Source organism: Bradyrhizobium sp. I1.14.4, from assembly GCF_050435825.1.
Classification (GTDB): Bacteria; Pseudomonadota; Alphaproteobacteria; order Rhizobiales; family Xanthobacteraceae; genus Bradyrhizobium.
In genome coordinates this window covers 170,976-278,001 of sequence record NZ_JBNDLA010000010.1, presented here as the reverse complement: position 1 = coordinate 278,001, position 107,026 = coordinate 170,976, and the positions used below count along the sequence as shown (strand labels likewise).

Below are 107,026 nucleotides of genomic sequence, written 5' to 3'. Positions count from 1 at the left end.
ATCCCGGCATGGCCAGGCTCGCCGGCGGTGTCCACCGCCTCGACGGCCAGCTCATGGTCGTCCTCGATGTCGATCGCGTGCTCGAACTGGTGCCCAAAACAGCTGCTGCAGCGTAACGCTCCGCCGCAGAGACGGCGGATTCTACAAGGAGGCCAACCCATGAAGACATGCCTTGTCGTCGACGATTCCGGTGTGGTGCGAAAGATCGCGCGCCGCATCCTCGAAGGAATGGAATTCACCGTCATCGAGGCCGAGGACGGCGCGATCGCGCTCGAAGCCTGCAAGCTCGCGCTGCCGGACGCCGTGCTGCTCGACTGGAATATGCCCGTGATGGACGGCTTCGAATTCCTCGTGCAGCTCCGCCGCATGCCTGGCGGTGACGCGCCGAAAGTGGTGTTCTGCACCACCGAGAACGGCATCGACCACATCTCGCGGGCGCTGCATGCCGGCGCCAACGAATACATCATGAAGCCGTTCGACAAGGACATCGTGATCGCGAAATTCCAGGAAGTGGGCCTGCTGGCGCTCGACGCGTCGGCCGAAGCCTGACATCCAGTTCCACCCCTTAGTCCTTGTGAGGCTCCCGTGACGCCCCCCGACTACGAGTATTTGCGTAAGCTCCTGAAAGACCATTCCGGTCTCGATCTGTCCGCAGACAAGCAATATCTGATCGAGAGCCGCCTGCTGCCGCTGGCGCGCAAATGCGGCCTGTCCGGCATCCCCGACCTGGTCGCCAAGATCAGGGCCGGCTCGTCCACGCATACCGTCCAGGTGGTCGAGGCCATGACCACCAACGAGACGTTCTTCTTCCGCGACAAGGTGCCGTTCGAGCACTTCCGCGACACCATCATGCCTGATGTCCTGAAGGCGCGTGCCGCGCGCCGCAACGTCCGGATCTGGTGCGCCGCCGGCTCGACCGGCCAGGAGCCCTATTCGCTGGCGATGTCGCTGAAGGAGATGGGCGCCGCGCTTGCGGGCTGGCGGGTCGAGATCATCGCGACCGACCTGTCGCAAGAGGTGCTGGAGAAGTCGAAAGCCGGCATCTACAGCCAGTTCGAGGTGCAGCGCGGGCTGCCGATCCAGATGCTGGTCAAGTATTTCAAGCAGTCGGGAGAACTCTGGCAGATCAATCCCGAGTTGCGCTCGATGGTGCAGCACCGCCAGCTCAATTTGCTGCACGATTTCTCCCAGCTCGGCACCTTCGACGTGATCTTCTGTCGCAACGTGCTGATCTACTTCGATCAGGATACCAAGATCAGCATCTTCAACCGTCTCGCCCGGTTGATGGAGCCCGACGGCTTCCTGGTGTTGGGTGCCGCCGAAACGGTGATCGGCTTGACCGACATGTTCAAGCCCATTCCCGAGCGGCGCGGGCTGTACCAGCCGAGCGGGGTGCGTGCCGCGCTTGCCATGCCGAGGCCCGCCATGGCGGTCGGATATTGAGCGATGACCGAAGACGGCAAATCCGTTGAGCGGGTCACCTTCAGCCGGGGCGTCGATGTCTGCATCATGGCCATCGACGGCACCTGGCGGCGCGACTGCCAGCTCAACGCCATCTCCGACACCGATGCGTCGCTGACGGTCGAGGGTTCCATTCAGGGGCTCAACCTGAAGGAGTTTTTTCTCCTGCTGTCCTCGACCGGGCTCGCCTATCGCCGCTGCGAACTGGTTCGCGTCAACGGCACCGAAATGGACATCTGCTTCCTCAAGGGCAAGCCGAGCAAGCGGCGGTCGGCCGCCGACGAAGAGCGGGCCAGAGCTTGACGCCACGACCTGACCCGGCTGGGCGGGCATGGCCTGCCGCCCATCCGAACGATGCGTGGAACGGATCCCCGCCGTGGTGGTTTGATGTCGTCAGGACGATTTGCGCGATGGTGCAAAAGCCGGGCGGCGGTGTGCCGGCGCGGCGGGTCAGTTCAGGACGCGCGCCGGGGCCCCTGAATGGCGCAGCCGATCGAGCGTCATGCCAAAGCCGGTGTCGCAGGTTTTCAGGGCCGTGGACGCTGTGACGTAGCGTGGGGTAACGTCGTTAAGGACGAAGATGTCGGCGGCGGCGTCCTGCTCGGCCAGCAGTGCCTCGCGCGCAATCGCCGCTTCGACGAGCCGCAGGCTCGCCTGGACATGGCCGATCAGCGCGACCAGGTCCGTCACGATCAGGCCGTAGGGATCATTGCCCTCGTCCAGGCACACCGCAACGCCGTCCGCCGCTGCATTTTCCATGCATGTTTCTCCACTGCCCCCCACTTTTAGGGAACGCGGTGCTACTTGTGCGTTAAGCGGACGTCCCGTACAAATACGGGTCCATTGATCGAGATGGTCGAGTTACTTCTTGTGCAGTCTGGGCAGCACGCTTCACCACTGATGGACGGATGCATATGGTTGAGAATAGCGCTCCTCGCGGGGAAATCTTTGTAGTCGACGACGATCCTGCCGTTCGCGAGACGCTTTCCGTGGTCCTGTCGACGGCTGGTTACAAGGTGATCTGCTTTGCGGACGGCGCCGCGCTGCTCGCGGTGGCGCGCAGCAGGACGCCGGCCTGCATCCTGCTCGACGTGCATATTCCCGGCAAATCCGGCCTCGATATCCTCAGAGAGCTGCACGGCGAGGACTACCCCGCGCCGATCTTCATGATCTCCGGTCAGGGCGACATCGCCATGGCGGTCAGCGCCATCAAGAACGGCGCGCTCGACTTCATCGAGAAGCCGTTCCGCGGCAACGAGATCGTCAGCCGCCTCAATGAGGCGATCGACGCCTACACGAGGCGCCAGGCCGAGACCTCGGCATCGCGCATCGCCGCGCTGCACTTCCCGGGCCGCGAGCCGCTGACCCGCCGCGAGCGCGAGGTGCTCGAGCAATTCACCGCGGGCGCCTCCAACAAGGAGGCCGGGCGTCACCTCGGCATCAGCCCGCGCACGATCGAGGACCACCGCGCCAATATCATGAAGAAGCTCGGCGCGCGCAACGCCGCCGATCTGGTCCGCATCGTGATGACTGCGCAGCAAAAGTAAGCCAAGGCCGGCCAAGGCTGGTTTACGCGCCGATTTCCACATCGCGGAGCTTGTGCGGCGCAGGCCCGACCGATCAGCCTGTCCGCACCGGGCTTCGCGACCGGCGCGAGCGAGCGGCACCTCTGCGTCGCGCGCGGGACGAAACGTCCGGAAATCCTGTATATGCGTGGCGGAGGGCATGCACGCTGAGACCGCGCGCGTGCGAGCAATGTCGAGACCCGCAATATCAAGACACCGCAATATCAAGACGCACGGCATCGAAACATTTGGCGCATCCAAGATGACGAAGAAGTCCAAGACCCCGGATCAATTGCGCAGCGCGCGCTGGTTCGCACCCGACGATCTGCGCGCCTTCGGCCATCGCTCGCGCGCGATGCAGATGGGCTACGCGCCGGAAGAATGGCGCGACCGGCCGGTGATCGCGATCATCAACACCTGGTCGGACGCGCAGCCCTGCCACATGCACTTCAAGAGCAGGGTCGACGACGTCAAGCGCGGCGTGCTGATGGCCGGCGGCTTTCCGCTGGAGCTGCCGGCGCTGTCGCTGTCGGAATCGCTGTTGAAGCCGACCACGATGCTTTACCGCAACATGCTGGCGATGGACGCCGAGGAGCTGCTGCGCGGCCATCCGGTCGACGGCGTGGTGCTGATGGGCGGCTGCGACAAGACCACGCCCGGCCTGCTGCTCGGGGCCACCAGCATGAACCTGCCGGCGATCTATCTGCCCGCGGGACCGATGCTGCGCGGCAACTGGAAGGGCCGCACGCTTGGTTCCGGCTCGGACGCCTGGAAATACTGGGACGAGCGCCGCGCCGGCAAGATTTCCGACAAGGACTGGGTCGACATGGAGGCGGGCATCGCCCGCAGCTACGGCACCTGCATGACCATGGGCACGGCCTCGACCATGACCGCGATTGCCGAAGCCATCGGCATGACGCTGCCCGGCGCCTCGTCGATCCCCGCGGCCGACGCCAACCATATCCGGATGAGCTCGGAGGCCGGCCGCCGCATCGTCGAGATGGTGTGGGAGGATCTGACCCCGCAGCAGATCCAGACCCGTAAGGCGTTCGAGAACGCGATCACCGTCGCGATGGCGATGGGCTGCTCGACCAACGCCATTATTCACCTCATTGCGCAGGCACGCCGCGCCGGCCAGGACATTTCGCTTGATGACTTCGAAACGGCGAGCCGCAAGGTGCCCGTGATCGCGAATGTGCGGCCGAGCGGCGACCTCTATCTGATGGAGGATTTCTTCTATGCCGGCGGGCTGCCCGGGTTGATGAACCGGATCAAGCAGCATCTGCATCTCGACTGCATGACTGTGTCCGGCAAGACGCTCGGCGAGAATATCGAAGGCGCTGAGGTCCATAATGACGACGTCATCCGCACCGTCGAGAACCCGATCTACAAGGAGGGCGCGCTCGCGGTGCTGAAGGGAAATCTCGCGCCCGACGGCTGTGTGATCAAGCCGTCCGCCTGCGATCCGCGCTTCCTCAAGCATTCCGGACCGGCGTTGGTGTTCGACGACTATCCGTCGATGAAGAAGGCGGTCGACAATCCCGACCTCGACGTGTCGGCCGATCACGTGCTGATCCTGCGCAATGCCGGCCCGCAGGGCGGCCCGGGCATGCCGGAATGGGGCATGCTGCCGATCCCGACCAAGCTCGTGAAGCAGGGCGTGCGCGACATGGTACGGCTGTCGGACGCGCGGATGAGCGGCACCAGCTACGGCGCCTGCATCCTGCACGTCTCGCCGGAATCCTATATCGGCGGCCCGCTGGCGCTGGTTCGGAACGGCGATCGGATCACGCTCGACGTTGCCGGGCGCACCATCAATCTCGATGTGTCCGAGGCGGAGCTGGCCAGGCGCCGCGCTGACTGGAATCAGCCCGAGCAACGCTTCGAACGCGGCTATGGCTGGATGTTCTCGAAGCACATCAAGCAGGCCAATGAGGGCTGCGACTTCGATTTCCTCGAAACCGGCTTCGGCAAGCCGGTGGGCGAGCCGTCGATCTACTAACCGTTGTTCCGGGGCACGCGAAGCGTGAACCCGGAACCCATTCCTCCACGGCGCATGCGGCCCGATGGATTCCGGGCCTGGCCCTTCGGGCCATCCCGGAATGACGGCCGATCAGAGAGCTACGCACCATGTCAAAACTCGGCGACGCCACCCGCAACAAGCTGAAATCCGTCTCCACCGCGACGGTCGCGACCGCGCTGTTCAAGCGCGGCTTCCGTATCCAGATGATCCAGGATGTTCATGCCCTGAGCCCGGATCAGCCGACCATGGTCGGCGAGGCCTTCACGCTGCGCTATATGCCGGCGCGCGAGGATCTCAACAGGATCGAGGTGTTCCGCGATCGCTCGCATCCGCAGCGCAAGGCGATCGAGGATTGTCCCGCGGGCAGCGTGCTGGTGATGGACAGCCGCAAGGATGCGCGCGCGGCGTCGGCCGGCGCGATCCTGGTGACGCGGTTGATGAAGCGCGGCTGCGCCGGCGTCGTCACCGACGGCGGCTTCCGCGACTCGGTCGAGATCGGGCGGCTCGGCTTCCCGGCCTTTCATCACCGCCCGAGCGCGCCGACCAATCTCACGCTGCATCAGGCGATCGAGATCAATGTTCCGATCGGCTGCGGCGATGCGCCGGTGTTTCCCGGCGACGTGATCCTCGGCGACAGCGACGGGGTCATCGTCATCCCGGCGCATCTCGCCGACGAGATCGCCGACGAGACTTTCGAGATGACGGCGTTTGAGGATTTCGTCACCGAGGAAGTGCAGAAGGGGCGCGGCATCTTCGGCCTCTATCCCGCGACCGACGAGCAGACGCTGAAAGATTTTGCGGCCTGGCGGAAGGCGAAGGGACGGTAGTCCGCTTCTTACCTCGCCCCGCTTGCGGGGAGAGGTCGGATTGCATGCAGCTTAGCGGAATGCAATCCGGGTGAGGGGGTACAGGTCTTACCGCGCACTCGATTCGTGGAAGCAGCCCCTCACCCCAACCCTCTCCCCGCAAGAGCGGGGCGAGGGAGAAGTTACACCTCCGCCTTTTCCGCCATGCCAACCGCCCACAGTGCGAACGCATAGACGATCGCGACCTCGTCCAGCCGATTGAAGCGGCCGGACGCGCCGCCGTGGCCGGCGCCCATGTTGGTGCGCAGCAGCACCGGGCCGCCGCCGCTCATGGTGGCGCGCAGCCGCGCGATCCATTTCGCCGGCTCCCAATAGGTGACGCGCGGATCGGTCAACCCGCCCATCGCGAGGATCGCCGGATAATCCTTTGCCGCGACATTGTCGTAGGGCGAATAAGACAGGATGGTGCGGAAATCCTTCTCGCTCTCGATCGGGTTGCCCCATTCCGGCCACTCGGGCGGCGTCAGCGGCAGCGTGTCGTCGAGCATGGTGTTGAGCACGTCCACGAACGGCACTTCGGCGACGATACCGGCGAACAACTCGCCGGCGCGGTTTGCTGCCGCGCCCATCAGCATGCCGCCCGCCGAGCCGCCATGGCCGACGATGCGCCTGGCGCTGGTGTATTTCGCGTCACACAGCGCGCGCCCGGCGGCGGCGAAGTCGTCGAACGTGTTGGTCTTCTTCTCGCGCTTGCCGTCGAGATACCAGCCCCAGCCCTTGTCGGCGCCGCCGCGGATATGCGCGATCGCATAGACGAAGCCGCGGTCGACCAGCGACAGCCGGTTCGCCGCAAACGACGCCGGCATCGCCATGCCATAGGAGCCGTAGCCATAGAGCAGCAATGGTGCCTTGCCGTCGCGATCGAAATCCTTGCGATGCAGGATCGACACCGGCACCTGCGCGCCGTCATGCGACGTTGCCATGATGCGCGTGGTGACGTAATCCGCCGGGTTGTGGCCGGACGGAATCTCCTGACGCTTGCGCAGCAGGCGCGTCCGCGTCGCCATGTCGTAGTCATAGACCTCCGACGGCGTCGTCATCGACGAATAGGCGAAGCGCAGATTGGTGGTCTCGAACTCGTAGCTGCCCATGGTGTCGAGCGAATAGGCCGCCTCGTCGAAGGCGATCGCGTGCTCTTCGCCGCTTCTGAGATCGCGGATGATGATCGCCGGTAGCGCGTTGGCGCGCTCCAGCCGCACCATGTGGCCGGCATAGAGCTCGACGTCGAGCACATAGACGCCCGCACGATACGGGATCAGGTCGCGCCAGTTGGCGCGCTCGGGCGAGGCGAGCGGCGCGGTGACGACCTTGAAGTCGATGGCGTCGCCGGCATTGGTCAGGATGTAGAGCTCGTCGCCGCGATCGGCGATCGAATATTGCACGCCATCCTCGCGCGCCGCGACGAGGCGCGGCGGTGCGTCGGGATTGGCGAGATTGATCAGCCGCTGCTCGGAGGTCTCGTGGTCGCCGCCCGCGATCACGCAGAAGCGACCGCTGGCGCTCTCGTGCAGATGGGTGAACCAGCCGGAATCCTGTTCCTCATAGATCAGGATGTCGTCGGCCTGCCTGGTGCCGAGCTTGTGCCGCCACACCTGCATCGGCCGGTGATTGTCGTCGAGCTTGACGTAGAAGAAGCTTTTGGAATCCGCGGCCCAGACCACGCCGCCGTCGGTTTCCTCGACGAGCTCGTCGAGATCGCCGCCGGTTGCCCAGTCGCGCACCCGGATCGAGAAATACTCCGAGCCCTTGGTGTCGGCGCTCCAGGCGTGCAGCCGGTGATCATTGGAATGCCGGCTGCCGCCGAACTTGAAATATTTGTGGTCCTTCGCCAGCGCGTCGCCGTCGAGCACGACGTGCGCGTCGCCGCCGTCGCGCGGCGCGCGGCAGAACAGCTCGTGCTGGCCGCCCTCGCGGAACTTGCGGAAATAGGCGAACGGGCCGTCCGGTGACGGCACGCTGGAATCGTCCTCCTTGATCCGCCCGCGCATCTCCTTGACCAGCCGCTTCTGCAACGTGTCGGTATGGCCGAGCAGGCTGTCGGTGTAGCCGTTCTCGGCTTCGAGATAGGTCCGGATATCGGGATCGAGGATCGAGGGATCGCGCAGCACTTCCTGCCATTTCGGATCCTTGATCCACGCATAGTCGTCCGTCACCGTGATGCCGTGGGTGGTGAAGGAATGCGGCCGGCGCGGCGCGACAGGGGGCGATGTCTTGGTGGCGGATTTGGTCACGCGATCCTCATGGTGCGGGGGTCCGCTCTATATCGGGATGAATGTGGCAATTGCCAGATGGGAGGTGCCAGTTGGACGCCGTCACCGTCCCCGTCATTGCGAGGAGCCAACGGGTCGCGCGAACGCGCGCCCGATGACAGGCTCCGCGACGAAGCAATCCATTTTATCCCTTCGGAGAGAGATGGATTGCTTCGCGGAGCCTGTCATCCGGCGGCGCTTCGCCCCGACCGGGTGGCTCGCAATGACGACGGAAAAGGCTAGCCGTTCCGCAGCTTCGCGCCTGCATTGCCGCCGGTCATCGGGATCTGGTTCACCGCCAGCACCACGGCGAATGTGATCACCAGCATCGCGATGCCGAGCACCGCGATCGCGGCGAGGTCGCCGCCTTCGTTGAGATCGTAGATCAAGACCGACAGCACCTTGGTCTGCGAGGTGAACAGCACGATCGCGGCCGACAGTTCCCGCATCACGCCGATGAAGATGAAGCACCAGGTCGCGATCACGCCGGTGCGCAGCAACGGCGCGGTGATCTGGCGCAGCGCCTGCAGCCGCGTCGCGCCGAGGATGCGGCTCGCCTCCTCGAGCTCGGGATGGATGGTCGCGAACGCGGCCTGCAATTGCTGATAGGCCGAGGGCAGGTTGATGGTGAGGAACGCCAGCAGCAGGATCCACAGCGTGCCGTAGAGCACGAAGGGCGGCCGCGTATAGCTTAAGAACAGGCCAACGCCGAGCACGATGCCGGGGACCGCCACTGGCGCGGTAGCGAGGAAGCCGAGCACGCGATGACCCGCGATCGCCTTGCGTGTCGTGACATAGGCGATGACGAGTGCGAGAATGGTACCGATGGTCGCGGTCGCGGTGCCGAGGATCACGGTGTTCTTCAGCGCGAGCTGGGTCGACGACAGCTCGGTGAACACGAAGACGATGTTGTGCAGCGTCAGCGTCGACGGCGTCACCAGCGTGGTAGCGTTCGGCGAGAATGCGGCGTTCAGGAGCGCGAGGTAGGGCAGGAACACCGGGTTGAGCAGCACCAGCAGGCAGAAGCCGAGCGCGGCCCAGCGCCATCCCTTCAGCTCCACCCGGCGCGGCGCGCCATATTTGCCGCCGATCACCGAATAGCCGCGGCGGCCGAGCAGGGCCTTCTGGCCCTGCAGCAGCAGGATAGTCAGCACCAGCAGCGGCACCGCGGCGGCGGCCGCGAGTTCGAGCTTTGGCGGATACTGGAACAGGCTCCAGATCTTGGTCGTCATGGTGTGGAAGCCCGCCGGCAGCGCCAGGATCGCGGGCGAGCCGAACAGCGTCATCGCCTGCAGGAAGGCGATCAGTGCGCCGGCGACCAGCGCGGGCAGCGCGAGCGGGATCGTCACCCGCCGCGCCGTGGTCCAGGCGTTGCCGCCGAGGATCGCGGACGCGTCCTCGAGTTCGCCCGGCATGGTGTCGAGGGCATTGGCCACGAGCACGAACACGAACGGGAAGGTGTAGCAGGAGATCACGAAGATGATCCCGGTCATCGAGTAGATGTTGAACAGCGCGTCCGCATCCTCGCCCGCGACCAGCCGGTAGAGCTGGTTCAACAGCCCAGAATTCGGCGCCGCGAGCAACTCCCAGGCGACCGCGCCGAGGAACGGTGGCGTCACGAAGGAGGCTGTCACCAGCGCGCGGATGGTCTGCCGGCCCGGCATGTCGGTGCGCGACACCAGCCAGCTGATCGGCGCCGCGACGATGCAGCAGATCAGCGCCGATGTGGTGGCAATGATTGCGGTCGTCAGCAGCGGATCGAGGAAATCGGGATTGCTGAACAGCGTGACGAAGTTTAGCAGCGTCGGATGACGATTTTTGTCGGTGAAGGCAAACACCGCGAGCCACGACAGCGGCAGCAGGATCAGCAGGATGAGCACAGCCGCGAACAGCCACAGGACGGGGCGCGTCCAGTCGATGCGGGGTTTTGGGCCGGGGGAGGTGGTTGTTGCTGTCATGTTGACCCGCGGTGAACTGTCTCGGCTCCCTCGCTCCGCTCTTGCGGGGAGAGGGTGGTTGGGGTGAGGGGTTGTTTCAGCGAGCACGGCAGGCGGAGGGCCTCCTCACCCGCCCCGCAAGCGGGGCGAGGCAAGGGAGCATGCTGCGTGGCTCTCATCGCTCACACCCGAAACAGCCGCGCATAGCGCGTCTTGATCTCTTCGGTCATTGCCTCCACCCCCGCCGGATCCTCTTTCATCAGCTTGATGTCGGCGAGCTTGCGCCGGCCGGCCTTCGGCTGCACTTGCGCGTGCAGCGAATGTTGGCCGGTGAAGTCGACGAAGAATTGCTGGGTCTCGCGGGTGTGCAGCCAGGCCTGGAACAGCTTTGCGGCGTTCGGATGCGGCGCGCCGGCGAAAATGCCGGTCGGCCCCGAGATCGTCGGCGTACCCTCGGTCGGATAGACAGGCTCGACCGGCTGTCCTGCTTCCTTCAAGAGCACGATGCCGTATTCATTGCCGTCGGCCATGACGGCGCGCTCGCCGAGTGAAAGCTTCTTCGGCGGATCGGTCGAGGACTGTACCTGCATCACGCGCTGCTTCGCCAGCTTCTCCAGATACGGCCAGCCGAGCTCACGGACGATCTGGAACGTCGTGGTCATGATCGTACCGCTATAGGCCGGATGGCCCTTCACCATCTTTCCGATCCATTTTGGATCGAGCAGATCGGCAAAGCTCTTCGGCGCATCCTCCGCCTTCACCAGGTTGGTGTTGTAGGCGATCGACGACAGCCACAGCCGCGTCGTCACCGCCATGCCGTCCGCATCGCGATAGCTGTCCGGAAAATATTTCGCGACGTCCTCGGGCACGAACGGCATCAGCCAGCCGCTCTTCTTCCAGGGAATGAAATGCGAGGCGTCGGCGCTGTTGACGACGTCGGCGGCGTGGATGTTGGCGTCGAATTCCTGCGCCACGCGCTGGAACAGCCTCTCCGAGCCGGAACGCTCGATCTGCACCGTGATGCCGGGATAGGCGGCCTCGAACGCCTTGCCGAGCTTTTCGCCGACCGGCAAGTCCATCGACGAATAGAAGACCAGCGTGCCTTCCTTCTTCGCCGCGTTGACGAGATCAGGCGTGATGGCGACTGGCTCGGGTGCGGCGGCGCGCGCCGGTGACGCGAACACAGTGCCGACCGCAAGCGCCGCCGAGCCTTTCAGGACATTGCGTCTGGAAATCCGTTTCCGCATCGCGTCCCTCCGTTTCTTGTTGTCTATCGGCTGAGTGCGCGGCAGTGCTCGGGCGGCAAGGTCAGCCAGACCTCGCTGCCCTTCTCGACCGCAGTCTCGGTCGGCGTGGTCACCCGCAGCGACGTGCCGTCGGAGGTCTCCACCATGTAGTCGCGGTTCATGCCGAGATAGACCTGCCGCGTCACAATGGCCTTGAGCGTGTTCTGCGCTGCGGCGGGCGCTTGCGTCGAGAGCTGGATTTCATGCTGGCGGATCGCGACCGGTGCGCTCTGACCGGCTGAAAGCCTGGCGCCGACCACCTCCAGCGTCGCGCCGGCGAACTCCACATGGGTCGCGTCGCGCGCGGTGCCCTTGATCACATTGGCCGCGCCGATGAAACGCGCCACGAATTCGGATTCCGGCCGCGCATAGATATCTTCGGGGCTGCCGAGCTGGTCGATCTTGCCGGCGTTCATCACTGCGATCAGATCGGCTGTGGTCATCGCCTCGGACTGGTCGTGGGTTACATAGACGGTGGTGTAGCGATATTCGTCGTGCAGGCGGCGGATTTCGAACCGCATCTCCTCACGCAGATTGGCGTCGAGATTGGACAGCGGCTCGTCGAGCAGCAGCGTCTCGGGGCCGACGATCAGCGCGCGCGCCAGCGCGACTCGCTGCTGCTGGCCGCCGGAGAGCTCGCCCGGATAGCGCTGCGCCAGCGGTTCGAGCTTGGTCGTCGCCAGGATCGCGGCGAGCTTCTTGGCGATGGTGTCGCGATCCATTTTGCGTAAGCGCAGGCCATAGACGATGTTCTCCGCCACCGTCATGTGCGGCCACAGCGCGTAGCTCTGGAAGATCATCGACATGTTGCGCTGCTCGGGCGGTAGCGTGCGCGCCTTCGATGACACGACGCGGTCGCCGACGCGGATCTCGCCGTCGGATGGTTCGAGGAACCCCGCGATCAGCCGCAGCGTCGTGGTCTTGCCGCAGCCGGACGGCCCGAGCAGGCAGACGAGCCGGCCGTGATCGATCGTGAGCGAGACGTCATCAACCGCGACAAACGATCCGAACCGCTTGACCAGGCCGCGCAACTCCACCGATGCCAAGCGATCCCTCCATTTTGTTGTGTCGCAGGGATCAGTGCCCGGCTGTTGCCGTCAGTAAAGCGGAAAATGATGACGACGGAAAGTGTCAGTGCCCCGTCAAAAAGTCGTGACACCTCATCGTTGCGTGGTTGCGCATGCTCGACCTGCGATGCGAGACAGCCTACGCCTTCACGTTCTCGCCAAGCCACTGTATGGCGGCGTCGGCGCCGGCCTTGCCGTGCGGGATGTTCAGCGCGGTGAGCGCGACCTCGACGACGCCGAGCGTGCCGAGGATCATCGGCGCGTTGACATGGCCCATATGCGCGATGCGGAAGGCCTGGCCCTGCAGGTCGCCGATGCCGGTGCCGAGCACCACGCCGCATTTCTCCTTGGCATAGCGCTGGATCGCGGCAGGATCGGCGCCCTTCACGGTCACGGTCGTCACCGTGTTGGAGCGCTCGGCGGGCTCAGCGATGTTGAAGCCGAGCACCTGTCCCTCGCCCCAGACAGCGACCGCGCGGCGCACGGCTTCGCCGAGCAGCCGGTGCCGCAGATGCGCATTCTCCAGGCCTTCGGCGTGCAGCATGTTGATCGCCTCGCGCAGCGCGAACAACAGATGCACCGGCGCAGTGCCGGCATATTTGCGGTAGTGCTCCGAGCCTTCGCGCTCGGTCCAGTCCCAGTAAGGCGTGCGCAGATCGGCCTTCTTGTGTGCGTCCCAGGCACGGTCGTTGGCGGCGACGAAACCGAGGCCGGGCGGTGTCATCAGGCCTTTCTGCGAGCCCGACATCGCCACGTCGACATACCATTTGTCCATCTCGAACGGCATGCAGCCGAGCGAAGCCACGGTGTCGACCATGAACAATGCAGGGTGGCCGGCGGCCTTGATCGCCTTGCCGATCGCCTCGATGTCGTTATAGGCGCCCGATGCGGTGTCGACCTGCACCACGAGGATCGCCTTGATCGTGTGCTCCTTGTCGCGCCGCAGCCGCGCCTCGACCTCGGCGGGGCGGATCGCGCGACGCCAGTCGCCCTTCAGCACCTCGACCTCGGCGCCCATCGCGGCCGCAGCCTGGCCCCAGCCGATCGCGAAGCGTCCGCTTTCGAGCACCAGCACCTTGTCGCCGCGCGACAATACGTTGGAGAGCGTCGCCTCCCAGGCGCCGTGGCCGTTGGAGATGTAGATGTAGGATTTGCCCTTGGTGGCGAACAGGTTCGAGAGATCGCGCAGCAGGCTTTCGGTCAGTTCGACCATCTCGTTGGAGTAGATGTCGAGCGCCGGGCGATGCATCGCCTGCAGCACCTGATCAGGCATCGTGGTGGGCCCGGGGATGGCCAGAAATTCCCGGCCCGCGCGAACGGTCATCGTCCTGTTCCTTTTGGGTAAAGCGCGCAAATCATGCGTGTGAGGGGTCAAGCGAGGAGGATATTCCATTGCAGCTCGGATTGCGAGCAGGTCGAAGCAATCCAGCGTTTCCAAAAGCGCGGGACACAGCCCTATTTGCCGATCGATTCGACCACTGCACGCCAGATCTGGTCCTTGAATTCGGTCGCGGCGGGGCTGGGGATCTGCGCGACCGTGCCGTGGTTCTTGCTGCAGGCCTCGACCAGCCGCAGCACCCAGATCTCGCCGTCGGTGTAGTAGAGGTCGCCGCCTCCATTGCGGCCGTCGAAGGTCGGGCCGATGCCGGTGACCTGATATTTCGCCGTCACCATGCCGGCGGACTCGAGGTCGGCGGCGAGCAGCGCGCGTTCGGCGTCGAGATCGGCCGCGATATGGTGGGTCACCGCGCCGGTGTAGCTGGAGATGCCGACGCTGCGGTCGAGCGTCGCGGAGCCAAGCCACACCGGGCGCTTCTCCTGACCCTGGTCGAGCACCCGCCAGAACCGGACATGGTTGCGGCGATCCGCGCTCGATCCGACCGGCCGCTCGAAGGCGAGGTCCTCGCGGCGGCCGAGATAGAACAGGTTGCTCACCGGCGCATCCCTGTAGGGACGATCGAGCAGCACGGAGCCGACGATTTCGATCGAGGATTTCAGCGTGACCGGATCGGCCGGAAACCAGCCGGCCTCGTGCATCGCGCAGACCACGTCCTTGGTGTCGCCGATCAATCCGACATTCAAGGGATCGCCGGGGATGCCCTGCGCGGTGCGGGTCACCATCGGCAGATTGGCCAGGCCCTTCTGATGCTCGTAGTGCGTCCACAGCGCCGGCAGCGCCAGATAGGCGGCAATCAGGTAGATGGCCAGCACGAACAGCAGCAGCTGCAGATAGCGCAGGCGCTTGCGCCGGCGTGTCGCGGGCAGTTTGGTCTCGAGATCGGTCACGACGTGCTCCTTACCTCTCCCGCTTGCGGGGGAGGTCGGATTGCATCGAAGATGCAATCCGTGTGGGGGCCATTTCCGCAATATGATTCGTGGTGAAACCCCACCCCAACCCTCCCCCGCAAGCGGGAGAGGGAGCGCATTGCCGATGCGGTCGCACTTAAATCTCATTCCATCATTTGTCAGCGCCGCGTCTCGCGGCAGCCGGCGGCCTCGGCTTCTTCGACCGAGCAGAACCAGCGCGTGCCCTTACTGATCTTCATCTCGATCTTGGCGTACCAGCGGCTGGTCCGCTGATGGAAGATGCATTCGCCGGAGCGGTTGACGTTGCCCTTGATGGTGCAGTCGGGCGAAGGCGCCACCGGGCCGGAGGCCGAGGCGAGCAGGATCGCGTTGGCGCCGTCCGGCGGCTTCACGGCGCCGAGCACCGCCGTCTTCTTGTTGCGCACGCGCCAGTCCCAGGGCGCGATGAACGCGCCCTGCCACATCCCGGCTTTTGCCTCACGCGCGGCTTTCTCGTCCGGCTCGTAGTCGTGCGACAAGCGGGTGTAGGCCAGCGCCCAGCCGCTCGCGACCAGCCATTTCTGGATGTCCTCGCCATCGACCTCGCAGCGCGCGATGGTGCGGCCGCGGCGATCGACCGAGCGGGCGTGGCAGGTCCAGCTCCTGTTGCCGGCATGCTTGATCAGCTCGTCGCGCGCGGCGACGCCGCAGGTCCAGCGTTCACCCCTGGTGTTGAGGCAGAGCTGGTCGGTCGACGGCGCGTCGATCCCGGCGAGCCGGATGCGGACGCTGCCGATCATGAGCTGGTCGCCGTCGCGGATCTTCGGCACGCCGGTGATATCGGCGGCGACAGCCAGCGTTGGCAGCGACAGCAGCAGGCCAGCAGTGAGCAGCGTCTTGAACATCGGCATTCCCGGCCAGGGTTAAGCGTTCAGTGCCCAAGGATTGTGCGGGCAATTGGGCAACCGTGCCAGTGCTGTCGCGTTTCCGCTAGTTTCAACTTCGCGTCATCCGGCTACAAAGCGTTGGCCATTCGCTTCCTGGCCAGCGCGAGGCCCATCAGCACGAAGGCCGACGTCACCTCGGGGCCGCCGACCAGGATGCGCGTCGGCGTCTTCATCTTATTCCACTCATAGGCCTTGTAGGGCCCCTTGCGGCCGCCCTCGCCGAGGCCCTGCACGATGCAGTGCAGCGCCGGCGTGAAGCTCGAGACCTCGGCGTTAAGATGCGCCAGCGCCATCAGCGCGAGCGCCGCATCGAACGGGTTCATCTCGTGCGCGATCAGCTCGCCCTTGACATAGCCGAGCACGCGGGCGCGGATCAGCGCGAACACGTTGCCGGGATCGATGACGCGCTGCGCCGCCAGCGGCAGCGCGATGAAGGCGGCGTAGCAGCGGCCGAAATAGGCCGAATAGAGCTCGGGCAGATAATAGATGTGCGAGCGCGGATTTCTGAACGCGCCGCTTTCGACCAGATTCTTCTGGAAGGCGATGATGCGATGCACCGTCTCCAGCCGCTGCGGCGTCTCGATGATCCGCCAGCGCGCGAGGTTGCGGAACGAGACTTCGAGGATGTCGAGGTTCAACGTCGGGTCGAGGTCGTTGCCATAGGGCCGCTCGCCCGCGCGATTGTCGATCCAGGTGACGACGCCGCCCTCATAGTCGATGTTATCGTTGAGCGGCACGGTGACGCGCGGCTCGTTGGCGCCCGCGCGCACCTGGTAGCCGCGGTAGAAGTCCAGCAGCGGCTGCTGCAGGATCGGATCGTCGGAGCCGGCTTGGGTGGCGGCCGAGAACGAGCACGCCGTGGTGTCGCAGTCGGGCACATAGATGCCGAAGCCGAGGTCCTGCTTGATCTGGGCGAAGAAGCGCGAGAAGCGCGGATGCCGCCCCGGCGCCAGCGCGGTGATGACCTTCACGACCGAGCCGTCATGCGACGGCACCTCCTCGGCGCTGGTCTTGAGGCAGAAGTCCATCATCTCTGCGATCGCGCGCCGTGCAGCGCCCACCTCGTCCGGCGATGCGAGCCCGGTCTCGATGAAGCCGAGCAGCGCCTCGGTGAAGAAGGCGTCGTAATAGGCCGAGCGGTGGCGGATCTGCACCGGCTCCCACATCGGCTCGGCGATGCCGCGCCACGGCGGGTTGATCAGCGCGCGCGCCGGCGAATGCGCGATGAAGATGCGTGCCAGGCTGAACAGCAGCGTCGAGTTCTTGTAGCCGCGGGCGTTCAGCCCGGTCAGCGCCATCAGCATCTCGCGCCCGCTGATGTCGGCGTCGCCGATCAGGTTGAAGGCGGCATAGGTCGGGATGAAGCCGTTCTTGCCGAACGAGCGCAACAGATGCGCGCCGGTGGTCCGGATCACGCGGTCGATCTCGGCGATCCCGGGCGGGCACGGCGGCGCGGTCGCGGCCGGCGGGGCCGGGTGGCGCACGCCGATGCCGTCCATCAGGTCAGCGACGGGGGCGCCGATCGCGGCCCAGTCCGGCGTCTCGGCGTCGCGCGCCTCCCTCAGTGCGGCGCGCAGGCCGGCAAGCCGGTCGGGATCGTTGAGGGCAGGCAGGCCGGTGCGGCGGAGCAGCGCGCGCAGCGGCGGATTGCCGAGCGCGGTCCGGTAAAATTTTCCGAGATGGGCATCGCCGCCGCGATAGGCCTGCAGCACGGGGTCGCAGACGTCGTAGAGCGACGGGCCGTCCTTTTTGGCGGTCAGCGCCCGGCACACCGCCCCGGCGATCTCATGAAGGCCCAAGAAGCTCAAAGCATCCCCTTCTCAAGGAACCGGTTAACGCCGCCGCCCCGGCGGTGTTTCCCCGGTCCTCCCCCAAACTCGCAAGCCTTTGGAAAACTACATGAATCCGTACAAAACACAAATGTGACAGAGATCACGTAACGGGATCTTAACGGCGTCAATGGCCTCTGCCGGGCGGCAGCATCCAGCAAATCGGGTTGCCCCGGCGGGCCGGCCGGGTTAAGGGAGTGTTTGTTGCGGCGCCGCAAATTGAGATCAATTCAACGGCACACACACCTCAACCCCATTAAACCTGATCGTCACTGACGCGACTAACTGGCGCGATTTCGTTCGAGCGCCATCGGGATAAGGATTGGGACTAGGAACGCTATGAACCTTAGGCAGCTTCAGATTTCCCGTCGCACCATCGCCGTCTGCGTGGCGGTGGCCGGCACGGTGTCGCTGGCGATTGGCGCCCATGCCGCGCTCAACAAGCGGACGCCCGATGTCGTCAAGGGAGCCGTCACCACCGAGCAGACCGGCGGCATTCCCGCCGGCGCCTCCCGTCTCGCGCTGATCATCGGCAACGGCCATTACCCGGACGCCGCGGCGCCTTTGGCCCAGCCGATCAACGATGCCCGCACCTTGTCGACCGCGCTGCGCCACGAGGGCTTTGACGTCGACGTGGTCGAGGACGCCACCAAGGACGACATGTTCCGCGCGGTCGAGCGCATGAAGGCCAAGATTCGCCCCGACACCGTCGTGATGCTGTTCTTCGGCGGCTACGGCGTGCAGGTCGGCCGCGAGAGCTACATGATCCCGGTCGACGCCACGATCTGGAAGGAAGCCGACGTCAAGCGCACCGGCGTCAGCGTCGAGTCCGTGCTCGATGCGATGAAGGAGCGCGGCGCGAAGGCAAAGCTCGTCGTGCTCGATGCCTCCCGCCGCAATCCCTATGAGCGCCGCTTCCGCGCGTTCTCGCACGGCCTCGCGCCGATCAGCCCGCCGGAGAACACGATCGTGCTGACCTCGGCGACGCCGGGCAAGGTCGCGGACGATTCCAAGGCGCCGAACAGCGTGCTGGTCTCCGAGCTCATCAACAACCTCAACGCCCAGGCCGGCGCCGAAAGCGCCTTCAACAAGACCCGCGTCGCCATCTCGCGCGCCTCTGAAGGCGAGCAGGTGCCGAGCGTGTCGTCGTCGCTGCTGGAAGACATCAAGCTCGGCGGCTGAGTTCGGGCTCTCTCCCCACGTCGTCCCGGCGAAAGCCGGGACCCATTACCACAAGGCGGAGTTGTTGAACCGCGCTGTGGCCACGGCTCTTCAAGGCAATTTACATTCGTGGTTATAGGTCCCGGCCTTCGCCGGGACGACACTGTGAATGTGGCGCCGTCGACGCCGCCTACTTCGCGTCCGCGCTGGCACCGACCGGCCGCACCGGATCGCCTTCGCGCAGCAGTGCGCCGGCGCGGGCGACCACGATGTCGCCTTCCTGGATGCCGTCGCGGATCTCGACCTGGCCGGCCGACATCAGGCCGGTCTCGACCCGCCGCGTCTCGACGCGTCCGCCGCGGATCACCTGCACCACGGTGCCTGCGGTGGAATAGAGTATCGCGGTCAGCGGCACCGCGACGCCGCAGCTCTGCCCGGTCGTGATCTGCGCCCGCCCGCTCGAATTCACCAGCAGCCGCTGGTTCGAGTTGATGGCGACGAACACCTGGCCGAGCTGGCTGTTCGGCTCGACCGTCGGCGCGATCAGCCGCACCTTGCCGTCCATCCCGCCGGCGCCGATGATCTTCAGCCGCGCCGTCTGCTCGGTCTTCAGCTTGGCGATGTCGCGGGTCGGCACCATGCCGACCAGATCGTATTCGCTCTTGGTGATGATCGTGAACAGCGCGTCCTTGCCCGACGCCGGCGCGCCGACGATCGCCGACGACGCCGAGATCGTGCCCGCCACCGGCGCTGTGAGATTGATCGCGTTGGCGCCGTCGGTGAGCCGCGCCAGCACCTGGCCTGCGGTGACGGTGTCGCCGGGGTCGGCCTTGACCTCTGCCACCTTCAGCCCGAACCGCTCGGGCCGGATCTGCTGCTCGTCGCGCGGCATCACGACGCCGGAGACCTCGACGATATTGCCGAAGCAGAATTTCGAGGCCTTCAGCACCGTCACCGCCGCGCCCTTCGGCGCCGCGTCGGCCTCGTCGGCGGCAGGCGCGGGAGAGGCCGCGAGCAGCAGCAGCGCCGAGGCGGCGAGGGCAGACGCGCGCAGGCGAGGCAAAATCATCGGCAAACTATTCCCAAAATGAGGGTCTCCTGAATACCAGATGCGGCCTGGCCGAGCCAGCCGGCTGCGCAGTGGCATGAGCCGCCGCTGGCGGGTTCGCATCCGCCGCCAGCGTCAGCTTTGCCAGCTCCGCGGCGCGCCGGATGTGCCGCAATATCTCCGGGTTGACCCGCTCCGCATGCGTCACTGGCAGCATGTGGCCGGCGGCCGGCAGATGCCGCATCTCGGCGCCATCAACCAGCGCGGCGAGCTTTGCGACAATGCGCTGCGTCACACAGGGCGACAGCCCGCCCGACATCAACAGCGTCGACACCCGCAAAGCGCGCGCGGCGGCCGCGACTCCGTCCAGATCGAGCGCGGCGTTGAAATCGTCATGTCTCCCTTGGCTGTTTGACAATTGAATCGGGACACGAACGATCGTGGTCATCGCCGCTGTTGATCCGTCACTCCTGAGGAGCGCGAAGCGTGTCTCGAAGGGCGACGGGCACGAGCGGGGCCGTGCATCCTTCGAGGCTCGCCCAGCGGCGCAAGTGCGCCGCAAGGCTCGCGCCTCCAGCGACAAAGGAGAAGCCTTTGCGCGGGGATGACGGGTTTTGTAGTTGGCCCTGAAGGCGGGGAACGAGCGCTTGCCGGGCAGCCGTCAGCGCACGATGCGCTTCACGCGCGCTTTCTTCCTGGCGACGGGCTGCGCCGGCGCCAGTTCCGCCGCCGCGGCGGCTTCGACGTCGCGGGCTTCGCGGAGCGCGCGCAGCCGCTCCATGTTCTTGCGCATGGCGGCTGCCTGGCGCTCGACCTCGGCCATCGCGCGGGCGCCTTCCTCGGCCGCAAGCCGCTGCCGCTCGGCGCGTGCCAGGGTGCCGGGCGTAGGAGCGGGACGGGTGCGGGCGGTCATGGTCATCCTTGCTTTCACACCAATCTTGAATACACCAAGGCCCGCCCAACCCTTTCAGATCGCGCGGGCCTCACGGTCATTCCAGTACATCCGTGGAATGACCCTGCAGCTTTGATTGAAGCATGATCACTGCGACCGGCGCGTAGCGCTGGTTCGCAAATCATGCTCGAGCGAGAACTCAGCCCAGCTGAAGGTTCTCGGCGCTCGTCTTGCCGCGCATCTTGTCGGTCTTCAGCTCGAACGACACCTTCTGGCCTTCGGCCAGGCCGGACAGACCGGCGCGCTCGACGGCGCTGATGTGAACGAACACATCCTTGCTGCCGTCATCCGGCTGAATGAAACCAAAGCCCTTCTGGCCGTTGAACCACTTCACAGTACCTGTTGCCATCTTCTCTTCTCCAAAACGCGCCTGTGCGCATCTGTTGCGCAAAACTGCGCGGACCATTCAACTGACGGTGTTCTTTGGAAAAGGGCCGTTCTGACCATTCAACAAGGCACAACGGCTAATCGAACGGTCGTAATATACACAGCTTTTCCGCGAATGCAACGTTCGGCGGTATCGGGTTCCGTTGCGGGGCGGCGTAACCCGTTGGCCGGAATGGCTATTCCGCGGCGGTGGCTTCTGCGCTCGGCTCGCCCTTCCAGCTCAGGATCTCCGCGGCCAGGATCGGGTGATTAAACCCCTTCAGGACGAGGTCGTCGATGGCGCGGCCCTCGACGTAGGGTTCCACCATGCCGTAGACCCGGCGGCTCACCACGATCTGGCCGGCCCCGGCCTCGCCGCACAGGCGGGAGGCGAGGTTGGTGACGCTGCCGATCGCGGCATATTCCAGCCGCTGCTCGAAGCCGACCTGGCCGAGCGTGGCGTAGCCGAGCGCGATCCCCATGCCGAAGCCCAGGCTGTGGCCGCGGTTGCGCCACTTCCCGGTCAGCGCGCCGATGGTGTCGCGCATCTCGACCGCCATCTTCACCGCGCGCAGGGTGTGGTCCGCAAGCTGGATCGGCGCGTTGAACAGGATCATCACGCCGTCGCCGGCATAGCGGTCGAGCGTGCCTTCGTACTTGAAGATCAGCTTGCCGAGCGCCGCGTGATATTCACGCAGCACGTTCATCGCCTCTTCCGGCTCGGTCGCCTCGGTGAAGGCGGTGAAGCCGCGCAGGTCGCAGAACACCACGGTGACCTCGCGGCGATGGCTGTCGAGCAGCCCCTCATGGCCGTCGGAGGAGGCGATCAGCTGCGCCACCTGCGGCGCCAGGAAACGCTCGAGCTTGCGGATGCGCTCGATCTCGGAAAGCTGGGTCTCGACCCGCGCCTCCAGCGACTTGTTCCAGTCGGTCAGCTGCTCGGTCTGCTGCTTGAGCTTGTCGGCCTGCTCGCGCACGGTGGAATTGGCCTGCTCCAGCGCGTGGCTCTTCTGGTCGACCTCGGTGAACAGCCGCGCGTTGCGCATCGCCAGCACGGCCTGATGCGCAAAGGTCTTCATCAGGCCGATCATGTTGGCTGAGAAATCGCCGGCCGCCTTGCGCAGCACCACCAGCGCGCCGAGCACGCCCTGCTGATCGACCAGCGGCACCATCAGCACCGAGTGGAAGCCGGCACCGACCACGACATCGCGCAGCGGATGATCGGGCCGGCCTGTGAGATCGGGAAAGGCCAGCGGCTCGCCATTCGCCGCGGCCTCGCCGAGCGGGCTGTCCGCCGCATCGATCGCGCGATGATGGCCCTCGACCTCGCCATCGATGCCGATCGATTGCGTCAGGTTGAAGGTGCGGCGGGCGGCGTCGTAGCCGTAGATCAGCACGGCGTCGGCATGGGTGATCTCGAGCGCGCGGGCGGCGACCGTCGGCAGCACGGCATTGAGGTCGAGCGAGGACGCCACCGCGCGGCCGACCTCCTCCAGCACCTTCAGCTCGTTGATCGATTGCGCGAGGTCGCCGGTGCGCTCCTTCACCTTGCCTTCGAGGTCGGAATAGGTCTCTGCAAGCTGCGAGGCCATGCTGTTGAATTGACCGGCGAGCTCCTCCAGCTCATCGGCGGTCTTCACCTCGATGCGATGGCCGAAGTCGCCGGCGCCGAGCCGCCGGGCGCCGGTGCGCAGCGCGGTGATCGGCACCAGCATGCGCCGCGCCAGGATCGTGCCGGCGATGATCGCGACCACGAGGCCGAGCGCGATCAAGAGCGCAATGCGCACCAGCTGGTCGCGGATCGGGGCGAGCGCCTGCGCTGTCGGCTGCTCGACGAACACGTGCCAGCCGAGGTCCGGCGCCGATCTCGCGGTGGCCAGCACCGCGTGGCCGTCGATATCAGTGCCGGAGGCAATCGGCTTGCCGCCGGGCGACAGCACCGCGGCGACCTGCGGCAGCGCGGCGAGATCCTTGCCGACCTCCGGCCCCTTCGACGAGCTCGCCAGCACGCGGCCCTTGGCGTCGACGACATAGGCGGCGGCCGTGCGGCCGATCTGGGAATCGCCGAAATAGTCGTTGAGGAAGCGCAGGTCGATCTCGGCCAGGGTGACGCCGGCATTGAAGCCGGAATGTTGCTCGCCGATCGACATATACGGCCGTTCGTCGCGAAAATACGCCGGCGCGTAGGCGGTGCCGCGGGCGATGGTCTCGGTGAATCTGATATCGCGGGAGAAGTCGGTGTTGGAGTTCACGGTGGTGGTCTGGCGCGACAGCCGCAGCACTTCGCGGCCGTTGCCGTTGATCAGCGTGAGCTGGCTCACCGCCGGAACCTGGCCGAGCAATTGCGCATAGTCGGCGCGGCGCAGCTCGATCGTGTTGGAGGAGGCGCGGGTGACCCAGGAGATCTGGCGCTCGAGATCGGAGATCGACCGCTCGATGTGCTTGGCGGTGGCGTCCGCCTTCTCGCTCATCGCGTCAGTGAGGGTGCTCTTGATGCCGCGATAGCTGATCCAGGTCTCGAGCGCGCCGTTGACCGCCAGCACGAACACGACGAGGCCGACCAGCGCGAGGACGTATTTGGCGAACAGGCCGCCGCGCAGGAACCAGTTCTTGCCCTTGTCCGGTGCCCCGTTCATCCAGCCTCGTCCGTCCCCTCCAATCAGTCGGGTGCGCCACTGTATCCGGCGCTGTTTAGCACGGATCGGCGGGGCGGGGCGGCCCCTCGGGCCGCATGGTTAGCCTTGCGACCCTTCGATATTGGCGGGGGATATCCGGGAATATCAGCGGTTGAACAGCTGCCGCAGCACGTCGTTCATCGCGCGATTGTCATGCTGCTCGGCGGTGTCGGCCGGCGGAGGGCTGGGGGGCGGGGCCTGATCGGCGGCCGGCGGCGCGGGCGGGGCCAGGCTGCGGCTCGGACGGGAGGCGTTGCCCTGGTTCAGGGTGGAGAGACCCTGCTGCAGCAGGGTCCCGATGGTGTCGCCAAGCTGCTGCCCGCCGAGCGGATTGCCCTGGCCGTCGGCGCCGCCAGCACCCTGGCCGCTGCTACCGGGCTGCGGTGCGGTTCCGCCGCCCTGCGCGCCGTTGAGGAGATTGCTCAGCCCGTTGAGGCCCTGGTTCAGGCCCTGGCCGAGACCCTGCCCGTTCGCCCCGAACAGGCCCTTGCCCATCTCCTTGAGCTTGGCATAGGCGGCCTGGGGATCGTCGAGGATGCCCTGCATCTCCGGATAGATCCGCGGACTGACCCAAGGCCCCTCGATCATCACGGGGATACCGAGGCCGACCGGATTTCCGGCGCGGCCCTGGCCTTCGGTGGTCATCAAGAGCTGCGGCTCGACGCGGAATCCGATCTGGCGAGTATTGAGATCGACGGTGCCGACCCCGGTCATCTTCACCAGCGGCCCGATCAGATTGAGATCGGTGGTGACCGCCTGGCCCTTGTCGACCTTGAACGAGGCCGAGAGCTGGCTGAGATCGGTTGACAGCTCCTGGCTCTCTTGCCAGCCCGACAATGTGCCGGTGGTGAGGTTGCGGATCATCTGCGCGACGTTGAGGCCGAGGATCTTGCCGTCCTGGAACACGACGAAGGCCGTGCCGCCGAGATTGCCGACGATGGCGCGCTCGCTGCTGCCTTGCGAGGTCAGCGTGATCTTCGCCTGCATCCTGCCGTCGAGCTTGTCGAATTCGGCGAGGCTTTTCAGCACCGGCAGCGCGCGCACGCCGGCGAGGTCGAGCCGCAGCGCATAGGTTGGAGTAGCGGCCCTCGCGTCGATCGTGACGTCGCCATTGGCGGTGCCTTCATAGGCGCCGAGATTGGCGAGCCGGCCCTTGAGCACGCCGCTGTCGACCGACGCATCGATCGCCGCCTGCATAAAGCGGCCGTCGCCGATCACGAGCTCGGCTGCCGAGATGCGCGCCTGCGCGTCCACGTAGTTCAGCCCGTTGAGATCGATCGACGCGTTGCTCCAGCTGTTGGTGCCCAGCGGCTGCGTCGCGCCGGGCTGGCTCGGCGTCATCGCAATCGAAACGCGCTGGAAGTCGAGATCGAGCTTCACCAGCGGCTTGTTGCTGGCGAAGTCGACCGAGGCCCAGCCGGTGAAACCGCCATCGCCGAGCATGCCGGATACGCCGTTGAACATCACCACCGTGCCGTTCAAGCGCGCTTCCGCATTGGCCTTGATCGCCGCGGGCAACAGGCCTGGCGCATCGATGTTGAATTCGGCCGCCACGCTCTGACGCTCCAGCGGAGCGGGAGGCGCGGTCGCGCGGATATCGAACTTCAGCGGCTTGTCGCTCGTGCGCGCGTCACCCGTGACGACGATCTTGCGATCGTTGCCGATGGTGGCGTCGACGTTGAGCGCCTCGATCCGCTTCTCGACCCGGTCGCGCACATTGGAGAACACGATGGTGCCGCCGGTGACGCTGACATGCCGGATCGTGATGCCACCGTTGTCGGACGCGGGAGACTTCGCCGGCGGATTGTGGTCACGGGTGCGCTCGCGCTGCAGCGGCAGATTGACCACCGGCTTGACGATCACGAGATCGGTGATGTCAGGCTGGCCCGACCACAGGCTCGACAGCGTCATCTCCGCTTCGACGCTATCGGCGGCGAACCGGTTGTTGACTTCGCGCTCCCGCGGGTCCTGCAGCATGACGTCGTTGAGCGTCAGGTTGACGGTCGGCCAGAGGCCAATCCTGGCGCCGCCATTGATGGTAAGCTTGTAGCCGGTCTCACGCTCGACCCGCTCGATGATGACAGATGTGAGGAAGGAGGACGGGATCCCGACCACAGCCGCCAGCGCGATGATCACGATCACGGCAGCGATGGCGGCGCCGATGAATTTCAGTGCTCTCATGTCGTCGTTCCAGGACGGGCAAGCAGGGTTCCACCGCGGAAAGACACGGCCGATCGCACGAGATTATCCCGCAAACGGGACCTCGCTCCAACGACCGGAAAAATAATCCGTTACCAGCATGAACTTATGTGACCTCTCACACACTCTTATGAGGGTGATTTTTGCTAACCGGGCGTCAGGGGACCGCTCGGATGGATTTGGAAGGCAATACAATGAGCAAACAGGCCGAATTTGCGGTCATTCTGAAGATGAACCCGATGTTCGCCGATCTTGGTGCGGACGAGTTGCAGCGGCTTTCAGGCCTCTGCCACACCCAGCAACTCGCAATCGGTGAGATGTTGTTCCAAAAAGGTGATCGCGGCGACGCCCTGTTCGGGGTGCGCCGCGGCCAGATGCGCATCGAAACCGGTGCTTCCGACGGCAGCCGGCTCACACTGAACTTCATGGGGCCCGGCGATCTGTTCGGCGAGGTCGCCGTCCTCGACGGTCAGGATCGCACCGCGGATGCGACCGCGGGCGAACCCAGCGAATTGTTCGTATTGCGGCGAGAGGACTTCCTCGCCTTCCTCGAGCGCGAGCCGAAGGTCGCGGTCAGGCTGATCGAATTGCTGTGCCAGCGCATCCGCTGGCAGAGCGAACGGATGGAGGAATCCGTGCTGCAGCCTTTGCCGGTCCGCCTGGCACGCCGGCTGTGCGCGTTGGCCGAGGATTTTGGTTCCGAGGTGCACATCTCGCAGGAACAGCTCGGCATCTTCGTCGGCGCCGCGCGCGAAAGCGTCAACCGGCAACTGCAGACCTGGCGCAAGGACGGCATTGTCGACCTGCAGCGCGGCCGGATCATGCTGCACAACATAACCAAGCTGACGGCGGTCGCACGTAACGATTAGGGCGTTTTCAGGCGAAGTTGACACCGGTGCGCGTAAGGAAAACGCGTCAAACAAGAGTATTGCATGCAACGCGCGCGCGACGATCACATCCTCTCGCGCGCTTTGCTTGCAAATGTTGACGCACTCCTGCCTAAAAGACTTGCTTGCATGACGAGGCCGGTATCGCTTTCATCGGCGCGCCGGTCCTTGGGGTGACACCCAGCCTTGCTGGCCTCACGCCATCCACCTGCAAACCCCTGCGGTCTCTCCCGTTGACCGCAGGGGTTTTGCGTTCGTGGTGCCGCCAAGATCGCCGAGCACATCATCGTCCCGCAGAAGGACACATCGTCGCGGAACGCACCAAGGCCGAGCCCTTCATTGCGCCGCGCCATAGCCGCGACCTGCTTCATGTGATCCCGGGCGCTGACGTCTGGGATCAGCCGGGCTTTGTGTCCGCAGCCCATGCATGCAACACAGCAAGGGAGAAATTCAGGTATCGATACGATTCAGGTATCGATACGATATAGAACGACGAAAGGAGATCAATCATGGACCAGAGCGCAGGCGGCAAGCCACCGGTCAAGTCGCAGGAGGATCTTCGCGGGCATTTCGGGCAGGTGAGCCCGCTCGCCGAGAAGAAGGTCCTCAATCATCTCGACAAGTTCTGCCGCGACTTCATCGCGCTGTCACCGTTCCTCGTCATCGCCTCCAGCGACGGCAAGGGTCACGCCGACGCCAGTCCGCGCGGCGATGCACCCGGCTTCGTTTCCGTGATCGACGACAAGACGCTGCTGATCCCGGACCGGCGCGGCAACAACCGGGTCGATACGTTCGGCAATATCATCGCTTCACCCGGGATCGGGCTGATCTTCATGGTGCCCGGCATCAACGAGACGCTGCGCATCAACGGGCGGGCCGAGATCTCGCAGGAGCCGGATCTGCTGACGCCGCTGACAGTGCAGAACGTGACGCCGATCATCGGCCTCAAGGTGCATGTCGACGAGACCTACTTCCATTGCGGCAAGGCGCTGATGCGCTCGAAGCTCTGGAATCCCGCGGCGCAGGTCGAGCGCCACAGCTTCCCGACGCTCGGCCGGATCATCGCCGAGCAGACCGCCGCCATCGAGGTCGAGGTCGCCGAGAAGGCGATGGAAGAGGCCTATCGCACGCGGCTCTACTAGAGCGCGACAACTTTACTTCGGGTCGAGTAGCAGACTCCTTTTCACCTCGCCCCGCGTGAGGGGAGAGGCATAGGCCGCCTTCGGCGGCCGTTCTCAAGAACGCCGAAGCAAAGCTTCGGCTATGACGCATCGTTAGATGCGTTCCGGGTGAGGGGGAGTCTCCGCAAGCGCAGCTACCGCCGCATGCGGCCAGACAGCCCCTCACCCCAACCCTCTCCCCGTAAGAACGGGGAGAGGGAGCGCAACGCAGTCGCTATTCGACCCAATCTCATCTCATTTTAGTCGTCACTGTCGCGCCGCGGCCTCAGCTCATTCCGCGGCGGGCGAGATCATGCTCGGCGGGCCGGGCGGCTTCTTGGCCCTGTCTGCCTCTGGCTCGCTCGGGGTCAGCTCGTGGTCGGCATGCGAGACTACGAGCCGCTTGCCGAAGCGCCAGATCAGGTTGCCGATGTCGTCCATCACCATGAACATCGCCGGCACGAACACCAGCGACAGCACGGTCGAGAAGATCAGGCCGCCGATCACCGCGAGCGCCATCGGCGAGCGGAATTCGCCGCCGGCGCCGAACGCAAGGGCTGACGGCATCATGCCGGCGACCATCGCGACCGTGGTCATTACGATCGGGCGGGCGCGCTTCATGCCGGCGTCTATCATGGCTTCTTCCCGCGCCTTGCCGTCGCGGATCGCCTCCACCGCGAATTCCACCAGCATGATGGCGTTCTTGGTGACGATGCCCATCAGCATCAGGATGCCGATCCACACCGGTGTGGTGAGCTGCTTGCCGGTCAGCAGCAGCGCGCCGATCGCGCCGCCGATCGAGAGCGGCAGCGAGAACAGGATGGTGATCGGCTGCAGGAAGGTGCCGAACAACAGCACCAGCACGGCGTAGACCATCACCAGGCCGGCGGTGATCGCGGTGGCGAAGCCGTCGGACAGCTCGGCAAGGCTCTCGGCGTCGCCGGACGGGCTGACCTTCACGCCCTTCGGCAGGCTCTTCATGACCGGCAGGTCGTAGATCAGCTTGGTGGCGTCGCCGAGCGCGGCATTGCCGACGAGGTCGGCCGCGACGGTCGCTTGCCGCTCGCGGTCGTAGCGGTTGATGCTGGTCGGGCCCTGGTCGAGCTGGATGTCGGCGACGACTGACAGCGGTACGCCGCCGCGCTCGCCACGCTGTCCCAGCGGCACGCGCAGTTGCTCCAGCATCTGCAGGTCGCTGCGCGCATTGTCCTCGAGCTGGACGCGGATCGGCACCTGGCGGTCGCCGGCGTCGAACTTGGCCAGCGCCGGCCCGACATCGCCGATGGTGGCGACGCGGATGGTCTGCGACAGGCTCTCGGTCGAGACGCCGAGCCGTGCCGCGAGCTCGGCGCGCGGACGGATGCGCAGCTCCGGCCGGTCCAGCGCGGTCTCCGAGATCACGTTGGCAATGATCGGGATCCGCTTCATCTGCGTCGCCAGTTCGCTGGCGACGTTGTTGACGATGTTGCTGTCGGTGCCGGTCACCACCAGCGAGATGGCGCGCAGGCCGTTCTCGTCGAGGAACCAGAACCTGATGTCGGGGACGCTATCGAGCTCCTTGCCGATCGACAGCTCGAGCTCGCGCTGGGTGATCCTGCGGTCGGCCTTCGGCGTGTAGTTGATGATCAGGGCGGCGCGGCGCACCTCCTGGAGGCCCGGCGGCACGCGGCCGCCGTCGACGAATACGCTGCGTACCTCGGGCCGCTTGCGCAGGCGCGCCACGATCTCCTCGGTGACCTTCTCGGTATAGGCGAGCTGCGAGCCGGGCGGCAGCTCCATTGCGAGCAGGGAGCGCGCGGTGTCCTGCGCCGGCAGGAAGCCCTGCGGCAGCAGCGTGATGCTCCAGATCGACGCGGCGAAGACCGCGAAGCCGATCAGCACGGTGATGAAATAGTGCTTCACCGACCAGGTGACGAGGCTGTGATAGCTGCGCAGGATGCGGCCGGGCGGCGGGTCGTCGTGGTCATGGTGCTTGAGGAAATAGGCGGCCAGCATCGGCGTCACGAAGCGCGCGGCGAGCAGCGAGAAGAACACCTGCACCGACACGGTGATGCCGAATTGCTTGAAGAACTGACCGGCGATGCCCGACATGAAGCTCGCCGGCGCGAAGATCGCAATGATGGTGAGCGAGATCGCGATCACCGCAAGGCCGATCTCGTCAGCGGCTTCAAGTGCGGCCCGATAGGGCGTCTTGCCCATCCGCATGTGGCGGACGATGTTCTCGATCTCGACGATGGCGTCGTCGACCAGGATGCCGGTCGACAGCGTGATGGCGAGGAAGGAGACCAGGTTGAGCGAGAAGCCGAGCAGATCCATAGCCCAGAATGCCGGAAAGATCGACAGCGGCAGCGAGACCGCGGCGATGATCGTGGCCCTGATGTCGCGCAGGAACAACAGCACGACGACCACCGCGAGGATCGCGCCCTCGAACAGCGTCGAGATCGCCGCATCGTAATTTCCCTTGGTGAACTCGACCGAGGTGTCGATCAGCTTCAGGTCGACGTCGGGATAGGACGCCTTCAGCGTGTCGATCCGCTTCTGCACCGCGGCCGCGACCACGACGTCGCTGGCGCCCTTGGAGCGCTTGATGCCGAGCGCCACCACCGGCTCGCCGTTGAAGCGGGCGAAGGTGCGGCGGTCGGCGATGGTGTCGGTGACGGTGCCGAGATCGTCGAGCCGGATCTCGCCGCCGCCGAACAGCGGGATCATGGTGCCGGCGAGTTCGTTCAGCGTCTTGGCGCCGGCCAGCGTGCGGATCGCCTGGTCGTTCTTGCCGATCTCGGCGCGGCCGCCGGCGACGTCGACATTGGTGCCGCGCAGGATCTGGCTGACATTGACCGCGGTGAGCCCCACCGCCTGCAGCTTGTCGGGATCGAGCGAGACCAGGATCTCGCGCTCGACACCGCCGATGCGCTCGACCTGGGCGACGCCGCGCACGCCCTGCAGGGCGCGCTTAACCACGTCGTCGACGAAATAGGAGAGCTGCTCAGGCGTCTTGCCGGGCGAGATCGCAGCATACGTCACGATCGGCAGGCCGATCACGTCGACGCGCTGGATCAGGGGCTCGGTGACGTTCTGCGGCAGGTTGGCCCGCACGCGCGTCACCGCGTCCTTGACGTCGTTGAGCGCGCGGTCGGTGTTGGTCTCCAGCGCGAACTGGATCGTGGTCACGGACAGGCCGTCGGTAATCGAGGAGGAGATATGGCGCACGCCCTCGACGCCGGAAACGCCGTCCTCGATCGTCTTGGTGACCTGCGATTCAAGTTCCGATGGCGCAGCTCCGAATTGCGAAACCGCGACCGAGATCACCGGAATGTCGGCGCTCGGCAGCCGCGTTACCGCGAGCTTGGTGAAGGAGACCCAGCCCAGCACGAGCAGGATGATCGAGAAGACGATCGAGGGAAGCGGGTTCCGGATCGACCATGCCGAGATGTTCAAAGCCATTAGCGTGCCCGAATTACCGTGATCGAGTGCGATCGAGTTCGTCGGCGAACATGGTCTTGATCTGGTCGCCGTCATGCAGCGAGGTGCCAGCATCGGCCACGACGATTTCGCCGACGTCGAGGCCTTCAAGGATTTCGGTCGAGGTGTCGGAGGTCAACCCGACGCGCACCCTGCGGGTCTCGACCGTGTTGTCCTTCACGACCTGCAAGGTCAGGCGGTCGATCGCGGTGCGCGGCACCGCGACGCCGCAGGAACGCTTGGCGTCGATATTGGCGCGCGCGAACATGCCGACCTTCAGCGTCGGATTATTGTTGATGGTGATGCGGACATGCCCGAGTTGCGTGGTGCGGTCGATCTGCGGCGAGATCTGGCGGACCTTGCCGACCATGTCGGGCGCATCGTCGCGGCTGATCCGCACATTGGCGCCGGGATTGAGCTTCAGGAGCTGGAAGCCTGGCACCTCGGCGTCGAGCTCGATCTCGTTGTTGATGGAGATCTTGAACATCGGGGGGGCCTGCGGCGAGGCCGGCGCGCCGGGCGCGGTGCGCACCTCGGTAACGAGGCCGGCTGCTGGCGCGCGCAGCACGATCGGCTTGGCACTGCCTTGAGCATTACCTTGGGCGGCCTGCGGCGGCGGCGGGGTCAGCCGAGCCAGTTCCTGGTTCTCGGTCACGGTATCGCCCTCGCGGACCAGCACGTCGGTGACCTTGGAGCCGTCCTGGTCGACATTCACCTGCGCCTCGCGGCGCGGCACGATGAAGCCCGTGACGCGGACCATGTCGGAGAAGCAGGCGTTGGTCGACTTCGTCACCACGACCAGCGCCTGGCCCGGCGTCTCCTTCTCCTCCGGATGGGAGCGGTGCTCGAACGCGTAATAGGCGACCGCCAAAACGAGGAAAAACACCGTGCCGATCGCAGGCTTGAGGTACTGGGAAAAATTCATCGGCGGATCAATCCAGAACTTGTCGCATCATGGGCGCTGGTCGAAGTCTCATCACGCTCGCCATCGTGTTCCCTAGAGCATTTTCGGTTCTGATTGAATCAGAACCGAAGTCTAGATTCTTGTTTCGACGCGTTTTCTTCACGCGAACCGGCGTCCACCTCGCTCGAAAATGCTCTAGCATGCGAAAGGCCGGTGTCCATTGTTCCGGATCATGCCCTGACGTCATGTGAGATGGGTCACGGGTGGGCCGCTTTGGGGCCTGACCCAGAAGCATTGGCCCAAAAGCAAATGCGCCCCGCCGGGGTGCGGGACGCATTGTAACCTCAAAAAGGCGGCACGCCACGCCCATCACTTGGACGCGGTGGCCTTGTTTTCCACGTTCACGACCTGCACGCGCCGGTTCACATCCGCCATCGGGTGGCTCAGGTCCTTCAGCTTGCTCTTGCCATAGCCGACGGCGACGAGATCGGTGCCGTTGATGCCATATTTCTCGACGAGGTAGCGCTTGATGGCGTCGGCGCGGCGCTCCGAGAGGCCCTGATTGTAGTCCTCGCCACCGGCCGCGTCAGTGTGGCCGGCGACCACGAAGGTCGAGCCCTTCAGGTCCTGATTGGTCAAGGCGCGGCCGAGCGCCTGCACCGATGGCAGCGACTTCGCGCTGATGTCGGCGGAGTTGTAGTCGAAGTTGATCTCGAGATCGATCTTGGGCTTGTCCTGGACGATGGTCGCGATTTCCTCGCGTTCGGCCGAGGACAGCGAGCGGGTGGCGCGGCCGCGGACACTCTGCACGAACTTGGCCTGGTCGGCATTCAGCCCGGGCGAGGAGGTCTGCGGGCCGACCGAAAGGCCGCGGGTCAGCGGCTTCTTGTCGGGCGTCAGCGCCTTGACGATCTGATCCTCGGTGGCCTCGTCACCGGCGCGGGCGGCCGCCGTGCCGAACGACAGCGCGGCGCCGACGCTCAGGATTGAAAGGATCGCGGCCTTCGCCGACAGCTTCAGCATTTCGGTCCCTCCTGCGCAGGCTCGCGCGGTTCCAACTACTATTCAGATTGATTGCCGGCATTGGCCCGGCACCCACCCTCTGATTAGTCGCGCAATTCCATCGGCGGTTCGAGCCGCGGGCAGGCCTCGGTCCATTATCACTGCACGCCGTAGTCGGCGAATTCCTTGACGATGTTCGGGTCCATCGCCTTGGCGTTGACGATGTCGAGATCGCCTTCCGCGACCGCGCCGGTGCGCTTCTTGGCGAGGCCGCGCCCGTACAGCGACGAAGTCAGCCGCGGGTTGATCTTCAGCGCGGCGTCGAAATCGGCGATGGCGTTCTTGTTCTGCCCGCCCTTCAGGTTCATCAGCCCGCGGCTGTCGAGCGCATCGACAAAATTCGGGCGCAACCGCAGCGCCTCGTTGCAGTCCTTCAGCGCCGCCTGCAGGTCGCCGATCACGGTGCGGACCCAGCAGCGGTTGTTATAGGCCTCGACATCTTTCGGATTCAGCCGCAGCGAATTGGTGAAGTCCTTCACCGCGAGGTCATAGGCACCCTTGCTGGCATAGACCTGGCCACGGCGATACAGCGCGGCGGCGTCATCGGGATTCTTGTCCAATCTGTCATTCAGGCTCTTGATCGTGGGATCATCGGCGAGCACAGCCGAATTGCTTGGAGCCGGCGTGGGCTGGATCACGACCGGCGGGGGAGGCGCGGGTGGCGGCAGTGCGATCTCCGGCGCCTTTGGCGGGGACGGCGGTGAGGCCGGGGCAACTGCAACGGGCGGCTTCGGCGGCGCAGGTGCCGGCGTCGGCGCTGTTGCCGCTGGTGGCGTCGGCGTTGCCGCGGGCGGGGCCGGCGGTGGCGCGACCGGCGGTGCCGTTGCCACCTCGGGCGATGGCGACACGGCAGGCGCTGGCGCCGCGTTCGATGGCCCCGGTGCGCCGCCCGGAATGAACGAGAAGTCCTCCGCCAGCGACGACGAGATCCACGGCACTTGTTCCTGCCGCGAGGCCCGGGTCACGCCGACGCGGGTGCGGTTCAGCGTTTCCTCCGCCATCAGGTCGGGGGTGCGGATCTCCTTCAGGAGCTCCCGTACGAACAGGCTGTGGTCGCTGCCATTGTCCGAGACGACGGACGACAGCGCTGCCGAATACATCACCAACGTACCGTTGGGTGCGATCACCGGGGCAAGCCCCGCCGAGAAGCTGCGGAAACGGCGCTCGAACGGGTTGCGCCGCGAGGCGTCGATCAGGGCGATCTTCACCCCGGCGCCGCGGCTGTTGACCTCGCCGAGCACGGTCTCGAGGCTGAAGCCGTCGCGGCGAACGTCGGCCTCGGCCCAGATCTGCGCATCGATCGGGATCATGTAGCTCTGTCGGTTCGACTGGATGCCGTAACCCGAGAAGAAGATCAGCGCGACCGAGCCCGGCTTGATCTTGCCGTAGAGCCGGTCGAAGGCGCGGCGCATGCCGTCGCCGGTCAGGTTCTCGCCGACCTCGACGGTGAAGCCATCTCGCTTGAGCTCGTCGGCGACGTCACGGGCGTCGTTGACCGGCTCCTTCAGCGGCGCGTCGGCGTCGGGATATTTGGCGTTGCCGATGACCAGCGCGAAACGGTCGCCGGCGGCGAAGGACAGGGTGGGCGACGCGATTGAAAAAATCAGCGTAGCGAGCAAGGCAAGGCGGATTTTCATAATCGCGGCAAATCCAGATCGCGGCATTCCAATGAGATGGCGCCGCTTCCAGCCTGCGCCTCGGGGACCTTACTCTAGCGAAAACGCATTATCAAACCACGGCCAAACCGCCGTCAACGGCTTGCGGGACCATCGTTTATCGCGGTGACGGTCGCGAGGCCGCAGTGCAGCAGCATGCGTCATGGCGGCCATCGCCGTCACGGCATGGTGCCGGTTCCTGCGAGCCCATAATGTGATTGCACTCACGGAGGCCGCGGCCACCCCGTCATGCGCTCGTCGCGCCCTGCGCGGTTTGACCTTTGCGCGAGGCGATGGCTTTGTGTTCGGGACTGCAAGCCATTCAAAAACAAGTCAGCAAACAAGAGCGAAACCGATGGGAAACGCCTACGAAATCTACGCCCTCCGCTATGCGACGATGTCGCCGCGCACGCCCCACCTCAATTTCCTGGTCCCCGATCCGCACGACACCACGGCGCAGGATCTCGATTATTTCGTCTGGCTGATCAGCGGCCACGGCCGCGACATCCTGGTCGACACCGGCTTCAACGCCGAGGAGGCCACGGCGCGGGCCCGCAAGCTGACGCTCAATCCGGTCGACGCGCTGGCCGGCTTCGGCGTCAGTGCCGAGGCGATCCGCGATGTCATCGTCACCCATTTGCACTACGACCACGCCGGCAATCTGGATCGCTTCCCGAACGCCAAATTCCACCTGCAGGAACGCGAGATGAGCTACGCGACCGGCCGCTGCATGTGCAACGGCATGCTGCGCCATCCGTTCTCCATCGAGCACGTCACGCAGATGGTGCGCCACGTCTATGGCGAGCGCGTCACCTTCCATTCCGGCGACGGCGAGATCGCGCCCGGCGTCACCGTGCATCGCGTCGGCGGCCATTCCGATGGTCTGCAAGTGGTGCGGGTCGAGACCGCGCGCGGGCCGGTCGTGCTGGCGTCCGACGCCGCGCACTATTATGCGAACCTGCACAAGCACAGCCCGTTCCCGATCGTCTACAATGTCGGCGATATGGCGCAGGGCTGGGAGACGGTCGAGCGGCTTGCCGGTCATCCCGACCGCTTCATTCCCGGTCACGATCCGATCGTCAGCGAGATCTATCCGCGCGCCAGCGACAAGGTCGATGCGTTCGCCCTGCATCTGGCGCCGTCGCGATCCTTCGCGAAATAGCCGGGCCGATCGGGCGAGGCGCATCTGCAACACGTCAAGAAACGTCAAAAAGAAGAAGCGATATGACTGACTATCAGACTCTCGGGTTCATCGGCCTCGGCGTGATGGGTGAGCCGATTTGCCGCAACCTGGTCAAGAAGAGCGGCAAGCGCGTTGTCGTGTTCGATCTGTCGACCGAACCGCTGCAGCGCTTGCGCGCCGACGGCGCCGAGGTTGCCGGCTCGGTCGCCGATGTCATCAAGCAGAGCGATGTGCTGTTCCTCTGCCTGCCGAGCGCCAAACACGTGCGCGCGGTGTTCGAGGACGACGGCATTTTGAAGAATGCGAGGAGCGGCCAGGTCGTGGTCGATCTCGGCACGTCTTCGGTCAGCCAGACCCGCGACTTTGCCGGGCAATTGCAGGCCAGGGGCGCGGCCTGGGCCGACGCACCGATCGCGCGCACCCGGCAGGCGGCGCAGGACGGCACGCTCAGCGTGATGGTCGGCGCGGTGCCCGCGCTCTATGCCGCGATCGAGCCGCTGATCCGCTGCTTTGCCACCGACGTCACCAATTGCGGCGACGTCGGCGCCGGGCAGGTGACCAAGATCCTCAACAACATGGTGCTGTTCGAGACCGTGAACGCGCTGGCTGAGGCCGTCGCGGTGGCGAAGCACAATGGCGTCGATCCAAAACTGCTGCTGGAAACCCTGTCGAAGGGGTCGGCCGACAGCTTTGCACTGCGCAACCACGGCATGAAGGCGATCGTGCCTGGCGTGTTTCCGGAGCGCGCATTCTCGACCGAATATGCGCTGAAGGATCTGTCCTACGCGCTGGAGCTGGCGGCCGACGCCGGCATCAAGATCCGTGGCGCCGAGCTGATCGGAACGGTCCTGCAGGAGGCGATCGACAAGGGATCGAAGGACAATTATTTCCCTGTGATCGCCACGCATATCGACAGGGCGTAGGGCGCTCCGCCGTCATTGCCGGTTCGACGCTGGTCGTCGCCGCGGCATGACCGCATGTTGTGTTGGGCGCGAAGCCAACCCCCGGCGTCGTCCTGGCGAAAAGCCAGAACCCATAACCACAAATGTCGCTTGTTGCGCTTCGCTGGAACGACGAGTCGCGTTCACAACAACGGCCGCGGAGTATGGGTCCTGGCTTTTCGCCAGGACGACAGCGGAGTGTGAGGCTAATATGCGTCCTTCGCGTCGGCCTCTTCGCTGGTCTGCACCAGCTCGAGGCTGGTCTCGACCTTGCCGAGCAGGCGTCCGAGGTCGCGGCGCTCCTGCGCGGAGAGGCAGGACAGGATCTCCTGCTCCTTGCGCAGCAGGCGCGGGATCAGCTGCTCGTACAGCGCCTGGCCCTTCCGGGTCAGCTGCAGGCGAAATTCGCGGCGGTCGTCCGCGTTCTCGACCCGCTCGACGATCTCGCGCTCCATCAACGCCGATACCGCGCGGCTGATGGTGGATTTGTGCGTCCGGGTGCAATGCGCGATGTATTGCGCGCTGCAGGGATCGCTGCGGAAGCCCAGCGTAGCGAGCACGCGCCACTCCGGAATGTCGAGGCCGTAGCGCGCCTGATATTCGCTCGACAGCGCCGAGGACACCTCGGCCGCCAGCCGGTTCAGGCGGAACGGCACGAAGTGAAAGAGGTCGAGGCGCTTCTTCGTTGGCACGTCGCGCGGGTCCGCCTCCACGGCGCTGCCCGGCCGTGCTGGAGGCTGGCTTGCAGAGGTCCTTGCCAAAAATCCCTCCAAATTGGGTTGACGGCGGCCCCGACTGGGGGTTTAAGATAGTTGCAGGTGAGACTAATTTAGCAAGGTCGCGGCCGGCTCGCAAGGTCTTGTCGCAAAAGGTCTTGTCGCAAACCGGTCACGCAAGCCGCAGCCAGAAGCCGGCACAAGGGAACATCCAGGGTCACGCAATGGCACAAGCCAATACGGCACAGGCCAAAACCCAGTTCGGCTATCGCCGTCACCCCGACCAGGAGCGGTCGGGTGCCAATATGGCGGAGCATCCCGTCGTCGTGGTCGGCGCCGGGCCGGTGGGGCTGTCGCTCGCGATCGGCCTCGCGCAGCGCGGCCAGCGCGTCGTGCTGCTCGACGATGCCGACCGGATCGGCGAGGGCTCGCGCGCGATCTGCTTCTCGAAGCGTTCGCTGGAGTTCTGGGACCGCCTCGGCGTCGGCGACCGCATGGTCGAGAAGGGCGTCGTGTGGAGCGTCGGCAAGATCTTCCACGGCGCCTCGCAGCTCTATCAGTTCAACCTGCTCCCCGAGGAGGGTCACAAGCGGCCCGCCTTCATCAACCTGCAACAGTTCTATGCCGAGGCCTATCTGGTCGACCGGGTCGGGCAGCTGGCCGAGATCGATCTGCGCTGGCGCAACAAGGTGATCGCGCTGGAGAGCCGCAACGATGGCGTCGCGCTGACCATCGCAACTCCTGAAGGCTCCTACCAGGTGCATGCCTCCTTTGTCGTCGCCTGCGACGGCGCCCGTTCCTCGCTGCGGCAGATGGTCGGCGCGGAGTTCGCAGGTCAGGTGTTCGAGGACCAGTTCCTGATCGCCGACGTCAAGATGACCGCGGCGTTTCCGACCGAGCGCTGGTTCTGGTTCGATCCGCCGTTCCATGCCGGCCGCTCGGCGCTGCTGCACAAGCAGCCCGACGATATCTGGCGGATCGATCTGCAGCTCAATCCCGATGCCGATCCAGTGGCCGAGAAGCAGCCCGAGAATGTCCGGCCGCGAATCGAGCGCATGCTCGGGCACGACAAGTTCGAGTTCGAATGGATCTCGCTCTACAAGTTCCAGTGTCGCCGGATGGCAAAATTCATCCACGGCCGCGTGATTTTCGCCGGTGATTCCGCACACCAGGTCTCGCCGTTCGGCGCGCGCGGCGCCAATTCCGGGCTCGAGGACGCCGAGAATCTGGCGTGGAAGCTTGACCGCGTGCTGCGCCGCCTGTCGCCGGAAGGCTTGCTGGAGAGCTACCACATCGAGCGCAGCGCGGCGGCGGACGAGAACATCCGCGAGTCCACCCGCTCGACCGACTTCATGGCGCCGGTGACGCGGCAGGAGGCGCGGCTGCGCCAAGCCGTGCTCTCGCTTGCCAAGGACACCGAGTTCGGCAAGCGCATGGTCAATGGCGGCCGGCTGTCGGTGCCGTCGGTCTATGACACGCCGCTGTCGAGCGGTGATCGCGACAGCTGGCGCGGCGGCCCGCGGCCCGGCGCCTCGATGCTGGATGCACCGGTGACGGAGCGGGGCGGTGGTTCCAGCTATCTGACCGACGTTTTCATCAGGCAGGGAACGCGTTTCACGCTGCTGGAGTTTGGCAATGGAGTGGCCGCTGATGTCCCCGACGGCGTCGGCAGCATCCGCGTCGGCGGCGAGGGTGGCTTAATCGACGCCCAAGGCCTTGCCGGCAAGCGCTACGATGCCGAGCCCGGCACCGCCTATTTGTTGCGGCCGGACGGCTACGTCGCGGCGCGCTTCCGGAACGCCGCGCGGCCGGCACTCGATGCGGCGCTGGCGCGCGCAGCCGGCCTGAACTGAGGAGCAGTCATGGCGCTGTCGACCAGTTCGAACTTCGCTAGTCCCGATGACGCCTTCCGCGCCATCGTCGAGGCGCATCGCGGCCTCACCGAGGCGCAGAGCGCCGATCTCGATGCGGCGCTGGTTCTGGTGCTCGCCAACCACATCGGCGATCTTGACGTGCTGCGCGAGGCGATCGCGCTGGCAAAGCGGCGGATGCCGGACACGAGCCAGCAGCAACAACAGCAACAACAATAGCACTGATCAAACGGACAGGATTGAACTGATGGCCAAAGGATTTGCATCGACCACGGATCTCGCGGAGAAGAAGATCACCTTCTCCGAGATTGGCACCGATCTCTACGCCTTCACCGCCGAGGGCGATCCCAACACCGCCGTGATCGTCGGCGAGGACGGCTGCCTGGTGTTCGACGCGCAGGCAACACCGGCAATGGCGAACAAGGTGATCGAGCGGGTCAAGACCGTGACCGACAAGCCGATCAAATATGTCGTGCTGTCGCACTATCACGCCGTGCGGGTGCTCGGCGCGTCCGCCTACAAGGCGCAGGGCATCGTCGCCTCTCAGGAGACCTATCGCCTGATCCAGGAGCGCGGCCAGCAGGACTGGGACTCCGAATACGGCCGCTTCCCGCGCCTGTTCCAGGACGCCGCGAGCATTCCCGGCCTGACCTGGCCGACGCTGACCTTCGAAGGCGAGATGTCGATCTATCTCGGCAAGCGCGAGGTGCGGTTGATGCAGCTCGGCGCCGGCCACACCTCGGGCGATATTGTGGCCTGGGTGCCGGACGCCGAGGTGATGTTCTCCGGCGATCTGATCGAATATCACTCGGCCTGCTATTGCGGCGATGCTCACCTGCGCGAATGGCCGATGACGCTGAACGAGATCCGCGCCTTCAATCCGAAGGCGATCGCGCCGGGCCGCGGCGATGCGCTGAAGGGCCTCGCCACCGGCCGCGATGCGATCGCGATGACCCGCGACTTCGTCACCACGCTCTATGGCGCCGCCGAATCGTCGGTCGCAAAGGGCCGCACGCTGAAGGAATCGATGGCGGCGACGCGCGAGGTGATGGATCCGAAATTCTCGAAGTTTGCGATTTACGAGCACTGCCTGCCGTTCAACGTTTCGCGCGCCTATGACGAGGCGTCGGGGATCGACGACCCCGTGATCTGGACCGATCAACGCGACCAGGAGATGTGGGCCGCCCTGCAAGGAGGATAGTGATGAACATCAACACCTCGCCTGATCAGATCGTTCGCAGCTCGGGCCAAGTGACGCCGGGCTACATGTCCGGCTTCGGCAACAGCTTTGAGACCGAGGCCTTGCCCGGTGCGCTGCCGATGGGACGCAACTCGCCGCAGCGCTGCGCCTACGGGCTCTATGCCGAGCAGCTGTCGGGCTCGCCGTTCACGGCGCCGCGCGGCACCAATGAACGCTCCTGGCTCTATCGCATCCGCCCGTCGGTGCGGCATTCCGGCCGCTTCGCCAAGGCCGATGCCGGGCTGTGGCGCACCGCGCCGTGCCACGAATACGACATGCCGATCGCGCAACTGCGCTGGGACCCGGCGCCGATCCCGAAGGAGGACATGACCTTTCTGCAGGGCGTGCAGACCATGACCACGGCGGGCGATGCCAACACCCAGGCGGGTATGGCGGCGCACATCTATCTCATCACCAGATCGATGGTCGATCAGCATTTCTACAATGCCGATGGCGAGATGATGTTCGTGCTGCAGCAGGGCAGTCTGCGTTTGGTCACCGAATTCGGCCGCATCGATGCCGAGCCGGGCGAGATCGTGGTGATCCCGCGCGGCGTCAAGTTCCGCGTCGAGATTCCCAATGGCCCTGCGCGCGGCTATCTCTGCGAAAATTACGGTGGCGCGTTCACGCTGCCGGAGCGCGGCCCGATCGGCGCCAATTGCCTGGCCAATTCGCGCGACTTCCTGACGCCGGTCGCGAGCTACGAGGACCAGGACACGCAGACCGAGCTCTACGTGAAATGGGGTGGCGCGCTGTTCAAGACCACGCTGCCGCATTCGCCGATCGACGTGGTCGCCTGGCACGGCAATTATGCGCCGTACAAATATGACCTGCGCACGTTCTCGCCGGTCGGTGCGATCGCGTTCGATCACCCCGATCCCTCGATCTTCACGGTGCTGACCTCGCCGTCGGAGACCGCCGGCACCGCGAATATCGACTTCGTGATCTTCCCGGAGCGCTGGTTGGTGGCCGACAACACCTTCCGTCCGCCGTGGTACCACATGAACATCATGTCGGAGTTCATGGGCCTGATCTACGGCGTCTACGACGCCAAGCCGCAGGGTTTCGTGCCGGGTGGGATCAGCTTGCACAATTGCATGCTGCCGCACGGCCCCGACCGCGAAGCCTTCGAGCACGCCAGCACCAGCGAGCTGAAGCCGGTGAAGCTGACCGGCACGATGGCCTTCATGTTCGAGACCCGATTCCCGCAGCGCGTGACGCAGCATGCCGCGACGTCGTCGACGCTGCAGGACGATTACTCGGATTGCTGGAAAGGCTTGGAGAAGAAGTTCGACCCGAACAAGCCGTAGAATTCACGTCGTCATGGCCGGGCTTGACCCGGCCATCCATCTTTTCAAGGAGCGATGGATCGCCGGGTCTAGCCCGGCGGTGACGAGTTAGTCACTGGAGAAGCATCTTGCCCCACCCCAACGACCCAAAGCTCCGCTCGTTCATCGACGTCGCACCGACCTCCGACTTCCCGATCCAGAACCTGCCCTACGGCGTGTTCTCGTCGAAAGACGGCCTCGCGCCGCGCGTCGGCGTCGCGATCGGTGACTACGTGCTCGACCTCTGGGAGCTCGAGCAGGATTCCCGGCTCGACGTCGGGCCGCTCGGCGTGTTCTCGCAGCCCTCGCTCAACGCCTTCATGGCGCTCGGGCCCAAGGTGTGGTCGGCGACGCGGGCGCGGATCAACGAGCTGTTGCGCTCCGATCATCCGGAGCTGCGCGACAACAGGGAGTTGCGGGCGCGGGCGCTGGTGCCGATGGCCGACGTCAGGCTGCACATGCCGTTCGCCGTCTCGGGCTACACCGACTTCTATTCGTCGAAGGAGCACGCCACCAATGTCGGCGTCATGTTCCGCGGCACGGACAATGCGCTGCAGCCGAACTGGCTGCACATGCCGATCGGCTACAACGGCCGCGCCTCGACGGTGGTGGTGTCAGGCACCAAGGTGCGGCGCCCGCGCGGCCAGCTGAAGCCGCCGACCGCTGAGGTGCCGAGCTTCGGCGCCTGCAAGCGGCTCGATTTCGAGCTGGAGATGGGCGTGGTGGTCGGGCAGCCATCGCCGATGGGCGAGATGCTCACCGAGAAGCAGGCCGAAGAGATGATCTTCGGCTTCGTCATCCTCAACGACTGGAGCGCGCGCGACATCCAGCAATGGGAGTATGTGCCGCTCGGCCCATTCCAGGCCAAGGCATTCGCGACCTCGATCAGCCCGTGGGTGGTGACGCGCGAGGCGCTGGAGCCGTTCCGCATGCAGGGCCCGGCGCAGCAGCCCGAGCCGCTGGCCTACCTCAAGCAGACCCGGCCGAACAATTACGACATGCAGCTCGACGTCGCGCTGCGCGCCGGTGCGATGAACGAGGCCAGGACGATCTGCAGCACCAACTTCAAATACATGTACTGGTCGTCGGTGCAGCAGCTCGCGCACCACGCCTCCAGCGGTTGCGCGATGAATGTCGGTGATCTGCTGGGGTCCGGCACGATCTCCGGTCCCGAAAAGCACCAGCGGGGCAGCTTGCTCGAGATCAGCTGGAACGGCACCGAGCCGATCGAGCTTGCCAGCGGCGTGATGCGCTCGTTCCTCGAGGACGGCGATTCGCTGGTGATGCGCGGCTGGTGCCAGGGCGACGGCTATCGCGTCGGCTTCGGCGAGGTCGAAGGCACGATCGTCGCGGCGGAGTAGGTTGTTCTCCGTCATTGCGAGGAGCGAAGCGACGAAGCAATCCATCTCTCATCGTGCGCGGAAGGATAGATTGCTTCGCTCCGCTCGCAATGACGAGAGGAGGTTCATCGCTCCTCCGGCCTGATATCCCTCAACCGCGCCGTATTCGCGGCGACATCATCGAGGCTGTATTTCAGATGGACCCGCTTGTCCGACGGCGGCTGGTTCACGGTGCAGACACCCGGCCGCCACGGCTTGGCGGGGCGGATCGGCCGCGGCGCGAAGCCGCCGCCGCAGTTCGGACAGACATTGCCAAGCTTGGTCTCCGCGCAATCCGCACAGAACGTGCATTCATAGGAGCAGATCCGCGCGTCCACAGCGCTCGGTGGCAGGTCCTTGTCGCAATATTCGCAATTCGGTCGCAGCTGCAGCGCCATGGTCGTCTCTCTTGCCCAATGTTGGAGGAATGATCGCAAATCGGACCGGGAAAGCGAATGACGGATTTCCCTCAATTTGAGCCATAGCAGAGCGTTTTCGAGCGAAGTGGGGCCGGTTCGCGTGAAGAAAACGCGTCAAAGTAATGAGGCTACCCTTGCAAGGCCTTCAAGGGCAGTTTCGCGCTCTCCTTCAGGCGGTCAAGCACGATCGAGGAGCGCACATGGGCGACGCTCTGGTGCGGCATCAGCACGTTGTTGACGATATCGGACAGGCTCTTGAGGTCGCGCAGCATCACCTTGAGCACGTAATCGGCATCGCCCGTCAGCGCATAGGCCTCCTGGATGTCGTCGACGCGGTTGACCAGCTCGCGAAACCGCTTGGCGTTGTCGGGCGAATGGGTCGCCAGCGTGATGTGGATGAACGCGATCAGGCCGAAGCCGAGCGCCTCGCCGGCGAGGTCGGCGTGGTAGCCGGCGATCACCTTCTCCTCCTCCAACCGCATCCGCCGCCGCGAGCATTGCGAGGCGGAGAGCCCGACCAGATCGGCCAGTTGCTGGTTGGTCAGCCGGCCGTCATCCTGCAGGGCGGCGAGCATTTTGAGGTCGAAGGCGTCGACTGCGGGCATGCGTAAAATATCCGTTTCATGCACATATCGTGCGCGATACTAGCAAAATAAGGATCACTATGCACGCACGTTGCGCAGCAAGTGACGGAAACTGACCGCCAGACAAATCAGGGAGTTACCGTCATGGGTCCGTTTCCGCACGATGCGCCGCCGGCCGAAATCAGCGCCGACAACCCGATGGGCACCGACGGCTTCGAGTTCGTCGAATATGCCCACCCCAATCCGGCTGAGCTGCACGCCCTGTTCAAGCTGATGGGCTTCGTCGCGGTTGCCCGCCACAGGACCAAGACAATCACGGTCTATCGCCAGGGCGACGTCAACTATCTCGTCAACGAGGAGCCGGATACCCACGGCTTCAACTTCGTCGCCGCGCACGGCCCCTGCGCGCCGTCGATGGCGTTTCGGGTGGTCGATGCGAAGCAGGCCTATGAGCGCGCGATCGCGCTCGGTGCGGAACCGGCGGACGTGTCGTCCGCGGAGAAGACGCTGGATGTGCCCGCGATCAAGGGCATCGGCGGCAGCCTGCTTTATTTCGTCGATCGCTACGGCGCCAAGGGCTCGGCCTATGATGCCGAGTTCGAGTGGCTCGGTGCCGCCAACCCGCGTCCCGAGGGCGCGGGGCTCTACTATGTCGATCACCTCACCCACAACGTCCATCGCGGCCGCATGGATGTCTGGACCGGCTTCTATGCCAAGCTGTTCAACTTCCGCCAGATCCGCTTCTTCGACATCGAGGGCCGCGCGTCCGGCCTGTTCTCGCGCGCGCTGACCAGCCCGGACGGCAAGATCCGGATCCCGATCAACGAGGACGCCGGCGATTCCGGGCAGATCGAGGAATATCTCAACACCTATCACGGCGAGGGCATCCAGCACATCGCCTGCGGCGCGCGCGACATCCATGCGACGGTCGAGACGCTGCGCGCGGCCGGCCTGCCGTTCATGCCGTCGCCGCCCGACACCTATTTCGAGCGGATCGACGCCCGCCTGCCCAAGCATGGCGAGGACGTCGCGCGGCTTAAGACCAACGGCATCCTGATCGACGGCGAGGGCGTGGTCGAGGGCGGCCAGACCAAGGTGCTGCTGCAGATTTTTTCAGCGAACGCGATCGGGCCGATCTTCTTCGAGTTCATCCAGCGCAAGGGCGACGATGGGTTCGGCGAAGGCAACTTCAAGGCGCTGTTCGAGTCGATCGAGGAAGACCAGATCCGCCGCGGCGTGCTGAAGGTCGATCACGCGGCCTAACGGATGAGTGGTAACCGCGCCGCATTACGTCGTCATTGCGAGCGAAGCGAAGCAATCCATCTCGCCGCTCGCGGAGACATGGATTGCTTCGTCGCGGAGCCTGTCATCGGGCGCGCGTTCGCGCGACCCGTTGGCTCCTCGCGATGACGGCGGAGGAAGCTATTTCCCTGCTTTCCACGCGCTGGTCACATCGCCGATAGCAGCCAATTCCGGCTCGCGAATCGCTGACGGCGTGCGTGAGAACCGCGGCGCGGGGGCGGGCTGGGTGACGCCGTGACGTTCGACGAACACCTGGCGGGCCGCCATATGCGGATGATCAGGCGCTTCCTCCATGGTCAGGATCGGCGCGAAACAGATGTCGGTGCCTTCCATGATTGTGCACCAGTCCGCGCGCGACTTGCTCTTGAACACCTTGGTCAGCTTCTCCTTCAGCGCCGGCCAAGCCTTGCGATCCATCTGCGCGTCGAAGTCGGCATCGGTCAGGTCTGCATGCTTGCGCAGCAGCGCGTAGAACTGCGGCTCGATCGAGCCGATCGAGATGAAGTTGCCGCAGGAGCATTCGTAGACGCCGTAGAAGTGCGCGCCGCCGTCCAGGAAATTCTGGTCGCGGCCGCCGCTCCAGCGGCCCTGCGCGCGCATGTCGTAGAACATCGACATCAGCGAGGCCGCGCCATCGCACATCGCGGTATCGACCACCTGGCCCTTGCCGGATTTCTGTGCTTCCAAAAGCGCGGCGAGCACGCCGACCACGAGATAGAGCGCGCCGCCGCCGAAATCGCCGACCAGATTGAGCGGCGGCACCGGCTTCTCTTTGGTGCCGATCGCTGCCAGCGCACCGGTGATGGAGATATAGTTGATGTCGTGGCCGGCGGCGTTGGCGAGCGGGCCTTCCTGGCCCCAGCCGGTCATGCGGCCAAAGACCAGCTTCGGGTTGCGCGCGAGCACGATTTCGGGGCCGAGACCGAGGCGCTCCATCACGCCGGGACGAAAGCCCTCGATCAGCGCGTCGGCATGGCTGAGCAGGTCGAGCACTTCGACGATAGCCGCCTTGTTCTTGAGGTCGAGCTCGATGACCTTGCGGCCACGGGTCGCCACCGCCTTCAGATTCTTGCCCGCGCCGATCCGGTCGAGGGTGATGACCTCGGCGCCCATGTCCGCGAGCAGCATGCAGGCGAACGGGCCGGGACCGATGCCGGCGAATTCGACGATGCGGAAGCCGGCGAGCGGGCCCGAGGTGCGGGCGGCGGTCTGGGAGGCAGATTTATCGAGCACGTTGCTATTCCGTTGGTTGTGGGGCGTTAAGGCTGAGGCGTTGCGGCTGGCTTGGTGCCGAACTTCATGCGTTCTCCCAGCCGTCCGTTGGGACGGTATTTTTAATTAGCTGATTAGCTAAATTGTCTCGCCTAACGCACGATGTGGCAAGCGTCTTTTGCCTTTAAGCGCCGGTAAAACGCGAACGGCGCGCATCGCTGCGCGCCGCCCCTCGACTTGTGTTTAGACGCTATCAGCCGGCCGCGGTCACCGCCCGCTGTCCCATCACCTTCACCAGGTTGGCGCGGTAGTCCGCCGAGCCGTGGATATCGGCGAGCAGGCCGGAGGCCGGAATCGTGACGTTATCGAGCGCCGAGGCCGTCCAGTTTGCCTTCAGCGCCTGCTCGACCGCCGGTACCCGCACAACGCCGCTTTGCGACGCGCCGGTTGCCGCGGCACGGACGTCGCCGGCCTTGGTCTTGGCGACGAACACGCCGGTCAGCGCGAAACGCGAGGCTGGGTTCGGAAACTTCGCGTAGCCCGCCTTCGCCGGTATCGGGAACAAGACGGCCGTGATGATCTCGCCATCCTCAAGCGCCGTCGTGAACAGGCCCTTGAAGAAATCGTCCGCCGCGATCGACCGCTTGTTGGTCTTGACCGTCGCGCCGAGCGCCAGCACCGCCGCCGGATAGTCCGCCGCCGGGTCATTGTTGGCGAGCGAGCCGCCGATCGTGCCGCGATAGCGCACGGCGGGGTCGCCGATCATCGACGCCAGATTGGCGAGCGCGGGGATCGCCTTCCTGACCGCATCGCTTTGCGCCACATCGTAATGCGGCGTCGCTGCCTTGATGGTGACGGTGTCGCCTGAAACCTCGATGCCGATCATCTCCTGCACCTTGGAAAGGTCGATCACATCGGAAGGTGCAGCGAGACGCTGCTTCATCACAGGAAGCAGGGTTTGTCCGCCGGCGAGAAATTTTGCATCCCGGCCCTTGGCAAACGTGGCTGCGGCGTCGGCGACCGAGGAAGCGCGGTGATAATTTGTCTCGTACATGACTCTTCCTCCCTCAACCGTGAATGGCGTGCCAGACGCGATCGGGCGTCGCCGGCATTTCCAGCTTGTTGTTGCCGATGGCGTCCGTGATCGCGTTGATCACGGCAGCCGAGGCGCCGATCGCGCCGGCTTCGCCGCAGCCCTTGACGCCGAGCGGGTTGCCCGGACACAGCGTCGTGGTGTGGGAGAGCTGGAACGACGGCAGGTCGTCGGCGCGCGGCATGGTGTAATCCATGAACGACGCGGTTACGAGCTGACCGGTTTCGTCATAGACCGCGCCTTCCAGCAGCGCCTGGCCAATGCCCTGCGCGAGGCCGCCGTGGACCTGACCCTCGACAATCATCGGGTTGATCAGCCGGCCGAAGTCGTCGGCGGCCACGAAGTTGACGAAGGAGGTCTTGCCGGTGGCCGGATCGACCTCGAGCTCGCAGATATAGGCGCCCGCCGGGAAGGTGAAGTTGGTCGGGTCGTAGAACGCCGTCTCCTTCAGGCCGGGCTCCATGCCATCGGGCAAATTGTGCGCGGTGTAGGCGGCGAGCGCGACCATCGGCAGTGCGATCGACTTGTCGGTGCCGGTGACCTTGAACTCGCCGTTCTCGATCACGATGTCGCTCTCGGACGCCTCGAGCGCGTGCGCCGCGATCTTCTTGGCCTTGGCCTCCACCTTCTCCATCGCCTTCACGATCGCCGTACCGCCGACCGCGAGCGAGCGCGAGCCATAGGTACCCATGCCGAATTGCACCTTGTCGGTGTCGCCATGGACGATCGAAACCTGGCTGAGCGGCACGCCGAGGCGCTCCGCGATGATCTGGCAGAACGTCGTCTCGTGACCCTGACCGTGGCTGTGCGAGCCGGTAAGCACTTCGATAGTGCCGACCGGATTGACCCGAATCTCCGCGGACTCCCAAAGACCGACGCCGGCGCCCAGACTGCCGACCGCCTTTGACGGTGCGATACCGCAGGCCTCGATGTAGCAGGAGAGGCCGATACCGCGCAGCTTGCCGTCCGCCTTGGCATTGGCCTTGCGGGCCGGGAAGCCGGCATAGTCGATCGCCTTCATTGCGGCCTCGATCGAGGCGTTAAAGTCGCCGATGTCATACGCCATGATCACAGGCGTCTGATACGGGAACTGGGTGATGAAGTTCTTCTTGCGCAACTCGGCCGGATCGACCTTCAGTTGCCGTGCCGCGGTCTCCATCATGCGCTCGATCAGATAGCTCGCCTCGGGGCGGCCGGCGCCGCGATAGGCATCGACCGGCGTGGTGTTGGTGTAGACGCCCATCACCTCCGCGTAGATCGCCGGGATCACATACTGGCCCGACAGCAGCGTCGCATAGAGATAGGTCGGGACCGCCGAGGAGAACAGCGACATATAGGCGCCGAAATTGGCATGGGTCTTCACCCGCAGCCCAAGGATCTTGTTGTCCTTGTCGAACGCCATCTCCGCCTTCGAGACATGGTCGCGGCCGTGCGCATCGGTGAGGAAGGCTTCGGAGCGGTCGCCGGTCCACTTCACCGGGCGGTTGACCTTCTTCGAGGCCCACAGCGCCACCATTTCTTCGGGGTAGATGTAGATCTTGGAGCCGAAGCCGCCGCCGACGTCGGGCGCAATCACGCGCAGCTTGTTCTCCGGCGCGATGTTGTAGAACGCCGACAGCACGAGGCGGGCGACGTGCGGGTTCTGCGACGTCGTGTAGAGCGTGTAGTGCTCTTCGGCCTGGTCGTAATGCGCGATCGCCGCGCGCGGCTCCATCGCATTCGGCACCAGGCGGTTGTTGGTGAGCTCGAGCGTCACCACATTGGCCGCCTTGCTGAATGCGTCCTTGACCGCGGCTTCGTCGCCGATATGCCAGTCGTACACCACGTTGCCGGGAGCCTCGGGGTGAAGCTGCGGCGCGCCCGGCTTGATAGCCGCCTTGATGTCGGCCGCCGCGGGAAGCTCTTCGTAATTGACGACGACCGCCTCGGCGGCGTCCTTGGCCTGGTTCTTGGTCTCGGCGATCACGACCGCGACTGCCTGTCCGACAAAGCGTACGGTCTCCGGCGCCATCGCCGGCCACGCGCCCATTTTCATCGGCGAGCCGTCCTTCGAAGTGATGGCCCAGCCGCAGATCAGATTGCCGACCTTGTCGTCGACGATCTGCTGTCCGGTCAGCACCGCGATCACGCCGGGCATCTTCATGGCATCGGCTGAATCAATGCCCTTGACCTTTGCATGTGCATGCGGGCTGCGAATGAAATGAGCATAGGTCATGCCGACCATTTTGACGTCGTCGACGTAACGTCCCTGTCCTGTAATGAAGCGGCGATCTTCCTTGCGCACGACGCTTGCGCCAATGCCTTCAACGCCCATAGCCTGGTCCTCCCGACCGGAGATTTCGATTTCCGCCGTCTCCATCGAAACCGGCGGTGATGAATTTTCTGATGCCGTCTTGTGCGTCGGCTGCTATTCGGCGGCCTGCGCAACCTTCATGCGGCCGGCTGCGTCGAGCACCGCCTTGACGATGTTGTGGTAGCCGGTGCAGCGGCAGATGTTGCCTTCGAGCTCGTGACGAACCGTTTCCTCGTCGAGCTTGCCGCCAGATCCTTGAGAATGATGCCGGTGAACGATGTCGACCGCGGACATGATCATGCCGGGGGTGCAATAGCCGCACTGCAGGCCGTGATTGTCGCGGAACGCCGCCTGCATCGGGTGTAGCTCGTCGCCCTTGGCGAGGCCTTCGATCGTGGTGACATTAGAGCCAGCGGCCTGGCCGGCCAGCATGGTGCAGGATTTGACCGCCCGTCCATCGACATGGACGACGCAGGCGCCGCACTGGCTGGTATCGCAGCCGACATGGGTGCCGGTCAGGTTCAGGTTTTCGCGCAAGAGATGCACGAGGAGGGTTCGGTCCTCAACGTCGACCGAGACCGCCTTGCCGTTTACCGTCAGTTTGACTGTAGACACGCGTTTCTCCCAATAGCTTTGTTATGGGCCCAGTAGAGCACGCTTCATTTGGGGCGTAACCGCGATCAAAGTCGTAGTCGCGGCCCTGTCACGAAGGCGCCGGGCAGTGCCTGCGATCCTAGCAGGCAGCCGTTCAATGGGCAATTTGCAAGCTGCCGGCGGCGTGCTCCGGCGCGATGAAATTAAGGGACTTTTCGGCAGGCCAATGGTGCCTGCGGCGCGCAAAAATCGTCGCCGCGGTTGCTACTACCTTCCGCCTATAACGACGCAAAAGCGTTGCTGTCATCTTCATCGCCGACGCGGCGACGGAAGATCGCTGGTTCATGAAATTGGGTATCGATCTGCGCGCGCGATGCATCCATCGCGGCAACGAAACCATATTGGAGGAAGCCAATGAAGCTGAGGAGCGGGATTTTCTTTGCCGGCGTGTCGCTGGTCGCCATGGCGATGGCAAGTATTGGTGCGTCGAAGGCGAATGACTCCGTCGTGAAGGCGGCGTCGGATCCGAACGGATGGGCAATCGCCGGCCACGACTACGGCAATACGCGCTTCAGCCCCTTGAAGCAGATCAATTCCGAGAATGCCGGCAAGCTGCAGCTGGTGTATTCGCTGTCACTGGCCTCGCTGCGCTCCAACGAGTCCTCGCCGGTGGTAATCGGCAAGACGCTGTATGTGTCGACGTCGTGGGGTCCCAAATACGTCTATGCGGTCGATGCCGCGACCGGCGCGCGCAAATGGACCTGGCAGCCGGATATTCCGGACGACGTGCTGCAATATGCCTGCTGCGACGTCAACAGCCGCGGCGTGTCCTACGCCGACGGCAAGATCTTCGTCGGCCGGCTCGACGGCAAGCTGACCGCGCTCGACGCCGAGACCGGCAAGGAGCTCTGGACCTCGACGGTCGTCGACTACAAGCAGGGCTCGGTCATCACTTCGCCGCCGCTGATCGTCCGCGACAAGGTGATCACCGGCTTCGGCGGCGGCGAATACGGCGTCCGCGGCTCATTGCAGGCGTTCTCGCTCAAGGATGGCAAGCTGCTCTGGCAGACCTACACGGTACCGGCGCCCGGCGAACCCGGCAGCGACACCTGGAAGGGCGACACCGGATTGCATGGCGGCGGCGCCGCCTGGCTGGTCGGATCCTACGACGCCAAGTCCGACACGGTCTATTGGGGTACCAGCAATCCGGGACCGTGGAATACCGCGGTCAGGTCGACCGGCGACGGCAATTTCGGCAAGCTGACCAACCTCTACACGGCCTCGACGCTCGCGATCGATCCCAACACCGGCAAGATCAAGTGGCACATCCAGGGCACGCCGGCCGACGCCTGGGATTATGACGGCGTCAACGAGCTCCTGCTCGCCGACCTGAAGATCAAGGGCGCCGAGATCCCCGTCCTGATGAAGGCGGACCGCAACGGCTTCTTCTTCGTGGCCAACCGCGAAACCGGCAAGGTGATCTCGGCCGAGAAGTATGTCTTCGCCAACTGGGCCAAGAAGTGGGACGTCAACACGATGCGGGCGGAAGAGGATCCGGACAAGCGTCCGGGCCCCGGCCATCCCGCCAAGGACATCTGCCCGAACCTGATCGGCGGCAAGAACTGGCAGCCGATGTCGTTCAACCCGCAGACCGGCCTCGTCTACATCCCGAGCAACAATGTCTGCATGGACTGGTCGGTCAGCGACGTGAACTACAAGCGCGGTGTGTTCTATCTCGGCGCCGAATTCCCGACCAAGCCGGGTCCCGGCGGCTTCCTCGGCGAACTCGTGGCCTGGGATCCGATCGCCAACAAGAAGGTATGGAGCATCAAGGAAGACCTGCCCTTCAACGGCGGCACGCTGACGACCGGCGGCAACCTCGTGTTCTCCGGCAATCTGCACGGCGACTTCCGCGCCATCGATGCCAGGAACGGCAAGGTGCTGTGGAGCAAGAACCTCGGCAGCGGCATCGGCGCTGGTCCGGTGACCTATTCGGTCGACGGCAAGCAGTATGTCGCGATCGTGGTCGGGCGCACCGCGGCGCTGCCGGCCTTCCTCGGTGACATCGGCAAGAAGATGGTCGCCGCGGCGCCCGAAGGCGGCTCGCTGTTCGTGTTCGCCCTGCAGTAACCACCGTCGCAAGGAGGCAGCATTGTCCGTGTCCTGCATCAAGTCGAATGACGTGCCCGGCTCTGCTTGCAGCGTGCAGTTGGGAAAGGCGATCCGGACCGTGCTGCTCTCCGCTACGCTGCTCGCGCCGGCCCTGTCGGCCGGCGCGGAGGACGCCAGGCCGCCGCTGCGGCTCTGTGCCGATCCAACCAATCTGCCGTTCTCGAGTGACGAACCGGGCAAGCCCGGCCTCTATCTCGAGATCGGCCAGGCGGTCGCGCAAAAGCTCGGCCGCACGGTGAGCACCAATTGGTACAAGTCCTATTTCGGCAAGCGCACCGTGCGGGAGACGCTGCTGAGCAAGCAGTGCGACGCCATGGTCGGCCTGCCTCTGATCGACGATTTCATGGGCCCGGCGGTGGTCTTCTCGAAGCCGATCGCCCATGAAGGCTATGCACTGGTTGGCGCCAAGGATCGCAAGCTCGCCGGTATCGACGACCTCACGGGATTGCGGGTTGCGGTGCAGTATCAGTCGACGCCGCAGAACCTGCTGGCGCTGCGTGACGGCATCCAGAAGGTCACCGTGCTCAGCCCGGAGGAGGGCATGGCGGCCCTCGAACAGGGCAAGGTCGACATCGCCTTCATCTGGGCGCCGGTGGCGGGTTGGCTCAACAAGACCAACTACGGCGGCAAGTATCAGATCGTATCGACCGAAGGCGACGGCCTGCTCTGGGCGACCGCGATCGGCTTCGCCAAGGCGTCTGGTGCACTGCGCGATGAAGTCGACGGCGTGCTGCCGTCGCTGCAGACGGATATTGCCGCCCTGTTTGCCAAATACGGCGTGCCGAACGGCGCCCCGGTGAAGTTCGGCGAGGCGGACCGGGCGACGACGTCGTCGGTCGGCGCAAGCGAGCCCGTCAAGGTCGGGCAGGCGGCCACGGCCGAGAAGCCGGTTCAGACCGCCGCGGCCGCCGGCGGGGATGCCAAAGGGGATGCCACGGCGGGGCGGGGGGTGTTCAACGGCACCTGCGCCCATTGCCACGGTCCTGACGCGGTGCAGGCCGAGCGAAAGATCGATCTCAGGCTGCTGAAGAAGCGCTATGCTGACGACATGGAATCGACATTCTGGAAGACGGTGCATGACGGGCGCCCAGCAAAGGGCATGCCGGCCTGGAAGGACGTCTTCAGCGACGACGAGCTCAGAAACGTATATGCCTATCTGCGGAGCGTGCAGGATAGCGGCGGGTCGAACTAGCCGCTGCGATCGGCAATGGGGACGTTTTCGAGCGAAGTGGATACCGGTTCGCGTGAAGAAAACGCGTCAGAACTTGAATCGAGAGCCCCGTTCCGATTCAATCGGAACGGAAACGACTCGAGCAGTGCGAGGGTCCTCATGATGGGGTTCCTGATCATCGACGATCACCCCCTGTTTGGCGAGGCGCTTGGCAATGCCATCCGCATCTCGCATCCCGATGCCCGAATCTATGAGGCCACCTCGATCAAGGGGGCGCTCGGCATCCTTGCCAGCAAGCCGAATATCGATCTGGCGCTGCTCGATCTGCTGCTGCCCGACGTCGTCGGGTTCTCCGGCTTCCAGAAGATCAGGGATCGCTACCCGCGACTGCCGATTGCCATCGTCTCAAGCGAGGAGGACAAGCACACGATCCGCGAGGCGCTGGAAATGGGCGCAGTCGGCTATCTGCCGAAGTCGACGTCGGTCGGCGAACTCTCGCAGGCGATCGCGCGCGTGCTGAGCGGGTCGGTCTCGGCGCCGCGGGATTTCGTCGCGGTGGGCGCGCTGGATCATTCCGAGACCGCGCGGACGCTGCGCGAGAGGATCCAGAAGCTGACGCCGCAGCAAATCCGCGTCCTTCACCTGATCATCCGCGGCCTGCAAAATCGCGAGATCGCTTCGGAACTCAAGCTCGCGGAATCCACGGTAAAGGCACATGTGACCGAGATCCTGCGCAAGCTGAAGCTGTTCAGCCGCAACAAGGCGATCATCGAGCTCGGCAAAATTCCGCTTCCGGTCCCTGACGCCTGCGCGGGAGCGAAGGCGGAGAAGGCGCCCTAGGCTTGCTGCGCTGCGAGGCGCACGCATTGACTATGCTGCCTATAGGCTGCCGGTCAGCTTTGAGATAACGTCGTGCGCACAATGGCTGTCATCAGCGATCCGAGGGAGGACGGCGCAGCATTGACCACGACCGCGCCCCTGGCGGATGAGCCGCCGCTTGGCAAGGCGGGTGCGCCTCGACTGCTGATCGTCGAGGACCACCCGCTGTTTCGTGCCGCCCTGATCGGCGTGATCGGGGCTGAGTTTCCCGATGCCGAAGTGCTGCAGGCCACGTCGATCGACGGCGCGCTGGATGTGATCGCCGCGCGCGATGGCCTCGATTTGATCCTGCTCGATCTGTCGATGCCCGGAACCACGGGCCTGCTTGGCGCCTACCGGGTGCGTGCCGCGGCACCGCGCAGCGCGCTCGTGATCGTGTCGGCACATGACGATTCCCGGATCGTCGGCGGCGCGATCTCGCTCGGTATTTCCGGCTACATCCCGAAGTCGACGCCGAAGGTCGAACTGGCGCGGCTGCTGCGCGGCATCCTTGAAGGCGCGGTGTGCCTGCCGACGCGCTTCCGTGATACCGCCGCCGCGCGGAAAGGTCAGGCCGAGACGCGAGAACTGGTGCAACAACTCGGCCAGTTCACCGCGCAGCAGCTTCGCGTACTCGACATGATCTGCCGCGGCCTGCAGAACAAGCACATCGCCTATGAGCTCGGTATCTCGGTCACCACAGTGAAGGTGCATGTCTCCGAAATCCTGCGGAAGCTCGGGGTGCGAAGCCGGACCGAAGCCATCATCGCGCTGTCGAAACTCGATTTCGGCAAGCACGACCATGCGCCGGTGACGGCCTCGCCGTCTTCGCACGGCGCCTCGTCATAGCCGCGCACCCGACTGCTCCGCCGCCAGCAGGAACGACAGCAGCGAGCGCATCTCGGCGGGCTTGATCGGCTTCTTCAATAGTTCGTGGCCGAAAGCCGATACGTCGGAGGCGGCCTTGGCCGAGTAGTCGGCGGTGACGATGATTGCCGGAACCTTGGCGTTGATTTCGCCGCGGATCACGTCGACGGCCTGGATTCCGGTCTCGCCATTGTCGAGGTGCAGGTCGGCGATGATGGCGTCGGGAATACCGTCCAGGGCGTGGATGCGCTCGAGCGCCTCGGTCTTGGAGATCGTCACGGCGACGTCGCAGCCCCATTTCTCCAGCAAATGGGCGAGACCCTCGGCGCTCGAGAGATCGTTCTCGATCAGCAGGATCTTGGCGCCCTCCATGCCGCCATAGCGATAGTCGACGCTGGCCTGTTCGCGCACCGGGATCGCAACCGCGTCGAAGGTGCGGGGCACGGTGACCGAGAACACCGAGCCCTTGCCGGCGCGCGAATTCAGCTTGATGTTATGGCCGAGCAGGTCGGCAAACCGGCGCACGATCGAAAGGCCGAGCCCGATGCCTGCCTTGTCGCCGGCGCTGGCATCGCCGCGCTGAAACTCGACGAAGATCGCCTCGCGTTGGGCTTCCGGGATGCCCGGTCCGGTGTCGTGCACCTCGATGCAGATATCGTCGCCCCTGAGGCGACATCCCATCAGCACGGTGCCGCGCTGGGTGTAGCGCAGCGCATTGGCCAGCAGGTTTTGCAGGATCCGGCGCAGCATCAGCGGATCGGAGCGAACCACCGCAGACGACGGCATGATCCGGAAGCCGAGGTTGCGCTTGGCGGCTGTCGCCGCGAATTCCTGCTCCAGCGGCTCGAACAGCGAGGCGACCGCGACCGGACCGAACTCGGGCCTGAGCACGCCGGCGTCGAGCTTCGAGATGTCGAGCAGCGTCCGCAGCATGTCCTCAAGCGTCGCCAGCGAACGGTCGATCTGGTCGGTCAGCACGCCGCTCTTGGACTCGGTAGCCATGTCGGTCAGCGCAGACAGTGTCAGCCGCGCCGCATTGAGCGGCTGCAACAGGTCGTGGGTCACCGAAACCAGCACCGATGATTTCAGCGAACTTGCCGCCTCGGCCTGCTGCTTGGCCTGCAGCAGGCGTCCGTTGGTCTTTTCCAGCGATTGCAGCGCCTGCTTGAGCTGCTGGGTGCGGTCGCGGACCTGCTGATCAAGCGCGATCGCGGTCTCGAACAGAGAAAAGGCGTTGAGCTGCTGATCGGTGGAACGTTCGACGCGTGACATCAGCGCCGCGTTGATCTTGCGCAGCTTCTCGGTTTCGCGTTCGAGCGCCGCTATGCGCGTGGTCTTGGTGTCGGTCATTGCGGCGCGACAGCCCGCTTGCCGATGGCGATGCCGGTCAGCGTCTGGTTGACATGCATGGAGCGATACTGCTCGCCATAGGTCTGAAAGCCAATCACTTTGTTGCGCCGATAGAGCTCCGACATCTCGCGCGACAGCTGGCGCTGCTCGACATCGAGCCGGCGCAGCACGCATTCGAAGCCGATGAACATCGAGACCTCGCCGAGGTCCTCGGTCAGCTCCTTGAGCAGGCGGCTCGTCACGTCGATCGGATCGCGCTCGCGCGCCACCGTCAGCACCATGCCCTCGTCGATCGCGCAGAAGAATTGCAGCGACCCGTCCGGGTTCGTGCGCTGGATCGACCGCGCGTAGTAGGCACCGCCGACGCGCACCAGGACCGGATGCGCGGCGAAGGAGAACAGTTCGAGTTTGCTGTCGCTCAAGCCGACGGCGCGGGAATATTCCAGCGCGGCCGGCTCTGCATTCAATTCCTTGACGATGCGGTGTTCGATGTCGGCCTCGGTCACAACCATCTTGGTCGAGGTCGGCTCGAAATGATCGCACTTGAACAGGCGGAACGGCAGCCGCGTCCGGATCAGGATCAGGACGGCCGCGTCGGTATGGGCCTCGCCGCCGTGGAAGACCCAGGACTTCTCGAAGCGCAGGCCGTCGCCCGCGGAGCCGCCGACCACCGGGATGTCGCCGAGCGATGCGTAGATCGCCGACATGATGGTCTCCTCGCGTTGGCACATGCCGTCGATGAAGAGCAGCCCGAAGGAATCGTCGGTGTGATCGCAATGCTCGGTCTGCTGCGCGAATTCGTTCTGCAATTCGGTGCAGATCGAGCGGCCATGGTCGACCCGAAATGTCGCGAGGTCGAACAGCGGCCGGGCCGCGATGACGAAATCGGCAGCGTTGAAGCCCATCGCGACGACGCTGTCCTCATCCCAGCCGCCGGGCGACAATTCTCCCGCCGTGGTGCAGCCAAAGATCGGCACGTCGGGCATCCGGGTCGACAGCTCGGCAATGAACTGTTGCGGGTCATAGAACGGCGACACGAACACCACGAGCATGGCAAGATCAGCGGCCGCCAATTGGCGCGCGATCTCGTCCGCGGCCTGCCGCGGCCCGCCGGTCTTTGCCTGCACCACGACAATACTGTCGGTGGCGCTGCCGTGCTGCTCCGCCAAAGGCGTTCTCCCTGACCAGAAATTTTTGCTATTCTTGGCGCGGCCGGTTGAACCCGCGCGGGTCGCAAGGGCGTCCGGGCCGTGCCGCGATGGTTCGCGTTCCGGCCCGCCCGAATCTTCTAGGTCGTGAGGGGAAATGTCATTGGCCCGGCGACTTCGCCGGCAGCTATGCTCGCCGCACGCGCCAACGGCGCCGTTCGACGCGATGACATGGGACACCTCCCGATGTGTTCTCCCGGCCCGGGCAGGGACAGGTTTGATCGGTTCTAAACTATCGGGCCGGAGCCGCGCGTCAATCCGCGAGCCCACCGGGTTGGCTCGACCAAGGTAGTACCGGGTGAATACGGGCGCCGCGGCTGCTCATTTACCGGGCCTTATTGATTTTGCCTTAGTTTTGCCCTCCGGGGGCTGGGGCGGGTTGCTGCCGGACCCCGCGTGGTTTTCAGAATGAAGACGGGGGTTGGAATGCCGGGACTGAAGCGATCGCTGTCGATCAGGTTCCCAACCCTCAGATTTCGCGCCAAGATCATGCTCGGGTTTGCCGTCACGCTGGCGCTTTCGGCGGCCACCATGGGCTTTGCCTATATGGGCTTCGAGCGGGTCTCGGCCGGCGTCGGCTCCTATCGCCAGAGCGTCGCGGAAGCCGATCTCGCCCGCAACATCGATCGCGAATTGATCTCCTACCGTTCGCTGGCGCGCTACTACGTTGCGACCGGCAGGGAGGACGACGCCAAGGCCGCGCTCGCCGCCGAGGCCAGCCTGAAGGACGCCATCGTGGCGTCGATGAAGGGCACCACCAATCCCGCCCGGCTCGAGCAGGTCACCAAGCTGGAACGCGAATTCCGCGCCTTCACCAAGATCTTTGCCGAGATCGTTCGCACCAAGGACGAGAGCGCGCAGACGGCGCAGAACAGACTGGTCCGCAGCGCGACCTCGATGCGCTACAAGCTGGACGATCTCCCGAGCAATGCCGATGATTCCGAGCTGCAGTCGATCCAGTTCGGCGCCAAGAAGGTGGCCGACCAGCTCCAGTCGATCACCGGGGCCGTGAACACCTTCGTCGTCAACGGCGACAAGACCGTCGCCTCCAGCGCGCTCGCCCGATTGAAATTTGCCGACAATCTGGTGAAGGGGATCACCTCGCAGAACGAGCGGATCACCCAGGGGGTGAAGGACATCACCGCGCTGCTCGAAGAGTACCGCGAGGCGCTCGCCAAGCTGATCGCGAATGCGAAGTCGATCGACGAACTGACCGTCGAGATGACGGAATCCGCGGCTGCGATCAGCCAGGGGGCGGCGGCGATGAAGTCGGACCTGCTCGCCGACCAGAAGCGGCTTGAAAACGAATCGCACTCCATGATCGGCGAGACCGAGCAGCTGATCCTGATGCTTGCCGCCGGCAGCTTCGTGCTCGGGCTGGTTTGGGCGTTCCTGCTCGGCAAAGGCATTTCGCGGCCGATCGCGGCGATGTGTGCCGCGATGCGCGAGCTCGCGGCGGGTAATTTCGACGTGGTGCTGCCAGGCCTTGGCCGCCGCGACGAGCTCGGCGAAATGGCCGGCGCGGTGGAAGAGTTCAAGGTGCAGGCGATCGCCAGGGCCGAGCGCGATGCCGCGACCCAGGAAGCGCAGAACAAGGCGAGCGCGACTGCCCGGCGCGCGGAGCTGATTCGCTTTGCCGACGAATTCGAATCCGCCGTCGGCTCGATCGTCTCCAACGTGTCGGCTTCCGCGGTGCAGCTCGAATCCGCGGCCGGCACGCTGACCCGGACTGCGGAGACCACGCAGAACCTGTCGAGCCAGGTCGCCGGTGCTTCCGAGGAGGCCTCCAGCAACATGCAGTCGGTCGCCTCCGCGACCGAGGAGCTGTCGGCGTCCGTCGACGAGATCGGCCGTCGCGCCAAGGAATCCAGCCAGATCGCCGATTCCGCTGTGCGTCAGGCCGAGCAAACCGACACGCGGATCGGCAAGCTCTTGCGCGCCGCGCAGGAGATCGGCGACGTGGTCAAGCTGATCACGGCGATCGCCGAGCAGACCAATCTCTTGGCGCTGAACGCGACCATCGAGGCCGCGCGCGCCGGCGATGCGGGTCGCGGCTTCGCGGTGGTTGCCGCCGAGGTGAAGTCGCTGGCGAGCCAGACCGCGAGGGCCACTGACGAGATCTCCACCCACATCTCGGGTATGCAGGCCGCGACGCAGGAATCGGTCGCTGCGATCAAGGAGATCGGCGGCACGATCGGGCAGATCTCCGGCATCGCGACCAACATCGCGAGCTCGGTCGAGCAGCAGAGCGCGGCAACGCAGGAGATCGCGCGCAGCGTGCAGAACGTCGCGCAAGGCACCCGGGAAGCCGCCTCCAGCGTCACGCAGGTCAATCGCGGCGCGACCGAGACGGGCGCCGCCTCCGAAGAGGTGCTGAATTCGGCCCGCTCGCTGTCGGTCGAGAGTTCGCGGCTGCGCGAGGAGCTCGGCCGCTTCATGGCCAACATCCGCGCGGCGTAAGCCCACAAGTGTCGGGGGGGGGGGGGGCGGGGGCCCGGCGCCCGCCGCCCCCACCCAAAAACAACACAGCAGGGATCAGTAGAGAGCGACGTTCCGGCGCGCCGCCGCCCCGGGCGCCCCGCGGCGGGTGGTGCAAATGGTGCGGTGGGGGGGGGCGCGCCGGGCGGGCCCCCCACGAGGCAGGTTGCGGCCGCGGCCAAATCAATCCCGCCCGAACTGGTGTTTCAACTCGACCTTGGCGCGCTCCAGCCGTGATCGTTCGGTTTTCGGCAACGTCTTGCCGGCGCGGTTGATATAGAAGGTCAGCATCGACAGCGCAGAACGATAAGCACCGCTCTTGCGCCGCGTACTATGCTCGGCGGACTTCTTCAGCGACGAAGCGATCTTCTTTGCGCTGGTCTGCTTGAACACGCCGCGTTCGAGGTCGAGCGCGTCGCTCTCTTCTGTCACCCGCTGCGACCAGCGCCTCGCCGTCGTCGCGCTTGCTCCACGCTTGCGGCGCGTCGTGCCTGCGGATCGGCTTGGGGATTTTCTTGCCGTCTTGCGCGTGGCTTTCTTGTGTGCGGCCATCAATGCCTCCGTGGCTTTTGAGCCGAGAACAGTTCGCTGTGGTCCCGGTTCCTATGCCGCATTGCGGGAACCCTTGCCGGGCTACGGCGTTGACCTCGCGTGGCGGGCACTCCGTTTGCCGCAATCCTGGGAGAGTAAACCTTGGAACGCCTCGTTCCGGGGCTCTCCCCATTGGCCGATTCTGATGACACTGCAGCCGACACAATTGAACTCTGCGACGACGCACGAGGCCGTGGCGCCGGCCACGCCAAATGACGACCGCATCATCGAGACCTCGATCCCGGTTCGCCTCGACAATCTGCGCTGGAGCGGCTTCCACACCCGCGTCGTGCTGGCGCTCGGCATCACATGGATCCTTGACGGGCTCGAAGTGACGCTCGCCGGTGCGTTGTCGGGTGCGCTGAAGGAGAGCCCGACGATGGCTTTCTCCAACGCCGATGTCGGGCTTGCCAGCAGCGCCTATCTCGCCGGCGCCGTGCTCGGCGCGCTCGGCTTCGGCTGGCTCACCGACCGGATCGGGCGCAAGAAGCTGTTCTTCATCACGCTCGCGGTTTATCTCTCGGCGACGGCCGCGACCGCGCTGTCGTGGAATGTCGCGAGCTACGCGCTGTTTCGTTTTCTCACCGGCGCCGGCATTGGCGGCGAATACACCGCGATCAATTCGACCATCCAGGAACTGGTGCCGGCGCGCTATCGCGGCTGGACCGATCTCATCATCAACGGCAGTTTCTGGATCGGTGCCGCGATCGGCGCATTGAGCGCCATCATCCTGCTCGATCCCGCGTTCCTTGCGCCGGATCACGGCTGGCGGATCGCCTATTTCACTGGCGCGGTGCTCGGCCTCGTCGTGCTATTGATGCGGATGTGGATTCCGGAAAGCCCGCGCTGGCTGATGATCCATGGCTACCCCGACCGGGCCCATAAGATCGTCGCCGATATCGAGACCTCCGTGCTCGGCCACGAGCAGTCCAGCGCGGATTTTGAGAAGATCAAGCTTCGGATGCGCGATCACACGCCGCTGCGCGAGGTCGCGGTGACGTTGTTCTCCACCTACCGGCAGCGCTCGCTGGTCGGGCTGACGCTGATGGCCGCGCAGGCATTCTTCTACAATGCGATCTTCTTCACCTTCGCGCTGATCCTGACCGACTTCTTCGGCATCGCCGCCAGCAATGTCGGCTGGTACATCCTGCCGTTCGCCGCCGGCAACTTCCTCGGGCCGCTGCTGCTCGGCCGCCTGTTCGACACGCTCGGCCGCCGCACCATGATCGCACTGACCTATGGCGTGTCGGGCGTACTGCTTGCGTTGTCCGGCTATCTGTTCTCGATCGGCGTGCTCACCGCGCAGACCCAGACCATCGCCTGGATGGTGATCTTCTTCTTCGCCTCGCCGGCGGCAAGCGCCGCCTATCTCACCGTCAGCGAGACGTTTCCGCTGGAGGTCCGCGCGCTCGCGATCGCGGCCTTCTATGCTGTTGGCACCGGCATCGGCGGCGTGATCGGGCCGGCGCTATTTGGCGTGCTGATCGATACCGGATCGCGCAACAGCGTCTTCGCCGGCTACCTTCTGGGGTCGGCACTCATGATGGTCGCCGCAGCCGTCGCGTGGCGCTATGCCGTCGCGGCCGAGCGAAAATCGCTCGAATCTGTCGCGCGACCGTTGGCATTTTTGGAGTAGAACAAGATGAAGCATGATGACGTGGCCGAAATGCGCCTGGATGATGACATCGCCCCTGACGCCACGACGGACAGCGCGCCGGCGTCGCTGATCCCGCCGCTGGGCCAGACTGCGGTGCTGCTCGACATCGACGGCACCTTGATTGATTTCGCGCCGACGCCGCGCGAGGTCTGGGTTCCGCCGGAGCTGTCGACGACGCTGAAGCAGTTGCATGAGCGTACCAACGGCGCACTGGCGCTGGTCAGCGGCCGCTCGCTCAACGACATCGACCTGATCTTCGCGCCGGACCTGTTTCCCGCGGTCGGCGGCCATGGCGCCGAGATGCGGCTGCAGCCGGACAGCGAGGCGGTCGCCGCGCATGCGCCGCCGCTGGACAAGGAACTGAAACGCCGTCTTGCCGCGATCGCCAAGCTCAGCCCCGGCATTCTGCTCGAGGACAAGGGCTATTCGCTGGCGCTGCACTATCGGCTGGCGCCGCAAGCGGAGAAGGCGATCTATGAAGCGGTGTCACTGATCCGCGCCGAATTGCCGGATGCGCCGATCGAGGTGCTGCCGGGCAAGAGCGTCTGCGAGATCAAGCATTCCGGCTTCACCAAAGCGACCGGCGTGCTCGAACTGATGACGCATGAGCCGTTCAGGGGACGCCGCCCGTTCTTTATCGGCGACGACGTCACCGACGAGACGGTGTTCGCGATCATGCCTGATTTCAACGGTCTCGCATTCTCCGTCGGCCGCCGCGCGACCGGCGTCGCCGGACATTTCGACGGGCCGAGCGATGTGCGTGAATTCCTCGCGCAGCTGCTCGACGATGATAGGGACGTGAGCCTGTCCTAACCAAATCATCTGCATCGCACGTCGCGCCGCGCGCCGCGGAATGCGGTCGTTTTGCGTCGGGGCGTGCATCTCGCATGATTTTTCTTTTTCGCGAGTTCCCGCGAGTTCCTTCGCGCTTTGCCAGAATTTGGTTTCATTTGGGAGATTCCTTGATCAGGAACCATCTTGATGAATGGTTGTTAATACGCGAGCTGATCAACAGGAGGGGACCGGGTGAACCTCGTCGTCGTATCGAACCGCGTCTCGCGCGGAAAACCCAATGAACCCATGACGGGGGGGCTGGCTGCGGCATTATTGCCGGTAGTGGAAAAGACAGGGGCAATATGGGTTGGTTCCAGTGGACGTGTCCGCGACGGGAACACTAAGGAACCTTTTGCAGAAGTCGAGGCTCTCGGTGCGGGCGCGCTGGCGATGCTCGATCTGCCGGCCGCGCACTATGGCGGCTACTACGAAGGCTTTGCCAATTCAGCGCTGTGGCCTGCAATGCATTCGCGCGCCGATCTGATTCGTGCCTCGCGCGAAGACTATATGAGCTATCGCGAGGTGAACGCGTTCATGGCGCGTGCGTTGCTGCGCTTCCGCAAACCTGATTCCGTGTTCTGGATTCAGGACTATCACTTTCTCGCGCTCGGTGCCGAGCTGCGCGATCTCGGCGTGACGCAGCCGATCGGCTTCTTCCTGCACACGCCGTGGCCGGCGCGCGCGGTGATCGCGGGCGTGCCCAATCATCGCGAGTTGATCGAGGCGATGCTGTCCTATGACCTGATCGGCTTCCAGACCGATGAGGACTGCGAGAACTTCCTTAGCTATGTGCAGAACGATCTAGAATTCGAGGTGCGCGACGGCGTCATCAATTCGTCGTTCGGCCGCACCCGCGCTGCGGTGTTCCCGATCGGCATCGATCCCGGGAAGTTCGCACAGCAGGCGACCAAGGCGATGACGCATCCCGACGTGACGCGGTTGCGGCGCAGCCTCAATGGCGAGAAGCTCGCGATCGGCGTCGACCGGCTCGACTATTCCAAGGGCCTCGTCAACCGCATCAAGGCATTCGACAAGATGTGGACGCTGCACCCGAACCTGAAGCGTTCGGTGTCGCTGCTGCAGATCGCAACGCCCTCGCGCGGCGCGATCGAGGCCTACGGCAATTTGCAGAGCGAGGTGGCGAAGCTTGTCACCGACGTCAACGGCGTGCATGGCGAGGTGGACTGGACCCCGATCCGCTACCTCAATAAGGGCTTTGGCCAGGCTGTGCTCGCGGGCCTCTACCGCACCGCGCAGGTCGGCGTGGTGACGCCGCTGCAGGACGGCATGAACCTCGTCGCCAAGGAATATGTCGCAGCCCAGAACCCGGCCGATCCCGGCGTGCTGGTGCTGTCGAAATTCGCCGGTGCGGCGAACGAGCTCGATGCCGCGCTGCTGGTCAATCCGCACGACATCGACGGCATGGCGCGCACGTTGGCAACGGCGCTCGCGATGCCGCTGACCGAGCGGCGGATGCGCTGGGAAGCGATGATGGAGCGGCTCAACAGCGGCACTATCCAGCAATGGTTCGCCGACTTTATCGAGACGCTGCAGGATACGCACAATGCGGGAAACGCGGCGCTGCCGGAGCCACCAACCCTGTGGCCGCGCCGCACGGCGGATTTTGCCGCGCGCTATCACTGAGCGAGCACGAGTTCGCCAGCGCACATCGAGGATGGGCACGCCAGCGGTTGCCCATCCTCGTGCATCGTTGTCTTCCGATTCAAATGTCAAACAGTATCTTCGGTGTCATCACCCGCGCATGCGGGTGATCCAGTATTCCAGAGGCGCTGGTGCTTGAGCCGAGAAGCCGCGGCTTCTTCCGGGCGTCGTCCCTGCGAAAGCAGCGACGACACTGAACGTGTGACAGTGCCTGCGAATCGCACTTCCGCGTCCTCGCGACATGAATCGCCCGAGCTTTGCATTTCGTTTCGCCCTCACTTGAACAGAGGGCGCCGGGAAAGCCGGGTGCCGATCGCAGCCATGATGCGCAATTGTGCACCGGGGAATGACGGGGACAGCGATCGACTACATTGCCTGATTTGCGCCGGTCTCTGACCAGAATCGCGCGTAGCGGCGAGCAAGGGCGCGGCGCGCGGCCGATGCCGTCGCCAATTTACCCAATATTTTCAATCGATTGGGGAAATGTCGCGCTCCGGTCCCGCGCTCCCTTGCAAAATCCGCCTCAGCCCTTCAAGAGAGGGCCTCCCGGAGAGATGGCCGAGTGGCTTAAGGCGCACGCTTGGAAAGCGTGTGTGCGGGAAACCGTACCGTGGGTTCGAATCCCACTCTCTCCGCCATTTCCTCTGGACACCCTTCACACCAACGAGAGACCGGGCACACAGACCCATTGATACAGGTCGACTACGTGCGCGTCGCAGATTTGGATATTGGGGCGAGCAATTCGGACATCTGTGCGATCAGAGTGGTCACCATTTCGGAGCGCGCCGGCAGAACTCGATGATGCTGCCGTGTAGGACCCCGACGAGATCGAGATCGAGCAGCGGTTTCCCCGCAGCCATTCCCGGCTCCCCAGATATAGGCCGCATGCACGCGACCCGAGATGAAGCTCAGGGAGAGATCGCCGCGAACGCCGGACCGACGCCTATTGCAGCTTCCATTTGCCGCGAAATTCTCTCGGTGTAACTCCGGAAAATCGTCGGAAAGCGCGAGTGAAATGCGCAGGGTCGGTGTAGCCCGAGGAAAATGCGACATCGATAATCTTGGAATTCGTGTCGCGCAGAAGCTTGGCGGCGTTTTCAAAGCGGACCCCGTCAAGCAGGTCAGAATATGTAACGCCGGCGTTTGAGAGCTTGCGTTGAAGGCTTCGGATGCTGATGCCGGCCATCTCTGCGATTTCCGCGACGGTTGGAATCTTTTCGTCCAAGTAGGACGGCAGCATCAATTTGACTGCTGAGACGATTTCGTGGCCCGATGGCGCAGCCCCGTCGTCATGTGAAGCCGCCTGCGTCTGGCTTGCGCGATTGGGGAGATCCAGGAATGAAACGGGAATATCGATCCATGAGGAATCCTGACCCGACATGAAGCAGGTATTTGGCCAGAACGACCGGGTCTCAAGGCTCGGTTCATAGCGGGCTTCGAAAGCCATCGTCGCCGGAACCCAGTCGGCGCCGGAAAATTGCCTTACGATATGCATCGACACAACATTCTGAAGCCACTGCGAATGTTCAAGATGCGGCATCCTGGCCGTGCCCGCGAGCTTGGTGCAAATTCTCACATGATTGTCGTCGCGCTCCAGCCACACACTCGCGGTCGTATCTTCGAGCGAGGCCCATTTGCAAAATTGCTGCAAGGCAATGAACAGCGTCGGCGAGAATCGGATGCTGGCACGCATCTTCTCACTCAGGTGGCAGAACTGCAGCAGGCGAGCAGCTTGAAATCCAATGTCCGTGACGCCTTGCGCTCGCTGAGCGGCTTCCGCGAAACGTACCGCTTGCAGGATTGGGATATAGTGCTCGGGCTTTTCCTCCAAAGAAGCTGGAAGGCGAAACTTGGCCAGCAACGCCTCCGTTGGAGCACCGATCTCATCACAAATGGCAGCGACGGGAATGATAAATTGGCAACGAGTTAAAGGAAGTATGGTCATTTTTTCTCGCTCAAAAATGAGTTCGGCAATTCTCCACGTCTTCGACGTGCGGCCTGACTGAGCCCCCGAAAGCTTAATAGCTCCCGGTTGGCGTGTATTGCAAAATATTTGCTCGCTGCATTGAGGGAAGGGATGGGCTGGCCGATTGGGAGCCAGCGCGCCGCTGGGGTTTAACTTGGCGGCTTGTGGCAAGACCTCCAACGATTCTCCACCCATACTCCAGCAAAAGCGAAGGCTAGACGAGGCGTTTCTCGGCGTTTGGTCTTCACCACATATCCTCGGTCCCATGAAGCCTGGTCACATACCTTCCCGGTACTCGGTGCGGGCGGCGATCGCTGCCTCCCTGTGTCACGGTGACGCAGCACTGCAACATACCGCACTCCAGTTGGGGATGAGCCCGCGCTCGTTGCAGCGTCATCTCGCCGGGATGGGCACCAGCTACAGTGACATGGTTGCGGAAGTGCGCCTCGATACGGCGTGCCACCTGCTTCTTGAATCCAACGAACGCATATCGGAGATCGCGTTACGCCTCGGCTATGCGGGAACGAGCAGCTTCAGCCGTGTCTTCATGCGTTTGACTAAAATGCAACCCGTCACCTATCGGCGGCAGCGAACTGTTCAAGGAGATGACAAGTCCCGTTCCGGGAAGGAGCCGCATGCGGGCAATCGGCAGAAACCGTCGTGATTGGCGCGAAATGGCAAGACATCTTCGCTGCGAAGCGGGAGTAACGTCGCGGCCCCTCGACAAGGGAAGAAACAGCGTTCCAACGGCACTGGCTGAAGGACGTTAGCGTCAGCCTGCCACCGCTGCGACAGGACAATCGATGGTCATCATTCTCGTCAGCTACCTTGTCCTGATCTGGCTGGCATTTTCAAGGTTCAAGCTGATACGCCTGACCTGGTCGTCCGGAACCGTCGCCGCCCTTGCAGGCATTGCCATTCTCGCCGTCTTCATGGCGATGCTGAATTATCTCGCCCCCAACGGGCGCGTCGTGGTCGTATCACGCGTCGTGGAAGTGACGCCGAACGTCAGCGGTGAGGTGATCGCAATCCCCGTCAAACCAAACGTGCCGGTCAAGGCCGACGCGGTCTTGTTCGAAATCGACCCGACGCCGTTTCGATACAAGGTTCGTCAGCTTGAAGCCGCATTGATCGCCGCCCAGCATCAGGCCGAGGTGCTGAAGGCGAACTACGATCAGGCCAATGCCAATGTGAGCGGCCTTGAAATGCAGGTGGCTTTTCATGAAAAGAGGCTGAACGATATCGCCGACTTGACAAAAAGCGGAGCCGCGACGTCGTTTCGCGAACAGGACACGCGCGAACAGTTCGACATTGCGATGGCCCAGTTGCAGTCCGCAAAGGCGCAACAGCAGAGCGCAAAGGCCTCGTTCGAATCGTCGATCGGCGGTGTCAACACGACCGTGCTGCAGACCCGCGCACAGCTCGATGATGCAAAATGGGAGCTTGCGCAGACGACGGTCAAGGCGCCGTCGGACGGCTACGCCAGCGTCGTGGCGCTCGCGGTGGGTGCGCGCGCCCTGCAGGCGCGTGCGGCGATGTCCTTTATCATCGAGTCTGATGTTTCCATTGTCGGTGTGTTTTCGCAGAATGGCTTTCGCACGATCAAGCCCGGTGCGCGGGTGAAACTCGTTTTCGACAACGACCCGGGACGCATCCACGAGGCCAGGATCACGGAGATTCCGGAGGGCGTCGGGCAGGGTCAGATTGCGGTATCCGGGACGCTCGCTCGCATCGGATCAATCGGCGGTACGGGCGCGTATCCTGCGGTGATTTCGATTCCAGCGAATGCCGATCGCTCGATCTTGCGCCTCGGTACATCGGGCACGGCGACGGTGTTCGCCGAAAATGCGGGACCGATCGGACTCATCGCCCGTATCGTGCTCTGGATCCAGTCCTACACGGCCTATCTGTAAGAATTCGATCTGATAGCTGCATGCGAGGGGAGTGGTGTTGCCGGCAGCCGGCGACGCAGCATCGAGGCATGGCGCCCGTCCGTCAAACCCGATCCGCAGGCATCCCGTATCCCAGCGATCCAAAGGCCTGCAAGCCGCGTGACCTTATCGGGCGCTTGTCTTGTCGACTCGACCATTTTCACGGGCTTCGCGATCCGGCGCCAAGAATTAGCGAAGGCCGCGGTCATTGGCGTGAAATGGCAAGACATCCGCCGCCGGTTGCCGCGAAATAGCGGAACGAAAACCGTTTCCCGATGCTCACCGGATGCCAGTAACGATGGTCTGAGCTGGACCGGAGAGCGGGACACGGTGATCTGGCAGTCGAGGTGTCCCGTTCGAGGGCACGACATCGACTTGCCGCCGCGCGGACCGGATACAGAAAGGTGAACCAATGACAATACTGCGTGCCGCTCTTCTCGCCATTGCCGCTGCTAGCATGGCGTGCGTGCCGACGGTCCTTTCCGCTCAATCGGCAGCCGAGCCGAAGCCGCATATGCCGTTGGAGAAATCCATCGGACAGGCGAAGCCCGAGGTCGTTCCGTCGTTGTTTGTTCTCAACTCCAAGGGCGCCACCCTGAAGGACGGAAAGCTCGTCCTGGCCGGAGTTTCTCCAAATGCCATCGTGTTCGCGGATCGTCCTGTGCGGGCCGCCGGACATGATCTGACGGCGCGGATCGTCGAGGATTGGGGCAACGGCAGCGACAATTTCGCAAAGGATCCGCCGAACGCCACGGTGTCCGGATTCAAGAAGGACGGATCGTCTGTCTTCGACGTGGTGGTCGTGCTGAAGTCGCCGAAGCTCGAAGGCGACAAGCTGACTTTCGATGTCGACCTGCTCGAGGGTGATCTGGCGGGAGCCGATGGACCGGCATCGGTCTTCATCGACATCATTGGCCGGCCGCTGACGCCGCTGTCGTTTGCCGGTGTCGCCCGCAGAACGGCCTGGCGCGGCGCGTACTATCGCGGCGCTGCTGTTGCCGGGGCCGCGGCTGTCGGAGCGGCTGCCGTCGCTTATCCCTATTATTACGCGCCGCGCTGCGGCTACTATCCCTATCCGCCTTGCTACTGAGGGGCCGCGGGAAAGTACGAATGACCTCATCAATCGATAAACTACAATGGATTTCCTGACGTCCAAATGCGGATCGATTCGATAACTCAATCGAACAACAAGGAGTACGGCAAATGTTGACGAAGCGAGATCTACTTCGCTCCACCGCGGCGCTCGCCGCGCTCGCCGCCACGATGGCGAAGTACACCCCGGCAATTGCGCAGGACAAAGTCGATTGGCCCAGGCTACTAGAGGCCAAGGACATCGCGGAGGAAGGCTTCATCTTCGGCTTACCGCTCGTGATGAATTATGCCGTCATGCAAGAGTATGCCGTGGACAGGAATTCGGGGCAGTTCAAGGCGCCGTTCAATGAAATCTACAACATGCACCACGTCGCCACCCCGGCGGACACGGCAATCATCACGCCCAACAGCGACACCCCTTACTCGATGCTCTGGCTGGATTTGCGCGCTGAGCCGATGGTCATCTCGGTGCCGACGGTCGAAAGGGACCGCTACTACTCGGTCCAGTTGATCGACGGCAACACCTACAATTTCGGCTACATCGGCACGCGCGCGACGGGGACCGAGCCGGGCGACTATCTGGTGGTCGGTCCCGACTGGAAAGGCGAAACGCCGACCGGAATCAAGAAGGTCTTCCGATCGACGACGCCATTCACGTTCGCGGCTTTCCGTACCCAGCTCTTCAATCCCGGCGACATGCCGAACGTCGAGAAGGTTCAGGCCGGCTACAAGGGGCAGCCGCTTTCCGCTTTCCTCAAGCAACCCGCCCCGCCTGCTGCGCCCAAGATCGAGTTCCTTCCCGCGACCACTGCCGGGATCAAGGACAACTTCTTCCAGTACCTCGACGCAGCCCTGCAATTCGTCCCCGAGACGCCGAGGGACAAGGCGATCCGTGCGAAACTTGCGAGGATTGGCATCGGTCCCGGCAAGACCTTCGCGTTCAAGGATCTATCGCTCGAACATAAAGCCGAAATACTGGTGGGTATGAAGCAGGGCGACGACAAGGTCGACAAATGGCTGGCCGGCGGAAACAAAAACGTCAACGGCTGGAACGTCGGCTCGTTCTTCGGCGACGAGGCCTTCTTCAACGGCGATTGGGCGATGCGGGCAGGCGCCGCCAAGGGCGGGCTCTATGGCAACGATGCCGTCGAAGCGATGTACCCCTATACCCGAACGGACGCGACCGGTGAGCCGCTCGACAGCAGCAAGCACAAGTACACCATCACCTTCGCACCCGGCCAGTTGCCGCCGGTGAATGCGTTTTGGTCCGTTACGATGTACGACGGCAAGAGCCAGCTCTTGGTCAAGAACCCGATCAATCGCTACCTCATCAACTCTCCGATGTTGTCGGCGATGAAGAAGGACGCAGATGGCTCGCTGACGCTGTACATTCAAAACGACAGCCCCGGCGCGGACAAGGAAGCAAATTGGCTTCCGGCGCCGGCTGACAAGATCTATCTCGTGATGCGCCTATACTGGCCGAAGCCCACGCCACCTTCGATCCTGCCGGCGGGCCAAGGGACATGGCAGCCGCCCGGTATCAAGCGGGTTTGATGGCACCTGGGCCAACCACGCTGCCCGGAAAGTGACTTGAGCGCGCGAACTCGTGCCGGCTTCTTTTGGCCGGCCCGTGTTCGAGCGTGAATCACAGGTTCTAAAGCAGAAATCAGTGAGCAATCGCGCACAGAGCGCTGATCCGCCCGGCGATATTCGGCCGGGCGGCAATACGATCGGCGCGCTCTCAGACCAACCTGAGCGCCACGCAGATTTCCGTGGGAAACCGAATGAGAGGGCTTTTCCGTTGGCGGCTGCTAGCGACCTAGCATCACACAGCCTCAGCTTTGACGAATATTCCGACATGGTTATTGGAGCGACGGGGAATTTCCTGCTGACTGGTCCCAGTCAAACGCCTTGGTCGGTCGATCATTGCAAATTGGGCTCGATCGTCTTGCAGTTTGGCCTGGAGGGCGGCTCCAAGATCTTGCACGGCATTTCGTGTCCAGATGCTTTGAGCTTCGTCTTTCAAGATGAGCAAATTGCCGATCGCATGATTTTTGACGGTCGAATCCTTCAGCCCCACGACTTCGTGGTGCTTCCGCCTGGGAGCGATTTCACGTTCGCGTCGTGCGGCATCCATCGTTGGATGTCGATTTCGATGCCCGTTGGGCTCTTTGAAACATTTGCTATCAGGGCCGGCAGAAACCACCTGACATGGCTCGAGAAAGAAAAGTGCGTCATTTCGTCCCCGAAGCAATTTCTCAAATGTTTGACTGCGGCAACCGCCAGCGCAGCCGCGCTCGTGCGCAGCGAGCAAACGTCGACGCCCCACGGACTCGGTGTTACCCGGTTGTTCAACGCATTGATCGGTGCAATTGCGGGTCTGGACGACGAAATGTGTCTTCCGACGGAAAGGTCGCGATTGTCCGGTGGCACAGTGACAAAAGCGTTGGAGCACGCCCATGGTCAGAAATGGGAGGGGCTTCAGGTTGCCGACCTGGCCGTTGCTGCTGACGTAACAAGCCGGACGCTCTTGCGGACCTTCCGACAACAGCTGGGTGTCGGACCGGCAAGCTATCTCAAGCTACGTCAACTCAATATGGTCCGCCGTGCACTTCGCGGAAAATGCGAGCCATCAAGCAAAATCACGAACATCATGAGCGAGCACGGCGTTACAGAATTCGGTCGTTTTGCCTCGGAATACAAAGCCCTTTTTGGAGAGCGCCCGTCGGAGACGGTCGCGAGGTCGCGGGTGCAAGGAGCGCGATGAAGCGGCCGGCTCCGCTCAGCGTAGTTAGCCGAAATGCGCAAATTGGCAGACTACGATACGCGTCTCCGCGCACCAAGAAGCAGCGTGGATGCGATCGCCTGCGCGGTGGCATCCGACAGTTGGCTGTTGGCGCGTCGGATAGCTTGAGTCCGCCTGAAGCAGAAGCGCCCCGTTGCAGTGTATCGAATCTGCAACGTGCCAACATCTTTCGTTGGTTGTCCGATATTACATAGCAACCGTGATTTGGCCAAAATACTGTTTGGTACAGGCCCTCAAACTTGCGGCTGATGCGTTTCCATAGGAATTTTGAAAATGAAGAAGATCGTACTCACGGCTGCTGCATTCACTGTGTTCGCAGCTACTGCGTTCGCCGCCGACCTGCCGCAGCGGCCGTACGCTCCGGCCAAGGCTCCCTTGATGGCAGTTGCCGTCTACGACTGGACCGGCTTCTACATCGGTGGCAACGGCGGATATGGCACGAGCCGCAATTGTTGGGGCGTCGTACCGGCAGGTGGCGTGGTCATTCCTGATGGTTGCCACAGTCAGTCTGGAGGCGTCATCGGCGGGCAGCTGGGCTACCGTTGGCAGGCCGGTCAGTTTGTGTTCGGTTTGGAGGGCCAGGGCGACTGGGCAAATATGCGCAGCTCGCACGTGAGCATTGTTAATCCGCTTCTTACCGATTCTTCCAAGGTGACCAGCTTGGGCCTCTTCACCGGCCAGATTGGCTACGCCTGGAACGCAGCGTTGCTGTACTTGAAAGGCGGCGCGGCGGTGACGAACAACGACCTTCTTCAAGCGACCACGATTGGGGGCATTGGCCTGAACTATGCGACCTCAACCCGTTGGGGCGGCGCCATCGGCGTTGGGTTTGAATACGGCTTCACGCCGAACTGGTCAGCAGCCATTGAATACGATCGCTTGATGATGGGTAACGCCAACAATTCCTTCTCGGTACCGGCAGGCGCTGCTGCTGTGGTCAATCAGGTCAGCCAAGACGTCGATCTGATCACCGTGCGCGTGAACTACAAATTCGGTGGACCGGTCGCTGCGAGTTACTGATCGTTGCCAGCGAGGGCCGGGTTGGCGGCCGGCCCTCGTTGGCTCTTGGCCATTTGAAGCGAAGTTTTCGTGAGGGATGACATGAAGAAATTTATCATTGGGACAACATTTGCTGCCGTCAGCTCCACCTGCGCTTTTGCGGCAGACCTTCCCGTGCAGGCCTACAAGAGCGCACCGGTGGCGGCCCAAGTCTATAATTGGACGGGTTTTTATGTCGGTGTGAACGGCGGTTACGGCTGGGGCTCGCAAGATCCGCTGACGCTCGTCTCCGGCAGGTTTGATCGGGCAAGCTTCGATATCAGTGGCGGGATGTTCGGCGGCACCATGGGCGCCCAAATCCAGCAGGGATATGTGGTGCTCGGCCTTGAGGGGGATCTTGATTGGGCGAACGTGAAGGGCAACGGCATCGTAACTCCCGCGATCGCGGGCATCGGGCAGGGCATTACACTCAATACTGCGTCCAACATCAGCGCCGTTGGAACGGCTCGGGCGCGAGTCGGCGTAGCCTTCAACAATCTGCTTTTGTATGTCACCGGTGGTGCTTCTTTCGTGAAATCGAGCGCGAACGGCACCTCAATTGCCGGCGTCCCATGTGGCACGCTCGGCGTACTTCCAAATTGCACGGCCTCAGCCTGGCGTCCTGGCATCGTTGCCGGCTTGGGCATGGAATATGGTTTCACGCCGAACTGGTCGCTGAAGGGTGAATATTTTTACACCCAGGTGGTCGGCGCGGGCGTAAGCACCGACAAGCTCAACACCTTCCGCGGCGGCATCAATTATCGATTTTGAAATGGAAGATGCGGAAAGGGCGTTGTGATGAATCCCAAGGCGTTGGCTCTTTGTGCAACGTTGGTTGCACTTGCCGGTCCTGCTTCGGCCCAGACGCCGACATGGACCCAGACGGGTATGCTCACCTGTAAGCTTAACCCGAGCATTGGCTTCATTATCGTCGGACACCAGTCGATGGAGTGCCGCTTCGTGCCAACCATGCCTGCTCCCCCACAATTTTACGAAGGCGCCGTCAACACGGTAGGAATTGATATTGGGATAATCGGTGGCGGCGCCTTGGCGTGGGGCGTTCTGGCGCCCGTCGCCGGCGTTCCTGCCGGCGCGCTGGCTGGCACCTATGTTGGTGCGAGCGGTGATGTGGCGTTGGGTGTTGGTGTCGGGGCAAACGTTCTGGTCGGCGGATCCAACAGAAGCTTCGCGCTGCAACCAATTTCCGTCGAAGGTTCGGTCGCTCTGGACGTCACGCTCGGCCTGTCAGCACTTCAACTGCGATGGGTCCCTTGAGCAATGCGCGGCTGCCGCGGAACACCCAAGTCAAACGAGACGCGAGATAGAGGATTTAGAATGCGGTATTGCTACCTTCTTGCAGTTGCTACGACAATTGCGTGCTCCAGCGCTCTCGCGCAGACGCCGCTTTCAGCCTATGTCGACAGCAACGGATTCATCGATGTGCAAAAGCTGACATGCGCCCAACTCGCGGGTACCTATCAGGAAGACGCGGACGCCCTGACGGCCTGGTACAGCGGTTGGTACAACGGCCTGGCCAAGAAGCACTATATGGATCTACGCAAGGGAAAAGTAGTGGAGCATGAAGTGATCCAGTACTGCAAGGCAAATCCGGACAAGCTCATTATCGAAGCCATCGCTGTCGTATTCAAGGACGAGCGAGCGAAACTGGGAATCCGGATGACAACCGATTGAGACAAGAGCACCTTTCGTGAGGCCTTGTGCTCGATGATGGGAAACCTGCTAGTGTTACCCATTGCGAAGCGCACGGCTATTTTGCCGCCGCTTCGACTTTGTCAAACTTGGCTATAGCCGCGAACACGGCCGCCGCGCTCGCTACCCAGAGTGGCTGGCAATCATTGCGCCGGACGACCGAAACCGCGATGGTTGTCATTAGCGAGCTTCGACGTCAGGCAACGAAACCACTGAGTTTATGTCCCGCTGACGTATGTTCTAATTCCTGATCGCATAAAGCGGAGTCCTGATCGTCAGCTGGTAAGCCGGCTTCGGCACCCAGGCGATCTGGGCGGTTATGCCGAACAGGCGATTGTCGTTGTCATCCATCCGGTCGAGATCGAGTCTCACGATCGGCTGGGTAAAAGGTTGGAATGGTGTCACGTTCTGAAGTTGTGCCCCGCCGAAGGACTGAATGCCGACACGGCCGGTGAACTTCCAGTTATTGTCCCACTGATAATAGCCGCCGACATAACCGATGACGTTCGGGTGGACCCGCGCGAGCGGCGAGTCGACCTCGATCCAGGTGTGCTGGACGCCCGCGAGCAGTCCTCTGGTTTCATCCTGATTCAGCGCGTAATCGAACTCGAGGATGTTGTTGAATGACGTTGTCGCAAGCGGAGAGTCCGGCACCGATCTTGTGTAAGTCGACTGCAGCGTCATCGTTGGGATCGATCCGCCATTTTGTTGATAGACGTCCGCCTGAACTCCTACGTTCCAGCTGCTAACCGCGAACGTCGACCAGTCCGACGTGCCGCTTTGCGACGTGCTGCCGGTGACGCCGCCATACAAGGAGACGTTGTCGCTGACATCCACCGTAAAGGGAACATCGACCCAGACGCTCTGGCTTGCCTGTGACGACCGGGTCGGGAGTGTTGGGGAATCCGTCAGCCTGGGCAGCGTCTGCAGCGCCGCGAGTGTGGTGGACAAGGATGGACTGCTGAAGCCGATCGAAAACGTGTTCGCCGGTACCGTCGCATAGTTGGTCCGCAGATCCAGGTAGATGTTCGGCGGCGTTGCTGCGCTTGCCGGCTTGTCGTCACCATCGTCGGCGTCGTTCTTGTCCTTGCCCAAGGCAACACTGGAAAGACAGAGTGACGCAAACCCTGCGAGCGTCATGCGATAGACGGCGCGACCGAGCATCACCTCGAGGTCCCCCTGCGTAGTACGGCCATTTTTCAACGAGCACGACGAAACGCTCACACTCTCCAATAGCAATGAACATTAGCAAGTCGACGCGCGGTTTGCCATCATTGTCGTATATGGCATTTCGTTTGAATGCTATGCCGGACGGTACAACGGCGAACGCCCGCCAAGCTCTCCGAACTTTCTGTAGGGGACAGAAACGGCCGCCGACAGGTTCTGGCTCCCACAATGGGGTCATGCGTTTGCCCGACTGCGAAATTCGTATCGAAATCGTCCTTCCGTGATCGGCAGCTTTGCAGGGTTTCTCACCTTGTCACCGCCAAAAGTTACGATGGCGCTTGTCCAGGCCTTGACGGGCTGAGCCGGGGCGGTGGTGTTCGATCGCAAGACGTACTACGGGGTCGCGCTGGCGCCGGCAGGGGAGCATTTCACAATTTGGCGGAGTCTTGACGCGCGCTCGAAAGGGCCGAACTCGCCCAAGCGCCGATCAACTGCCTCATGCGTAAGATCGGATGAGGTTGCGTAGCTTCGTTTGGTGTCGGAAAAGGCGGTAGCGCTCCGCCGCTGCCAAGCGCCGCGATCTTGTACACACGCTGAAGGTGGCGATCGGCGCCTGCTGGCGCCAACTAAACTTGCGATTAGGGTCGGACCGGAACATCCCCAAGAACAACGGGACACCCCATTGAGTGCCTGCCGATCCTATGTCCAGCCCGGAGACATGGGTAACAGGTCGTACCTAAGACATGGGTGACAAGCTCGTGCCAATGAGGCACTTCGGGTTCGGCAAAAGCCGACTTCTTCCGAATGTGGATCCTGAACCAAGCAGACGCACTAATCTCTTAGCGTCAAAGTTAGCAATGCCGCCGAGGCAAGCGAAAGTGCAACGCCAACAACGCACGCCGTCCATCCAAAATGATCAAATAACTGCCCGAGGACAGCGCTGCCAACGAGGCCGCCGAAGAAATAGGAGGCCAAGTAGGTGCCGCTTGAAACGCCGCGGTTATCGGTCGCGGCGTGCCCGACGAAGGCCGTTGCGGCGGCCTGCGCAAAGAAGGTCCCGGCTCCAACAAGGACCATACCAATCAGTACCTCGGCCAGGTGCGTGCTGAGCATCAAGGGCAAGCCAAGCGCGGCAACACCCAGCGCGCCCCAGATGGTCGGTCGTGTTCCGATGCGTGTTGCGACGGTACCGGCTACTAAGGTCGTGAAGACTGATGGCGCGAAGACGAAGTAGACGAAGCCGAGGTCCATCATGCCGAGCGAGAGTGGTGGCCGTACCAGAACGAAATTGACAAACGTAAAGGTGCCGATGAAGGCGAACAGGATACAGAACCCGATACCGTAGGCCGCGCGCAGCCGCGGATTGCGCCAATGCGCGACCATAGCGGCGAGCGGGGAGTCGGCCAGCATCATCGCGTGCATGGGCTGGACGCGCTGGATCGTGAAATAGACCAGCGCCGCACCGGCGAGATTGAGGGCGGCGAAGAAATAGAAGTTCCAGGACAGCCCAAGGTTATCGGCGACTGCGGCCGAGATCAGACGTCCGACAAGGTTGCTTGCGACATTGCCGGTGATGTAGGCCGCAAAGGCGCCGCCGGCGTCCATCGCGCTGCATTGCTCGCCGAGATAGGCGAGCGTCAGCGCAAAGGCGGATGCCATGCACAGGCCTTGCGCGACACGCAGGATCGTGAAGACACTAAGATTAGGTGCGACCGCAAGCAGGCTCGTGGGGATCGCAAGCAGGGTGAGGCTGAGAAGGATCCCGAGCCGGCGATCGATGTGCGGGCTGAAGAATCCGACGACGAGGCCGGCGAGCGCCATGCCAAGGGTGCTGGCATTGACCGCGAAGCCCATCGCCGCGGGCGTGACGCCATAGTGGCGTGTCAGGGAGGGTAGGATCGCCTGCGTGGCAAAGAGGTCCACGACAGTCAGAAACGCGGTCAACCCGATGACGAGCGAGCGGAGCACGACGCCGGGCGAATGCCCGTGCATCTCCATGGCCATTGGCCTTGCGCGCGCAGATAGATCGGTCATGGCACGACGTCTCCTGAACTGGCTGACAACGGGGGGATGTGACGCCTGGCGTGCGGGGCGGCACGGGGGTCCGGGTCGCCACATCCGGTAACGAGTCCGCTGGGGCTGGATGCGATGCGCTCGTTACATATTGTGGTCGTGCGGATCCTTGCGGATGTCGCCGACATAGAGAATGACGGTCTCCTTGCCGAGGTTCTTCCACCAATGTGAGGTGCCGGAAACTTCAGGGCGGAGATCGCCGGCCTTGTGTACGATCGGGTCGATGCAATTGGAGGCGTACTCGACGATCTCACCCTGCTGCACGTAGATGAGGGCGGGGCGATCGTCATGGCTGTGCCAGGGCACGATGCCGCCGGGCTCAATGGTCAGCTTCCGGAAGCGCAGCTCACGATCCTTGATGTTGGCGGGCTGCTTCTCGAGATTGATCGAGCCGAGTGTGACATCGGTGACGCCGACCGTCTTGTAGTCGACCATCTGCCGCGCATTCGGTTTGACCTTGTCGGCCGGGCATTCGCCGGCGAGCACGGCTTGCGTGGTGAGCAGGAATACTCCGGCGATGGCAAAACCGGGCCAGATCGCGCGCGATAATTTGGAATGCTTGAGCATGGGGTAGTCTCCTCTGTTGGACCGTGGCCTCGCAGGTCATCGGCTATGGCACCAGCTTCGTTGAAATCGGGTCTGCGATGAAATGCCGTCTGGCTCTCGACACGATAGCGCGTCGCTATGCGTGTCAGAGCATGTGCTTGATGTCGGCGGAGAACGTTGGAAAGGCGTAGACGCGTCGCGGTGATCCTGAACTTGATCGCAAGCCAGAAGATATGGATAAGCTGCTGGCCAGCCTGACCGACGAAATGAGCGCCGAGAATCGGTCGCTGGCGATCGACGATCACTTTTGACCAAGCAGTGGTCTCGGCATAGGAGCGCGCCGAGAACCAGTCCTGCATGTCGTCGACGTGGACGTCGATGGCAGGGCCTTGTAGCCGTGCAGCAGATTCGGTCCGGCCGACGGCGGCTAGCGCCGGCACGGTGTGGACCGATGTCGCCATGCTCGCGCTGTTCGGGCACGTGTCTTGGCCCTGCCACAATGTTGCGGCCGACGATATCGCCTTTATAGGTCGCCATCGGCGACAGTCGGGGTGAAATCGGCACCGCCACAGACATGAACCTGAGGGTTCGAGGTCGAGCGCCTTTCTTCGCCGTGCAGCCGCGATTCGGGCAAGTGCCGTCGAGGTCGCGCGCCTCCGATCATCGCGACCGAGAGGCCGTCGCGCCGGACCGGGCCGGTCACGCCGATTTCGGCATTGCCGCCGCCCAGGATCACCACATCGAAGGTCTCGCGCGCCATCGGAGCTGCCGCTATTTGCTGGTGATGGTGGACGTGATGGATCTAACAACGGTCGTCGCCATCTTGAATTGCGCTTCGCGGTCTTTGATGTTGTGGCGCTTGGCGATCCAGTCGAAATCAGTCCACACCGCCCAAACGTCGCCATTGTCGTCCTGGGTCAGCAGCAGGCGTACCGGCCAGTCGAGCCCGGCATCGGGGTTTGCGGTGATGAATTGGGTGCCGAGCGGCGGATTGCCGAAGACGAGCAGGGTGGAGGGCCGGAGCTTGATGCCAGCGTCCGCGGCGAGCTTCGACTGATCGACTTCAAGGAAGAACTTGATACCGTTGGCGGCTATATTATCCTTGATGCGGGTGAGTGCTTCCGCCATCGGCACCGCGCTTTTCAGGCGGACAATGCCGTCATCGCTGTCTGCCCGCGCAACGGTGGTGGCCGCGCATAGCAAGAGGAACAGCAGCAGCAACGAGGTGGCGAAATTGGCAAGACGCGTTGTGATCTGACGGGTCATGGCAGTCCTCCTGTCGGTGGCACGTTGGGTTGCCTGCAGGATGAATGCGACGGCCAAAGAGGTGAAATGCGTATCTGCTCTCGACGCGATAGCTCCGCGCTATCGCGCCGCGATACACGGCAGCTATCGAACCGATTGAGTATCGGCATTTCCGCCTGTGATGGATCCGGCGTTCGATGGCAGGGCGCCCGATTGGCGGGCGTTCACGTCCATCAGGAGGATGGCACCCAATGACGAAGCTGTCCAAGACCTTGATCGGGGCGACCGCGTTTGCAGCAATTGCCACGTCGGCATTTTCCGAGGCCGCCTGGGACTTCAATGCCGGCATGGCCTATTTGTACGGTGGGCCCGGCAAGATGTCGGCAATGGCCATGGCCTCGACCCAGAAGAATCACGAGGCGATGATGAAGCACGCCAAAAAGGTGCCCGATAACACCGTCTTCTTCATGGACCAGGGCTCGCTGTACTACGTGCCCGCCCGGATCAATCCGAGCGGCAATTTCTTCGTGAACTGACCGGATAACCGGCCGCGCGATGGTCGCGTCCTTGCAGGGCGGCCCGAACGCAAAATAAAATAATGCAACATTCTCGGTGGCGGAGCCTAAGATGACGTCCTTATCACCAGCCGATGCCGAACTGCTCAAACTCGCCTTCCAGCGCTGCCGCGAGATGGAAGGCACGTTGAACGAGCAACTCCGGGCCTATGCGGACGCCGGGCGCGAGATCTTTCCGGCCTATGGCGAGGCGGTCGATCGCCTCGTTGAAAGACTGAGCCAGAACGGCGGCGGCGAGAACGCGCCGCGTCGGGGTGAGGTCATGCCGCCCTTCATGCTGCCTGACGGCCAGGGGCGGTTGGTCACGCTGCCGTCGCTGCTTGCGCACAGTCCGGTCGCGGTGATGTTCTTTCGCGGACACTGGTGTCCCTATTGCCGGTTGAACGTGCGCGCGGTCATCCAGGCCGAGGCGCGCATCAAGGCGATGGGTGCGCAGATCGTCGCGATCATGCCGGAGACGCAGGAGTATACGGAACAATTCAAGGCAGATTCCGGCGCACCATTCCCGGTGCTGACCGATCTCGACAATGGCTACGCGTTGTCGCTCAACCTCGCGATCTGGCTCGGCGGCGAAATCCAGCGGCTGTTGTCCTACCAGGACATGGCCAGGTTTCACGGCAATGACGGCTGGATGCTGCCGATTCCGGCGGTATTCGTCGTCGGCCGTGACGGCATCGTGAAAGCCCGCTTCGTCGACCCTGATTTCCGTAAGCGCATGGAGATCGATGATCTGCTCAAGGCATTGGAGCAAGCAAGCCGGGAGCACTGATCTTCACCTCGCCCGCTCACGGGGAGAGGTGTCGGTAAGCGCTACCCCGAAATCTCCCGCCAGTCCGCCCCGCGCAGCATGCGCATAACGGCGGAGGCCACGGCCGTGCGCTGGCGTCCCGCGACGCCGTAGAGATTGACGGTGCGGCGGGCGTCCAGTCCGGCAACCGCAGCCCGCTTCAGGCTCGCCGGCACCGGCGAGGTGTGCGGCATCATCGCGACGCCGATGTCGGCCTCGACCAGCTCGATCAGATCGCGCTCCGAGGAGATCTCGTTGCTGTGATCGACGTCGACGCCCTGCTCGCGCAGGCTGGCCGAGATACGCTTGGAATGCTCGCAATAGATTCGGCTGAGCAACTGCTCCGAGCGCAGATCGTCGAATTCGATGTTGCTGTGTGCCGCCAGCCGATTGCCCTTGCTGACGACGAGTTCAAAATCCTCGGTGAACAGCGGCCAGACATCGAGCCGCTCCCAGGTCTCATCGATCTCGGCGGCGATGCCGAGCTCGGCCTCGCCTTTCTTCAAGTATTCAGCGACCTCGCGGCTCGAGCCGCGCAGGAAGCGGAATTCGAGCCGGTTGAACTGGCGCTTGATCTGATTGATATGCGGAATGAGCAGCGCGAGATCGATCGAATGCGTCAGCGCAATGCGCAGCGCGCCGATCTCGCCGCTTTTGAACGAGGAGGCCAGCGAGCGCGCACCGGCCGCGGCCTCGTGGCATTGCTTCAGGAGCGGATGCATGCGCTGGCCGAGCTCGGTCAGCTGCGCCGCCGGCCGCTCCCGGCGGAACAGGTCGCCGCCAAGCTCCGCCTCGAGCTGCTTGATCGCCCGCGTCAGCGACGGCTGCGTCACGTTGCACTCCTCGGCGGCGCGGGTGAAATTCAAGAGCTGCGCCACCGCGAGGAAATAGCGGACCTGGTGCATTTCCATGGATCGGCTCCCGGCAAGATCGACCCGGAATCTAACCGATCGGGGCCGCGAATGACATCCCAACCGCAATAGCGCCCACGTATGGTTTCGGAAGCCAACCGGCATTTCCGTTTGGGCAGGCGATCCCTCAGAGTTTGCAAAGTCAGGGGTCGGTCATCGGGCCGGCCATCGCCAACGGAGGGTTTCGGCCATGAACATTCCCGCCAAATCGCAGACGTCTCAGTCCTCACGGGCACTTGCCGGCAGGGTCGCTCTGGTGACGGGCTCGACCAGCGGCATCGGGCTCGGTATCGCGCGGGCGCTTGCCAGAGCCGGCGCGGAGATCGTGCTGAACGGCCTTGGCTCTGCGGCGGAGACCGGCAGGACGCGCGAGCAGATCGCCGCCGAGTTTGGCGTCAAGGTGAGCTTTTCGTCAGCCGATATGACCTGGCCGAACTCGATCGCCGAGATGATCGCGGCGACAGTTGCGCAATCCGGCCGGCTCGATATCCTCGTCAACAACGCCGGTGTCCAGCACGTCGCGCCCCTCGAGCAGTTTCCGGTCGAGAAGTGGGACCAAATCCTCGCGATCAACCTGTCGTCGGCCTTCCACACCACGCGGCTGGCGCTGCCGCCAATGCGCCAGCGCCGTTTTGGGCGGATCATCAACATCGCCTCAGCCCACAGCCTCGTCGGTTCGCCCTTCAAGGCGGCCTATGTTGCAGCCAAGCATGGCATCGTCGGCCTCACCAAGGTGACGGCACTGGAGACGGCGGAAGAGGGCATCACCTGCAACGCGATCTGCCCCGGCTATGTCTATACGCCGCTGGTGGAGGCGCAGATCGACGGCCAGGCCAAGGCGCACGGCATTTCGCGCGATCAGGTGATCCGCGACGTGCTGCTCGCGCAGCAGCCGAATAAGCGCTTTGCGACAGTGGAAGAACTCGGAGCGCTCACGGTGTTCTTGTCGACCGAAGCGGCAGCCTCGATCACCGGTATCGCGTTGCCGGTCGACGGCGGCTGGACGGCGCATTGACATGGGCCGGGGTAACAAATCGCGGCGACTTTCGAATATTCGACCAGTGCAAGCTCACCAGGAGCGAGACATGAACGGCATGCAGGGCAATACGCAGAGCATCAGGTCAAAAGATCTGCCGGGCCAGGTCGTGCTGGTGTTGCAGGGGGGCGGCGCGCTCGGCTCCTACCAGGCCGGCGTCTACCAGGCGCTGCATGAGGCCGGCATCGAGCCGGACTGGATCATCGGCACCTCGATCGGCGCGATCAACGCCAGCCTGATCGCTGGGAACGAGCCGCAGCATCGGCTTGGCCGCCTCAAGGAATTCTGGAAGCGCATGGAGCAGAACCCGGTCTGGAATCTGCGCACCGCCTTCCCGGGCTTCAACGAGAAGCTTGCCTATTGGTCGACCGTCACCAACGGCATTCCCGGTTTCTTCCGGCCCAACCCTCTGGCGCATGCCGGCGATTCCTATCCCCTCGGCGCCGATCACGCCGGCTTCTATTCGACGGCGCCGCTGGAGAAAACGCTCAAGGAGCTCGTCGACTTCAGCCTCGTTAATCGCTGCATGCCGCGGCTGACGGTCGGCGCCGCGCATGTGCGTACCAGCCAGATGCGCTATTTCGACAGCCGCGATGGCGAACTGACCGTGAAGCACATCATGGCTTCCGGCGCGCTGCCGCCGGCCTTTCCTGCCGTACGGATCGACGGCGAGCTTTATTGGGACGGTGGCATTCTCTCGAACACGCCGACGGAAGCCGTGTTCGACGACAATCCGCGGCAGAATTCGCTGATCTTCGCCGTGCACTTATGGAATCCCGTTGGCGCCGAGCCGACCACGATGGCGGAGGTGCTGAACCGGCACAAGGACGTGCAGTATTCCAGCCGGATTGCGAGCCAGATCGCGCGCCAGCAGCAGGCGCATCGTCTGCGCCATGTCATCAATCAGTTGGCCGCGCGACTTCCCGAAAGCGAGCGCAGCAACCCGGCAGTACGCGAGTTGATGAGCTACGGTTGCCCGACCCGCATGCATGTCGTGCGGCTTCTCGCGCCACAGCTCGATCGCGAGACCCACACCAAGGACATCGACTTCAGCCCGTCCGGCATCATGCGGCGCTGGGACGCCGGCTATGTGCACACCAGGTCTGCGCTCGAACGCCAGCCGTGGGTAGGCGAGTTCGACCCGCTGTCAGGCGTGGTGCTGCATGAGCACATGGAAGAGATGCCGATGGCGGCGGAGTGAGCGCACAGCCGGTTCAACCGTTCGAAGTCGGAGGCTGGTTGAACCGATTGAAATCGCAAGGGAGAAAAGTAGCATAGCCTCCCACGGCATCAGGTCTGGGGCCACCTATGTTTGCTATTCCGCGTCGCCATAGCCATTTCGTTTTTGGAGTCATCCAGTCTGGATTGACTTGCTTTGTTGCTGCAGGGATCGCGAGCATTCCTTCTATTGCGAGCGGTCATTTCCTTTGGAATTGGTTCGCCTCTTGGCTCATTTCGTGGGCAGCTTTGTCGCCGGTGGTTCTGCTCGCCGCGCCGGCAATAAGGTCGCTGTCCCTCGCTCTGACGCGGGACGAGCCTGCGAGCTAAGTGAAATTGGGTCGATATTCTACCGCGAGATCGATGCGCAGATCCGACCTTGGCCCGCGCCCTACGGATTCAATTTCCAAGCGCGCTATTTGTCCGGCAGGACCATGAGTTTGCCCACCAGGTGATCGAGCGAGGCGCGCCCTGGTCCGTAAGCCATGATGCCGAGCGCCATGGCTGCCCAAGTGATGTGAACCGGCCAGCCGTCGGGCACGGTGAGCTCGACGATGACGGTCATGAGCAGCAGCCCGAGCGCCGCGAACCGCGTGCCGAGGCCGAGGACCAGCAGGATCGGAAACAGGATCTCGCCTGATCCGGAGAGGAAGGCCATCACGGTCGGTGCTGGATAATGATAGGGGCCGCCCGGAAGATGCAGCATGAACTCGTCGCTGAACAACGTCACGGCGGTATCGCTCAGCTTGAGGAAGCCGTCCCATTTGAGAATGCCGGAGCGCCAGAACGGCACCGCCAGCGCTACGCGCAGCACGAGCTGGACGATCGATGGGGCGGCGATCGTCTGCACCAGGTGACTGGCTTTCTCGGCGAGGTGCCCGAGCGACGGCAGAGCGCGGCCTGCCGCGATGCGTTGTTCCGTGATCATCGTGCGTCTCCGGAAGTCACCGAGGTGAAGGCGCCGGCCTCGATCAAGCCGGCGATGTTGCTGGCGAGGTCGAAAGCGGGGGAACAGTCCAGCGCCGCCGCGGCAGCGTCGCCGAGCGAGCGTCCCGACATCAGGCAGGCCAGGAAGATCGCGCCGCCCAGCGGAAGCCGTCGCACCGCGACGTCGAAGTCCGGCCGTGTGATCAACGCGTCTTCCGGCGTCGCGGCGTCGATGGTTCCTGCGGGCTCCGTCCCGCGGTTGGCGACAAAGATCGTCACCGCTGCGAAAGACGAGCGTATGATCCGCGTCGCCGGGTGCGTCGTGAAGACGAGATCGGTCAACTGGTCCGGTGCGACTTTGGACAAAGCAATCGGGGAAAACGGCGCGGCGTCGGCGGCGTGATAGGCATCGAGCCAGGCCCGTTCGATCCGGGCGACGTCGGCGAGCCAGGGCAACGATTGCGCGTATTCGTAACGTTCGATGAAGGACGGAAAATCACGACCGTATTCGAACAGCAGCGGCGATGTCGGCGGTGTCTCGCGGATGTGGAAGCGCGCCATGGCGCGGAAGAAATCGACCCCGGTGATGCGCTGCACCGCCGGATAGGTCGCGGCCAGCGCGTCGATCAGGCTGACCATGACATTGTTGCGGTAGACGTTGTAGCGCTTGGCCGCCGCCTTGCCGTTCGGCCCGGTGACGACGGATGGCACCTCGTGCGCAGGATCGAGCAACGCCGGCGCGAAGGCGGCCGCATAAGAGGCGTGCTGCTCAAGCGGCATGGCTATCCCCCATGGTTTGGCCGCAATCGAGGATTGCCTGGGCAGCCTCCGCCTCAGCTTTCAAGATCGGCCAGTCCGGGATCTTGCTGTCCCATTCGATCAGCGTCGGAACGGGGCCGTGACGCGCAATGACGATTTCGAACAGCTTCCATACGGCGTCAGCAACCGGACCGTCATGGCTGTCGATCAGCAGCAAGTCGCCTTCGTCGTCGCTCTGCCCGGCGTGGCCGGCGAGATGAATCTCGCCGACGTGCGCAAGCGGGAAGTCGGCGAGATATTGCAAGGCCGAAAAGCCGTGATTGGTCGCGGAGACGAAGACGTTGTTGATGTCGAGCAAAAGGCCGCATCCGGTGCGCTGTGCGACGCTGCGGATGAAATCGGTCTCGCTCATGGTCGATGCGCGAAACGTGACATAGGTCGACGGGTTCTCTAGGAGGATCGGACGCCGGATCGCCTCCTGCACCTCGTCGATGTGATCGCAGACGCGATCGAGCGTCGCTTGGGTGTAGGGCAGGGGCAGGAGATCGTTGAAATAGCTGGTCTCGTGCGTCGACCATGCGAGATGTTCGGATACCAGCGCCGGCTGATAGCGCGCGACGAGGCCGCGGAAGCGTGCCAGATGCGCGCGGTCAAGCGGCTCAGGTCCGCCGATCGACATGCACACGCCGTGCAGCGAGAGCGGATGATCGCGACGTATCGTTTCCAGCGCCCGATGCGGTGGTCCGCCGGCGCCCATATAGTTCTCGGCATGGACTTCGAAGAAGCCGCACTGCGGACCCTCGGCGAGAATTGCGCCGAGATGCTCGTGCTTGAAGCTCGTCCCGGCGACGCCGCCGAGGGGCAAGGAAAAGCGGAGGGGGATTGTTGCAGGTGTCTGAGGCTTGATCGCCGCGTTCATGTCGCTCCCTCCGCTGTTGTCGTGATGGATTGAATTGCCGTGTCAGACCGGCTTCAGCGAACCCTTCTTGCCGCCCGGCAACTCGATGCTGGTACAGGTGCCGCCCTGGACGAACTTCCACGCGTTGCCCTGGAAATCGACCGTCGAGGTGCCCTGACAGGTCGTGCCCGGTCCCGCCGCGCAGTCATTCTGGCCCTTCAGCGCGACGCCAAAGCACTTCTCCTTCTTGGCGGCGATGGCCGCATCAGCCTCCGCCTTGGTTAGCGGGCCGGCGGAGGCCAGCGTCGCAAGCGCGGTGGAGACGGCGCCGGCGAGGACGAGCGAACTGATGGTGGTCTTGGCAGACATGAGAATTCTCCTCTTGGGGTTCCTTCGCCTCGCCAGGCGAAGGCGCATCGTCTCATTCGTTCCCGCCGCAGCCTTCGTTACCGGGGCAGCCGCTCACGAGTCTGTGAGACCGTTGGGTGTCGCGCACGACAGGGTGCGCTTGGGGACGGATTAGCGGGGAAGCGAACGGACAAAGCCAATGCCTTATCCCTATCGAGATGTTAGCCAGCCGGCATTGGAGGGGGCCTTGGGCATTTGCGAGACGTAACGAACGGGGGCGCAACCGCGTATAGCCGTACCAGTCGGCGTCGCCACGCGCTGCTTGCGGAGTGGAAACAGCAATGATCGCCAGTCCCGGACGGTATGCCCCCAGGCCGCTTCAACCGGTCGCCAAGCGGCTCACGATCAGCATCCGACTTGCCGTCTCGGCGCTGGTCTTGACCGCGATCCTGCTGACCGCAGCGCTGTCCAGCCTGTTGTGGTGGAGGACTGCGGAGGCGACCAGCCGGCAGTTGGCCTCGACCATCAACGAGCAGATCGTGGCCGCCGTCCGCAAGGAGGTCTCCGCGATCATCGACGAGGCGCGTGCCGCCCACACCGCCATTCGCACGCTGTTCCTGCAAAACGTGCTCGACACCCGCGAGGCGGACAAGCGCGAATTCGTCTTCCTGTCGCAATTGCAATCGCAAGCGACGATCTCCTGGGTCGCCTTCGGCTGGCCCGACGGCGCGTTCTTTGCCGCCCACAAGCTCGGCGACCGCCGCATGGAAATGATGGAGATCTCGCTGACCGATCATCCCGGCCAGCGCCGGATCGACGAATATGACGTGGTACCGGGCGATATCGAATTCGCCAACCGCCGTTTCGAGCCGACCGATTTTCGCGTCGCCGAACGAACCTGGTTCAAGACTGGCCTCAAGGCGGAGGAGCCGGAGTGGTTCAAAGTCGCCGATCACCCGATCGGAGAGCGGCCGTCGATTGCCTATGCCGGACCGATCGACGTCTACCAAGAGCGTCAGGGTGTGCTTGCGGTCATCATCGAATACACGAGGCTCGCGCGTTTTCTGTCGCAGCTTGAGGTCGGGCATACCGGAACCGCATTCATCTTCGATGGCGCCGGCGAGCTCGTGGCGGCGCCGGACAAGGACGCTGACGAATTGCATCCCGCGCGTGGCGAGCAGAAGCTGCTGCCGCTGGCGCAGATGGCGCTGGCAAAAGCCGGCGACGTGGGTCGCAAGGAGGCTTGGCGAAACCGGCTTACCTCGGGCGGCGCAGCCTATGAAGTCGCGCTCACACCGTTGCCGTTCCCCGGCTGGTCGCTGGCGACCGTCATTCCCGAGGCCGAGTTTCTCGGACCGGTCGAGACGACGCTGCGGCGATTGATCATCGGCCTTGCCGTGGGCGCGGTACTCGCGGCGTTGGCTTCGGCGGTGCTGGCACGTACGGCGATTGCAGCACCCCTGTCCCGCGTCGTTGGCGAGATCCGCCATGTCGAGGCCTTTGCGCTGGAGCTGGTCCGCCGGCATCCCTCGCGGCTCAAGGAGATCGCGAGCCTGTCCGGGGCCATTGCCGAGATGGCTGCGGGGCTGTCCGCCTTCCGCAAATTCATCCCCGCCGATCTCGTCCGCGCGCTGCTGCGCCAGGGCGTCGAGGCAAAGCCCGGCGGCGCCATTCAGGAGCTGAGCGTGATGTTCATCGACATCGCGGGCTTTACCGGCTTGTCCGAACGTATGGGCGATCGCGTCGTGCCGCTGTTGTCCCGCTATCTCGATCTCGCCTCGGAAGCCATCGTCGCCAATGGCGGCACCATCGACAAGTTCATCGGCGATGCCGTGATGGCGTTCTGGGGCGCGCCGCAGCCGCAGCCCGATCACGCACTGCTGTGCTGTCGCGGGGCGCTGGCCTGCCGCCAGGCGATCGAGGCCTCCAGCTTGGTCGACGACCAGGGCAAGCCGCTCCAGATCCGGATCGGTATCAATTCCGGCCGGATGCTAGTCGGCAATATCGGCTCCGAGCTGCGCCTGAACTACACCGTCATCGGCGATGCCGTGAATGTCGCGAGCCGGCTCGAGAGCGCCAACAAGAGCTACGGTACGCAAATCCTGATCGGCGAAGAGGCCGAACGCCTGGCGCGCGGCGCGATCATCACCCGCGAAATCGACAGCGTCGCGGTCTATGGACGGGAAGAGGGGCTTGCCGTTTACGAACTTGTTGATCTTGCAGAGGAACGCGAAGCGAACCACCGCGAATCTTGGATAGTACACTATGAGCGAGGGCTCGCGAAATATCGAGATCGGGACCTCACTGGCGCGATGGTCGATTTCGAGGCGGTGCTGCGGGAGCGAAACCAGGATCGGCCTGCCGAGGTGATGCTAAAGCGCTGCAGGCAGTTACTACAAGAGGATGCACCCAAAGACTGGCAGCCGATCGCAGTACTTAAATCAAAATAGCGCCGGCTGGTCGTTCCATTGCCAAACAAAGCGGGAGCATGGTCCCGCTCTTGGTGCAGAGCGTACATTCGTCAAGTGATCGAAGTCGGCTGTGGGTCAAGAGAGCGGCTTAACCAGAACGGCCGGTTTCGGCGCAAAGCGCACAAATGGCCCAGGCGAGACCCGTTATCCCATAATCAGGGCCAAGAGAATCAAGATAATTCCCAGGGTAGCGACGTTCCAAACGAGCGAGCGTACTAAAAATATGCCTGCAGCGTAGAGAGCGACATAGGCGACACGAGCCCCAAAATAAAGCTGCGCCCCCAATTCGGTCATCCAACTGTGCCTTCCAGCAATATGTGCCGTGAGCACGGCTGCTGCGAACAGTGGAAACGTCTCGACAAAATTTCTCAGCGCTCTGTCCAACCGACCAGCCAGCCCAGTTAAGGCCGGCAAGGTTTCATCGCGCGCACTCGCAGTCCACATATATCCGCGTTGCAGACTTGCCGCGTGTGAAGCCAAGACAATTTGGGCAAGCCCAAGGGCGATACTGAGGCCAAGCATTTTGAGTTCAGGCGTCATGCTGTTCCATTGGCGGCTTGAGAGGCATCAGAACGTTCGTCGAGGACGCGAGCTTGGTTTTAGCATCGACGAACTGGGTGGCCTGCTTCGCCTGGTCGACGGGCACGCCTACACCTGGGGCGAGGTCCACGCGCTTACCATCCAGCATCTCGCGGACATCCATCAGAAGATCAAAGACCTGCGGCGCCTGGAGCGAGTGATGTCGGACATAGCAGCGCGCTGCACGGGGGATCAGGTGCCGGACTGTCCCATCATTGACGCGCTGTTCGAAATGCAGCCCGTGGCAGGCCGAAGCGCGCCCTTGAAGCCTACGAGCGATGCAAGCTCCAGACAGTGATGACCGAGCCCAGTCTCGCACTCGCTCCTTCGCTTCACCGAAGTCCGAAACACTGTACCGCATCGTAGCGCAGCTGCTTGCCATCACCACGGCCGTCCTGGTCTTCGCCCATGACCTAACAATATAGAGCGCGCCCCTAGCCGGCTGGCCGCAGATCTTTGTCGACGTCTCACAGGATTTGCCATCGGGATCGTTGCCTCTTGGCGCAGGTGCGCTCTGCGCCCTTAATCCGAAGGGGATCAATTATGTCAGCCGAGCACGTTGAGACGACCGTCGTTCAACCGCCTAGAAGCGATTGCTGTTCTCGGACTGACGAGCTTCCTGACCGAATTCGGCAGTTGCCAAGCTATCTGCACTCGGTGGCGATTCTTCGCCACATTGTTACTTATTCGAATGCGCAGAGCTGAGAGTCTCAGACCAGGCGAGCATTATCGCGCTGAAAAATAAAGAAAAAACTGGCGCGCCCGGCACGATTTGAACGTGTGACCTTTGCCTTCGGAGGGCAGACGCCAACGCTACCGATCGCGGAACAACGCATTTATTCGATCGCAAGAATGGGGTGTTGCAAGCCCCCGGCAACCACGCCGCAGCTTGCCTCCTTACCCCGCGCTACGTTGCCTTGCGAAACCGCGCTATGGCTCGTTCATGACTCGACCGCCGACGGAAATTGAAAGGCCGGGCCAGAACCTGCATGAGCCACCATCAGATTCCGCGACTGGACGGTGATCAGGCTGAGCGGTGCGACGGCGAAATTGCCTTTCGCTAATCGCTTGATGGCGCCGTTGTCGATGACGGGCCATTGGGCGGGACAGGCTTTTGTAAGGCGAAATTCCATTTTCCGGCGGTAGCTCAAATGGTGGGTTTCTGTCTACGAAGGCCGAAAATGCTTTATTTTTCAATGGGGATTGACTGACACTCTCTCCGCCATTCGCACGATTTTGCGCGCCAACCGGCTCTTTTTGAACGGGTCGCGAGTTCTTTGCGGACGAAGAAGGCCTGGGCCTGCCCAATCATGAAGCGGCGGAAGTCGAGGAGATGCAAGCGCTCGTCGGGATGGCCAGGGATTCCGTCTTTTAAGGCGAACGGCCCGACTTGGCAGTCGGAGTACGCTCGGCGACCGACCGGCTATTCTGCGTCTCGATAGTCTATCGGAACGCAAGCACTAAGCATTGAGGCCGCCTCAGCTGGCGGCCTCCGAGGCGAACTCAAGCTTGTCCCATTTCCTGCGTGCGGCATTGTCAGCGTCAGCCCAGGGAAGGGTCTCCTTCATCGTCTTGCTGCGATCCTACGCACTTCCAATCCGAGTAACTATACATTCCCGACCAACGATGGACGGTCGTTCCGCAACGTTCGCATTTGAAGGCGCCCGAGCTGATCACGGGCATGGCGCCACGCTCTTGAACAGCGCTATAAACAGCGCCGCAGCCACGGCATGAAAAGTAGACGATCATCAATTCTCCTTCGAGCGTCCAAAGCGCGCCTTAGCCGCGCGCCCCTTCTGCGCGGTAAATTGTGTTGAGCATGGATCTGGCTTTCGTCCGGCCAGTCGCTGACGGCCGGTCCTCAACGCCAAGCGGTTTGGTCCGGGTCTGAGGACGCCGTCCATCCTCGCAATGCTTCACCGGCTGCGAAGGCAGCCTCCTTCCATGCCACGCTGTTGTTTGGGAGCTCGACCCCATCGTTATCACGATGGTTTCCGTCGTGGCTGGCGTGAAAGAATAACGTGGCATGATGATAGCTCCAGGGAAGGAGACCCTTGTCGACGCCGTCATCTTTCGGCAAGGCAATGGTTTGATTGTGGCAGGCTAGGACAGCTAGCAATCGGCCGAGTTGCAGCGCATACTTCCGAAATGAAAAGCTATTTCACCCCCCGCTTGCTAGAAGTAACTCTAACACCGCTAGAGCCCACGCTCTGGAAATGGCGCGTTTCCGAAGCGAACCTTGAGGTTGCGCACGGTTATGCAGCAAGCCGGGAAACGGCGCAGATTGACGGTGATCATGCTCTATTCGGTATGCTGTCCGTTGCGCCGTTCCGATGATCCTATGCCGTCAGTTGGTTCAGTTTGATTGGAGTTAAGGGTAGCGATTTGCCGAGCCATGGCACATATTGCGCCCATGGACGTGTTCCCCCGGTTTGAAGCTAAGGTGATGACGAACGGTCGCTGGTTCGTTTCGGTAACCACCGGACATGGACCGGATTCTCATGTCGGAAACTTCGCAACCGACGAAGACGCCAAGATTTGGATTTTGACCAAATCGAAGTACTGGCCCAGCAAACCGGATACGCCCTAGTGTCCGGGCGCGACAAATGGACGGTAGACCTTCAGTGCCCGCGCTGTGGAAGGATTGACGTGGCGCGGCTCTCACAGGCGGATGGCTACGACTTCAAGAGGGGTGAGACCGCTACCCGCGCCGATCATGTGCCGAACGGCTTTATCTGCATTGACCCAGAGACGAGCAACTTCCAATGCTCGAAGTGTCAGGTGTCAATTCCGTGATCCCCGGACCACTCTCGGGACTCCAACCAACGCGCAAGGCGATCAGCCTCGGGCTTTCGAAGCGGGATCAATGTTCAAGCGCGGGCTGTTAGTCACTCGGCGAGTTCGTCAGTCCATACTCTGAAGCTGATCAGAGAGTTCGGCTCAAATGTTTGGGTGATCGAAACGTCAGCGGCGTCGCGTCCATGTGCGATCAAGATGCGGCCGATCCGCGACTGATCGGACGAACAGACAAGCGCCTCGATTGACGTGGACGCGGCCCAATTGAGGACTCACAAAGGAGAAACTAGGACAGCTTTGCTTACCCGGGGCGCGAGCTGAATTCCGGGGCGCATATTGATCACCGGCGCCATCGAACTCCCCATCGTGGCCGGCTCACAACCGCTGGAGCATGGCCGAGCCCGAGTTTCCGAAAGACTTCGTCGCCGTGGGTCTTGCGTCGTCGTCATCTGGCGCTTCGCGGCGCCGTAGCGGACGTGTTCGACGAAAAGGTCGCCAGCTGAGGCGGTCATCAATGGGGCTCTGAAAAGTTACGCCGCCCGCTTGAAAAGATACGGACGGCGCTTCTCCAGCCCCGAGAGGGTACTAACAAAATCCCGGATGTTGATCCGTCTCGCTGAGGGAAGAAAAGGTTCAGCTCCGGGCGGCGCACCTTGTTTCCTGCGGATTAGCAGCTGGGCGCCGGCGCCGTTGATGCCTCGCCCGCTTGAGAGCGGAGCGTTTGGCGCGCTAAGGCAACTCAAAAGACGCTTTGGGGTAACGTAGCGCCGGCGAACACCTCCCGGCGTCAACCTAGAGCATTGAGAGCACTATCATTCCGTTCTTAATCTCTCCTGAAGCCAGGCGCGTCCGCGCCATTTGCTCGAACTCCTTCCGATACCGATGGAGATAGCTAAAGGCTTGCTTGTCGGTCTGGAACGTCGTCGTAAGCTTGCACATCTGTCGTGCAGCCCCGAGCGCAAGAGAAAACGTAATTGTTCCGCCGCCGTCTGGCTTGGCTCTACGCACGGTTCGTCCCCTTGCTGCACAACGCATCGACGGTGCTTCGATTCGACTATCGCGTCAGCTTGCGCGTGCTGCTTTTCTTTGGCGCGTGCGCCGGCAGCGATACGCGAAGGGATGCATCGGCGGCTTCCTTGGTCACGCGCAGCTCCCGAAGGCGCGCAATATTCTTTCGAACCTCAATGGCCCGCCTTTCGACCTCCGCCAAGGCCCGTGTTCCCTCTTCTGCGGATAACCGTTGACGGTTAGAACGCGCGATGCTTTCGGGTGACGGCTTTGCCGATTTCTTGGCGCTCATCCTTCACCTCCGCCTTACAAGACACGACGTCCGCTCCATCCGGAGATCGAGCGGGCGGAGCGGCCGTTTCAGTACATCCGTGAAACGGCGCCACGAGATCAGGCCAGCGAGAGGTTTTCAGCGCTGACCTTGCCTCGCATCTTGTCGGTCTTGGCCTCGTAGTTGACCTTTTGGCCCTCCGCTAGATATGACTTTCGCATTTTTGCAAGGAATGGGGCCAGATTGCTTCGGCGAGCACTTTTGGTGCCGGTCGAGACGCTTCGAACGGGCGTGTCGGTGTGTGAGAAAGGCTTTATCGATTGACATGGCTGCGCGAGAGTGTTCACGTCTGGCGAACCAGATCGCCGTGGCGCATAGGCCCGGCTTGCTCGAGGGCGGCGAAGATATCGGCCGTGCCTCCCGTCCTCGTCCGCACCATCGCAACGAGACTCCTGCGCAATTGGCTGCGTGCAGGACCGCCGTATTCGCAGCCCAGCGAGGAGTTTCAATTGCAGGTAGTTGTCCGCGATAACAATATCGATCAGGCGCTTCGCGTTCTGAAGAAGAAGATGCAACGCGAAGGCGTCTTCCGAGAAATGAAGCAGCGGCGCTCCTATGAGAAGCCTTCAGAGAGAAAGACGCGCGAAAAGTCCGAGGCCATTCGCCGGGCTCGCAAGCTCGCTCGGAAGCAGGCCATCAGGGAAGGTTTGCTGCCGGCGCCTCCGAAGAAGAAGCTTCCGGAGCGCAAGTCGCCTTTGCCGCAGATTGCCAGCAAGGAACGCGCTTAGAAACTTCTTCGACGAAGAAGATGTCAGCCGATCGCCAGGCGATCGGTGCCGTCCACCAGACAGCTTGGACGCTGCTGCCAAAGCTACGTCCTAAAATCGATGCCCCGCAGCACGATTCCTCGCGGATTTCCTTCAAGCTCCGTCGCTCGATATTTGCTGGCCGCCTGCGCCTCGATGCGATCGCGTAGCCGAATAAACTGGGCTTCGCGCTGTTCGGAACGGATCTGCGGTCCGCGCTCGAGATAGTCCATCGCGGAGGTCGAGATTGCGCAAGGAATTTCCTTGCCGCCGTCGTGCATCGAGAATAGGACGATCATCCTGTCGTATTCGTGGCCGATGTAACGTCCGCTCGTGAGCGTCATGGTTTCCTCCTTTACGCGATGGCTCCGTGACATGATGATCACCACTTCGGCTCGTTGCTTCCGCGATCGTCTCAGTCCTCGCCGGTGAGCCTGGCGAAATCGTCGAGCAGCGCCGCGACCAGCGCGCGGTGCCGCGTGTCCTCAGCAGGCAGGCTCGCGGCGTAGAGGTTGAGCAGATGCCGTGCCTTGACCGCGGCCTCCGGCCACGAGGCGGCTGGCACCGTCATCATGCGGTGTTCGAGATCGGCTTCCCGCTCGCGCAGCTCCCTGCCATGGGTCTCGACCTCGGCCAGCGCCCGGCGCAGATCGGTCGCCTTCTGCGCAGCCATGCCGCGATGCTTGTCGAGATCGACCGGTTGGTCAGTCATTGGCGGCGCGCGCATCCGTAGCCTGCGCATTGGCAAGGTCGACGGAGCCGATCGAGAGCAGCTCCATGGAGCCGCGGACGCCTTCCGCGGGCACCATGATCATCGTAGCGATGCGGCGGTAGGCCGAGAAGGTGAGGCCCTCGATCGCCTCCTCGTCGGTGATGACCTCGTAAGCTCCGGCGGGCAGCAGCCGCTCGATGCCGCGGATTCGGAACCGATGCCTGAACGTAACGGTCTCTCGCCGCGAGCGGATGGTCATGCACGCCTGCCTTTATGCAAGAGGGGCCGACCGGGCAGCGATGACCATGCGCCGGTCGCACCGCAATAGCCAGCACTTTCGTGATTACGTTGCGCAAGCTGACGCCGCAGCGCCCCACGCGCGGCGCTTTGGATCTCGCTATTGGCGTGACGCAGGCGTAGGGTCGTCATATCACGATGGCTAGGACAACGCGCGTGTCGTACCTAGTCACGGGGACCAACGCGTATGGCAGCGCCAATCTCGGCCGCGGCAGCGCGACCGTCGCATTGCGCCTAGCGCGAAAGCTGCTGCGCGAGGGCTACATCGATGTCCGCGCCGCGCGGGCGCGTTCTGCAGTCGGATGAACTGGACGAACTCGAACCCCAACAGGAGCTGGACATCATGGCCAAGGGACAGCAACGCAGCAATCGCGAAGCCAAGAAGCCGAAGAAGGAAAAGGCCAAGGTAGTTGCCGCGGCGCCGAGCCGGAAAGAGGCCGCTTGGCAGCCGGATTTCGGGCAGCCGAAGAAGAAATAGGCAACGGATTCCTATCGATTCGGAGTCAGAAGCTGACTGCCATTCCGACGCCCCGCCGGCATTTGCCCTCTTGGCGCCACTTGCGGGAGAGGACCGAGATTCCAGCATTCGCCGAGCAACACGCTGATCCCTCCAGTGTGAGCGAAGCCTTACTGCTTCAGTTTTTCGACGTCGAAGCTAGACCTGACCTGCGTCACCGGGACGACGTTGTCCCGTACTTCAATCGCCATACTCTTTGCCGCTTCAGCCTGCACCACATGAAGGCTCAATAGTTCCAAGCCTTCCTCATCCATGGATAGGCCGTCGGCGCGTTGGATCGGCGGTGACGTCGATCGGGCCGCTCAACGTCAACGACCGCTCGTTCGACGTCGCTATCCGCGGCAATGTCGGCGAGCCGGCCGGATGTCGCAGCATTTCATGACCGAACTGATCGTGCCGGTCTGCCACGTCGAAGGGCTGGAGCTTCCAGACGGGTGAGACGCTGAGTTCGTGTCTTTCGATTGGACCTCACCGCGCCTCCAGCCCTATGACAGCACCGGGGGAACGCGCATGCCCAACATGTCTCGCCGGCCATTCCTGCAATTCGCGCTCGGCGCGGCGACGCTGCCGCTTGCATCGATCAGTGCTGGCGGGGAAACGGTTGCGCGCCAGGTCACCATGATCGTGCCGTTCGCCGCCGGCGGCCCGACCGATGTGCTGGCGCGGATCCTGGCCGAATATATGCGTGGCACGCTCGGTCATCCCGTCATCATCGAGAATGTCACCGGAGCCTCCGGCACCGTCGCGGGCTTGCGCGCCGCGCGCGCGACGCCTGATGGCACCACGATCACGATCGGGCATTGGGGCACGCATTGCCTCAACGGCGCGATCTATCAGCTGCAATATGATGTGCGCGAATTCGCGCCGATTGCGCTGGTCGCCAGCGGGCCGCAGCTCATCATCGGTCGGCCCGATCTGCCGGCGCAGAATCTGAAGCAGCTGATCGCCTGGCTCAAGGCCATGGGCGACAAGGCCACAGCGGGCACCGCGGGCCCGGGATCCGGCGCGCATGTCGCGGGCGTTTTCTTCCAACAGCTGACGGCCACCAACTTCTCCTTCGTGCCGTATCGCGGCGCTGGGCCGGCGCTGAACGATCTGATGGCCGGGCATATCGATATCATGTTCGATCAGGCCTCCAATTCGCTGCCGCAGGTGAAGAGCGGAACCGTGAAGGCCTTTGCAGTGACGTCGTCGTCGCGGCTTGCATCGGCGTCAGATATTCCAACCGTCGATCAAGCCGGATTGCCGGGTCTCACCATCGCCTATTGGCACGGCATCTGGGCGCCGAAGGGAACGCCGGCCGATATCGTGTCGACACTGTCGAAAGCGGTGATAGCGGCGCTCGCGGAGCCCGCCGTCCGGCAACGCTTCGCCGAGCTCGGGCAGGAGATTCCGCCGCCGGACAGGCAGAGCCCCGCCGCGCTGCGTGCGCATCAGGCCGCCGAGGTCGAGAAATGGTGGCCGATCGTCAAGTCGGCCAACATCAAGGCGGAATAAACGTAATCGGCTGATTGCCGCGCGGTGTTCGATGCATCCGTGCAGGCCGAGCGATCGCCATCGCCGCGGCGTTGATTCGCGCCGTATCCCAGCATTTTGCAGTCCGGTTCAGCTGCTTTGCGCAACTGGCGGGATGACCGCCGCAGGAGAATTGCCGACCGAAATCCGTGAAAACCCTGGCTGTCGTTAACCTTTGATTAACCATGCGGTCCGATTGTTAACCATTCGACAAGACAACCGAGTCAGGGGCGATGGACGCAACACAACAGGTCGCACGTCAGCAGGTCCGCATGCGCGGCCGTTCCTATGTTGCGTTCGTTTTCGCGCCCGTCGTGCCGGTCGTGTCCTGGCTTGCCGAGATCGACGCGACGCTGGCGAAGTCGCCGGGCTTCTTCACCGGCAAGCCCATCGTGCTCGACCTCTCGGCCGTCGATCTCAGCCAGACCGCAATCGCGCATCTGGTCGGCAGCCTGGCTGAGCGCAACATCCGCATCCTCGGCATCGAGGGCGTCGACGAATCGAAGCTCGGCACCAACATGCCGCCGCTTTTGACCGGTGGCCGCGCCTGCGCGATCACCCATGTCGAGCCGAAGACGCCGCAGCCGAAAGACAAGGACAAGGCCAAGTTGCCGTCGCTGCTGCTGGAGAGCCCGGTCCGTTCCGGCCAGTCGATCGTGTTTGCCGAGGGCGACGTCACCGTGCTCGGCTCGGTGGGTTCCGGCGCCGAGATCGTCGCCGGCGGATCGATCCATGTCTACGGCACGCTGCGCGGCCGCGCGATGGCCGGCATCAACGGCAATTCGGCGGCCCGCATCTTTTGCCAGAAGATCGAGGCCGAACTGCTCGCTATCGACGGCTACTACCAGACCGCGGAAGAAATCGCCGACAGCCTGCGCAATCGGCCCGCCCAGGCGTGGCTCGAGGGCGAAATGCTGCGCATCACACCATTGAATTGATCGACCACAAGGAGAGAGAGAATGGCCAAGGTATTGGTCGTGACGTCTGGGAAGGGCGGGGTCGGCAAGACGACCTCCACGGCCGCGCTCGGCGCGGCGCTCGCGCAATTGGGCCAGAACGTCGTCGTCATCGATTTCGACGTCGGCCTGCGCAACCTCGACCTGGTGATGGGCGCGGAGCGGCGGGTGGTGTTCGACCTCATCAATGTGGTGCAGGGGGTTGCAAAACTGCCGCAGGCGCTGATCCGCGACAAGCGGCTGGAAAACCTCTGGCTGCTGCCGGCGTCGCAGACCCGCGACAAGGACGCGCTGACCGAGGAGGGCATCAAGCGCGTGATCTCCGATCTCAAGACCAAGTTCGACTGGATCCTGTGCGACAGCCCGGCCGGCATCGAACGCGGCGCAACGCTTGCGATGCGCTACGCCGACGAGGCCATCATCGTCACCAATCCGGAAGTGTCGTCGGTGCGCGATTCCGACCGCATCATCGGCATGCTGGACTCCAAGACGGTCCGCGCCGAGCGTGGCGAGCGGGTCGAGAAGCATCTGCTGGTCACCCGCTATGACAGCGCGCGGGCTGCGCGCGGCGAGATGCTGTCGATCGACGATATCCTGGAGATCCTTGCAACCCCCTTGCTCGGCATCGTCCCGGAGAGCCAGGACGTGCTGCGCGCCTCCAATGTCGGCTGTCCGGTGACGCTGAACAATGCGGGCAGTGCGCCGGCGCGGGCCTATATCGACGCGGTGCGGCGCCTGATGGGCGAGTCCGTGGAAATGAAGGTGCCGGTCGAACGCAAGGGGCTGATGGACCGGCTGCTGCGACGGAGGGCGGCATGATGAACGTAATGCGGCTGTTCAGCGGCCGCTCTGCATCGGCGCCCGTCGCGCGGGAGCGGCTGCAGATCCTGCTTTCGCATGAGCGCGGCCGGACCGGCGCGCCCGATCTTCTGGAGACGCTCCGCTCGGAAATCCTGGGCGTGGTCTCCAAGCATATCGACGTCGACCCCGACAAGGTCGTGGTCCGGATGGACCGGGGCAAGTTCGTCTCGATGCTCGAGGTCGACATCGAGGTTCCCAACGGCGTGCAACGATCAAAGATGGTGGCGGCCACATGACGGCAGACAGCAACAGTCACATTGCCTGGCAGCGCGCGCAGCTCAAGAAGCTGCGTGCAGCGCTGAAGGAAATCGAGGTCGATCAGCTCGGCAAGGCCAATTGCGGCCGCGCGACGCAGATGACGATCGACGAATTGCAGCGCAAGATCGGCGAATCAGGCCGCTGCATCGCCGAGTACGAGCGCCGCACCCGTCGCCCGCTGGCGACGGATCGCGGCAGTCTTGCCAGCGTGAGCTGGACGCACTGGAACGCCAATCTGCCGATAGCCAAGTCGCAGCGCCATCGCGCATGACAGCGTGAACGGGCGCTGGTCTACAGCAAGAACGACAGCGCCGTCTCGCACTGGTCCTCGATCTTGAGCGTCAGCAACTCGTCGGCTCGGGTGCGGCCGAGATTGACGGCGGCGATCGGTAATCCGCGCTGCTCCGCCATCCGCACGAAGCGGAAGCCGGAATAGACCATCAGCGAGGAGCCGACGACGAGCAGGGCGTCGGCCTGCTCGAGATGCGCCTGCGCCGACGCAACCGTGTCGCACGGCACGTTCTCGCCGAAGAACACCACATCGGGCTTCAGCACGCCGCCGCAGGCCTCGCAGGCCGGCACTACGAATGACGAAAAATCCTGTTCGAGATCGGCGTCGCCGTCAGGTGCATCGGCGGCATCAAGCCTGAGCCACGCGGGGTTCAGCCGTGCAAGTTCGTCCTGAAACTGTTCGCGCGGCATCGTCGCGCCGCAGCCGAGGCAGCGCACCACGTCGAGCCGGCCGTGCAGGTCGATCACGCGCTGGCTGCCCGCGGCCTGGTGCAGGCGGTCGACATTCTGGGTCAAGAGCAGCTCGCAGCGGCGTTGCTGTTCGAGCTTCGCCAGCGCGCGATGCGCACCGTTCGGCGTCGCGCGGCCGAACCGCCGCCAACCGACCATGCTGCGCGCCCAATAGCGCTGCCGCGTCGCTGCCTCACCCAAAAATGCCTGGATCGTCACCGGCCGCGTCCGCTTCCAGTTGCCGTCGCTGTCGCGATAGTCAGGAATGCCCGAATTGGTGCTGCAGCCGGCTCCGGTCAGGACAAACAGGCGTTGGTGCCGATCGATGAAATCCTGCAGGGCGGGGTGTTGCATGGCAGCACATCTAGTGCGGCGCGCACGCCTGCGCCAGATGGAGGGCCTGTTGCGAGCGGACCTTTCACGCCGCCTCTGCGTTGACGGCATGGCACCCGAGACAGGGTGTCGCTGGCGCCTGCTTGCCTGGTGCAATTGCAGACGGAGTGATCGATGCGGCCAAGATTCATCGTCGTCGTTTGCGGGCTGACGGCCCTGCCGCTGTCGCCGTCCTATGGCCAGGATGCGGGCGTGTCCGGCGAGCAGGCATTCAACAATTCCTGCCGCACCTGCCATACCGTCAAGGAAGGCGATAATCGCGTCGGCCCGAACCTGCACGACATCATCGGCCGCAAGGCTGGATCGGTTGCGAATTTTCCCTATTCGGAGGCGATGAAATCATCCGGCATCGTCTGGGACGACAGCACGCTGTTGCGCTTCATCGAGGATCCCGAAGCCGTGGTGTCGGGCAACGGCATGAAGCCGTACACCGGCGTGCGCTCGGCGGAGGATCGCGCGAAGATCGTGGCCTTTCTGAAATCTCCCGGCAAGTGACCGTTAGAGCGTTTTCGAGCGAAGTGGATACCGGTTCGCGTGAAGAAAACGCGTCAAAACAGGAATCTAGAGCCCCGTTCCGATTCAATCGGAACGGAAAAGGCTCTAGCGGAATTCCGGCGTTACCGTGCCGGCAGCACGAAGACCTGGCCGGGATAGATCAAGTTCGGATTGCGGATCTGCTGCATGTTGGCCCGATAGATCACCGCGTAGCGCTGCCCGGCACCCAATGCGCGCTGGCTGATCCGCCACAGACTGTCGCCGCGGGCCACGGTGGTGGTCGTGATCTTCGGCACGGTCACGACGGAAGGTGAGCTCACATCAGATGCGACGGGTGTCGTCGCCGCCGCGAGCCGCGGTTTGGTCATATCCGCACGGCCGGACGAGGCTGCTGATGCCGGCATCGATGCGGTCGTCGTGTCCGGAACGTTGAACGGCACCTCGGCCCGCGCGCGGACCTTGCCGGAGCCGGGGTCGACGTCGTCAAGCCGCACCTGATAGTTGCCGGCCGTCACGCCCTTGTTGATCGTGACCGAGAGGTGCCCCGCCTGGTCGGCAGTGGCGGATGTGATCAAACTGCCGTTGAGATAGAGCCTGACGGTCGCGCCGGGAGCTGCTTGACCGCTCACATGGAGCTTGCCACCCGGTTCGGTCTCGACCGCCTCGATCACCATTTTCCCGGCTGCCGGCGGCGTGGCCGCAGGTTGCGACAGCACCCGGACCGGCTTGTCCGGCGTCATCAGCGCCACCATCGGCCGCTCCCTTGCCGCAGCCTCGAGCGCCACGGCTACGCTTTGTTTGGAGATCACCTGCTTGCCGTCACGCGTCATGCGCAGGGTCAGGTCATAGTTTCCCGGCGGAAGCGGGCGCGGAACCATGACGAACTGGCCGGACTTATCTGCCACGGCGCGATCGTGAACCTCGCCATTGCGCAGCAATTCCACCGTCGCGCCAGGTAGCGCCCGGCCGGCGACAACGGTCTCGCCGGTCGGCTCGATGCTGACGACGTCGAACTCCGGCACGGCGTCGCCGCCCGGTGCCGGCGACGGTCCTGCCAGCGCGTCAGCCAGGGAGGCGGTCTCGGTTTGCGCCTTTGCCAGCGCGGTCTTGTCCTGGTTTCGCGCGTCCTGGTCTCGCGCGGAAGCCGCCGGCGCGGATGGCGCCGTCGCCATCAAAGGCGTGTTTGCGCCCAGGATTTGCTGGGTTTGGCGGATGCCGAAGACGAGCGCTGCCGCGCTGCCGGCGGCAAGTGCCAGCAACGGAATGACCAGTCGCATCGCCGTGGCGTTCATGATTGGCATCCGCGGATGAATGTCCCCGCGCGCGACCCTGCAGCCCCGTGGGGACCCCGAGAGAGAGTGCGCCGGTTTGCGCTGGCCATCAAGTCGAATGAAAGGATTACTTCTCTTGGGCAGCCGGTCTGGCCCGGCAGCTCACCGCCACTCCGCGACATTGACGGCAAGCGCCGCAGCGCCCACAAGAATGAGGCTGACAGCCCAGACTGTCTCCAGATTGAACCAGCTCCGCGCAACGAATTTGACGCCGAGATAGCGATAGACCAGCCATGCCAGCAGGCCGCCGGCACCGAGCATGGCGGCGGTGTGGACGAGCGCAACCAGGAGCGCCATCGCAAGATTCTGGTCGATCACGCGGGCCGCGGCGGTGTGGCCGTCACGCGCGGCCGATGGCGCGCAGAGGCCGAGATAGATCGGCAGCAACATCAAGCCTGCGCCATGTGCGATCGCCACAGCGAACGACCAAAGCGCCAATCTGGTCGGCGGTATCCGCGCCAAAGCGCGCGGATGACGGCGATCGACCAGGCGCATGAGGCCGAAGCCGATAACGATGATGCCCGCCGCGATCTGGATCGGGCGCTGCCATTCCGCCAGCGCGATCAACAGCGCAAACGGCAGCAGCACGAGCAGCATCGCTGCAAGGTGGCCCGTCGATAGCGGCAGCAGCGCGCCGAGGACGGCGCGCGGCGATTTGTTCATCAGGCCCGCGGAAACCGCGAGCGGCCAGCCCATGCCCGGATTGATTCCGTGATAGAGGCCGCTTGCGATGATCGCGAGCCACAGCCAGATGCCCGTCGTATCGATGGCACTCAATTCCATACCGACGGATAGCAGAACGAATCGGTCGAACAGTCGCCGCCCTCGAGGCGGATTTGATGCGGGCGATAGCCCTCGGGGAAATCGACGAAATAGTCCTTGGCGAGCTCCAGCCCGCCGTTTGCGCCGACATTGGCCATGACCTCGGCGCCCGGCATGCCGTCGGGATAGAACTGGTCGTCCCAGGTCGAATAAAGCGAGTTGGTCCAGTACACCCGCTTGCCGTCGCGGCTGATCTCGACCATCTGCGGACCGCCGGCAAACGCCTTGCCATTCGGATGCGGCGTGCGGCGAGCGATGCCGCCAATATGCACCGAACCTGCAAGCTTCGGCTTCCTTGGGTCGCGGACGTCGTATTGGCGCATTTCGCCGGTGCCCCAGCAGGAGACGTAGAGGAAGCGGTCGTCCATCGACAGGTCGATATCGGTCACCAGCGGTGGCACGGCGCCGAATCCCTGTAACAGCGGTGGCAGCTTTTCCTTCGGCGCCGGCTCGGGCGGTATCGTCGCGGTCTTCTCGGCGTGGAATTTTCCGCCCTCGCGCCACCAGGTCCAGATCGACGCTTCGAGGTTGGTGGTGTCGACGACGACGCCGACAAAGCCGTACTCGCGGATCGGATCGTGCGCGGGCCTGACCTCGAGCGCCATCTGGTGATTGGCGCCGAGGTCGATGGTCTGCACATTGCGCCGAGCTCGCAAATCCCAGAAATGCAGCCGGTGACCGTATTTGTTCGACAGCAGGTCCTCGGCGACGATGCCGTTCTCAAATTGCGGCGGTAGCGCCCACTCGCTCGTCACCATGTAGTCGCGCGGCAGATTCCACCAGAAATCATAATGCAGAGTCTGCGGCCCGCGGTCGATCTCCCAGCGGCCGAGCACGTCGAAGGTCTCGCAATCCATGATGAAAATGCCGGGCGGGCCCTGCGTACCATCCTTGCCGCCGCCGCCGAGGGTGGAGACGTAAATGCCTTCCGGCCCGCAATGAATGGTATGCGGCCGCGAATAGCCGGTTTTCTTGAACACTTCCTCCGGCTCGATGATCCTGTGGATCTTCGCCTCGAGCGGCGAGGGTTTGGTGTCGATGATGTAGATGCGCGACGATCGCAGCCCGGGGATGATGAGATAGCGTCGTTCGATGAAGGCGTGTCCGGCGAGCG

101 protein-coding genes, 1 tRNA gene and 5 pseudogenes (1 of these 107 running past the window's edge) are annotated in these 107,026 nt (G+C 63.6%); 52 read left to right on the top strand and 55 right to left on the bottom strand.

Features of this window, described 5'->3' with window-relative positions; translation table 11 throughout:
• From ABIB78_RS22090 to ABIB78_RS22075, 4 genes and pseudogenes are all read left to right on the top strand, one after another.
• Nucleotides 1–116 (top strand): annotated as a pseudogene (locus ABIB78_RS22090) (chemotaxis protein CheW); the annotation flags it as partial.
• 43 nt (nucleotides 117–159) lie between these two features.
• Nucleotides 160–549: a response regulator gene (locus ABIB78_RS22085; RefSeq protein WP_429028501.1), complete on the top strand. Its 390-nt coding sequence runs from the start codon at nucleotides 160–162 to the stop codon at nucleotides 547–549.
• Between the two features lie 36 nt (nucleotides 550–585).
• Nucleotides 586–1,443, top strand: a complete 858-nt coding sequence (locus ABIB78_RS22080; RefSeq protein WP_429028498.1) for a CheR family methyltransferase — start codon at nucleotides 586–588, stop codon at nucleotides 1,441–1,443.
• A 3-nt stretch (nucleotides 1,444–1,446) separates the two neighbouring features.
• Entirely contained in the window at nucleotides 1,447–1,764 is a 318-nt protein-coding gene (locus tag ABIB78_RS22075) for a PilZ domain-containing protein (RefSeq protein WP_429028495.1), read from the top strand.
• A 147-nt stretch (nucleotides 1,765–1,911) separates the two neighbouring features.
• Here ABIB78_RS22075 and ABIB78_RS22070 read toward each other — a convergent pair whose 3' ends face one another.
• Complete coding sequence (locus ABIB78_RS22070; RefSeq protein ID WP_429028493.1) at nucleotides 1,912–2,220, bottom strand: hypothetical protein; 309 nt, start codon at nucleotides 2,218–2,220, stop codon at nucleotides 1,912–1,914.
• Nucleotides 2,221–2,375: 155 nt separating this feature from the next.
• On the opposite strand from ABIB78_RS22070, the gene ABIB78_RS22065 reads away from it, so the two are divergent.
• The 3 genes from ABIB78_RS22065 (at nucleotide 2,376) to ABIB78_RS22055 (ending at nucleotide 5,876) form a co-directional block, all read left to right on the top strand.
• Nucleotides 2,376–3,008 (top strand): response regulator transcription factor, encoded by a 633-nt coding sequence (locus tag ABIB78_RS22065; RefSeq protein WP_429028490.1) that lies wholly within the window; start codon nucleotides 2,376–2,378, stop codon nucleotides 3,006–3,008.
• A 280-nt stretch (nucleotides 3,009–3,288) separates the two neighbouring features.
• Nucleotides 3,289–5,028 (top strand): L-arabinonate dehydratase, encoded by a 1,740-nt coding sequence (gene araD / locus ABIB78_RS22060; RefSeq protein WP_429028488.1) that lies wholly within the window; start codon nucleotides 3,289–3,291, stop codon nucleotides 5,026–5,028.
• 128 nt (nucleotides 5,029–5,156) lie between these two features.
• The gene (locus ABIB78_RS22055; protein WP_429028486.1) at nucleotides 5,157–5,876 is read left to right on the top strand and encodes a ribonuclease activity regulator RraA; all 720 of its coding nucleotides are present in this window, start codon (nucleotides 5,157–5,159) and stop codon (nucleotides 5,874–5,876) included.
• A 161-nt stretch (nucleotides 5,877–6,037) separates the two neighbouring features.
• On the opposite strand, the gene ABIB78_RS22050 is transcribed toward ABIB78_RS22055, so the two are convergent.
• From ABIB78_RS22050 to ABIB78_RS22015, 8 genes are all read right to left on the bottom strand, one after another.
• Entirely contained in the window at nucleotides 6,038–8,146 is a 2,109-nt protein-coding gene (locus ABIB78_RS22050; protein WP_429028484.1) for a S9 family peptidase, read from the bottom strand.
• A gap of 257 nt (nucleotides 8,147–8,403) precedes the next feature.
• Nucleotides 8,404–10,122, bottom strand: a complete 1,719-nt coding sequence (locus ABIB78_RS22045) for an ABC transporter permease (protein WP_429028482.1) — start codon at nucleotides 10,120–10,122, stop codon at nucleotides 8,404–8,406.
• Nucleotides 10,123–10,283: 161 nt separating this feature from the next.
• The gene (locus tag ABIB78_RS22040) at nucleotides 10,284–11,348 is read right to left on the bottom strand and encodes an extracellular solute-binding protein (RefSeq protein WP_429028480.1); all 1,065 of its coding nucleotides are present in this window, start codon (nucleotides 11,346–11,348) and stop codon (nucleotides 10,284–10,286) included.
• A gap of 23 nt (nucleotides 11,349–11,371) precedes the next feature.
• Nucleotides 11,372–12,424: an ABC transporter ATP-binding protein gene (locus tag ABIB78_RS22035; RefSeq protein ID WP_429028546.1), complete on the bottom strand. Its 1,053-nt coding sequence runs from the start codon at nucleotides 12,422–12,424 to the stop codon at nucleotides 11,372–11,374.
• Nucleotides 12,425–12,593: 169 nt separating this feature from the next.
• Nucleotides 12,594–13,778 (bottom strand): pyridoxal-phosphate-dependent aminotransferase family protein, encoded by a 1,185-nt coding sequence (locus tag ABIB78_RS22030; protein WP_429028477.1) that lies wholly within the window; start codon nucleotides 13,776–13,778, stop codon nucleotides 12,594–12,596.
• 131 nt (nucleotides 13,779–13,909) lie between these two features.
• Nucleotides 13,910–14,740, bottom strand: coding sequence for an LssY C-terminal domain-containing protein (locus tag ABIB78_RS22025; protein ID WP_429028474.1), 831 nt, complete (start codon nucleotides 14,738–14,740; stop codon nucleotides 13,910–13,912).
• Between the two features lie 179 nt (nucleotides 14,741–14,919).
• Nucleotides 14,920–15,645: a thermonuclease family protein gene (locus tag ABIB78_RS22020; RefSeq protein WP_429028472.1), complete on the bottom strand. Its 726-nt coding sequence runs from the start codon at nucleotides 15,643–15,645 to the stop codon at nucleotides 14,920–14,922.
• A 110-nt stretch (nucleotides 15,646–15,755) separates the two neighbouring features.
• The gene (locus tag ABIB78_RS22015) at nucleotides 15,756–17,486 is read right to left on the bottom strand and encodes a hypothetical protein (protein ID WP_429028545.1); all 1,731 of its coding nucleotides are present in this window, start codon (nucleotides 17,484–17,486) and stop codon (nucleotides 15,756–15,758) included.
• Nucleotides 17,487–17,855: 369 nt separating this feature from the next.
• Between ABIB78_RS22015 and ABIB78_RS22010 the strand changes: the two genes are divergently transcribed.
• On the top strand, nucleotides 17,856–18,698 hold the full coding sequence (locus tag ABIB78_RS22010) for a caspase family protein (protein WP_429028470.1): 843 nt from the start codon (nucleotides 17,856–17,858) through the stop codon (nucleotides 18,696–18,698).
• Nucleotides 18,699–18,867: 169 nt separating this feature from the next.
• Here the strand turns inward: ABIB78_RS22010 and ABIB78_RS22005 are convergent, their stop codons facing one another.
• The 6 genes from ABIB78_RS22005 to ABIB78_RS21980 all read right to left on the bottom strand — a co-directional run bounded on the left by ABIB78_RS22005 (nucleotide 18,868) and on the right by ABIB78_RS21980 (nucleotide 25,899).
• A complete protein-coding gene (locus ABIB78_RS22005; RefSeq protein ID WP_429028467.1) occupies nucleotides 18,868–19,746 on the bottom strand; it encodes an efflux RND transporter periplasmic adaptor subunit in 879 nt (292 codons plus the stop codon).
• Nucleotides 19,747–19,753: 7 nt separating this feature from the next.
• Nucleotides 19,754–20,173, bottom strand: coding sequence for an alpha/beta fold hydrolase (locus ABIB78_RS22000; RefSeq protein WP_429028464.1), 420 nt, complete (start codon nucleotides 20,171–20,173; stop codon nucleotides 19,754–19,756).
• A gap of 213 nt (nucleotides 20,174–20,386) precedes the next feature.
• On the bottom strand, nucleotides 20,387–20,644 hold the full coding sequence (locus tag ABIB78_RS21995) for a hypothetical protein (RefSeq protein ID WP_429028461.1): 258 nt from the start codon (nucleotides 20,642–20,644) through the stop codon (nucleotides 20,387–20,389).
• Nucleotides 20,645–20,816: 172 nt separating this feature from the next.
• Entirely contained in the window at nucleotides 20,817–21,026 is a 210-nt protein-coding gene (locus tag ABIB78_RS21990) for a cold-shock protein (RefSeq protein ID WP_429028458.1), read from the bottom strand.
• 214 nt (nucleotides 21,027–21,240) lie between these two features.
• Complete coding sequence (locus ABIB78_RS21985) at nucleotides 21,241–23,679, bottom strand: adenylate/guanylate cyclase domain-containing protein (RefSeq protein ID WP_429028456.1); 2,439 nt, start codon at nucleotides 23,677–23,679, stop codon at nucleotides 21,241–21,243.
• A 144-nt stretch (nucleotides 23,680–23,823) separates the two neighbouring features.
• Nucleotides 23,824–25,899, bottom strand: a complete 2,076-nt coding sequence (locus ABIB78_RS21980; RefSeq protein WP_429028454.1) for an AsmA family protein — start codon at nucleotides 25,897–25,899, stop codon at nucleotides 23,824–23,826.
• Between the two features lie 212 nt (nucleotides 25,900–26,111).
• On the opposite strand from ABIB78_RS21980, the gene ABIB78_RS21975 reads away from it, so the two are divergent.
• Both ABIB78_RS21975 and ABIB78_RS21970 read left to right on the top strand, forming a co-directional pair.
• Complete coding sequence (locus tag ABIB78_RS21975) at nucleotides 26,112–26,786, top strand: Crp/Fnr family transcriptional regulator (protein WP_429028451.1); 675 nt, start codon at nucleotides 26,112–26,114, stop codon at nucleotides 26,784–26,786.
• A gap of 527 nt (nucleotides 26,787–27,313) precedes the next feature.
• Nucleotides 27,314–27,946 (top strand): pyridoxamine 5'-phosphate oxidase family protein, encoded by a 633-nt coding sequence (locus tag ABIB78_RS21970; RefSeq protein WP_429028448.1) that lies wholly within the window; start codon nucleotides 27,314–27,316, stop codon nucleotides 27,944–27,946.
• Between the two features lie 309 nt (nucleotides 27,947–28,255).
• On the opposite strand, the gene ABIB78_RS21965 is transcribed toward ABIB78_RS21970, so the two are convergent.
• The 4 genes from ABIB78_RS21965 to ABIB78_RS21950 form a co-directional block, all read right to left on the bottom strand.
• Entirely contained in the window at nucleotides 28,256–31,408 is a 3,153-nt protein-coding gene (locus ABIB78_RS21965) for an efflux RND transporter permease subunit (protein ID WP_429028446.1), read from the bottom strand.
• 13 nt (nucleotides 31,409–31,421) lie between these two features.
• Nucleotides 31,422–32,351, bottom strand: coding sequence for an efflux RND transporter periplasmic adaptor subunit (locus ABIB78_RS21960; RefSeq protein ID WP_429028444.1), 930 nt, complete (start codon nucleotides 32,349–32,351; stop codon nucleotides 31,422–31,424).
• 348 nt (nucleotides 32,352–32,699) lie between these two features.
• Nucleotides 32,700–33,353, bottom strand: coding sequence for an OmpA family protein (locus ABIB78_RS21955; RefSeq protein ID WP_429028442.1), 654 nt, complete (start codon nucleotides 33,351–33,353; stop codon nucleotides 32,700–32,702).
• Between the two features lie 137 nt (nucleotides 33,354–33,490).
• Nucleotides 33,491–35,029 (bottom strand): caspase family protein, encoded by a 1,539-nt coding sequence (locus ABIB78_RS21950; protein ID WP_429028440.1) that lies wholly within the window; start codon nucleotides 35,027–35,029, stop codon nucleotides 33,491–33,493.
• Nucleotides 35,030–35,402: 373 nt separating this feature from the next.
• On the opposite strand from ABIB78_RS21950, the gene ABIB78_RS21945 reads away from it, so the two are divergent.
• Together ABIB78_RS21945 and ABIB78_RS21940 are read left to right on the top strand one after the other, a co-directional pair.
• The gene (locus tag ABIB78_RS21945; RefSeq protein ID WP_429028438.1) at nucleotides 35,403–36,209 is read left to right on the top strand and encodes an N-acyl homoserine lactonase family protein; all 807 of its coding nucleotides are present in this window, start codon (nucleotides 35,403–35,405) and stop codon (nucleotides 36,207–36,209) included.
• The gene (locus tag ABIB78_RS21940; protein WP_429028542.1) at nucleotides 36,194–37,153 is read left to right on the top strand and encodes an NAD(P)-dependent oxidoreductase; all 960 of its coding nucleotides are present in this window, start codon (nucleotides 36,194–36,196) and stop codon (nucleotides 37,151–37,153) included. Before ABIB78_RS21945 ends, ABIB78_RS21940 begins: the two co-directional genes overlap by 16 nt.
• 224 nt (nucleotides 37,154–37,377) lie before the next feature.
• Here the strand turns inward: ABIB78_RS21940 and ABIB78_RS21935 are convergent, their stop codons facing one another.
• Nucleotides 37,378–37,932 carry a MarR family winged helix-turn-helix transcriptional regulator gene (locus ABIB78_RS21935; RefSeq protein WP_429028435.1) on the bottom strand — a complete coding sequence of 185 codons (555 nt, stop codon included), beginning with the start codon at nucleotides 37,930–37,932 and terminating at the stop codon, nucleotides 37,378–37,380.
• Between ABIB78_RS21935 and ABIB78_RS21930 the strand changes: the two genes are divergently transcribed.
• From ABIB78_RS21930 to fahA, 5 genes are all read left to right on the top strand, one after another.
• Nucleotides 37,899–39,740 carry an FAD-dependent oxidoreductase gene (locus tag ABIB78_RS21930; RefSeq protein ID WP_429028432.1) on the top strand — a complete coding sequence of 614 codons (1,842 nt, stop codon included), beginning with the start codon at nucleotides 37,899–37,901 and terminating at the stop codon, nucleotides 39,738–39,740. The genes ABIB78_RS21935 and ABIB78_RS21930 overlap by 34 nt on opposite strands.
• 9 nt (nucleotides 39,741–39,749) lie before the next feature.
• Nucleotides 39,750–39,977: a DUF2783 domain-containing protein gene (locus ABIB78_RS21925; protein WP_429028429.1), complete on the top strand. Its 228-nt coding sequence runs from the start codon at nucleotides 39,750–39,752 to the stop codon at nucleotides 39,975–39,977.
• A 28-nt stretch (nucleotides 39,978–40,005) separates the two neighbouring features.
• Nucleotides 40,006–40,959 (top strand): MBL fold metallo-hydrolase, encoded by a 954-nt coding sequence (locus tag ABIB78_RS21920; protein WP_429028427.1) that lies wholly within the window; start codon nucleotides 40,006–40,008, stop codon nucleotides 40,957–40,959.
• Between the two features lie 2 nt (nucleotides 40,960–40,961).
• Nucleotides 40,962–42,308: a homogentisate 1,2-dioxygenase gene (gene hmgA / locus ABIB78_RS21915; protein ID WP_429028425.1), complete on the top strand. Its 1,347-nt coding sequence runs from the start codon at nucleotides 40,962–40,964 to the stop codon at nucleotides 42,306–42,308.
• A 107-nt stretch (nucleotides 42,309–42,415) separates the two neighbouring features.
• The gene (fahA, locus tag ABIB78_RS21910; protein WP_429028423.1) at nucleotides 42,416–43,687 is read left to right on the top strand and encodes a fumarylacetoacetase; all 1,272 of its coding nucleotides are present in this window, start codon (nucleotides 42,416–42,418) and stop codon (nucleotides 43,685–43,687) included.
• A 104-nt stretch (nucleotides 43,688–43,791) separates the two neighbouring features.
• On the opposite strand, the gene ABIB78_RS21905 is transcribed toward fahA, so the two are convergent.
• Nucleotides 43,792–44,103 carry a DUF1272 domain-containing protein gene (locus ABIB78_RS21905; RefSeq protein ID WP_429028422.1) on the bottom strand — a complete coding sequence of 104 codons (312 nt, stop codon included), beginning with the start codon at nucleotides 44,101–44,103 and terminating at the stop codon, nucleotides 43,792–43,794.
• 149 nt (nucleotides 44,104–44,252) lie between these two features.
• Complete coding sequence (locus tag ABIB78_RS21900; RefSeq protein ID WP_429028420.1) at nucleotides 44,253–44,729, bottom strand: Lrp/AsnC family transcriptional regulator; 477 nt, start codon at nucleotides 44,727–44,729, stop codon at nucleotides 44,253–44,255.
• Between the two features lie 123 nt (nucleotides 44,730–44,852).
• Between ABIB78_RS21900 and hppD the strand changes: the two genes are divergently transcribed.
• A complete protein-coding gene (gene hppD, locus ABIB78_RS21895) occupies nucleotides 44,853–45,971 on the top strand; it encodes a 4-hydroxyphenylpyruvate dioxygenase (RefSeq protein WP_429028418.1) in 1,119 nt (372 codons plus the stop codon).
• Between the two features lie 159 nt (nucleotides 45,972–46,130).
• Here the strand turns inward: hppD and ABIB78_RS21890 are convergent, their stop codons facing one another.
• The 5 genes from ABIB78_RS21890 to ABIB78_RS21870 all read right to left on the bottom strand — a co-directional run bounded on the left by ABIB78_RS21890 (nucleotide 46,131) and on the right by ABIB78_RS21870 (nucleotide 51,548).
• Nucleotides 46,131–47,243 carry a CaiB/BaiF CoA transferase family protein gene (locus tag ABIB78_RS21890; protein WP_429028417.1) on the bottom strand — a complete coding sequence of 371 codons (1,113 nt, stop codon included), beginning with the start codon at nucleotides 47,241–47,243 and terminating at the stop codon, nucleotides 46,131–46,133.
• A 232-nt stretch (nucleotides 47,244–47,475) separates the two neighbouring features.
• Nucleotides 47,476–48,276 carry an FAD binding domain-containing protein gene (locus tag ABIB78_RS21885; RefSeq protein WP_429028415.1) on the bottom strand — a complete coding sequence of 267 codons (801 nt, stop codon included), beginning with the start codon at nucleotides 48,274–48,276 and terminating at the stop codon, nucleotides 47,476–47,478.
• Between the two features lie 13 nt (nucleotides 48,277–48,289).
• A complete protein-coding gene (locus ABIB78_RS21880) occupies nucleotides 48,290–50,629 on the bottom strand; it encodes a xanthine dehydrogenase family protein molybdopterin-binding subunit (protein ID WP_429028413.1) in 2,340 nt (779 codons plus the stop codon).
• 93 nt (nucleotides 50,630–50,722) lie between these two features.
• Nucleotides 50,723–51,223: a 2Fe-2S iron-sulfur cluster-binding protein gene (locus tag ABIB78_RS21875; protein WP_163159693.1), complete on the bottom strand. Its 501-nt coding sequence runs from the start codon at nucleotides 51,221–51,223 to the stop codon at nucleotides 50,723–50,725.
• Nucleotides 51,224–51,356: 133 nt separating this feature from the next.
• Entirely contained in the window at nucleotides 51,357–51,548 is a 192-nt protein-coding gene (locus ABIB78_RS21870) for a hypothetical protein (RefSeq protein WP_429028412.1), read from the bottom strand.
• 68 nt (nucleotides 51,549–51,616) lie between these two features.
• Between ABIB78_RS21870 and ABIB78_RS21865 the strand changes: the two genes are divergently transcribed.
• From ABIB78_RS21865 to ABIB78_RS21850, 4 genes are all read left to right on the top strand, one after another.
• Nucleotides 51,617–53,332 carry a PQQ-dependent methanol/ethanol family dehydrogenase gene (locus ABIB78_RS21865; protein WP_429028410.1) on the top strand — a complete coding sequence of 572 codons (1,716 nt, stop codon included), beginning with the start codon at nucleotides 51,617–51,619 and terminating at the stop codon, nucleotides 53,330–53,332.
• 28 nt (nucleotides 53,333–53,360) lie between these two features.
• Nucleotides 53,361–54,566 (top strand): c-type cytochrome, encoded by a 1,206-nt coding sequence (locus ABIB78_RS21860; RefSeq protein WP_429028540.1) that lies wholly within the window; start codon nucleotides 53,361–53,363, stop codon nucleotides 54,564–54,566.
• 138 nt (nucleotides 54,567–54,704) lie between these two features.
• Nucleotides 54,705–55,385, top strand: coding sequence for a response regulator (locus ABIB78_RS21855; protein WP_429028408.1), 681 nt, complete (start codon nucleotides 54,705–54,707; stop codon nucleotides 55,383–55,385).
• A gap of 81 nt (nucleotides 55,386–55,466) precedes the next feature.
• Entirely contained in the window at nucleotides 55,467–56,252 is a 786-nt protein-coding gene (locus ABIB78_RS21850; RefSeq protein ID WP_429028405.1) for a LuxR C-terminal-related transcriptional regulator, read from the top strand.
• Here ABIB78_RS21850 and ABIB78_RS21845 read toward each other — a convergent pair.
• Both ABIB78_RS21845 and ABIB78_RS21840 read right to left on the bottom strand, forming a co-directional pair.
• Nucleotides 56,247–57,620: an ATP-binding response regulator gene (locus tag ABIB78_RS21845; protein WP_429028403.1), complete on the bottom strand. Its 1,374-nt coding sequence runs from the start codon at nucleotides 57,618–57,620 to the stop codon at nucleotides 56,247–56,249. The two genes, ABIB78_RS21850 and ABIB78_RS21845, sit on opposite strands and share 6 nt — an antisense overlap.
• Complete coding sequence (locus ABIB78_RS21840) at nucleotides 57,617–58,789, bottom strand: FIST N-terminal domain-containing protein (protein WP_429028400.1); 1,173 nt, start codon at nucleotides 58,787–58,789, stop codon at nucleotides 57,617–57,619. Before ABIB78_RS21840 ends, ABIB78_RS21845 begins: the two co-directional genes overlap by 4 nt.
• A gap of 465 nt (nucleotides 58,790–59,254) precedes the next feature.
• Between ABIB78_RS21840 and ABIB78_RS21835 the strand changes: the two genes are divergently transcribed.
• On the top strand, nucleotides 59,255–61,288 hold the full coding sequence (locus ABIB78_RS21835) for a methyl-accepting chemotaxis protein (RefSeq protein ID WP_429028397.1): 2,034 nt from the start codon (nucleotides 59,255–59,257) through the stop codon (nucleotides 61,286–61,288).
• A 201-nt stretch (nucleotides 61,289–61,489) separates the two neighbouring features.
• On the opposite strand, the gene ABIB78_RS21830 is transcribed toward ABIB78_RS21835, so the two are convergent.
• Nucleotides 61,490–61,858, bottom strand: coding sequence for a DUF3175 domain-containing protein (locus tag ABIB78_RS21830; RefSeq protein WP_429028394.1), 369 nt, complete (start codon nucleotides 61,856–61,858; stop codon nucleotides 61,490–61,492).
• 184 nt (nucleotides 61,859–62,042) lie between these two features.
• Here ABIB78_RS21830 and ABIB78_RS21825 point away from each other — a divergent pair, with 184 nt between their 5' ends.
• The 4 genes from ABIB78_RS21825 to ABIB78_RS21810 all read left to right on the top strand — a co-directional run bounded on the left by ABIB78_RS21825 (nucleotide 62,043) and on the right by ABIB78_RS21810 (nucleotide 66,688).
• A complete protein-coding gene (locus ABIB78_RS21825) occupies nucleotides 62,043–63,533 on the top strand; it encodes an MFS transporter (protein ID WP_429028391.1) in 1,491 nt (496 codons plus the stop codon).
• Between the two features lie 30 nt (nucleotides 63,534–63,563).
• Nucleotides 63,564–64,367, top strand: a complete 804-nt coding sequence (otsB, locus tag ABIB78_RS21820; protein ID WP_429028536.1) for a trehalose-phosphatase — start codon at nucleotides 63,564–63,566, stop codon at nucleotides 64,365–64,367.
• A gap of 213 nt (nucleotides 64,368–64,580) precedes the next feature.
• Nucleotides 64,581–66,032 carry a trehalose-6-phosphate synthase gene (locus ABIB78_RS21815; RefSeq protein ID WP_429028390.1) on the top strand — a complete coding sequence of 484 codons (1,452 nt, stop codon included), beginning with the start codon at nucleotides 64,581–64,583 and terminating at the stop codon, nucleotides 66,030–66,032.
• 566 nt (nucleotides 66,033–66,598) lie between these two features.
• Nucleotides 66,599–66,688 (top strand) — tRNA-Ser (locus ABIB78_RS21810).
• Between the two features lie 305 nt (nucleotides 66,689–66,993).
• On the opposite strand, the gene ABIB78_RS21805 is transcribed toward ABIB78_RS21810, so the two are convergent.
• Nucleotides 66,994–67,995, bottom strand: a complete 1,002-nt coding sequence (locus ABIB78_RS21805; protein WP_429028388.1) for a helix-turn-helix domain-containing protein — start codon at nucleotides 67,993–67,995, stop codon at nucleotides 66,994–66,996.
• Nucleotides 67,996–68,386: 391 nt separating this feature from the next.
• On the opposite strand from ABIB78_RS21805, the gene ABIB78_RS21800 reads away from it, so the two are divergent.
• From ABIB78_RS21800 to ABIB78_RS21760, 9 genes are all read left to right on the top strand, one after another.
• Nucleotides 68,387–68,680, top strand: a complete 294-nt coding sequence (locus ABIB78_RS21800; RefSeq protein WP_429028385.1) for a helix-turn-helix domain-containing protein — start codon at nucleotides 68,387–68,389, stop codon at nucleotides 68,678–68,680.
• Nucleotides 68,681–68,819: 139 nt separating this feature from the next.
• Nucleotides 68,820–69,929, top strand: a complete 1,110-nt coding sequence (locus tag ABIB78_RS21795; RefSeq protein ID WP_429028383.1) for an HlyD family secretion protein — start codon at nucleotides 68,820–68,822, stop codon at nucleotides 69,927–69,929.
• 430 nt (nucleotides 69,930–70,359) lie between these two features.
• Entirely contained in the window at nucleotides 70,360–71,037 is a 678-nt protein-coding gene (locus ABIB78_RS21790; protein ID WP_429028380.1) for a hypothetical protein, read from the top strand.
• A gap of 113 nt (nucleotides 71,038–71,150) precedes the next feature.
• A complete protein-coding gene (locus ABIB78_RS21785) occupies nucleotides 71,151–72,593 on the top strand; it encodes a DUF1254 domain-containing protein (RefSeq protein ID WP_429028378.1) in 1,443 nt (480 codons plus the stop codon).
• Nucleotides 72,594–72,669: 76 nt separating this feature from the next.
• On the top strand, nucleotides 72,670–73,806 hold the full coding sequence (locus ABIB78_RS21780; RefSeq protein WP_429028375.1) for a helix-turn-helix domain-containing protein: 1,137 nt from the start codon (nucleotides 72,670–72,672) through the stop codon (nucleotides 73,804–73,806).
• Between the two features lie 312 nt (nucleotides 73,807–74,118).
• Nucleotides 74,119–74,865 (top strand): outer membrane protein, encoded by a 747-nt coding sequence (locus ABIB78_RS21775; RefSeq protein ID WP_429028373.1) that lies wholly within the window; start codon nucleotides 74,119–74,121, stop codon nucleotides 74,863–74,865.
• Nucleotides 74,866–74,946: 81 nt separating this feature from the next.
• Nucleotides 74,947–75,654 carry an outer membrane protein gene (locus ABIB78_RS21770; protein WP_429028371.1) on the top strand — a complete coding sequence of 236 codons (708 nt, stop codon included), beginning with the start codon at nucleotides 74,947–74,949 and terminating at the stop codon, nucleotides 75,652–75,654.
• 27 nt (nucleotides 75,655–75,681) lie between these two features.
• Nucleotides 75,682–76,158: a DUF992 domain-containing protein gene (locus tag ABIB78_RS21765; RefSeq protein WP_429028370.1), complete on the top strand. Its 477-nt coding sequence runs from the start codon at nucleotides 75,682–75,684 to the stop codon at nucleotides 76,156–76,158.
• Between the two features lie 60 nt (nucleotides 76,159–76,218).
• Complete coding sequence (locus tag ABIB78_RS21760; RefSeq protein WP_429028368.1) at nucleotides 76,219–76,575, top strand: HdeA/HdeB family chaperone; 357 nt, start codon at nucleotides 76,219–76,221, stop codon at nucleotides 76,573–76,575.
• Between the two features lie 258 nt (nucleotides 76,576–76,833).
• Here the strand turns inward: ABIB78_RS21760 and ABIB78_RS21755 are convergent, their stop codons facing one another.
• From ABIB78_RS21755 to ABIB78_RS21730, 6 genes and pseudogenes are all read right to left on the bottom strand, one after another.
• Nucleotides 76,834–77,757 carry a hypothetical protein gene (locus tag ABIB78_RS21755; protein ID WP_429028366.1) on the bottom strand — a complete coding sequence of 308 codons (924 nt, stop codon included), beginning with the start codon at nucleotides 77,755–77,757 and terminating at the stop codon, nucleotides 76,834–76,836.
• A gap of 834 nt (nucleotides 77,758–78,591) precedes the next feature.
• Entirely contained in the window at nucleotides 78,592–79,794 is a 1,203-nt protein-coding gene (locus ABIB78_RS21750; protein ID WP_429028534.1) for an MFS transporter, read from the bottom strand.
• A gap of 123 nt (nucleotides 79,795–79,917) precedes the next feature.
• On the bottom strand, nucleotides 79,918–80,400 hold the full coding sequence (locus ABIB78_RS21745) for a cupin domain-containing protein (RefSeq protein WP_429028364.1): 483 nt from the start codon (nucleotides 80,398–80,400) through the stop codon (nucleotides 79,918–79,920).
• A 227-nt stretch (nucleotides 80,401–80,627) separates the two neighbouring features.
• Nucleotides 80,628–80,840: pseudogene (locus ABIB78_RS21740) on the bottom strand (dihydrolipoyl dehydrogenase family protein); the annotation flags it as partial.
• 62 nt (nucleotides 80,841–80,902) lie between these two features.
• Nucleotides 80,903–81,139, bottom strand: a complete 237-nt coding sequence (locus ABIB78_RS21735) for a hypothetical protein (protein WP_429028363.1) — start codon at nucleotides 81,137–81,139, stop codon at nucleotides 80,903–80,905.
• Between the two features lie 11 nt (nucleotides 81,140–81,150).
• On the bottom strand, nucleotides 81,151–81,645 hold the full coding sequence (locus tag ABIB78_RS21730; protein ID WP_429028361.1) for a DUF302 domain-containing protein: 495 nt from the start codon (nucleotides 81,643–81,645) through the stop codon (nucleotides 81,151–81,153).
• A 230-nt stretch (nucleotides 81,646–81,875) separates the two neighbouring features.
• On the opposite strand from ABIB78_RS21730, the gene ABIB78_RS21725 reads away from it, so the two are divergent.
• Nucleotides 81,876–82,160, top strand: coding sequence for a hypothetical protein (locus ABIB78_RS21725; protein ID WP_429028358.1), 285 nt, complete (start codon nucleotides 81,876–81,878; stop codon nucleotides 82,158–82,160).
• 91 nt (nucleotides 82,161–82,251) lie between these two features.
• Nucleotides 82,252–82,968, top strand: coding sequence for a peroxiredoxin-like family protein (locus ABIB78_RS21720; protein WP_429028355.1), 717 nt, complete (start codon nucleotides 82,252–82,254; stop codon nucleotides 82,966–82,968).
• A gap of 41 nt (nucleotides 82,969–83,009) precedes the next feature.
• On the opposite strand, the gene ABIB78_RS21715 is transcribed toward ABIB78_RS21720, so the two are convergent.
• A complete protein-coding gene (locus ABIB78_RS21715) occupies nucleotides 83,010–83,897 on the bottom strand; it encodes a LysR family transcriptional regulator (protein ID WP_429028353.1) in 888 nt (295 codons plus the stop codon).
• Between the two features lie 190 nt (nucleotides 83,898–84,087).
• Between ABIB78_RS21715 and ABIB78_RS21710 the strand changes: the two genes are divergently transcribed.
• The 3 genes from ABIB78_RS21710 (at nucleotide 84,088) to ABIB78_RS21700 (ending at nucleotide 86,481) form a co-directional block, all read left to right on the top strand.
• The gene (locus tag ABIB78_RS21710; RefSeq protein ID WP_429028350.1) at nucleotides 84,088–84,912 is read left to right on the top strand and encodes a 3-hydroxybutyrate dehydrogenase; all 825 of its coding nucleotides are present in this window, start codon (nucleotides 84,088–84,090) and stop codon (nucleotides 84,910–84,912) included.
• 70 nt (nucleotides 84,913–84,982) lie between these two features.
• Nucleotides 84,983–86,134 carry a patatin-like phospholipase family protein gene (locus ABIB78_RS21705; protein ID WP_429028348.1) on the top strand — a complete coding sequence of 384 codons (1,152 nt, stop codon included), beginning with the start codon at nucleotides 84,983–84,985 and terminating at the stop codon, nucleotides 86,132–86,134.
• A 107-nt stretch (nucleotides 86,135–86,241) separates the two neighbouring features.
• A complete protein-coding gene (locus ABIB78_RS21700) occupies nucleotides 86,242–86,481 on the top strand; it encodes a DUF2798 domain-containing protein (RefSeq protein ID WP_429028345.1) in 240 nt (79 codons plus the stop codon).
• Nucleotides 86,482–86,566: 85 nt separating this feature from the next.
• Here the strand turns inward: ABIB78_RS21700 and ABIB78_RS21695 are convergent, their stop codons facing one another.
• The 4 genes from ABIB78_RS21695 to ABIB78_RS21680 are packed head-to-tail and all read right to left on the bottom strand — an operon-like array spanning nucleotide 86,567 to nucleotide 89,104.
• Nucleotides 86,567–87,079 (bottom strand): DoxX family protein, encoded by a 513-nt coding sequence (locus ABIB78_RS21695; RefSeq protein WP_429028342.1) that lies wholly within the window; start codon nucleotides 87,077–87,079, stop codon nucleotides 86,567–86,569.
• Entirely contained in the window at nucleotides 87,076–87,858 is a 783-nt protein-coding gene (locus ABIB78_RS21690) for a DNA-binding domain-containing protein (protein ID WP_429028339.1), read from the bottom strand. Before ABIB78_RS21690 ends, ABIB78_RS21695 begins: the two co-directional genes overlap by 4 nt.
• A complete protein-coding gene (gene bufB / locus ABIB78_RS21685) occupies nucleotides 87,848–88,756 on the bottom strand; it encodes an MNIO family bufferin maturase (RefSeq protein ID WP_429028337.1) in 909 nt (302 codons plus the stop codon). The genes ABIB78_RS21690 and bufB overlap by 11 nt, the downstream gene beginning before the upstream one ends.
• Nucleotides 88,757–88,798: 42 nt before the next feature.
• Nucleotides 88,799–89,104 carry a BufA1 family periplasmic bufferin-type metallophore gene (locus ABIB78_RS21680; protein WP_429028334.1) on the bottom strand — a complete coding sequence of 102 codons (306 nt, stop codon included), beginning with the start codon at nucleotides 89,102–89,104 and terminating at the stop codon, nucleotides 88,799–88,801.
• A 320-nt stretch (nucleotides 89,105–89,424) separates the two neighbouring features.
• Here ABIB78_RS21680 and ABIB78_RS21675 point away from each other — a divergent pair, with 320 nt between their 5' ends.
• Nucleotides 89,425–91,533 (top strand): adenylate/guanylate cyclase domain-containing protein, encoded by a 2,109-nt coding sequence (locus ABIB78_RS21675; RefSeq protein WP_429028333.1) that lies wholly within the window; start codon nucleotides 89,425–89,427, stop codon nucleotides 91,531–91,533.
• Between the two features lie 165 nt (nucleotides 91,534–91,698).
• Here the strand turns inward: ABIB78_RS21675 and ABIB78_RS21670 are convergent, their stop codons facing one another.
• A complete protein-coding gene (locus ABIB78_RS21670; protein ID WP_429028331.1) occupies nucleotides 91,699–92,094 on the bottom strand; it encodes an MAPEG family protein in 396 nt (131 codons plus the stop codon).
• Between ABIB78_RS21670 and ABIB78_RS21665 the strand changes: the two genes are divergently transcribed.
• Nucleotides 92,093–92,431, top strand: coding sequence for a MerR family DNA-binding protein (locus ABIB78_RS21665; RefSeq protein ID WP_429028328.1), 339 nt, complete (start codon nucleotides 92,093–92,095; stop codon nucleotides 92,429–92,431). The two genes, ABIB78_RS21670 and ABIB78_RS21665, sit on opposite strands and share 2 nt — an antisense overlap.
• Nucleotides 92,432–93,074: 643 nt before the next feature.
• Here the strand turns inward: ABIB78_RS21665 and ABIB78_RS21660 are convergent.
• Nucleotides 93,075–93,284: a hypothetical protein gene (locus ABIB78_RS21660; protein WP_429028326.1), complete on the bottom strand. Its 210-nt coding sequence runs from the start codon at nucleotides 93,282–93,284 to the stop codon at nucleotides 93,075–93,077.
• A 125-nt stretch (nucleotides 93,285–93,409) separates the two neighbouring features.
• On the opposite strand from ABIB78_RS21660, the pseudogene ABIB78_RS21655 reads away from it, so the two are divergent.
• Nucleotides 93,410–93,508: pseudogene (locus tag ABIB78_RS21655) on the top strand (DUF6894 family protein); the annotation flags it as partial.
• Nucleotides 93,509–93,994: 486 nt separating this feature from the next.
• Here ABIB78_RS21655 and ABIB78_RS21650 read toward each other — a convergent pair.
• The 4 genes and pseudogenes from ABIB78_RS21650 to ABIB78_RS21635 form a co-directional block, all read right to left on the bottom strand.
• The gene (locus ABIB78_RS21650) at nucleotides 93,995–94,213 is read right to left on the bottom strand and encodes a DUF6894 family protein (protein ID WP_429028324.1); all 219 of its coding nucleotides are present in this window, start codon (nucleotides 94,211–94,213) and stop codon (nucleotides 93,995–93,997) included.
• 808 nt (nucleotides 94,214–95,021) lie between these two features.
• A pseudogene (locus ABIB78_RS21645) lies at nucleotides 95,022–95,141 on the bottom strand (transglutaminase family protein); the annotation flags it as partial.
• Nucleotides 95,142–95,983: 842 nt separating this feature from the next.
• Nucleotides 95,984–96,229: a transcriptional regulator gene (locus ABIB78_RS21640; RefSeq protein WP_429028322.1), complete on the bottom strand. Its 246-nt coding sequence runs from the start codon at nucleotides 96,227–96,229 to the stop codon at nucleotides 95,984–95,986.
• A 98-nt stretch (nucleotides 96,230–96,327) separates the two neighbouring features.
• Nucleotides 96,328–96,414, bottom strand: a pseudogene (locus ABIB78_RS21635) (cold-shock protein); the annotation flags it as partial.
• A 303-nt stretch (nucleotides 96,415–96,717) separates the two neighbouring features.
• Between ABIB78_RS21635 and rpsU the strand changes: the two are divergent.
• On the top strand, nucleotides 96,718–96,996 hold the full coding sequence (rpsU, locus tag ABIB78_RS21630) for a 30S ribosomal protein S21 (protein WP_429028531.1): 279 nt from the start codon (nucleotides 96,718–96,720) through the stop codon (nucleotides 96,994–96,996).
• An 83-nt stretch (nucleotides 96,997–97,079) separates the two neighbouring features.
• Here rpsU and ABIB78_RS21625 read toward each other — a convergent pair whose 3' ends face one another.
• The 3 genes from ABIB78_RS21625 to ABIB78_RS21615 form a co-directional block, all read right to left on the bottom strand.
• Nucleotides 97,080–97,358: a DUF1488 domain-containing protein gene (locus tag ABIB78_RS21625; protein WP_429028319.1), complete on the bottom strand. Its 279-nt coding sequence runs from the start codon at nucleotides 97,356–97,358 to the stop codon at nucleotides 97,080–97,082.
• Between the two features lie 71 nt (nucleotides 97,359–97,429).
• Nucleotides 97,430–97,726 carry a hypothetical protein gene (locus ABIB78_RS21620; protein ID WP_429028318.1) on the bottom strand — a complete coding sequence of 99 codons (297 nt, stop codon included), beginning with the start codon at nucleotides 97,724–97,726 and terminating at the stop codon, nucleotides 97,430–97,432.
• Nucleotides 97,719–97,985 carry a hypothetical protein gene (locus tag ABIB78_RS21615; RefSeq protein WP_429028317.1) on the bottom strand — a complete coding sequence of 89 codons (267 nt, stop codon included), beginning with the start codon at nucleotides 97,983–97,985 and terminating at the stop codon, nucleotides 97,719–97,721. The genes ABIB78_RS21620 and ABIB78_RS21615 overlap by 8 nt, the downstream gene beginning before the upstream one ends.
• Nucleotides 97,986–98,291: 306 nt before the next feature.
• Here ABIB78_RS21615 and ABIB78_RS21610 point away from each other — a divergent pair, with 306 nt between their 5' ends.
• The 6 genes from ABIB78_RS21610 (at nucleotide 98,292) to ABIB78_RS21585 (ending at nucleotide 102,401) form a co-directional block, all read left to right on the top strand.
• Nucleotides 98,292–98,501 carry a hypothetical protein gene (locus ABIB78_RS21610; RefSeq protein ID WP_429028315.1) on the top strand — a complete coding sequence of 70 codons (210 nt, stop codon included), beginning with the start codon at nucleotides 98,292–98,294 and terminating at the stop codon, nucleotides 98,499–98,501.
• 558 nt (nucleotides 98,502–99,059) lie between these two features.
• A complete protein-coding gene (locus ABIB78_RS21605) occupies nucleotides 99,060–100,037 on the top strand; it encodes a tripartite tricarboxylate transporter substrate-binding protein (protein WP_429028527.1) in 978 nt (325 codons plus the stop codon).
• 251 nt (nucleotides 100,038–100,288) lie between these two features.
• Nucleotides 100,289–100,993 carry a septum site-determining protein MinC gene (gene minC, locus ABIB78_RS21600; protein WP_429028313.1) on the top strand — a complete coding sequence of 235 codons (705 nt, stop codon included), beginning with the start codon at nucleotides 100,289–100,291 and terminating at the stop codon, nucleotides 100,991–100,993.
• Nucleotides 100,994–101,014: 21 nt separating this feature from the next.
• Entirely contained in the window at nucleotides 101,015–101,830 is an 816-nt protein-coding gene (gene minD / locus ABIB78_RS21595; RefSeq protein ID WP_429028312.1) for a septum site-determining protein MinD, read from the top strand.
• A complete protein-coding gene (minE, locus tag ABIB78_RS21590; protein ID WP_429028525.1) occupies nucleotides 101,830–102,108 on the top strand; it encodes a cell division topological specificity factor MinE in 279 nt (92 codons plus the stop codon). Before minD ends, minE begins: the two co-directional genes overlap by 1 nt.
• Entirely contained in the window at nucleotides 102,105–102,401 is a 297-nt protein-coding gene (locus ABIB78_RS21585) for a hypothetical protein (protein ID WP_429028310.1), read from the top strand. Before minE ends, ABIB78_RS21585 begins: the two co-directional genes overlap by 4 nt.
• A 20-nt stretch (nucleotides 102,402–102,421) precedes the next feature.
• Here the strand turns inward: ABIB78_RS21585 and ABIB78_RS21580 are convergent, their stop codons facing one another.
• A complete protein-coding gene (locus ABIB78_RS21580; RefSeq protein WP_429028308.1) occupies nucleotides 102,422–103,315 on the bottom strand; it encodes an NAD-dependent protein deacetylase in 894 nt (297 codons plus the stop codon).
• A 63-nt stretch (nucleotides 103,316–103,378) separates the two neighbouring features.
• Here ABIB78_RS21580 and ABIB78_RS21575 point away from each other — a divergent pair, with 63 nt between their 5' ends.
• The gene (locus tag ABIB78_RS21575; protein ID WP_429028305.1) at nucleotides 103,379–103,759 is read left to right on the top strand and encodes a c-type cytochrome; all 381 of its coding nucleotides are present in this window, start codon (nucleotides 103,379–103,381) and stop codon (nucleotides 103,757–103,759) included.
• A gap of 122 nt (nucleotides 103,760–103,881) precedes the next feature.
• Here the strand turns inward: ABIB78_RS21575 and ABIB78_RS21570 are convergent, their stop codons facing one another.
• From ABIB78_RS21570 to ABIB78_RS21560, 3 genes are all read right to left on the bottom strand, one after another.
• Nucleotides 103,882–105,060, bottom strand: a complete 1,179-nt coding sequence (locus ABIB78_RS21570; RefSeq protein WP_429028303.1) for a LysM peptidoglycan-binding domain-containing protein — start codon at nucleotides 105,058–105,060, stop codon at nucleotides 103,882–103,884.
• Nucleotides 105,061–105,192: 132 nt separating this feature from the next.
• Nucleotides 105,193–105,873, bottom strand: coding sequence for a hypothetical protein (locus ABIB78_RS21565; RefSeq protein ID WP_429028301.1), 681 nt, complete (start codon nucleotides 105,871–105,873; stop codon nucleotides 105,193–105,195).
• Nucleotides 105,864–107,026, bottom strand: the 3' portion of a protein-coding gene (locus ABIB78_RS21560; protein ID WP_429028299.1) for a selenium-binding protein SBP56-related protein. 244 nt of this gene lie beyond the right edge of the window; the window shows 1,163 of its 1,407 coding nt (coding positions 245–1,407); its start codon lies off the right edge, out of view; it ends in the stop codon at nucleotides 105,864–105,866. The genes ABIB78_RS21565 and ABIB78_RS21560 overlap by 10 nt, the downstream gene beginning before the upstream one ends.

Excerpts from the sequence above, each read along its gene's own strand:
- ABIB78_RS21800 (WP_429028385.1), top strand. The coding sequence starts at position 68,387 with ATGAGCCCGCGCTCGTTGCAGCGTCATCTCGCCGGGATGGGCACCAGC.
- ABIB78_RS22075 (WP_429028495.1), top strand. The coding sequence starts at position 1,447 with ATGACCGAAGACGGCAAATCCGTTGAGCGGGTCACCTTCAGCCGGGGC.
- ABIB78_RS21760 (WP_429028368.1), top strand. The coding sequence starts at position 76,219 with ATGCGGTATTGCTACCTTCTTGCAGTTGCTACGACAATTGCGTGCTCC.
- bufB (WP_429028337.1), bottom strand. The coding sequence starts at position 88,756 with ATGAACGCGGCGATCAAGCCTCAGACACCTGCAACAATCCCCCTCCGC.
- ABIB78_RS21565 (WP_429028301.1), bottom strand. The coding sequence starts at position 105,873 with ATGGAATTGAGTGCCATCGATACGACGGGCATCTGGCTGTGGCTCGCG.
- ABIB78_RS22040 (WP_429028480.1), bottom strand. The coding sequence starts at position 11,348 with ATGCGGAAACGGATTTCCAGACGCAATGTCCTGAAAGGCTCGGCGGCG.
- ABIB78_RS21720 (WP_429028355.1), top strand. The coding sequence starts at position 82,252 with ATGACGTCCTTATCACCAGCCGATGCCGAACTGCTCAAACTCGCCTTC.
- ABIB78_RS21855 (WP_429028408.1), top strand. The coding sequence starts at position 54,705 with ATGATGGGGTTCCTGATCATCGACGATCACCCCCTGTTTGGCGAGGCG.
- ABIB78_RS21625 (WP_429028319.1), bottom strand. The coding sequence starts at position 97,358 with ATGACGCTCACGAGCGGACGTTACATCGGCCACGAATACGACAGGATG.
- minC (WP_429028313.1), top strand. The coding sequence starts at position 100,289 with ATGGACGCAACACAACAGGTCGCACGTCAGCAGGTCCGCATGCGCGGC.
- ABIB78_RS21980 (WP_429028454.1), bottom strand. The coding sequence starts at position 25,899 with ATGAGAGCACTGAAATTCATCGGCGCCGCCATCGCTGCCGTGATCGTG.
- ABIB78_RS21805 (WP_429028388.1), bottom strand. The coding sequence starts at position 67,995 with ATGACCATACTTCCTTTAACTCGTTGCCAATTTATCATTCCCGTCGCT.
- ABIB78_RS21615 (WP_429028317.1), bottom strand. The coding sequence starts at position 97,985 with ATGACCATCCGCTCGCGGCGAGAGACCGTTACGTTCAGGCATCGGTTC.
- ABIB78_RS21785 (WP_429028378.1), top strand. The coding sequence starts at position 71,151 with ATGTTGACGAAGCGAGATCTACTTCGCTCCACCGCGGCGCTCGCCGCG.
- ABIB78_RS22030 (WP_429028477.1), bottom strand. The coding sequence starts at position 13,778 with ATGACCGTTCGCGCGGGCCGGGAATTTCTGGCCATCCCCGGGCCCACC.
- ABIB78_RS21870 (WP_429028412.1), bottom strand. The coding sequence starts at position 51,548 with ATGAACCAGCGATCTTCCGTCGCCGCGTCGGCGATGAAGATGACAGCA.
- minD (WP_429028312.1), top strand. The coding sequence starts at position 101,015 with ATGGCCAAGGTATTGGTCGTGACGTCTGGGAAGGGCGGGGTCGGCAAG.
- ABIB78_RS21925 (WP_429028429.1), top strand. The coding sequence starts at position 39,750 with ATGGCGCTGTCGACCAGTTCGAACTTCGCTAGTCCCGATGACGCCTTC.
- ABIB78_RS21700 (WP_429028345.1), top strand. The coding sequence starts at position 86,242 with ATGTTTGCTATTCCGCGTCGCCATAGCCATTTCGTTTTTGGAGTCATC.
- ABIB78_RS21750 (WP_429028534.1), bottom strand. The coding sequence starts at position 79,794 with ATGACCGATCTATCTGCGCGCGCAAGGCCAATGGCCATGGAGATGCAC.
- ABIB78_RS21775 (WP_429028373.1), top strand. The coding sequence starts at position 74,119 with ATGAAGAAGATCGTACTCACGGCTGCTGCATTCACTGTGTTCGCAGCT.
- ABIB78_RS21570 (WP_429028303.1), bottom strand. The coding sequence starts at position 105,060 with ATGCCAATCATGAACGCCACGGCGATGCGACTGGTCATTCCGTTGCTG.
- ABIB78_RS22010 (WP_429028470.1), top strand. The coding sequence starts at position 17,856 with ATGAACCTTAGGCAGCTTCAGATTTCCCGTCGCACCATCGCCGTCTGC.
- ABIB78_RS21715 (WP_429028353.1), bottom strand. The coding sequence starts at position 83,897 with ATGGAAATGCACCAGGTCCGCTATTTCCTCGCGGTGGCGCAGCTCTTG.
- ABIB78_RS21835 (WP_429028397.1), top strand. The coding sequence starts at position 59,255 with ATGCCGGGACTGAAGCGATCGCTGTCGATCAGGTTCCCAACCCTCAGA.
- ABIB78_RS21770 (WP_429028371.1), top strand. The coding sequence starts at position 74,947 with ATGAAGAAATTTATCATTGGGACAACATTTGCTGCCGTCAGCTCCACC.
- ABIB78_RS21985 (WP_429028456.1), bottom strand. The coding sequence starts at position 23,679 with ATGAACGGGGCACCGGACAAGGGCAAGAACTGGTTCCTGCGCGGCGGC.
- ABIB78_RS21680 (WP_429028334.1), bottom strand. The coding sequence starts at position 89,104 with ATGTCTGCCAAGACCACCATCAGTTCGCTCGTCCTCGCCGGCGCCGTC.
- ABIB78_RS21955 (WP_429028442.1), bottom strand. The coding sequence starts at position 33,353 with ATGCTGAAGCTGTCGGCGAAGGCCGCGATCCTTTCAATCCTGAGCGTC.
- ABIB78_RS21865 (WP_429028410.1), top strand. The coding sequence starts at position 51,617 with ATGAAGCTGAGGAGCGGGATTTTCTTTGCCGGCGTGTCGCTGGTCGCC.
- ABIB78_RS21970 (WP_429028448.1), top strand. The coding sequence starts at position 27,314 with ATGGACCAGAGCGCAGGCGGCAAGCCACCGGTCAAGTCGCAGGAGGAT.
- ABIB78_RS21670 (WP_429028331.1), bottom strand. The coding sequence starts at position 92,094 with ATGACGCCTGAACTCAAAATGCTTGGCCTCAGTATCGCCCTTGGGCTT.
- ABIB78_RS21730 (WP_429028361.1), bottom strand. The coding sequence starts at position 81,645 with ATGACCCGTCAGATCACAACGCGTCTTGCCAATTTCGCCACCTCGTTG.
- ABIB78_RS21850 (WP_429028405.1), top strand. The coding sequence starts at position 55,467 with ATGGCTGTCATCAGCGATCCGAGGGAGGACGGCGCAGCATTGACCACG.
- ABIB78_RS21690 (WP_429028339.1), bottom strand. The coding sequence starts at position 87,858 with ATGCCGCTTGAGCAGCACGCCTCTTATGCGGCCGCCTTCGCGCCGGCG.
- ABIB78_RS21995 (WP_429028461.1), bottom strand. The coding sequence starts at position 20,644 with ATGACCATGACCGCCCGCACCCGTCCCGCTCCTACGCCCGGCACCCTG.
- hppD (WP_429028418.1), top strand. The coding sequence starts at position 44,853 with ATGGGTCCGTTTCCGCACGATGCGCCGCCGGCCGAAATCAGCGCCGAC.
- ABIB78_RS21640 (WP_429028322.1), bottom strand. The coding sequence starts at position 96,229 with ATGAGCGCCAAGAAATCGGCAAAGCCGTCACCCGAAAGCATCGCGCGT.
- ABIB78_RS22065 (WP_429028490.1), top strand. The coding sequence starts at position 2,376 with ATGGTTGAGAATAGCGCTCCTCGCGGGGAAATCTTTGTAGTCGACGAC.
- ABIB78_RS21830 (WP_429028394.1), bottom strand. The coding sequence starts at position 61,858 with ATGGCCGCACACAAGAAAGCCACGCGCAAGACGGCAAGAAAATCCCCA.
- ABIB78_RS22070 (WP_429028493.1), bottom strand. The coding sequence starts at position 2,220 with ATGGAAAATGCAGCGGCGGACGGCGTTGCGGTGTGCCTGGACGAGGGC.
- ABIB78_RS21610 (WP_429028315.1), top strand. The coding sequence starts at position 98,292 with ATGTCCGCGCCGCGCGGGCGCGTTCTGCAGTCGGATGAACTGGACGAA.
- ABIB78_RS21745 (WP_429028364.1), bottom strand. The coding sequence starts at position 80,400 with ATGCTCAAGCATTCCAAATTATCGCGCGCGATCTGGCCCGGTTTTGCC.
- ABIB78_RS21665 (WP_429028328.1), top strand. The coding sequence starts at position 92,093 with ATGCTGTTCCATTGGCGGCTTGAGAGGCATCAGAACGTTCGTCGAGGA.
- ABIB78_RS21735 (WP_429028363.1), bottom strand. The coding sequence starts at position 81,139 with ATGGCGCGCGAGACCTTCGATGTGGTGATCCTGGGCGGCGGCAATGCC.
- ABIB78_RS21880 (WP_429028413.1), bottom strand. The coding sequence starts at position 50,629 with ATGGGCGTTGAAGGCATTGGCGCAAGCGTCGTGCGCAAGGAAGATCGC.
- ABIB78_RS21725 (WP_429028358.1), top strand. The coding sequence starts at position 81,876 with ATGACGAAGCTGTCCAAGACCTTGATCGGGGCGACCGCGTTTGCAGCA.
- ABIB78_RS21790 (WP_429028380.1), top strand. The coding sequence starts at position 70,360 with ATGACAATACTGCGTGCCGCTCTTCTCGCCATTGCCGCTGCTAGCATG.
- ABIB78_RS22005 (WP_429028467.1), bottom strand. The coding sequence starts at position 19,746 with ATGATTTTGCCTCGCCTGCGCGCGTCTGCCCTCGCCGCCTCGGCGCTG.
- ABIB78_RS21960 (WP_429028444.1), bottom strand. The coding sequence starts at position 32,351 with ATGAATTTTTCCCAGTACCTCAAGCCTGCGATCGGCACGGTGTTTTTC.
- ABIB78_RS21965 (WP_429028446.1), bottom strand. The coding sequence starts at position 31,408 with ATGGCTTTGAACATCTCGGCATGGTCGATCCGGAACCCGCTTCCCTCG.
- araD (WP_429028488.1), top strand. The coding sequence starts at position 3,289 with ATGACGAAGAAGTCCAAGACCCCGGATCAATTGCGCAGCGCGCGCTGG.
- ABIB78_RS21710 (WP_429028350.1), top strand. The coding sequence starts at position 84,088 with ATGAACATTCCCGCCAAATCGCAGACGTCTCAGTCCTCACGGGCACTT.
- ABIB78_RS21675 (WP_429028333.1), top strand. The coding sequence starts at position 89,425 with ATGATCGCCAGTCCCGGACGGTATGCCCCCAGGCCGCTTCAACCGGTC.
- ABIB78_RS21920 (WP_429028427.1), top strand. The coding sequence starts at position 40,006 with ATGGCCAAAGGATTTGCATCGACCACGGATCTCGCGGAGAAGAAGATC.
- ABIB78_RS22000 (WP_429028464.1), bottom strand. The coding sequence starts at position 20,173 with ATGACCACGATCGTTCGTGTCCCGATTCAATTGTCAAACAGCCAAGGG.
- ABIB78_RS21945 (WP_429028438.1), top strand. The coding sequence starts at position 35,403 with ATGGGAAACGCCTACGAAATCTACGCCCTCCGCTATGCGACGATGTCG.
- ABIB78_RS21620 (WP_429028318.1), bottom strand. The coding sequence starts at position 97,726 with ATGACTGACCAACCGGTCGATCTCGACAAGCATCGCGGCATGGCTGCG.
- ABIB78_RS21975 (WP_429028451.1), top strand. The coding sequence starts at position 26,112 with ATGAGCAAACAGGCCGAATTTGCGGTCATTCTGAAGATGAACCCGATG.
- otsB (WP_429028536.1), top strand. The coding sequence starts at position 63,564 with ATGCGCCTGGATGATGACATCGCCCCTGACGCCACGACGGACAGCGCG.
- ABIB78_RS21585 (WP_429028310.1), top strand. The coding sequence starts at position 102,105 with ATGACGGCAGACAGCAACAGTCACATTGCCTGGCAGCGCGCGCAGCTC.
- ABIB78_RS21845 (WP_429028403.1), bottom strand. The coding sequence starts at position 57,620 with ATGACCGACACCAAGACCACGCGCATAGCGGCGCTCGAACGCGAAACC.
- ABIB78_RS22055 (WP_429028486.1), top strand. The coding sequence starts at position 5,157 with ATGTCAAAACTCGGCGACGCCACCCGCAACAAGCTGAAATCCGTCTCC.
- ABIB78_RS21765 (WP_429028370.1), top strand. The coding sequence starts at position 75,682 with ATGAATCCCAAGGCGTTGGCTCTTTGTGCAACGTTGGTTGCACTTGCC.
- ABIB78_RS21705 (WP_429028348.1), top strand. The coding sequence starts at position 84,983 with ATGAACGGCATGCAGGGCAATACGCAGAGCATCAGGTCAAAAGATCTG.
- ABIB78_RS22045 (WP_429028482.1), bottom strand. The coding sequence starts at position 10,122 with ATGACAGCAACAACCACCTCCCCCGGCCCAAAACCCCGCATCGACTGG.
- ABIB78_RS21755 (WP_429028366.1), bottom strand. The coding sequence starts at position 77,757 with ATGCTCGGTCGCGCCGTCTATCGCATGACGCTCGCAGGGTTTGCGTCA.
- hmgA (WP_429028425.1), top strand. The coding sequence starts at position 40,962 with ATGAACATCAACACCTCGCCTGATCAGATCGTTCGCAGCTCGGGCCAA.
- minE (WP_429028525.1), top strand. The coding sequence starts at position 101,830 with ATGAACGTAATGCGGCTGTTCAGCGGCCGCTCTGCATCGGCGCCCGTC.
- ABIB78_RS21825 (WP_429028391.1), top strand. The coding sequence starts at position 62,043 with ATGACACTGCAGCCGACACAATTGAACTCTGCGACGACGCACGAGGCC.
- ABIB78_RS21950 (WP_429028440.1), bottom strand. The coding sequence starts at position 35,029 with ATGAAAATCCGCCTTGCCTTGCTCGCTACGCTGATTTTTTCAATCGCG.
- ABIB78_RS21905 (WP_429028422.1), bottom strand. The coding sequence starts at position 44,103 with ATGGCGCTGCAGCTGCGACCGAATTGCGAATATTGCGACAAGGACCTG.
- ABIB78_RS21575 (WP_429028305.1), top strand. The coding sequence starts at position 103,379 with ATGCGGCCAAGATTCATCGTCGTCGTTTGCGGGCTGACGGCCCTGCCG.
- ABIB78_RS21605 (WP_429028527.1), top strand. The coding sequence starts at position 99,060 with ATGTCTCGCCGGCCATTCCTGCAATTCGCGCTCGGCGCGGCGACGCTG.
- ABIB78_RS22085 (WP_429028501.1), top strand. The coding sequence starts at position 160 with ATGAAGACATGCCTTGTCGTCGACGATTCCGGTGTGGTGCGAAAGATC.
- ABIB78_RS21695 (WP_429028342.1), bottom strand. The coding sequence starts at position 87,079 with ATGATCACGGAACAACGCATCGCGGCAGGCCGCGCTCTGCCGTCGCTC.
- ABIB78_RS21795 (WP_429028383.1), top strand. The coding sequence starts at position 68,820 with ATGGTCATCATTCTCGTCAGCTACCTTGTCCTGATCTGGCTGGCATTT.
- ABIB78_RS21885 (WP_429028415.1), bottom strand. The coding sequence starts at position 48,276 with ATGTACGAGACAAATTATCACCGCGCTTCCTCGGTCGCCGACGCCGCA.
- ABIB78_RS21900 (WP_429028420.1), bottom strand. The coding sequence starts at position 44,729 with ATGCCCGCAGTCGACGCCTTCGACCTCAAAATGCTCGCCGCCCTGCAG.
- ABIB78_RS22020 (WP_429028472.1), bottom strand. The coding sequence starts at position 15,645 with ATGTTCAAGACGCTGCTCACTGCTGGCCTGCTGCTGTCGCTGCCAACG.
- ABIB78_RS21580 (WP_429028308.1), bottom strand. The coding sequence starts at position 103,315 with ATGCCGTCAACGCAGAGGCGGCGTGAAAGGTCCGCTCGCAACAGGCCC.
- ABIB78_RS21990 (WP_429028458.1), bottom strand. The coding sequence starts at position 21,026 with ATGGCAACAGGTACTGTGAAGTGGTTCAACGGCCAGAAGGGCTTTGGT.